Consider the following 115,343-nt stretch of genomic DNA (forward strand, 5'->3'; position numbering starts at 1 on the left):
GTTCTACACCGTCTAGTTCCTCTGCAATTCTTTCGATATCATGTGGATAAACGTTCTGACCGTTCACAAAAATAATATCCTTGGATCTGCCTGTAATTACCAATCTCCCGTTTCTCATAAAACCCAAATCCCCGGTAATGAGCCAGCCATCCTTTGTCTTGACCTTAGCGGTTGCCTCGGGATTGTTATAGTATCCAGCAGTTACATTTCTACCGCGAATTTGTGTGTATCCTATTACGTTCTCCTCTAGTACCTGATTTTGCTCATCACAAATGCGAACAGAGGTGCTAGCCATAGGGCAACCCAAATCCGCAAACGTAAGACACCGCTGATCGGACGGATCTACCTCTTCTACAGGCTCACCAACGTGCAACTGCTGCCTGTTTAAATGAATGCCAACAAAATTGTCTTTGTCCAAAGGAGGACTGGAAACGCCTACGCTCGCCTCTGCCAGGCCATATACAGGGTACATGACATTTTTATTCAATCCATGTACACTCATTGCTTCCATAAATACATGGCACAGCTCTACTGATATCGGCTCAGCACCATTTAAAATCATGCGAACACTTGACAAGTCCCAATTAGCCGCTGTTTCAGCTTTATACTGATCAAGGAAAAACTTAAAGCCAAAGTTAGGAGAACAGATTTGGGTCGCCTTATGCTCCGACACCTTTTTTAGCCATAAAGCTGGCCGTCTTATAAAGAGAGCCGTCGGCATAATAAGTTGCTTGGCATGAGCGATGATACAGGTCAAATGAAAGGCAATTAGACCTAAATCATGGGTGAGTGGCATCCAGCCCAGATATGCATCATTTGAAGTCATTCCCGTTTGACTTGCGATATCCCGAATATTGTATACAAGATTTTCATGTGTTAGCATGACTCCCTTAGGATCACCTGTCGAACCTGAGGAAAATTGAATAAACGCCAAATCCTCTGGTCTAGATTCATGAATGATCCCCTTACTCAGATCGGTATAATCAAATTTTTGGCTAGAAAAGGTCGCTTTTTTCACTGCTTCAAAAGAATCTAGCAATTCATTCTGTTTAGAATACTTCTCCAGCTGCGTCATTACTTTATCATCTGCAATCATATAAGGACAGGTAAGGGTGCTCCAGATTTTAAACAGCTTTATTTTATGCTCATCATTATTTCCGATGCTTACAGGTACAGGTACGATTCCTCCTAGCAAACAGCCCCAAAACACATTCACAAAGGTGTGATTGTCGTCAATCTGCATGATTAACTTATCACCAGGCTGTATTCCATCTTCCTGTAATTGATGAAGCACCTGCAGCGCTTGCTCCAAAAGTTGACCGTAGCTAACGTACTCCTCCTGTTTGTCACCCGAAATGAAAATAATTCCGTTCTCAGCCCTACTGGCTCGGTCCTGAATGATATCAATTAAAGTCCGAAATTGCTCCATCCTGATCCCTCCTCAAAAGGTCTAACACTTCTTCCTTCTCACGTGCTGTAACTTGTTTGGTTTGCAATATTAGGCGAATACACTCTAGTGCTTCGTGTCTTTGCTCATAAGCAGAAGAGGAACTCCCCAATTCTATGCTTTTAAGTAACTCCTCCAACCTGCGAACAGGTAAAATAACCCCTCTCTGATACTCATCCTCATTCCAATTGGTATTGGGTGTAGATATTGCCTGTGCCAACACGGTCTTCACCCAATCACGAAGCGAAAAACGATGTTGCAGTGCAATCCGATCCAAATTTCTATCCAAGGAAAGCACCTCAAAAGCAGCCTTTGTTTCTTTCGCTAAGTTTTTCAGCACCGTCCGCGGGCCTAATTCTATCCCCTGCTTCACTCCATGTTTCTCCATATACTTCATCGTTTGCACCCATCGCACGGGACGGATCATTTGCAAATACAAGCCTTGACGAATGCTGTTGACATCCGTATACGGGAGTGCTGTAACGTTAGAAATAATAGGCCACAGCGGCTCGCTAAACGTGTATTTTTGCAGTTCTAACGCTAATAAATCCGCAGCTTGCTGCATAAGCGGGCTGTGAAAGGGACCACTAACCTGCAAATGTGTAATTTGGCCCCCTTGTTGCTCCAATTGTCTGGCCACAGCAGCAACTGAGGCGTGATGACCAGAAATGACATATTGATAAGTAGAGTTATAGCAAGCGATGGTAACAGGCTGACTGTTTACGGTAAAATGCTCGCATAGCTCTTCTAGCAAATGTAAATCCGCCCCGCGAACAGCAACCATACAACCCAGATCGGCCTTCGAGGCTTCCTCCATAATGCGTCCCCGTTCTTGTACAAGCCGCAAAGCATCGCCAAACGACAAGACCCCGCTGCTTACCAGCGATGAATACTCACCCAAACTATGTCCTGCCGAAAATTCGGGAACGATTCCTACCTCATGCATATAAAGCCTGAATGCAATGATGCTAATGGTGAGAATCGCAGGCTGAGTATAAAATGTCTTGGATAATTGGGATATAGGCCCTTTCATACATAAAGTTTTCAGATCATACCCCAAAATATCGGCAGCCTCTTCAAAAATGCGATCTGCCTCCAAAAAGCTGTCATACCATGCAGCTCCCATTCCTACATATTGAGAGCCTTGTCCCGAAAAAAGCAGAGCGATCCGATTCATGTCCAACCCCTTCCCTGAACATAAAAAGTGGTAAAACAAAAGATGGGGATTTAATTGTGTATATCTATGTATTTAAGATAGATATAGCAAAAGCAAATTGACTTGCCAAAAAAACATATAAAAGTAAATCGTCTTTGAGTTTTGCGATGTGATTAAAGATAAAAAGTGTGTGAGTAGTCTTGGAAGTGTGAAAAACTTGGAGTGGGCTGTAATCCCTGGTTAATACTTAGGAATTTCAGCATCAAAGATGAATGTATTAAATGAAAAATTAAATAGGTTATGCTTTTTAATTTATTATAAACAATAAAATGAATTAAAGTACAGCAATATAAATTTATTATAACAAAAAGAATGTCCTCTTTTGGTTAAAAATAGGTGTTTTTTTGACCAATTAATGAATTTTGTTTTTATATGCTAATCATAAGTAAATAAATTGTTTCAACATAACAAAAACACCTTCAATTTCGGCCTCCATATTTTATAAATGGAAGTCCATTCTCTTGAAAGTGTTTTTCTTAAACAGATAGTACTAATTATTTATGGTCAGATACTCTTTTACGCATTCCGGCCAATCCTAGTAACCCAAGCAAGCCAAGCCATCCCCAATCCATATGGTTGTCATTATCTACAGCGTTGGCTCGTACGCTGTTAGCGTTGTAAGTTGAATTGTTGTTGTGATAAGCGTTATTAGCTGTCTCATTCACCACATCTACATTTGCACTTTGTGCTGATGAAGGGGTGACTAAAGCCGCAAAAAAGAACATTGAAGCTACAGCAGTGACTATTTGTTTCTTCATAAAATATCCTCCCTGAAAGTGTGATACATATAATTTCTCCAGAAATCCGCTCATTATTCCATTATGTATTTACAGTTTTATTGGGATACATTTAATCATTAATTGGCACTATAAGTTCGGTGTAAAAAATATTGAAGGAGCGGTTATGATGGGAATATTAAGCGGGAATCCAAAAAATGAACCTATGCATTATGGTGAAATTTTCAGTGTATGGCAATACTCATTGGTTGCGAAAGGGGCTTTATCTTTCTACCAAGCATTCCTGAATCATGCAGGAGACAAGGATTTAAAAAAAATATTGGAAGCACTCATCGATCAAGCGAAACTTGAAATTAAAGAGTGCGATACGCTCCTTAATGAAAATGGGATAGCTCCAGCGCCAGCCTTACCACAAAGACCTGATGCGAAAATTGAAGATATTCCTGTTGGTGCAAGGTTTACTGATCCAGAGATCGCCGCCAAAATTGCGTCTGATACATCATTGGGGTTGGTAGCTTGTAGTCAAATAATGGGTCAATCCATTAGAGAGGACATAGGAGCCTTGTTTGCAAAGTATCATCTTACTAAAGCCGCTTTAGGAGTTAAGATTCTCCAATTGACTAAAGAAAAAGGATGGCTGGTGCCTCCTCCGCTTCAAGTGAAAAGACCTGAAGCTGTTGAAGTTTAAATATAATTTATATTAAAAGTTAGAAAAACAACCCCCATTTCTCAATATGAGAACAATGGGGGTTAGCTTTATAACTTTTCAATCCATAACTTAGGAGTAACCTACGATTTCTTTAAATATCTCTCCGAATTACGCTTTTGGTCGCTGCCGCCTCAAAAATCGTCTCAATCAGCACCAGTACACGGTGCACTTCTTCGCTTTTGATCGCAAGCTCGGATTTTCCTTCAATGGTGGAGACAAAATTTTCGTAAAAGCTTTCCGCTGCAGCTGGTATTTTCTCAATTGGGAACTTAAGGGTGGATTCCTCAGATGGCGGCGCCATCGTTTTCGTCAAACCTTGCCCTGCTTGAATCGGTTTGGGCTCCACGTGAGCGACATCTGGATTCCGGGTAACTATCTCTCCGCTCAAATCCCAATCCTTGATCACTGCGGTTCCTTCAGTTCCTTTAATATACCAACGCGGCAGTTTTACGTAATTAGTGGTACCTACTTCAATGACCGCTGTAAGACCATCCTTGAATTCAATAAAGCTGCTAAAGCCGTCATCCACTTCTGTCCCTAGAATATAACTCAAGGTAGCGGTCACACTTTCGATTTGGCTGTCCGTAATCTGAAGCAGCTGATCCAAAAGATGCACTCCCCAGTCCAGCAGCATTCCTCCACCATATGCCTTCAATTGACGCCAGTCGCCTGGAATACCATTAGCCCCCTGAACCCGCGACTCCAGGTGGAAAAGGTCGCCAACGGTCTTCTTGCTGATCATATCTTTGACAATCCGAAAATCTTCATCCCATCGACGATTTTGATGAACTGTAAATATACGGTTCTCTTGCTTGGCCACCTCGACAATATCTAAGAAATCTGCACTCGTTATCGTAACCGGCTTTTCGCAAATGACATGCTTGCCAGCTTGCAGTGCTTGGATTGCGATTTCTTTATGAACGTCATTAGGTGTTGCTATTAATACAATATCCACGTCCTGATCACCGAGAACGGCATCAAGACTGGCATAGGTTTTATAGCCGGCTGCTGCAGCCAATTCCATCCGATAATCGACAATATCATATACACCGCCAACGGCAAGCTGCTCAATAGGTTCAATTAATTGAACATGGTAGCTTCCCATGCCTCCATAACCGATAATAACTACATTATATTTCCGATTGTCCATTTTCATTTTCCTTCCACTCCTAAATTGAGCCACCATATATCAACGGTTGCTCACGGATCGAATTCAAATTGTAAATCGCTGCTGCCAGACTGTGACCACATCCTACGGGATGAAAGTCCATATTCTGGACATACTGATCGATCTTGCTGTGCTAGAACTTAAGCAATTCGTCACTCTCAAGTAGCTCATCCGTAAGATGATGTCATGCATACGCTTTCATTATAAAGCAAATCTTTCCCCAAAAAAAGGGGATATTATGCTTTACGAAATTCAGTATTGGATAAATACTCACACAACATTTCCTGCATTGACTTCTTTGAATTTTGAAACTGTTTGATTCGATGCCCATTGGCACCAGACGGATGGGGAAAACCCCACAGAATCTTCATTTCCTGAATCTTCTGTTCCTCGAGCAATCGACGAAGAACCCTCTCGACTGACTTCCCTAGCGGAACAATAAGCGGATGATTCAAACTTTCTAATTCAGGAAGAAAAGACTCTAGTACTGCTCTATACAAAAAAGTATGATTTATTAGGGAAGGCTGATGTCCATTATAATTTTCTTGACTTACAAAAACTGGAAATCGAATTAAAGAAGTTGTATGTAACAACGAGCAATCTGAATCAAACAATTTACGTACATGCGACACTTTTAAAAAATCATGCAATCCTATTTCTTGAAGCATATATATTAAGTTGTCTCGCATGGAACCAGCCATTCTTGCTGCAAATTTTGCTTTCTTACAAGCTTCCTCATATGACTCTTGTTCCTTCAAAGAAGTTATGGCAGTTCGAAAAGCAATTTCCATCTGCTGCCAACCGGGTGTAATACCTACGAGCACTACTTTCGCAGAAGAATTGATATATTCATTATGCGGAGAATAGAATATTTCAACGTTTTCCGAAGACTTTAATTTGAAATCTTTAATCAACAAATCGTATTTAGAATACTTCTTCTTTACCGGTAACGAATTCATCACAGTAACTATACGCTTTTGATGAGTGAATGAGATCAGGTTGCTTCCTCCTTACAAGGGGTGTTCTTCACACCCCCAATTGAATTCACCCCAAAAAATCCATTATGTTTGAGGCAGTCCGTTTGCCTGTGCTCAGTTCTTTCTATCTTCTTTGGTAATGAGCGTACTGTAGGCGGGAATCTTCACTGTTCCTTTGCTCACTTTCACATCCTTTGAGGTAGAGAAAACCACTTTCCGCTTTTCCTTATCTCGATCTTTCATCTGGATGGTAACCGGCTCTCCTGACAGATTATGATATACATACAATGTTTCTTTGCCTGAAGAACGTTTGTATGCCGTCACGCTGGCCGAACCTGCTTGGATTGGTTCTAGACTGTCGCTGCGAAGAGCCTCATGTTCTTCCCTCAGGCGGATAAGCGTGCGGTAGCTTTCCAGCAGAGAATCATTGTCCCGCAACTGTGCTTCCACCGATACTTCGCCTTTGTTGTATTTGGGTTCCTCCCACTTTGTTTGACCGAGGCCTTCTCCCTTGTACCAACGCATAGGCTCTCGAAGATACTCATCAGGCTTCTCTCCCTTCATGCCGATTTCTTCTCCGTAATAGAGAAACGGCTGACCTGGCAGTGTCAAGAGAATGGCAGCAGCCAGCTTGGCTTTTCGCACATCCCCGCCCAGCTCGCTCATAACTCGGGTTTGGTCATGATTGCTTAAAAATGGAGCATCGAGTGCCGCCTTATTGTATGATTTGTACAGCTTCAGCGTTTTCTCGGAGAATGTAGCAATACCTTGATCCCGACCGTTTTTCACAGAGTTCAATATCGTTCCGCCCAGGTCAAAGTTAAACAGAGAGTGGAGCGATTCGTAATAAGGAGCTATTGTCTCCGGTTTATCCCATACCTCTCCTGCCAGATATACATTTGGATTTATCTTTTCCATCTCGGAACGGAATTCATTCCACCACGCAATGTTTTTATCGGCACCGTCCTTCGTTTGCCCTTTAAAAATATGCATCGCTGCATCAAGCCGGAAGCCGTCTGCGCCCTGCTGTAGCCAATACTTACCGACTTTGATCATTTCCTTGCGGACTTCTGGATTGTCAAAGTTCAGATCCGGCATCCCCGACCAGAAGGTACCGTAAAAATATCCTTCGCCATTTGGATTCTTATGCCATACCTGCTGGCCCCATGATCCCTTTTCATCCAGATTTGTATTCTCATCTGCCCACACGTAATAGTCGCGATATTTGCTTTGCGGGTTGGCGCTCGCCTCCTTGAACCAAGGGTGCTCGCTGCTCGAATGATTGATAACAAGGTCGATGATTACCTTGACACCCTTTCGTTTCGCTTCTTTCGTCAAGGTGCGAAAATCATCTAGATTCCCGTACTGCGGGTCCACCTGATAGTAGTCGGTTACGTCATATTTATGGTAGCTTGGAGACGGATTCAGTGGCATGAGCCAGAGGCCGCTAACCTGCAAATCCTTGCCTGAACGGGGATTGCCGTCATTTAAGTAATCAAGCTTTTGGGTAATCCCTTTTAAATCACCGTGTCCATCTCCGTTTGAATCATAAAAAGAATTGATATAAATTTCGTAAAACACGCCGCTTCCAGCAGAATTTGGAGGCTTATGCCCGTTCATATCCTGCTCGGCCATTGCACCTGAGGCAAACATCGTGAGCATAGGCACCGTTAACAGGACTGTGGACCATTTTCTTAAGCGTTTGTTACGATTCAAAACATATCAGCTCCTTTAATTGTTATGGGTGCGCCTTCATTATAAAGAAAAGTCACCCAAAAAAAGGGGATATTATTATCTATTATAGTGGAAAATATCGATTTTATTGTTTAATGTCTGTATCGAACAAAACTGCCTGGGTTAGAGGATCTTTTGATGATCCTTAACCCAGGCAGTTTTAGCAAGTCCGTTCTTATCCTTTTACAGCAGACCCTACCGTCATTGCCCGTTCCACTTGTTCACTCAAGAACAGATAGACGAGTACCATCGGTAAAGAAGCAATTGTCATAACAGCTCCCATGGCGCCCCAATCTGTACTGTAAGAACCTTGGAAGAAAAGCAAGCCAAGCGGTAATGTCTTCATATTTTCATCAGAAATGAGAATATAGGCCAAAGTAAATTCATTCCAGTTGTTCAAGAACTGAAAAATGGCTACAGTCGCAATTGCAGGTAATGCAAGAGGTACAATGATTTTCAGGAATAGTCTATAAATATTAGCTCCATCCATGCATGCCGCCTCTTCAATCTCCTTAGGGATTCCTGTAAGGAACCCATAGAAAATCATGGATGAAAAAGGAAGGCCAATTGCAATATAAGGAAGAATAAGAGCACCATACGTATTCGTAAGATGAAAATCGCGAACCAGAATCGCCAGCGGGATCATGATGACCTGAAGTGGCATAAACATCCCTATGGTCATATAAGTCCGAACGGTAGAGCGAAATCTCCACTTCATACGAGCCACTGCAAAGGCAAACATCAGGGCCAGGAAAAGGATAAACAGAGTCGAAATCGTTGATACGACTAGACTGTTCAGAAAGTAACGGGGAATATTAAATTGTGTCCAAGCATTGATGTAATTTTCATATCGAAAATGCGTTGGCAGTCCAAATGGGTTAGAGACGAAGATCTCATCGTTGTTCTTTAACGAGTAGGATACCATCCAAAACAACGGGTAGACCGAAACAATTAGATACAACCACAGTGGTATCTGCAGGGCAGCATGTCTGAACTTGCTCAAAGCGGTTTTACTCATTTCGTTCTCCTTTTCAATACACGCCTTATTAGGCGGTTTGTCCGCGGTCGAACAGCTTATTGATGACTACAGTTGCCAATAGTGAGATTAATACAAGCAGCACGGATACAGCACAGGCATAACCATAGTTGCTCTCCATGAAAGCATAGCGATAAATCATGAAAGTCAATGTATAGTTTGTCGTGCCAGGCCCGCCATTTGTCATAATCAGCATTTGCACAAATGCCCCTATTCCAGAGGTTATTGCGATAATGAAGCAAAATTTGTACGTTTCCTTCATTAAAGGAAGCGTGACATGCAGGTGCGCTCTCCATTTGCTGCAACCATCAATCGTGGCGGCTTCAAAGTAGTCTTCAGGTATTGACTTAACTCCCGCATATAACAGTGCAAATTGGTATCCCATGAACTGCCAGGCATTAACAAAGGCGATGGCTATAATGGATGTTGTCGGGGAGCTCAACCAATTTTGTTGGTATGGGATGTTCAAGAGATCAAACAGCCGGTTGATTAAACCATTGGTTGGATCATAAATGGCAATCCATAGCTGGCATACAACAGTTACCGATAGGACAACTGGGATAAAATAGGCGGTTTTTAGTATTTTCCGCCCGCGTGTACGTGGGTCCGCACAGATTAGCGCCAGTAGCGTTCCCAGTCCGATCTGAAAGACTGCCAGCACAATAGCAAAGATCAATCCGTTCTTAAGCGAAGTAGAAAGTAGAGGATCAGAGAACAATTCCCGGTAATTATTCAATCCCGAAAAGGTCAACGTACTGAGGCCATCCCAATCATAAAAACTGCGAAAAACAGTTTGCAATACGGGATATATCAGAATCACGCTATACAGTATTAATGCAGGGAGGAGAAACAGTGCGAGCGCTGGTTTGTTCCCCATATATTTATTCATGTCTTGCTTCCACCCCTTATCTTTGGAACAGCATCCCCCAGCACCTTATATCGCCAAGGGATACCGATTCCCTGAATTCTCAGTTTTCTTTATTCAATGTGCTATTCAAATTGCTCACAAAATCGTTTTCAGAAAAGTTGTCTACCATCATATTTTGAGTATTGTCATTAATGGTGTTCTGAATTTTTGTATTGCTCAGAAGTTGAGCATATTGCTGTGCATTGGGTAGCAACTCTTTGACAACTCGCTGCATCATGGCTGGAACATTGGAGGCCATTGGCTTATCAACTTTTACTGGAACAATTGGACTTCCAAGTTGGGTGTATCTGTACTCTGCTGACTTCGAAGCGAGGAATGCCGCTACCTTTACGGCTGTTTCCTTATTTTGGCTATTCGCTGACACTGCGTACCCTTGTGGAGAACCTGAGCCGTCAATAAAATATTTGGAATTCTCGTAGGTTGCTTCATCCTTTGCAGGCCAGTACATCCAGTCAACTTGATCGCCCAGCTTTTCCTGGGAACTGTAAATTTCCCATTGTCCATTCACAAACATGGCTGCTTTGCCCTGATAAAATAGGGACGATGCCTGATCATAATTGGTGTTCGTGGCATTGGCATCGAACAATCCGGCTCTTTGCAGTTGCTTCATCTGCTGTGCCGCTGTTACGAATGCTTCTGGCAATGCTTTTACACCCTTTTCCTCAAGTGCTCCAAATCCACGTGGTTGCTCTCTTGTAACAAGCCCATTATAAAAAGCGGTCGTAATCCATTTTTCCTTAGCAAAGATTGACATCGGTACATAACCAGCAGCTTTCAGTTTTTTCGCTGCGTCGACCATCTGGTCAATCGTCTTAAGCGGTGTCTTGATTCCGACCTTTTCAAAAATTGACTTGTTGTAATAGATCATTTGGAATTCTATACCAGTTTCGGGATAAGCATACACATGATTGTCTGGAGCTACCAAACGTGATTCAACACCTGGGTTCAGATTCTTCTTGAATTCGGCTGTTGTGTCATAGTTGTCCAGCACCTCAACATTTTTCGATTTTGCAAAAGTTTGCAGAACTGACCAATCCGCTAAATAGACATCCGGCATGTTGCCCGTTGCTGCGTAAGTTTTAAGTTTCTGGCCTCCGTCCTGCACGGCAGGATCCAGTTCAATTTCTACGTTTGGCATCTTCTTTTTGAGCTCTGCCACCGCATAATCGAACGGCTTTATGGTATCGTCATCAAAATGCTGCGCATACACCTTCAATTTGATCGTTCCGTCCCCTGATCCGTTTTTGGAAGAAGCTGAGTTATCTCCTCCACAAGCGACCAATCCAACGGACATGGTGAGCACTAGCAAGGCAGCACTCCAAATTTTGAGATTTTTTTTCATTTGTTTTATCCCCCTCATGAAGAGTCTTTGATGATTGCGCTTTCATTTGCTTGACTACAGTATACTGCGGCCTCTTGTCTTCTTTAAGGAATAAAACGGGTCTTATCAGTAAAAAACGGGACAAATAGAGCAGTGGTTGCCTAAATAGGAACACCGTCAGGCTTAATCGGTGTGTCCTACCCGCAAGGCATATGCTACCTTTTTTTGAGTTGCTCATATTCGGTTGGTGTTATACCAAAGCGTTTCTTGAAACATTTGCTGAAATAATTAGGGTCACTGTATCCGACACTTTCAGCGATTTCTGACAGCTTCCGATTTCCATTCAGCAGAAGCTCCTTAGCCTTCTTCATTCGAATGTGTGTAATATGATCCACGATGGAGAAGCCAGACTCCTTGCGAAAAACGCGCCGCAAGTAGCTGGGATCGACGAATACTCCGCATGAAACCTGCTCAGCAGACAGTTCTGTGTCTGCATAATGTTCCTCGATATAGTTGATCGCCGCCGCAAACAAATTGGATGCCTTCGTAGGACGCATATTCTCCATCAATTGGATCAGCTTGCGGTACAGGGCAAGCATCCAACCTTCAGCCGCCTCCCAGGAATCTAACTCCCGGAGCCGGTCGTAAGGAGACTTGTCTCCTCCGTCATCCCAGAGCCGATCATAAGGAATGCCTCGTTCACTTGCAAAGGAAAGGGCCAGAGATACGATCCCCATAAGCATCGCATCTGCGTATTCGTCTCCCCATTTATATATACTAAGTTGGCGTATCGCCTTGCGGACCTCCTCTAGCGTCTCACTGTCTTTCATTCGAAGGTCAAGCACAACTGCATCCCGTAGATGTCCCAAATCAGGCATACCTACTCTGCTATGCAGCGTTTCACCGCCATGTCCCCCTAACTCTGCACTTTCGCTTTCCTGTGGAAGCACTGGTAATTTGGGCTTAATCCGCTCCAACATTGAGAGCATTTCTTCTGCATTGAATGGTTTTAGTAAATAATCCTGCACTCCAGTTCGAACAGCCTTCTGTAGATATTCGAATTCGTTATGCCCGGATATGAATACAATCACGATCCGTTCGAACCTGACTTTCAATCTTTCGGCTAATTCAATTCCATCTATAAACGGCATATTGATATCAACGAGCGCGAGATGCGGCTGATGCCGCTCGGCTTCCTGAAGCGCTTCCTGACCGTTCCTTGCTTCGCAGCATACCCGAAAGCCATAACATTCCCAGTCTATCTTAATTCGCAGAAAGTCTCGAAACAGCGGCTCATCATCCACAATCATCACTTTATACATCTTGGTGTTCACTCCCTCTTGGCAGCATTGGTAGCGACAGGTCAACAATGGTTCCTTCTCCGAGAACACTTTGCACAGATATCCCGTACTCCTCGCCAAAATACAAACTCAGTCGTTGCTGTACGCTGTAGGTACCGATCGATCGTATTCCTTCTTTAGGTAAATGTCTGGACATAATGTTCTGAACTTGAATTTCATTCATTCCCACACCGTTGTCCTCTACCCGGACAATCACCTTATCATTCTGTTTAAAAGCGAAAATACGAATAAAACCTTTTGTTCCTTTCTTCTTAAGTCCATGGTAAATCGAATTCTCGACAAGCGGCTGAAGCGAGAGCTTCGGGATCGGTGTACCCGCAAGTTCTGGAGGGATATCCACTTCATAGCGGAATACATCGGGATAACGAATTTGCAGAATTGTCAGGTAATCATCCGTAATCTGAGCTTCCTTCTCTAAAATAATAAGCTCCCGTCCTTTATTCAGCACCATTCGATAGAAATCGGCCAGCGCTTTCGTAGTATCTCTAGCCTCATCATTACGGTCCAGCTCATTAAGTGCATAAATGGTATCTAAAGTGTTGTACAGAAAATGCGGTTTTATTTGAGCGGTCATCAGTGCAAGTTCATATTCACGCTTGCGGTTTTGTTCCTGTCTTACTTCATCTAGCAATTCCCTAATCCGTCTTATCATAAAGTTAAAAGCTTCAGCAATGGTACCGATTTCATCTTCTGTTCGGACTGTCGCAACGGATTGTAAATCGCCGGCTACTACTCTTCGCATAGCTCTAGTCAGTTGTTCGAGCGGGCTAACGACCATTTTGGACAGAAAACTAGCACCGAGCCATGAAAAAGCAAGACATAATACACCGATTAAGAGTGAAAGCCTTACATTTTGCCGGACATCCGCTGTAAGCAGGCTAAGAGAAACAACATTGACTAACTTCCAACCCATCCGGTTATAGTTATTGACCGTTACAAGATTACCGTCGTCCTCAAATGAGCACGTTTTTTGGGACACATTAGATCCACAGCCTTGGATGGCCTTCGCCAATTGTGAATTCACTGGCCTCATTAGCATCCTATTGTCTTCTGCCACAGCCACACGCATTTTGTTATCTAAAAAATAATATGATTTGGGCGCATCAGGATCGCTGGAACGAAAATAATCAGACAAACCTTCTTCCTTCACTAGCAAAAAAAGCGTTCCATAGGGTTCGCCGGTGTCTATATTAATGACCATCTTTCCCAGCGTTAAAACCGGAGAGTCTGCATCTGGTGTTAGGAAATCTCTTTTCTCCATATCAAACCAGAGCGCCTGTCCATAACTTTCGGATTCCCTTACCCGTTTGAGCATGCTATAGACTTTGCTATCATCCCCACTTTCGGTATAGGAAGCAAAAATTGTCCCGTCATTATCAATAAATACCGCCCCATCCACCTCGCGAAAGATAGACAAATCAATCGATAGACGGCTTTGCATCAGGTTTCTAAATTGAACACGGTCCATAGCAGTATCAGGTCTAGCGCCGTATGCATCATACATTCGGTTAATATTCGTGACCATAATGTTGGCCGCCGTTTCCACACTGCTGAATATGTAGTCAGTCCGGGACAGGATAAGCTGAGATTCGTCTACCACGTTACTGGTCGTTTGCTCTATCAATGAACGGCTAAAGAGTTGGTTGGACACAAGTCCAAGAATGAGCAGAGAAATAATAATGAGCGGGAGAAATACTGCGATAACCTTACTTTTAAAACGAAGACGACCAAACCACTTACGAGCTAGTGACAGAACTTTCACATAGAACCCCTCCGTCATCAAGAGAATATTCATCATGTTAACACAACTAATCTGAACAGTAGTAGAACTAAAATAATGTTAAAAAAAATTTCAATGGTCCATCTTGAAAGTGACAAAAGGATATGTTAGGATAAAATCGATTTTTAGTAAAATTATTAACTAAAAAGGTGTGAGCTTTTTGGCAACCATTAAAGACATTGCCCGCGAAGCGGGTGTGTCTGCCGCAACCGTTTCAAGGGTTTTAAATAACGATCTGTCACTGTCCGTGAGTCCAGACACTAAAAACAGAATTTTTTTAATTGCTGAGCAGCTCGGGTATAAGCCTTCTCGGCTGAGGCAGTTAAAGAGGAACACGGAACGTGCCGGGAAAACGGTTTCACTCCTGTTGTGGTGTTCCATTGAGGAGGAAAGAGATGATCCGTATTATGCCTCAATCCGTCGTGGAATCGAACTGCGCTGTGAAGAGCTTGGTCTGACATTGGGACAGACGCTGCGAGGCCGTTCATCTCTCGACTCCTTGCAGAAGGCGGACGGGCTGATTGTCGTGGGCGGCGTTGATCCTGAAGAGGTGTCCAAACTGTATCCAGACAAGAACACCATTGTCCTTGTCGACCAGTACCATGAGCAGCTGGAATACGATTCCGTGCGACTCCATTTCCGGCAAGCGGTTGATCAGGCACTCGGCCATCTGCTCGAGCTTGGCCACCGACAAATCGGATTTATCGGCGGCAAGAGCGACGGAGAGCGAAGGGCGCATTATTTTGAACGGTTCATGCGGGATCGAGGATTGTACAATCCTCAATTCGTCCGTATAGGCGCCTGGAGTACCGCCGATGGATATCTCATGATGAATGAGCTCCTAGCCGAATCAGAACGACCGACAGCCTGCTTCGCTGCAAGCGATCCGCTCGCCATCGGTGCCCTCCGCGCCCTTCATGGACATGGAGTCAAGGTGCCAGAGGATATGGCTGTTGTCGGCTTCGACGACATTGAGATGGCGGCTTTTGTGCAGCCTCCGCTAACTACTGTGCGTGCCTATCCAGAACAAATGGGAAAAGCTGCCGTGCAGTTGCTCTCTGAACGGTTTGAGGGACGTGAACCACCTGCGTACAGCGTGATCGGGACTAAGCTTGTCATACGTGAAAGCTCAGGCATCAACAGTAAAACCAATATTTAAGAGTCATTTGTCATTGATAAGTATCCTTATGTAAAACAATCGAGATGATAACCCACTAAGGAGTGAATATCATGAACATTCATGTTAACGAGGCGCTTGGTTTGTTTCACCTGCAGTCCAAGGATTGCAGCTATATTATCCAGCTGGTAGAAGGATATCCTGCACATGTCTATTGGGGAGCTCAGCTTCATCATGACCCAAGTCTTGCAAGTATATTGGAGCTTAGAGAGCGCTGTTCCTTCTCTCCCACTCCCGATTCTTCCAGTCGTACGCTTTCTTTGGATACGCTTCCACAAGAATATCCACAGTATGGGACAAGCGACTTCCGTCAGCCGGCTTATCAAGTTGCGCTTGCGGATGGAACTCGGACTACAGAGCTGAAATATAGTGGCTACCGTATTGAATCAGGTAAACCCAAGCTCGAAGGACTTCCTTCCGTCTATACTGAATCGGATGATGAAGCATCAACGCTCTTGTTGTTCCTCGAGGACCAACATTCAGGCCTTAAGGCTACACTGCTTTATACTGTATTTGCGAACCACAGCGCCATTGCTAGGTCTACTCTTTTTGAACATAAGGGAAGCGCTGTCATGAATATTGAGCACGCGATGAGCGCCTCTGTCGACTTCGCCGATTCCAATTACCAAGCTCTCTATCTATCTGGTGCCTGGGTTCGGGAAAGACATATCCAGCGCCGTGATCTCGGACCCGGCGCCATTCGCTTGGAAAGCCGACGGGGCTCCAGCAGTCACCAAATGAATCCTTTTCTGGCACTTCTTCGTCCTGATGCAACTGAAGATCGTGGAGATGTGTACGGCTTCAGCCTAATCTACAGCAGTAACTTCGTCGCGCAGGCGGAAGTAGAGCAGTTTAATCAGACCCGTGTAAGCATCGGAATCAATCCTTTTGACTTCTCTTGGCGACTTGAACCAGGCCAGTCATTCCAGACTCCTGAAGCTGTGCTGGTCTTTTCCGATGAAGGTCTGGGAGGCATGTCACGCACCTATCACCGACTCTATCGTACACGCCTCTGTCGTGGGACTTACCGAGACAAAGAACGTCCAATTCTCGTGAACAATTGGGAAGCCACCTATTTTGACTTTGATGCCGATAAAATCGAAGCGATTGCCAAAGAAGCAGGGCCTCTTGGAATTGAGCTATTTGTTCTTGATGACGGTTGGTTTGGCAAACGCGACAACGACAACAGCTCGCTTGGGGACTGGTTTGAAGATCGCCGCAAGCTACCCGGTGGTCTCACCGACCTGGCCAAAAGGGTTAATGAACAGGGATTACAATTTGGCTTGTGGGTTGAGCCGGAAATGATATCGCCGGATAGTGAACTGTACCGCAGCCATCCCGACTGGTGCTTGCATGCGGAAGGTCGGCGGCGGACGGAAGGCCGATCTCAATTGGTGCTCGATCTCTCTCGCAAGGAAGTATGCGATTACTTGTATGAGACGCTTAGCTCCGTATTCTCCATCGCTCCAATTACTTATGTTAAGTGGGACATGAATCGTAATATGACGGAGATTGCTTCGGCTACCGCTACTAGCGAACGTCAAAAGGAAACTGCGCACCGTTATATGCTCGGACTGTATGATCTGCTGGAACGCCTGACCTCACGGTTCCCGGACATCTTGTTTGAAAGCTGTTCCGGCGGAGGCGGACGATTCGATCCAGGTATGCTCTACTATATGCCGCAGACATGGACCAGTGATGATACCGATGCTATTGAAAGATTGGCTATCCAGTACGGTACCAGCATCGTGTATCCGGCCAGCACCATGGGGGCTCACGTATCGAATGTACCGAACCACCAGGTGGGACGAACCACCTCTCTCGCCATACGCGGTGACGTGGCAATGAGCGGGAATTTTGGATACGAACTTGACCTTACTGCATTTACAAATGAAGAAAAAGAGCTTGCTGCCAAGCAAATTGCCCAGTATAAGGAAATCCGCTCCCTTGTACAGCAGGGAGACATGTATCGACTCCTTAGTCCGTTTGAAGGCCGAGGCGATACAGCCTGGATGTTTGTCAGCGAGGATCAATCTGAAGCTTTTGTCGCTTACTTCCGTGTGCTGGCTGAGCCAAATGGTCCTATCCGGCGACTTACTCTTAAAGGACTTGACCCAGCTAAAAAATATACAATCGAAACTGGGGCTGCTGGCAATACTTCAGGTCATATGAGTAGTACCTCGACTGAAGATGGCGTTTCTCCTTTCCGAGTAGCGTTTGACGGTGAAGTTTTTGGAGGTGACCGCTTAATGAAAATTGGGCTTGTCGTCTCCGATCTCACTGGGGACTTTGCCAGCTCTACCTTCCGCCTTAAAGCGATCTCCTGCTAATCATAGTTCAGCCGGTGACGATAAAAAAAATTAAAACAAGGCAGGTCGATTTTTCGACCTGCCTTGTTTTAATAACTTTGCGACTATTTAATAGCATCCTTGACTTTGATTTTCCATATCATATGATCAAAGCCTTTTCCCCAATAATCTTTTAATAAATAATCGGGAGTTCCAAACTTCTTTTCCCATATTTTTTGGGCAATACGATACCCACTATCTAAACAAAATTCTTCTACTCCTCTATCCTTCAACGCTAGATACATGGATTTCAATAGTAAATTCCCTACACCAATCTTCTGGTAGTCAGGGTGAACAAATACAGTTCCTACCTCGTACAAATTTTTCAATGTACCATTGGTAGATTTACTTATAAATTCACTTGCCAGGCCATATTCAATTGAACCCATTATTCGATCCCCACCTACAGCGATTAAAAAATACCGTTGCTCACCGTGGCTCTCTAAGTCACTTTCCAAATACGCTCTCTTAGTCTCAATTTCATCCTCTATATCTTCCAGCTTGCTTCCAATACCTTCTTTAGCAAATGTGTCTGTAATCACTATTCTAAACAATTCATTTAACTTTTCGGTATCTTTATCTTTCGGCCTTCTGATTTCGACATCATTCATCTAGATTTCCGCCGACGTATGATTCAGTACAGCCCCCATTGAAAGCACACGGTTCCATAGCTCCATCAAACTTGTTATTTCATAAGTGGGTTGAATGCCGGACGTGTTTGTTTTTCTGGCAGGATTAAACCAGCAAGTATCAATTCCGTACTTATTCCCTCCTTGAATATCAGAGGTTAAAGAATCGCCGACCATAAGGACCTTACTTTTATCTGAAATGGCTAGCTTGGCAAATGCGTAATCAAAAATCTCAGCTTGAGGTTTTTGGTAACCCACTTCTTCTGAAATAACTACCTGCTCAAACATATGACGCAACGGAGAAAGCTGAATTCTGGAGGTTTGGACCTCTTTTATTCCATTCGTAATAATCGCCAAACGACAGTCAGATAGTACATCAAACAATTCAATCGCTCCGTCCATCAAAAAAGCACCTTCACCCAAATAACGTAAATAAGCAGCACTAAAGGCGTCTGGATTGAAGTCTAGCTTATGGGCAGTAAACAATCGTTTAAATCTTTCTACCCGCAGCTGTGCCGAGGTAATAAGCCCTTCCTCTGCCTCTCGCCACAACGCACTGTTGATCTCATCATAGCTGGATTTATACTCAGTGGCCCCTTGCGGTAATCCAAATTGGGCAAACGTATTATGTAGCGCATGACTCTCAGCCATCTTAAAGTCAAACAGCGTATCATCAACATCAAACAAAATAATTTCGTACTTCATGACGATTTCCAACCTCCATATCAAACGGAAAATAGACTATATATCAATGCAGTATGATCTCCCGGTAATTATACAGAACCTCATTGATCCGTCAAGTCATGGCAAAGAGAATGAAGTAATTATCCTATATTCCCTTGACAATCTCATTGGGAATGTTTCTGTCAAAAGGATAATCTCCTTATTCGAGCAAAGAAAAGTCGACTCCTTTAATAGGAATCGACCTTTTTGCAAAATCCTAGTGATTTTCATTAATCCATTCGGTTAATGTATGATTAAAATAATGTGGTTCTTCAAACATCGGGTTATGCCCACTATGCTCAAAAACCACCTTTTTTACGTTCGTGTAGTTACCATCGACCCGATCCCATAATGAAACGGGCGCGACCAAGTAATCAGTTCTTCCCAAACCAATGAATATAGGCTTACGGACATTCGCCAAAGACTGTATCAAGTCCATGTTACCGAAGGCTTCTCCCCATAAATAATCGATAATAGGCATGTTCGTGTACACATCATTCCACATGTAAGCCGCATCATAGGCAAAATCATAAAAACTTTGGGCTCCCATACGTATACACATGTGAACAAATCTTCTATCAGGATCTCTTTTGATATCACTCTCTAATAAAACAATATCCTTTTCAAAACGTGCCTTTCTTTCTTGGCTGGCTGTTTCATAAAAAAACGAACAGCTTTGCTGCTGTCTTTCTTGACTGTTCGTAGGCGCTGAATTTAATAGCACCACTTTTTCTACATAGGCCGGGTATCGTTTAGCATATTCCAAAGCCATAAAGGCATGCCCGGAGTGTCCTAACATGATAAATTGATCTAAATGAAGGCATTGTCTTGCTGTTTCTATATCATTGATAACTTTATTCAAAGTATAGTCTTCTGGTTTTAAAGCTCGAGTCGGTTTTGCAAACCCTCTATGGTCCAGAAAAATAAACTGAAACTTTTTATATAAATCATCTGAGAATAAACGAGGATAATATACACTACTTCCAATCACTAATATCGACTTTCCGTTACCTCTAATAGTATATTTCAGCTCAAATCCATCACTAATAATCGTTTGATAAGTACTCATTTTTAATCTCCTTTTCTTCTTTTAATCACTCCCTTTCCGTTGTTTAAATCCCTTGTGTTCTCCATAGATCGTTCCAGCACTACAACTCACCTCTGAAAGTACGTTTTTTTATGTTTTTTCTCGTTCGTCGGCACTACATGGAGTGTTCCATCCTCACTAAGCTCTGCATAGGCAATCTCGTCGATACTTTCATATCCCTGCTCTCGCGCCTTTACTTTTATCCCCTCTACATCAATCGTTTTCCCACGCATAGATTCATCTAGCAGCCTTCCTTTATCAATGACAGTAACGGAAAAAAGATCAGGCTTTGCATCTATTCCCATATCCTGAGCGGCGGGCGGCTCGTATTCGGGTTTGCGCATGACTGACAATGAGCCGTTCGTCTCTAACGTGGCGTACCAGACCTCACGCAGTGAAAAAATATTTTGCTGGCGCAGCATGGAAAGCAGCTGTGTAAATTCTATATCATATTTCTCCAGCATTTCCTGATTAACTTGCCCCTTATCCACGAGCAGTACTGTTCGGCCTTCTGCTATAGATCCAAATTTCACAAAATGGGTCGTCGCCTTTTCGAAAAAATAGGCCAGCGCACACCATAGTGCCAAAGCAAACAAAAGATGCCCAATGGTCACCTTATCGTCATATAACGTATTTCCCACAATTTCACTTAATACCAAAGATGTCAGAAAGTCAAGAGGTGTTAACTGACTGAGTGTTTTTCGACCTGTAATAAAAGTAATAAGCCACAGGCCAAAAAAACTGATGATCAATTTAACACCAATGGTGACAAATACCTCCATACCTATGCCCTCCGAAAAAAATTATATTCTTATGCATTATTTACACCTGTCTACTTCTGCATAAACAGAGGTTTATTTCATTCCTAAAGTTGTCTGAAAAAAAGCCCGCTACCAATTAGAGGCAGCGAGCTTTTTAAATTACGGCTATTATATAATCTTAGTCTTTCGTGTATTCACATGATTATCTACTTTTCACTAGTAGCTGAATTGCTTCTTTAACTAGCTTATCCGTATCTCCTCCAGCTTCTTGCTCTTCCAATATACAACGTTGCAGATTTTCTGCTACAATTTGAGCAATTGCTTTATCTGATGCGTTGCGCACCGCTGATAGCTGGCTGACTACATCCTTGCACGATTTTCCTTCATCCATTAAACGAAGAACCCCACGTACTTGCCCTTCAATTCTTCTCAGGCGCGTTTTCAGTTCATCACTGTAATTGTAATCCATAAGCAATGCACTCCTTTTTTGACTTACCATATACACGTATAGGTATATTATAAACCAAAAAAATAAATAGGATACCCTAAATAAATAGATTCACCCTACCCTGCGAAGCGTCTCCCAAGTAGGCGGCTACTCCAGCATATTCCACCCCGTCTATTAGCTCTTCTTGTTGTAGTCCTAACAGATCCATGGTCATGGTACAGGCAACGAGCTTGATTCCCTGCTCACGGGCCAACTCTATTAGCTCTGGAAGGGAGAGTGCATTATGTTTTTTCATGACATGCTTGATCATCTGTGGCCCTAGTCCGGCAAAATTCATTTTAGAAAGCGCGAGCTTTTTCGGTCCACGAGGCATGATCCAGCCAAAAGCTTTTTCGAGCATTCCCTTATGGGTACGCACGAGCTCATCCTTACGCAATATATTTAGCCCCCAAAATGTAAAGAAAATAGTTACTTCATGATCGTATGCCGCCGCCCCATTCGCAATAATGAATGCAGCAATCGCCTTATCCAGCTCTCCACTGAATAACACAATCGTTGTTTTAGGTTGAGCATGCTCTTGTTTCACTGTATATGCTCCTAAGGTTGTGCTCATATAGAATGACTCCCCTTTGTTTCTCCTGCCCACGCAGATATGCCTGAAAGTACAGATTTGACGCTTTTAGCACCTCTGTCTGCCAATAACCGGCAAGCTCTTTCACTGCGTGCTCCAGCTTGGCAGATGACTACGATTTCATCTTCCAGATTCAGCTCAGCGAGTCTGTTCTTCAGTTCTCCGAGAGGGATGTGCTTAGATCCAGGGATGTGTTTAAGAGCAAATTCATCGGGCTCACGAACATCCAGCAAAATAAATTTCTCCTTTGCAGACCATTTTGCTTGCAGCTCTTCATGGCTTATCGTTGAAGAAAAAGCTTGCTCCTCCTTCACTTCGGTCGGATTTGCTTTGCGTATATAATGTCGCATGACATCCCCTTCTTGAAGAGTGCCCAAATACTGATGTCCGGTGCCTTGGGCCCAGCCTTGAAAATCCGCTAACGAACCCTTGTCAGTCACTTGAACCTCCACAATCTGTCCAGCAAAAAGCTCATTCATAGCTTTTTTTGTTTTTACAATCGGCATAGGACAAGCTAGCCCTTTGCAATCAAGAATCTGGTCTGCTTGGATATGATTAGTTAATGACATCGTATAACCTCCGCCTGTTTTTTGTGGGGCTTAGTTAAGCTCTAGATCTTTTATACATATACCCCTATGGGTATAAGAATAGCGAGACTAAACATCTTTGTCAACTTCGTCAGCCACTTTTTGATCTGAAACTAACCAATTCCTGTCTTATACAAAATAAAAATGAACACAAAAAGCCGCGCAAAAGCGCGACTCTACTGCTGCATAAAATTAATCGTCTATTTTCATCAGTTCTGGCAGATCCAGCGACATCGAGATATTACATAGCATGCCTCTGGCGAGAAAAAGCATTGTTCTTTCCAAGGCTTGCTCAATACCTGCCTGCCGAAAAGCATCATAGACTGTCGTATGAATTTCACGAAACCCCTGCTGCATCACGCTTGCAATCACATCCTCGTGGATCGTCTGCGCCTGCATTTGTAAAAGTATCTCATTGCGATATTCCGTCATAATTTGCGAGTAAGCTGCAATCAATTCTTGCTCTAACTGCTCAGACGAAACCGAATGAATGACCCGGTGAAAGGAATCTATGATGCGTGCAAATGAAACTTTCAGAGCTTCAACAAGTAAGGCTTCTTTGGTAGCAAAAAAGCGGAAAACATAGGGCTGAGAAATATTAGCCCGTTCCGCAACTTTGGCCGTTGTAGCACGATAGTAGCCCATCTCCGCAAAGACTTCGATGGCTGCAGATATGATTTCCTTTTGACGATTTATTGATGTTGATGTAGCTTTAGCCATATTTTTTCATCCTCTTATTTATCACATTTTCCTAATAGTGATTAATCAATTACTGATTAGTATAAGTGTCACAATTTAAAAAAGCAATGGACCAAAAAAGTCGTATCCGTGATTGCGATGGAAACAACCTTTTTGGTCCATTTTATTATGGTGTCATCGAATTAAAGTATAATCGAACATAATTGACCTTTTGCGTATTGGTTTGATAGGAAAATACTAGATAATAACTAAGACCTGACGTGTCGTTGATCTTATAATTAGCTTCTGCTGTGCCGGATATGTCTCTAGAGGTGTCGATTGTTTCTGTGGGCTGGCCCAGCTCGCCAATAACTTGTTTGATAAGCAACCTCTTATATTGTGGATTAGAAGAGGTGATTTCTGTAACTTTGTCACTCCCATCCAGTACGAGATCTGTATGATATTTGGCGTAACTTCTCATAGGGCCTGTAGAACCGGAATCCGATTTCCCCCATAGCTCGAATAAGAGATCGCTGCTCGTTCCCAAACCAAGACCTTTAGGCAGATTGGGCAACGTCCCCTGCTTGGCTGCGCTCATTATAGCAGCTGCGGAACTGTGTTTACTGTCAGGTGAGGCTGTACTATTAGCAGGTTTCTGCTGTGTCGAGGTTGGGTCTTGAACAGGCTCTTTTCCAGTATTCTTGGAATTTTCTGCATCCGCACTAGGCTTACTGGTACCTGTACTCGTCTCGTTATTGCGGGTACCTTGCTCATTTGTATTGGAGTCTGTATTCTGATCTGTTGAATTTTGGGCAGATGGTGTGGCTGCTTTTGGTGTGGATGGAGCAGCTGTGCTTGTTTCCCCGCTATTGCCGCATCCTGTCATCACGGTAAAACTTATTGCCAATAAAGCGCTGGTAGTGACTAGCTTGCAAGCTAATGTTTTACGATTACGAGATTGATGTGTAGGTTTCATTATAAGATCACTCTTTCCTTGTTCTTGAGTACAAACCAAGTGTAACTGAACCTCATTTCCAGAATACCTCTACTTGTATCCAACTTGTAAACAAGCGCATTTATAATTTTCTAATATACCTACCTGCGATCATAAATTCCTAGCTGTTGCTTAGAAAAGGCGTAAGGGGAGTCACTCTTCATTAACCATATATTCCCTTTAATAATAAAGATGTATACAGCAAAAACAAAGTAGATTGTGCCTGCAATCCAGTCTATTGCCGTAGGAATGTCTCGCTTTACAATTTCATGGATATACCAGATTCCGACAGGGACATGCAGGAGAACTGCCGTACACAAACCGGGATTATATACAGTTTTTGCTTTGAGATTGACAACAATTCCGTGCCAGATGACCTGAAAAAATCCCATCAAAACAGGTGCGAGTCCAAGCCAGATTACGTGGGGGAACCAGACGGGGAGTAGATAAAATACATAGGCAATGGCCACATTAATGATCATTGCTGATTGAGTGTTCAAGGGGTAATGATCCGGGGCTTCACTTTTAAACAAAACATTGTTAAATAAACCCGCAAAATATCCGGGCCAGCGGTATTCTTCAAATTGGTGAAACAAAATAGCCACAAAGCTTAACCATAATATTCCTGATATATCCGAGAAAGTGGCAGGATTTATAAGCAAAACAATACATACAGCCACTCCAATTATGGCTCCTGCATCTTGCCAATATTTTCGCAAAAACGCCATGGTATTCACCCCTGAGATTATTTTTGATCGAAATATCTATCAAACAGCAGGTTTAATTGTTCCTCTATTGAGGGCATTTCCACAACTGCTCCTGACTCAAGAATCGGACTCATCAGTGCAGGTAGAAAAATAGCTCCGAATATTTGCAGCATCATTGCTAACAACCGCTCCGACTGTTGCTCACCTGTCAGCTCCTTAATCGTGCTCTGCACCTTTGGAAACCCCATCATGTTTAAAAATCTTCCGTATTCCTGTTGAGATGTAAAGGGTGTGCTGCCCATCACAATAATTCGCGACAGTAGCTCTGGATATTGGCGAATGACCTGTAAATAGTTAAATAAAAATTGTTTCAGTCTATCTTGCGGAGGCATCGCTGTATTGTCCAAAACAGAAAATGTGTGCTGAAAGCTGTTTAGGATCACTTCAATAGCTTCGCTGAGCAAATTTTCTTTGGAGCCAAAATAATAATTAACTAGAGAAATATTAGTACCAGACAGGTCAGCAATTTTTCGGATTGTAACCGCCTCGAAACCTTCCTTTTGAATAAACTCCAGCGTAGACTGTAGAATTTTTTCTTTGGTTTGTTGTTTTTTGTCTGGGTGACTCATCTTTTTCCTCCTCCTCTTTAGTTTAATTCTAACGGACAAATGAAAAGGACTACTTTAAGCAAAATAGCAATTCAAACAGAAATTAAAACGATATTTAAAACGATGTTTAAATTATTGTTTGAACTTACCTTAGCACTTTACACTTCACAAAACAAGTAAAGATATGAGAATTAGGCTATAAAAAAACCCGCAGAACGAATCAGATCGTTTGCGGGTTGATGAATTGAGTTTGAGAAAAGGCCTAAATGGCCCAATTTCCTTTGCGGAACACAGCCTCTTTGCTTCCATCTTGCAGTTCACCGTCAATATCCAGCTCAGCTGAGCCGATCATGAAGTCAACATGAGTCAGGCTGACATTGGCACCGTTCTGGAGCAGTTCCTCCCGGGTCATCTGTGTCCCATTTTCGATGTTAAATGGATAGGCACTGCCTAGAGCCAAGTGGCAGGAAGCATTTTCGTCGATACCTGTATTATAAAAGATGCGGTTGAGATTAGAAATCGGTGAATCATGCGGCACCAAGGCAACTTCTCCCAGATAGCAGGCCCCTTCATCTGTAGCGAGCAAATGAGTGAGATGCTGCTCGCCGGATTCTGCTGTATATTCGGTGACCTTACCGTCCTTAAAGGTAAACGTAATGCGATCTACCAGTTGCCCATTTAAATTAAGTGGCATGGTACTTGTGATGTGGCCATTGACACCTGTACGCTTAGGCATTGTGAACACTTCTTCTGTCGGCATATTTGCCACAGTATAAATTCCTTGGGCGTTTTCGCCGCCACCACCACGCCAAATATGTCTTTCGGCCAATTCAATTTTCAAATCTGTTCCTGGTGCACGATAATGGAGGCTTTTATAGTTTTTATGATTCAGCTTGTTTTGTAGCTGTTCGAGATTGTTTAAATGTCCCTGCCAATTTTGAATTGGATCGGAGCCGTCTACACGATTCATTTGGAAAATCGTATCCCACATGACACGAATTCGGTCCTCTTCTGCTATATCGGCAAATACTTTATCTGCCCAAGCCTTCGTCGGCGCTTTAATCAGGCACCAGCTAATCTTAGCATTCCGCGTATAGTGAGCATAGCCTTCTCTCGCCGTAGCCGCTGCTTTTGTCGCACGAGAAACCTTTTGCGGATCAATGCCTTGATATAAATCTGGGTTTGGTACTTTAATCGTTAGTGTGGCTCCACCCTCCTCGGCAAATTTCTCCATCATCTCTGCCTTCCAAGCCGGGTAGTAATCAAAGCTGGCTTCGTCACCATGTTCAAAACGGCTGCGTGTAATGGAATCGTCCTCAAACTCTACCTGCACAAATTTAGCGCCTGCTTCATAGGCTTTGCTGACAATCAGGCGTGTAAATTCAACTGTTTCCAGTGGTGCAGTTACCAACAACGCCTGTCCGGGCTGAATGTTGACTCCTACTCTTACGACCAGCTCTGCATATTGCTCCAACAAAGATTCAAATGTACTCATTTTTCCACGCTCCTGTTCCCGTTTGGTTATGTTGAATGATTTCATCACTACAGTGAGGACTGTTTCTCCAGTTCACGCAGCTCCACTCTTCGTATTTTGCCTGAGCTGGTTTTAGGAAGCTCTTGAATAAACTCTATTTTTCGTGGATATTTGTAAGGTGCCGTCCACTTTTTCACATGATGCTGCAGTTCCTTCACTAACTCTGGTGACCCTTCTACTCCGGCTTTGAGCACGATGAAGGCTTTTACAACATGTCCACGGATTTCATCCGGGCTGGCTACCGCTGCACATTCCTGCACAGAATCATGCTTCATCAGCGCTTCTTCTACTTCAAAAGGACCGATGGTGTAGCCAGAACTGATAATGATATCATCACCACGTCCTTCAAACCAAAAATATCCATCCTCGTCCTTCCGAGCCCGGTCGCCCGTTACAAAATAATCCCCATGTACACTAGCTAATTTGCGTTCTGGATCATGATAATACGCATGAAACAATGCGGGCAGATCAGCACGCACGGCAATGTCGCCCACTTGCCCTGGAGCCAGCGGAATACCATCCTCGTCTACAACCTCAACAAGTCCCGGTGCAATGGATTTGCCCATCGAGCCTGTGCGAAGAGGTTCATCTCTTAGATTACCAATAATTAATGTACTCTCCGTTTGGCCATAGCCGTCGCGAATCGTAATGTTGAACTGCTCCTGAAACTTGTTAATAACCTCCTGATTGAGCGGCTCTCCCGCAGAAACTGCGCTGCGCAATCGAGATAGGTCATATTGATCCAAACCATCTGTTTTTGCCATAATCCGATATTCCGTCGGCGTACAACACAATACTTGAACCTCATATTGCTGCAGTAACTGCAAATAACGACCCGGACGAAACGGACCATTATATACAAATCCAGTCGCCCCATTACCCAATACTGATAAAAACGGACTCCAAATCCATTTTTGCCAGCCAGGTGCAGCTGTAGCCCATACGATGTCTGAAGCTTGAATATCCAACCATGGTGATGTTATCCGCAGATGGGCATACCCCCAGCCATGACTATGTACAACACCTTTAGGATTGCCTGTGGTGCCTGAAGTATAGGCTAGAATGGCCATGTCATCACGGTGTGTTTTCACAGCTTCAAAAATATCTTTCTGTCCTTCCATCAGCTCATCCAGCACGAGCCAGCCTGGTGCATTTGCTGTGCGGTCCCCAGGAACTACAATACGATGAGCCAAAGCAGGCAAATCATCACTTATTTTGTCTACTTCACTTGTTACACCGGTCCAGGCAATGACTGCACGCGCTTCCGAATGGCGAAGTCGATATGCAATGTCTTTGGCCCGCAGCATTTCTGAAGATGGAATGACAGCGAGCCCCAGTTTCAAGCATGCCAGGTAAATGACATATGCAATAATACGCCGTGGTACTACGACCAGAACTCTGTCACCTTTGTTAAAACCTAGACTTGCAAGTCCTCCAGCCAGCCGGTTTGCCTTTTTCAACAGCTCTCCGTAGGTGATTTCTTCGTATTCCCCTGTCTCACTTAACCACTTGAGTGCGGTCTTACCAGCCTCATGGTGTTCCATTTCCGAAGTCATATTGTAATATTCAGGCGCAAGCCATTGTTGCTGATCAGTCAAATTATACCTTCCCCTTTATACATAAGATGAGAGCAACTTTCTTCATGTAGTATAACACGTCTTAGTACCAGGTTCTAATACCAGAATTAATTTTTTTGGCAAAAAATAAAATTTGTAAAACAAACGACAAAAAGAAAGAGCCTGGATACAGACTCTTTTCTTCACTACTATTGCGACTTACAACTCAATGTCTACTACTGTAGAGGCCACTTCCTGCCCATTTACGAGCAGCACGATTCGGTGCGCTCCCGCATAATGACGACGAGTTGTCAGGTCTGCGAACCGATGTGTTCGTGTACCCGTTAGACGGGTTCCTCCAGGGACCGTTTTGTCAGAAAGTAAAAACAGTTTACGCGAGACTTGACCTCTCGCCTTTACAAAGTCGATGCCATATTCGATGCGAACTCGTACAGGTTCACCTTCTCGAAGCTGAAGTACATAGCTCAGCTCACAGTGACCTCCGATTTTTAACACGGCAGGGTCTGTGGTGAAAGAGGCTGCTGTGACCAGCGGTACACCATCCGTCTCATCCGCATAGCCGAACATCGCCATCACTTCAGGGATGGATTTGCGAATCAGAGATCGGCAGCCATGACGCACAATCCAGTCGGTATCAGGATGTGCGCCCTTCCACCGTTGAGCCGTTGCGATGACAATATCGGGATGATCCTTGGCAATATCGTTCAGGTTGTTGGCTACACTTTTACGTACATACAATGATGGATCGGCCTTCAGCAGTTCCAATACGGCCAATACCGGAGCAGGATCACGTTTGAAGACAGGCAGCGCCTGTCCCCAAGGCAGCCGCGGACGACATCCCTCGCTGGCAAGACGGCGGACGTGTTCACTGGGGTGTCCCGCCCAGGTTGTCATCTGCCGCATCATCCGTTCTGGTTCTCGTAGGAGGAAGGGGCGCACAGCGAACTCAGCAGAGGATTTTGATGTGAAGCGCTCCAGTGCATTCATGGATAAGTCCCAATGCTCTTCTCCCTGCCCATATACCTCTACGAAATCAGGGAAAAACAAGTACGGAAACCCGCTACAGTGTTCATCTATGGCAAATAAAATACAGAGGGCTTCTTCGTAACTACTGGGCAAAAACGCTCCTAATGTTAACGAAATACGCCGTATTCGCTCTTTTAGCTCCAGCTCATCCCATTGTTTATCCATAACTTGATGGATAAATCCGTCAATGTCGAACGGGCTGTATGCAGCCTGTACTTTATCACCAAACAGACGAAGGAATTCCTCCGTGTACATATTTTTTAGGGGCTCGGCCATTGTATATCTCCTTTTGTATACGAATGTAAGCAAAAACGATGTATGAATTATTTCTTTGTCTATGATAACCATAAATCGTGAGCCAGCACCAGCCCTATTTGGAGTTAGGAGAATGAATACAAGGCATAACTAAAAATTCCAAGTCCTAGAATTAGGACTTGGAATTTTTCCGAAAATACGACATATCAAATGAGACTTATATTTTGTGTTGGACAAACCAGTCGGTAATGCGTTGCAGTCGTTCCACGCGAAGCTGTGGGTGCCCTTTACGTGAAAGCTCATGACTGGAATCCGGGAAACGGACAAATTGGGTGGGCCTCCCCAAGCGTCGCAATGCTGTAAACAGCTGCTCCCCCTGCTCAATAGGGCAACGTAGATCCTGCTCTCCATGTAATATGAGCAGCGGTGTATTGATTTGCTGTACATAAGCCAACGGAGACTGCCTCCACAAAAGCTCGAAATCATCCCATGGATTCCCGCCGACTTCATCTTCAGTAAACGAGTATCCTATGTCACTCACTCCATACATCGAGAGCCAGTTAGATATGGAACGCTGGGTTACAGCTGCGCGGAAGCGATCTGTATGACCGACAATCCAGTTTGTCATAAAACCACCATAGCTGCCTCCTGTGACACCTAGTCTTTCCGGATCAATGAATGGGAATTGGCGTATAGCCTCGTCCATTGTGCCCAGTAGATCGGTGTAGTCACGTCCACCGTAATCTCCAAGGACAACATTGGTAAAAGATTGTCCGTATCCTCGGCTTCCTCCCGGATTCGTATAGATGACTGCATACCCCTGTGCAGCCAGCAACTGAAACTCATGAAAAAAGGAATTAGAATACATGGCATGGGGGCCGCCGTGAATTTCCAAAATGGCAGGGTAAGATCCCCCCTCTTCAAACCCAACAGGCTTCATCACCCACCCCTGTACGCGTCGGCCGTCCTCGACCTCAGTCCAGAAGCTCTCAGGCACACTAATCTCAATCTCATCAAGCAGAGAATCATTCACTCGTGTTAGCCGTTCCTCGGCCCCTGAATGGATCGCAATCCGGAACAAATCACCTGGTAAAGCAACATCAGTGGAAGCAGCAATGATATGCTGTTCATCTGGAGTAAGCTCAAATTGATAAATTTCTCGTTCACCTTGGGTTAAAATTTTACAAGTTCCATCAAGTGCAAACTGATATACATGCACATTTCCTTCAATAGTTACCAGTGTATACAGGGATTTACTGTCCGCACTGAAGCGTGGTGGTCCTACATGAAGATGTGAACGCATATCGCTCATACCCGCATTACCCAAGTGAGCATCAAAAGTCTCGCTAACGCACACTGTCGTTCCACCACTGGAGGGAACCGTGTACAGTCTGGTCTGTGTAGCCCCTTTGGCATGTCGATCATGACCATAAAAGGCAATCGTTGTACCATCGGGAGAGAAAGCGGCACTCTCGATCTGAAGCTCGGAATGAGTCAGCTTAAACGGTGCTGCCGCATTCCCATTAGAGACCGTAGGAGCTATCGTAAACAAATCGTTTTGCTTGCGCAAATCTGTATCCTCTTTGGCATGCTCCGCTATTCTAGCGACAAATAAAATCAGTTCGCCATTCGGTGACCAGACGGGCTCTGCCACATCATAAGCGCCGGACGTCAGTTGAACCGTGTGCCCTGAAATTGCGTCAGTTACATACAAGTGCTCACGAGTATCATCCCACAGTCCATAACCGTCGGATTTAGCTTTTGTTCGACCCACGATTCGTCCCTGAAGTTGTTTCTCTTGATTTCCTACATCGGATGTAGAGGATGACTGACTCTCGGCTGTTTTAGCTACAAACGATATGTATGCTCCATCCGGCGACCAGGCGATTGAACGTACATTGCTCTCTGCATATGTAAGCTGACGAGCTTCCCCTCCACGTGCTGGAATAACCCATACCTGTCGCTTGTTGTTTGTTGTACGAAGAAAAGCAAGTTGTGACCCGTCCGGTGACCAGACAGGTGTTTCATCTTTCGGTCCGTAAGTAAAGGGGATCGGAGCTTCACCTTCGAACGGCAACAGCCAAATGGCCGAGTTATAGTCTGTTCGCTCTTCATTAATATACTGTTCTACATAAGCGATTTCGCCACTCGTAGGATGAACAGCTGGATCGCTAACCCAGTGAAATCGATATAAATCCTCGGCTGTTATACGGCGTTTGGTGTCAGATTGCGAGTTGCTCAAATAAATTCCTCCTTAACACGATCAGATTTGTACAACTTCACATTTAATTATTCCGATTAAGTTTATAAGAATTTAATAAATACACAATTACGTTACTCTTTTTATGTATCTCTGTCAATTTGTCCAAAGCACAAAGACCCTCTCTCAGTCGCTATGGACTCGAAAACACCGCTGCTTCGGTTGCTTTCATGAGAGAGGGTCATACAAGCCCTTCCGGAGAACGAATCGACTTCATCCATTCCCAGTGATCGGGTCTAATTTCAGTTAGCAGTCTCCGCTTCCTTCTTTTCATGGATGTAGGTGGAATATAATTCAGGGTTCACTACTTTACGCAGTAAATGCATCGTTCCGTCCCCTGTTCCATGGTCAAAAGCATGGATACGTTCATATCCCCAACGCTCGTACATGGATAATAAATAGGGATGCTTTTCTGCTGTCGCTAATGTCACAGCAGGAGCTTTGACCTGATCACGAATAATCGTTTTCTCTACCCAATTCAACAGTTTTTTTCCATATCCTTTTCCCTGAGCAGCCGGGTCTACAGCAAACCACATCACAAATGGAAGATCGGTTATAAAATTAAGGGCTCTATTTTTTAGATGACTAACGGTAGCCTGGATGACACCATCGACTTCCAGCACATAGCAATCATTATTTTTAATGTTTTCTTGAATGAGAGCGACGTCTGCCTGAGCGGCAGGCCATTTAAGCTCCAACTGCCGAATTGTTTCATATGCCTCATACGTTATATACTGCAATCTTTCTGCATCCTCTTGACGTGCCAGACGATAGATCTCGCTCATAGTTCCCCGCCTCCCTATAGTATTGTAATAATGTGCATAAATTTTTTCAACTAATCCTATCTTTTTAATCAGAAATAAAAGTTAACATAACTGTAGCATGCTCACCATTCAGCGACAAATTAATTTTTTCTATACCTTCATTTAAAATAACAATATCCCTTGAGGGTTGGAAAGTCCGCAATTCAAATAAAAGCAAAAAAGCCCGAAAGCCGGGCTCATTTACTTTCTAGACCAATAGAATGCTGTCCCTGTCTCTGGGGCATTCAAACCAACCTGTACGCTGTGTTATTCCGCAGGGGCAACAAAGCTGCGTTTGGCAAACTCGCTGTCCAGCATATAAAAGGCATTGCTGTCTCTTTCAATGCGCTTAAGCTTCTGGATAACACTATCGAACAGAGCTTCCTCTTCGACCTGCTCATCAATAAACCATTTCAGAAAATGGATCGTTGCATGCTCACGTGCATCGAGGGCCAAGTCAGCCAAATGATAAAATTTTTGTGTGTTTTGCTGCTCATGCTTGTAGCCATGCTCAAATACGTCCAGCATGGAATCATAGCTGTTTTTGGGCTCCGGTAATGCTGCCAATGTGGCGCGTCCTCGACGGTCATTAATGTATCTATACAGTTTCATAGCATGAAACCGTTCCTCCTCTGCTTGTACCAGGAAGAAGTTTGCAAACCCATCTAGACTTTCACTGGAGCAATAAGCCGCCATTGCCAGATATACGTGAGCGGAGTAAAATTCAAAGTTCATTTGCTCATTCAGAGCCTGTGCCAAATTGTCATTCATGTCTTAGGTCACCTCGGTCATTTATGTAATGATGTAACGATCTTAGTGTACCATGAATTTGATCACAAAAAAACGGACGGAAGTGAATTCAGACATACTCACGTTCCGCCCGTCATACTGACATTTAGTTTACAATCAAGGCTCCAGGCCCCAGACATGTTTGTCGTTTATATATAAAGGTGTTTTGTCCCAATCTATATAAGAGGTCTTGGTGGCATCATAGGAAAAATCATCGCTTTCGTTATAGTTGCTCCAATCCGACTTGTTCATACGAATCTGAATATCCCCTGTGTTTTCTCCAGCTGCCAAACTTCCCGCACCGGCTCCAAAGGAGATTTCCAAATAATAGTCTGCCCCGGTTACGGTCTTATCCAGCTTCACAAACCGTCCCAGAACATTGCCGCTACCCAATTGCGCATAATCACAGTGGAACTCCTGCGCCTTATCGCCATCTACTGTATAGTAGTATCTCAGCTTGACGTTTTTGAGATCAATAGCCTCTTTACCCTTGTTTACGACACGGAAGAGTGGTCGAATCTGGTTATCCCCCGGGTTGGTGTCGCCCACACGGTATTGGGCAATTACATCTCCCTTTGCCGGAATCGGGGTTGCTGTTGGCTTGGCACTGACCTCGGCAGAGTCCGGGCTGGTCCCCAAGGAATTTGTTGCACTTGTTACATAATAATAAGTGGTTTCATTCATCACCCCTGTATCCTTGTATGTGGCGTCGGTTACCGTTGCTACCGTTGTATACGGACCACCACTGGTTGTAGAGCGCTTAACCGTGTAGCTATCAGCACCCGTCGCTTTGCTCCAGGTTAATGTAACTTGCGCATCGCCTGCACTTGCCTTTACATTAGACGGGGCCTTGGGAGCTGTAGGTTCGGCTGGTCCACTACCATTAATGAGACGATCATACTCTGCATAAGCAGTTGCCATATCTACTTGGGACCAGAAACGGTGATACGTAAATTCTGGTGCACCCTTATCCCATTTTTGGGTCTGTTTGTTCCATGAAGTCGTGTATTTGTCTTTAAGATAGGACCATTGTGGATCTTTGGTGATATTAGGGCGAATGTCGCTATAGCTGGAATACGTACCATTACCGCCCTTGGACGGGTCAGACGGAGTAGCATCTGTACCTGGGATGGTATTGCCTTGCCCAGTCTTACCACTCCATCCGCTCGGGATATATACTTCTTTAGTAAAATAACGATAATAATCTTCGCGTGCTTCCTTCGTTGTAATTCCAATGCCGTCGTTATAGCCCCATGCTGCATCAAGCAAGGCTTTGGACAGATCTTTGGCTTCTTTGCCTAGCGCGGTGTAGTCTCCTTTTTCAGCTTTTGTTCCGGCAGCGAAAAAGGTTAGCGCTTTCACATAACTGCCCAGCACTCCTGCATCCTGTCCTGGATTTTTGGTTACGACATGAAGATTGGTATTCCCTTTATGATTGGCAAATCCGCTCCAGGTTTCAGGCTTTCCACTCCATTCGAGATTGCTCGGCAGCCAGAACTCACCTTTAGCTACTGTAGTGGCTACCTTCGGATTTTTGCCACCCAGAATACGCTTGCCTTGTGCATCCAAATAGTAACCCTGCGCATCAGTTACAGGCCGTTCGTTGGCAAATACATAGCTCTTGGACCAAGCGATCCAGTTTTCCGTCACTTGTTTAGCCATTTTAAACTGCTCAGACGATGTGTCACCTTTCTTGGCTAAAATATAGTAAAGCTCAGCAATCCGCTCGACAGGCCAAGCCTGCATCCCAAACCAGTTGTTGGACGGTGGATCTTGGTATACAGGAGCTCCTGTATAAGCCATGCCATAAAAGGTACTCGTGCCAGATGGATACGCCTTATACGCACCATCCCAGCTATTCGTTGCTCCCCCTGCAATGGCCCCTTCATCAGATTGCAGCCAAGTATAAAATTCCAATTGCCGTTTGAGCGAAGTCGCCCAGTCCTGTCCTGCCGTAGGTGAATTTGGAATCAAGCCGCTATCCTTATCGGACAATGCATACGCAGCAACGACATTCTGGTAGCCCTGGTGCGCATGGCTGGCACCAATCCGCCAAGCCCAGTTGCCGCTTTGGCCCAGTCCGCCGCCCCAAGCCGTATACCATGCCATTAGATAAAGACTGGCATCCTTGCCCGTACCAGCAATCGGACTTCCATTGGAAGCGCTTCCCACTTTTTGGAAGTATTTATCGTACATGCCGTAACGCAAGAAGTCTCCCATCTTTTTAGCTTTGTCCAAATATACCTGGTTGTCATAACCCAGTTCTTTTGCCCAGTACATAGCTTGAACCGCCCGTGCATCTGCATCCGTGGCATTCGTGTAGCGCCATTGCTGAGCAGGAGCATTATTTTCCTTGGTGAACAGGCTCATGAAGCCTTCATTAGGCTTGCCAAACTTGTGATTATCCTGCGATGGATGCGGTACAGCCTCCCAGACCGATTCCTGCTCCCCGCGCTGGAAGGTGTTCACATAGGTCGCCGTATGTGACGGATTCAGCAGATTGCCAAAACCGTACCAATTGTCTACATCCAGCAGCCAATGCATCAGGTAGGTCTGATTGTTGCCATAGGTTGCCTTCAGCTCAGAGTCCAGTGGGTCCTTGCCAGCACCATACTGACCACTCAGACGGCTTGGGTACTGATCCGGCTGCGGATATTCTGCGGCATAAGTGGCAGGGCTGTTCGGATTATAGTTACTCATTGTAGGCTGCTCTTCCTTACCGTCACCCTCATTAACAGGAATGATATATTTCTCCATGTTGTCCCATGCCGATTCCAAATGACCCCAATCCCCGGTATAATGACCATAGAGAACTTCCAGCCACATCCAATAGCTGTAGGCTTCCGAGGTCGTTAAGTGTCCATAGTCAGGGGCCTCACTCATCAGTGTTTCAACGGAATGATAAGGGATACCTTCTTTTGAAAAGTAACCGCTAGCCGGGTCCTTCAGTTGTTTATACATTTGCAAAAAGCGTGTCGATTCAGGGGTTGCGGCTGATGCACGATCGGGTTCGGCCTGAAATAAACCCAAGCTTAACGGAAGTACCAAAATGGCTGACATGACCATAGAGACAGATTTTTTGAACACAGATTTTCTACTGATCACTTTTGCATTCATCCTCTCCATTATCAATATTGGCTTTACTCAAAATCTGGTTCCGAAAAACGACAGCACAAAAAGACAGCGCCATCACCTCACTTTCCCGTTATAAAGGTGGAGGACACGCTGTCCATAGCTCCCCAAATGCTTTACATTGGCCCTGGCAAGAATATACCACACTAGTCGCCAAATGAGAGTCGAAAAATTCAATATGTTTGGAATTGCGCAAGGAAAATTGACGAAATCGATAGGAATCGGTACTATTTCACAGGGAGGCGTTGAAACATGAAAGTGTTGGTGTTGATTGGCTGTATCGTGATGTTTTTAGCTGTAGCTTTGGGAGCATTCGGGGCGCATGCGTTGAAAAAAAGACTTTCCGCAGACATGATGAGTATATTCCAAACAGGAATTCAATATCAAATTGCTCACGGTTTGGGTTTGTTGCTACTGGGAGTTCTTGCTGGCAGCTTGGTCCATGCTTCTCTTATTGTAACCGCAGGTTGGGTTATGCTGGTGGGCATTCTCCTGTTTTCCGGCAGTCTGTATGCTCTTAGTGTGTCTGGTGTAAAAAAGCTTGGAGCCATCACCCCGATTGGCGGGCTGGCTTTTTTGGCAAGCTGGATCATCGTAATTGTGGCGGTAGTGCAAGGTTAAGCGAAGGTAAAGAACAGAGACTTGGAAAAGTAGGCGCTTCCAAGTCTCCTGAGTTATTGTCCATTTATTGATGAATAGGAAAGAAACTATGACTTCGTTGGTACCTGCTGTGCTTTCTGAGCCGCGATCCGATGACCTTCGATAAAGCGTTTGGATTGAGCCATCTCCTGCTCCTGTGCAGCTTCCATAATAATATGGACCCCTGGCTTGTACTGCTCCAGCAGTTCCATATATAGACCATAGTTCATGTCACCAAAACCCGGCGGTACGGTCTCGATTTCACCTGACGATGACAAACGTCGGTCTTTGGCATGCGCTGCGATAATCCGAGGTCCCAACAACTGAAAAGCTTCGCGTATGATCTCATCCTGTCGCGCCAGGTTCTCCGTTTTTAGCAGATTACCCGGATCAATCACAACGCCAATGTGCGAAGAGGGCACTTCTTCCAGAAAGGTAGCAAGCTCTACTGCTGTTCCGACCAAGTGATCGTTAGCAGCTTCCAGGCCTACGAAGACCCCCCATTTCTCCGCTTCATCAGCTAGTTCTCGCACAACTTCTTTTACAACTCTCCAGTCTCGCTCCGAATAAGGAGTTCCATCCTCATTGCGTCCGACTTCAGCTGCAACCATGGGTGCTCCTAGCAGACCCGCATATCGGATCAGCTCTTTGAAACGCTCTACATTTTCACGTAACAATTTTTCATCTTGTACAAAAAAATGCAAATAGCATCCGAGCACCGATATGGATACTCCGTGCTTACGAAATTCCTCTGCAATAGACAATGCCAATCCGGGATTGAACTTGCCAGGTTTATTAAAATCGACATCACTGATCGCTCTCCACGGAGCGAGCTGAACATGAGTAAAGCCCGCTGCCCCCACCTTTGCAGCCAACTCGCGATAAGGCAACTTGCCAAACAAATGTGCCAAAACACCTACTGTCATGAACAATCACCTCTTTTTATTTGTGTATTCTACTAATCACCGTACTCAACTCCAAGGACTCATTGATGATTTCTGTAATTCGTTCTACCTCATCATGAATAAAGAAGTGTCCTCCCTCAAAGTTAAACACACGAAATTGCTGATCCGTATGCTGTGCCCACGCCTCTGCGTCTTGTAGGGCCACTGTGTTGTCAGTCAGCCCTGTCAAGGCGGTGATAGGGCAATGTAAAGGCGTAGCTTTGCTCATATACTTATACATCTCGACTGCTTTAAAATCTGCTCTTAATACTGGCATAAAATAGTCATACAATTCCTGATTGTCAAAAATGGCTTCCGAAAGTTGACCATATCTCTGTAAATGCGTTCTGAACTGATCTGCAGGCAGATCATGTAGCCACGGGAGATTTCTTGGGATATGCGGCGCCCGTCCACCCGAAACAAATAGATGAGCCGGCTGACCATATCCACCAGCCACCAGCTTATAACACAGCTCAAATGCAATCATCGTTCCCATGCTGTGGCCGTATATAGCATAAGGATCACCAGGGACTAACTCTTGGCTGATTTGATGCAGTAGATCCTGGCTCATCTCCTCAATACTATCCTTTAGCGGTTCCCCAGAACGAATACCTCTGCCCGCCAATTCCAAAGGGACGAGTCTAATCTGTGGAAGCAGAAGCTTTTTCCATTTGAAGCTGACTGATGCCGATCCGCCTGCATATGGAATGAAAAATAATGTGATAGGTGCCATTCTTGCAACCTCCTGTGTTGCGGAATTCTAACTTTTTTATTTTAGCACAAAAAGGTATATTTACCCATTTCAAATATTTTGCAAATTCGAGAAAGAAGGTTGACGAATTCAAGCACATTTTGCATAAAGCAGGAAATGTCTTCCTTAAGAAAGAACTGCTGTATGTTTGAATATAATCATGTGTTGGGTCATTTATGTTTTCAATTCGAGAGGAGTCTTGCGCCATGAAGTATGGTTTCTTCGATGATGCCAATCAAGAATATGTCATCACCACCCCTCAAACTCCGTATCCCTGGATTAATTATTTAGGTAATGAACGATTTTTTGGATTGATCTCCAATACAGGCGGCGGCTATGCATTTTATCGCGATGCTCGCTTACGTCGTTTAACACGTTACCGGTACAACAATATTCCAGTCGATAACGGCGGCCGCTATTTTTATATTTATGATGAGGGGGATTATTGGACTCCGGGCTGGATGCCGGTTAAAAGGGAACTGGATCAGTATGAATGCCGTCATGGACTTGGCTATACCACAATTATGGGTGAACGCAGAGGTATCCGGGCTACGCAACTAGCTTTTGTGCCCCTCTCTTTTGACGGCGAGGTCCACCAGGTCAAGCTGCAGAACACATCGTTACAAACTAAAAAGATCAAGCTCTTTTCATTCGTCGAATTTTGCCTGTGGAACGCCTATGACGATATGACCAATTTTCAGCGCAATTTAAACACAGGCGAAGTTGAAATACAGGACTCTGTCATCTTTCACAAGACGGAATACCGTGAACGCCGCAATCACTATGCTTTTTTCTCTGCGAATCGTCCGCTGGCAGGTTTTGATACAGACCGTGAAGCTTTTCTCGGTCTCTACAATGGACTGGATCAGCCTCAAACCATCAAAGCAGGGCAAGCATCTAACTCAATAGCCAGCGGCTGGTCCCCTATCGGGTCGCATTGCATTGAGATCATACTAGAGCCGGGCGAAGAAACAAGCTGTAACTTCGTACTCGGTTACGTGGAAAACCCCGAAGAAGACAAATGGGAGTCTCCCGGTATTATTAACAAAAAACAGGCTCATGCCATGATCGCGCAATTTGCGAATGAAACCGACGTGGAACATGCATTGAATGAGCTGCGAAGCTATTGGAACGATCTGCTGTCCAAGTACACCCTTCAAAGTCACGATGACAAGCTGAACCGAATGGTGAACATATGGAACCCATATCAATGTATGGTTACATTCAATATGTCACGTTCGGCTTCGTATTTTGAATCCGGTATTGGACGTGGCATGGGCTTCCGCGATTCAAATCAAGACTTACTTGGATTCGTTCACCAAATACCGGAGCGGGCAAGGGAACGGATTCTCGATATCGCTTCTACTCAGTTTGAAAATGGCGGGGCATATCATCAGTACCAGCCGTTGACCAAAAAAGGCAATCACGAGGTTGGCGGCGGCTTTAACGACGATCCGCTGTGGCTTATTGTCGGTACCTCAGCGTATATCAAGGAAACCGGAGACTTTGGCATACTGGATGAACAAGTTCCCTTTGACGGGAATATAGATCGTGCTGCTTCGCTGTTTGAACATTTGAAGCGTTCTTTTTATCATGTTGTAGACAACCTCGGTCCCCATGGTCTTCCCCTCATTGGCCGGGCTGACTGGAATGACTGTCTAAATCTCAATTGTTTTTCCGCTACACCAGATGAGTCCTATCAGACGACGCAGAATCTGGAGGGGCGAATTGCCGAATCTGTGTTCATCGCCGGACTATTCGTATATACTGGACCGGATTTTATTGAGCTTTGCAAGCGCAGAGGCTTGAATGATGAAGCAGCTACAGCTCAAGCACATGTGGATCGTATGCGAACAGCCACAATGGAGCATGGATTTGACGGGGAGTGGTTCTTGCGTGCGTACGACCATTATGGTAACAAAATAGGGAGCAAGGACTGTGAGGAGGGCCAAATTTTCATAGAGCCTCAGGGCTTCTGTGTAATGGCAGGCATTGGCGTTGAAGAAGGTCTGGCTCATAAAGCTCTCGACTCTACACGTGATCGGCTGGAAACTCCCTACGGCATTGTACTACAACATCCGCCCTATTCCCGCTACTATATTAATCTGGGTGAAATTTCTTCTTATCCCCCTGGGTATAAGGAAAATGCGGGTATCTTCTGTCACAATAACCCTTGGATCATGATGGCCGAAGCCGTCATAGGACGTGGGGATCGCGCTTTCGAGCTGTATAGCAAAATTGCTCCCGCTTATCTGGAGGACATCAGTGACATTCATCGTACCGAGCCATATGTGTATGCTCAAATGATTGCGGGCAAGGATGCCGTTCGTGAAGGCGAAGCCAAAAATTCCTGGCTAACAGGTACTGCGGCATGGAATTTTATAGCTATCACTCAATCTATTCTCGGTATTCAGCCGGAATGGGACGGCCTGCGTATTGATCCGTGCATCCCCAAATCCTGGGGGGAATTTACAGTTACCCGCGTCTTCCGTGGTGATACCTACGTGATTCATATCACAAATCCACAGCATATCTCCAGAGGTGTAGCTACGATTACTGTAGATGATACGGTCCTTACGAATAACATTGTGCCGGTGGCAGGAGATGGAACCATTCACCAGGTAAAAGTGCTACTGGGCTAGAGAGTTCATACCTTTCAAAAAAATTAGCTTCAACTTCATCACATAGTATCTTATAATACGAGAATGGCTAAAGATACATTAAGTGTGGTGACATCATGAACAAGACAAAACGGCTTACTCAAACTATGGATTACAAAACAAAGCAAGCCCGCTGGGTACGCAAAATGTTATTACTTTACTGGACGATTATAGCTGTACATTTTGTTGTCCAGCTGGGCAGCTACTTATTCCTTGATTATTCCGCTTCGCCTTATGAATTTTTCGTTGGAACTCTTATTGTCCCCACGCTAATCATGAGTGGATCCAACTTACTTGCAGAACTGGCACATTTTAAATTTAACAGGTTTTCTTTTGTGATTCTGTTTATGGCAAGCACTGTCATTTGTTGGATGATTATTCGCCTAAACTATGACATCCGGATTATTCCAGCCCTATGCTTGTTGCCTATTTTCTCTTCAATCCTGTTCTTCAATCGTCGCTTGATATGGCTTTCTTTTGTATTGCAAGTGATCGTCTTTTTTTTGTTGCTAACAATAGATGAATCATTCCGCAGCTATTTGTCACAATTTGATATCGTGGCGATTCCAACATTTTTGATTATGTCCACCTTTATTGCCCTCATTATTCAGGCCAGCGGCCGCGATTTGTTAGTGGATTTATACAAAACAAAGCGCGCTCAGCAAGAATTAATGATCAGTAACGCGATTATCAGCAAAATGTCCATGACCGATGGTTTGACGAAGCTGTACAATCATTTGTCCTTTCAAAACTTTTATGAAAAGGCACTGGAATATGCTGAACAAGGCGCGGTCATCCATCTGGCGTTAGTGGATATTGATAATTTCAAGAAGATCAATGACACTTACGGGCATCAGTTTGGAGATAAAATTTTGGAAGGTATCTCGCAAATTATTACAGAGCAGATTACTGCCAATGATATTCCGGCCCGCTATGGCGGTGAGGAGTTCGCTATTTTAATGTTCGAGCATACATTTGAGGAAGCCTATCAGATTGTGGAGAATATAAGGCGTGAAGTGGAGAAGATGACCTTTCAGGAGAAAATGCAAATCGTTTCTGTAACCGTAAGCATTGGATTAAAAAGCTATACCGAAGATATGAATAAAGACAAAGATGTATTTTTCCAGGAGACAGACGACTACTTGTATCAAGCCAAGCGCTCCGGTAAAAATAAAATTGTTGCTCTGAACCATATCGCTTAATGTGAATGTACTTAATGTAACTCCGGCATAGATTGTCGGAGTTTTTTGTATGTAGAACATAAAAATAGAGAAGAGTTGACAATTCTATAGCTTGAAACTAAAATGGTTACACGCGGAACGGTTATTAACTTACAAAAAATAAGTTTTAAGGAGATGGCTTTACATGTCAACACTCGTTATTGTTGTTCACCCTGATCTTGCAGAATCTCGCATTAACAAAAGATGGATGCAGGAACTCAAGAAGCAATCCAGTGTGACCGTGCACAACCTGTATGAAGTATATCCGGATGAGCAAATCAACGTTGCCAATGAGCAGAAACTGCTAGAGCAGCATGATCGTATTGTTCTGCAATTCCCTTTTTACTGGTATAGCAGTCCTCCCCTGCTAAAAAAATGGCTGGATAAGGTTTTAACCTACGGCTGGGCTTATGGTAGCGAAGGTGACAAGCTACAGGGCAAAGAGTTGTTGATCGCCTTGTCTGCTGCCAGCGTAGAGGAAAACTATCAACGTGACGGACGAAACAGATATACAATCGAAGAACTGTTGAGACCTTTTGAATCTACAAGCCTTATGATTGGTGTCAAATTGCTCCCTTATTTCGTGCAGTATGGTGCCGGAGCTTTGACAGATGAGCAGTTGGAGCAATCTGCACAAAAATACGTGCAGGCGGTTATTTCTTAATTTACACAAAATACCCCTTGGAAGGGCACACACCTGCTTGACTTACAGCAGACGCTGGCTCCAACCAAGGGGTTTTGCTGATAGAATTAGATTTACAGCGTAACCAAGTTACTCGTTACCTGAGCCATGCTTTCTTTAATAATGTTGCAGCCCTTGCTCAAGTTCTCCATACTTATCGTTAACGCTGGCATAATTTTAAGTACCGTATCGTTACGCCCAGCTCGCTCAATAATAAGTCCCTTACTAAAGCAAAGAGTTGCAACCTCCTTGGCGAAAGCTTCTCCCAAATGGGTCACATCAATTCCCCAGATCAGTCCCAAGCCGCGAATTTCAATGAGCGGATCCATTGTTTGGATATGTTCACGCAAGAACTGCTGAACAAAAGCCTCTTTTTCCTTCACTTGTGCTTCCAGCCCTACCGTATCTCTGAACTCCAGCGCTGCCTTTGCTCCGACAAACGCCAGCTGATTTCCACGGAAGGTGCCGTTGTGCTCACCTGGACTCCAAATATCCAGTTCTGGCTTAAGCAGCAACAAAGACATTGGCAGACCGTATCCACTGATTGACTTGGACAAGACGACCATATCAGGAACAATTCCTGCTCGCTCAAACGAGAAGAACGAACCAACTCGGCCGCAACCGACCTGAATGTCGTCAACAATGAGCAAAATATCATGATCATCGCACAATTGTCGCAAATCACGCAGCCATTCGTTATCTGCGATATTAATACCGCCCTCTGCCTGTACTGTTTCCAAAATAATCGCAGCAGGTTTTTCCACACCAGAATGTGTATCTGTTAAAAGCTGTTCCATGTACAAAATGGTATCCATTCCGTTAAACGTGCTGTTATAAGGTATAAAGGTAACATTATTCAATGGGACTCCTGCGCTCTCTCGCATGGAGTTGTTGCTGGTAATCGATAAACTACCCAGCGACATACCGTGAAACGCACCCATAAAAGCAAAAATACCATTTCTTTTTTTCACTTTACGCGCAAGTTTCAGTGCTGCTTCCACCGCATTGGTTCCCGTCGGGCCGCAAAATTGTAGCTTATAATTCAAGCCCTTAGGCTGGAGAATACGCTCGGAAAAAGACTCTATAAACTCTTGCTTGGCCGTGGTGTACATATCCAAACCATGCATGATCCGATCAGAGGTTAAATAATCCAATAACCGGTTTTTCATAAAGTCGTTATTATGCCCGTAGTTTAGAGCCCCTGCCCCGGCAAAAAAGTCAATATAGCCCTCTCCTGCCTCTGTGTACAAAACATCGTTTTTTGCCTTGTTGAAAACAACTGGAAAACTTCTGCAATAAGATCTTACATTGGACTCCAGTGTTTCGAAAGTATTCATAATAATTCGTCCTCCCGCTGACCTGATTTTTAAAAAATACAAGCATGGAAAGCAAAAAAAGTGTAAATATGTAATCTAAAATGAGCAGACAGTCTGAATTCACAATGGGGTATCCACACTACAAAATCATGAGTACGATCACAAGAACATATAGAGTACAAAAGAATTAAAGAAACAGCACATTGAAAGTAGATGAATAGAAGATCAAATAGTGGGGTTTTCTAAGGGGTCTGTCAGAGGATGTCAACTCCTATGTAATAAAATACCATAATTTTCTTTAAAGTCAATGCATGTTTCTGAGATCTTTTGTTAATTTTTTGTAATTTAAGGTTATGTCCTTGCAGTATATTGTTAAATAGATATGAAAAATGTCGTATTATAGTAATTAACCTCAATAAAAGTACATTTTCATATCAAATAGATATATATCAAAACTAGCTGGCTACTGAATTTCCATAATAAAGCTGAGCTTTTGACAGACTGACCAAAGGAGTTTACTCTATCAAAAGAACTTGCTAAATTTAAAAAGAGATAAGGAAACACATCATGTCTAATGTTTTGATTATTGAAGATGATAATATGCTGGGTGACACGCTCTCCTTATATTTAACAGGGGAAGGCTACAACGTTACTCGAGTAGAACAAGCAACTGAGGGGATTGCCCTACTCGATAAGATACAGCCCGATATTATTTTGCTAGATCTGTTGCTTCCAGATTTGGATGGCGTAAATCCCTGCCCACTGATACGCAAGCATACGGACATGCCAATCATTGTGATTTCTACAGAAAACAACATTTCAGAGCGCATTCGTACACTTACGTTGGGAGCAGATGATTATATTTGCAAGCCTTTCAGTATGCAGGAACTCAAAGCACGGATCGAGGCTCTTTTCCGTCGAATTAACATCTCTCGCTTGCAAGGAAGAAACATTTCATCTGAAGCTGAACCGGAAAACGGCATTACTTTGGATCTGGCGAGAAGAATAGTTATCGTTAATGGCCAGATGGTAGAGATGACCTATTCGGAATTTGAGCTAATGAAGCTTTTTTATTCAAACCGAGGAATTGTATTTAGTAGATATGCCTTGATTCAGGCTCTCCGTGGCACAGACTCCTTTATTAATGAGAGGGCAGTGGACGTACATATTAACCACTTACGTAGAAAGATCGAAAAAGACCCCAAGAAACCACAATTGATTAAGACCATTTGGGGAATCGGCTACAGATTTATGCAATAACGAAGTTAGATCCAGGGAATAGATGATTTAATGTGATTAATCTCCTTTTGAACCGTACTCAATTGCTCTCTCCAGTCTGGGTACAGTTCTCCCACTGAGGTTTCATGACTGCGCTTCAGTGCTTTCTCCAGCTCGATCACCTTTGCCACCAGTTCAGTCGCACAGAGGTTCCCCGTCCCTCCCTTCAGTGAGTGAATTAATCGAAGAGCTGAAGACAGCTGCCCGTTGTCCATTTTTCTCACAATTCTCTTATCAAGATACTGGTATTCTTGTATCCATTTATGTAGGGCAAATTGAAAAATATATACCTTGCCATCCATACCGGCTATCGCCTGCTCCGCGTGAATACCATGTAATTCTTGCAGCCATGCTAGATTGATCCAGCTATTTAACATTCTTGTTGCAGTCAATTCGTGTACAGGCTTGAGCAGCACGTCATTAATGCCTGCCCGAAGACAAACTTCCTGATCAGGCTGCACAGCATCCGCGGTAAAAGCAATAATCGGGAGTCTGTTAAAAGCTCTGTTTCTCCGAATATGTCTGGCCGTCTCGAACCCATCCATTTCCGGCATATGCAGATCAAGCAGCACCATATCCCATGAGCTCCGCTCCAGCAATTCGACTAGTTCTTTTCCATTTGTGACGATTGTTACCTCGAAACCGCGCTCTGCCAAAAACTCGGTTATCACTATCTGGTTAATCTCGTTATCCTCAGCTATCAGGATATGATGCTTTTGTGTTGAGATCCCCACTTCATATTGGAAATTCATTGTTACAGCAGCTTCCAGACTAGCATTATCTACAGACACTGATTTTCCCTGCTCGGCTCTCAAGCGGAGCACCTCCAGAAGAGCATTCCGAGTTACAGGCTTAGACAAAAAAGCATTCACCCCATGCTCTATGGCTTCAGCGGCTACTGTTTCCAACTGGAATACCGTTGTAAGTCCAATGACCTTGGTCATTTGCTTATCCGGTATATGAAGCCAACGTCTCCATGATTCAAGTTCTTTCAAGCCTTCCATCCCCATATCAATCATTACAAAATCAAAATACTCACCCTTTTGAGTAACATCTGCATATTCCTGAAAGGATGAAACGATGAGCGTCTGTAGTCCCAAATCTTGCAGTAGTTCGTTCAGGCTCTGGCTCACCAGTTCATGCTGTGCAACGATTAAGGCTTTACCGTTGATTGGTTTTTCCAGCTGTGTGCTCCTCTCATTCAAATCTCCTATATCCAACTCCACATTAAAGTAAAATTGACTGTACTCTCCTAAACAGCTCTTCACTTCTACGCTACCACCCATAGCTTCAGCCAACTGCTTGCTAATAGCCAAACCCAGTCCAGAACCCCCAAATCTATGGGTTGATGTACTCACTTGGGTAAACGGAACGAATAGCTTGTCCATTCCTGTTTTGGAAATACCTATACCCGTATCTTCTACCATAAAAGAGATACTCACTCGTCCGTCCTGCTGGCCTACCATTTTTACCTGTAACATTACATGCCCCTGATCCGTGAACTTAATGGCGTTGGTCAGAAGATTTAAAAGCACCTGTTCTATTCGAAGCGGATCTCCCTTGAACCTTTTCGGTAATTTCGGGTCCGTTAAGAAAACAATCTCTACTTTTTTATGTTCCAGTAAAATCCCAACGGTATCTGCGAGATTCTGAAGCATGTTTTCCAGCTCAAATTCCACCTTTTCCAGCTCTAGCCTATGGGCCTCCATTTTAGAAAAATCCAAGACATTATTGAGCATGGACAAAAGAGTACGCGAGGAGGCGAGCAGCTTGTGAAGATAATCATTTTGAACGTCAGTCAGTTGAGTCTTACTCAACAGCTTTGAGAGGCCAATAATGCCATTCAGTGGTGTCCGAATTTCGTGGCTCATATGAGCTAGAAAAATACTTTTCGTATGGTTAGATTCGCTCATCTCCTTTCTTTTCTGCTCGGAAGCTTTATACTCCGTAATATCCAATACATGACCGATGACATATCTGGTGAACCCGTCCTCCCTGACAGGATGTAAGGTAATTAAAGCTGAGTACTCCCAAAACTCCAATTCAAATACCGTCCGATCTCCGAACCAAGCCTGTTTGTAATATTCAGTAAGCTGCTCCAGTGTTTCAGAGGAAAGCTCCAAGATATCCCCAATACGCTTCACATGCTCCCATTTATTGAAATTGACTTGCAGATTCAGACCCATGCGCTCCAGCAATTCACCATCAAGCAGTATATAATAAAATTCATCCCCCCTTTTCTCCAGCCTGAAGGTAAAGCCAGGTTGAACTCGAAGTAAAGTTAGCAGATCATGATTTTTGTCAATCGAACGCTGTCCATTTGTATACCTGGTGGGGATTAGAGCTTCCCCAAACAGAGTCATGAACAATAGACCCATCCCTATTTCCATCAGACAGGTCAGCAATGTTGCATCACTTATGCCAAAATATAAGAACAGAATTCCTGCCAGTCCATAAAACACACCCGTGATTGCCTGACGAATGAGCTGACGCTGAAAAATCAAAACTAACAATAATATTACGATCGTATATAACAACAAATCTCGAACCAAGTGTTCGTCCTCCTTGTAATCTCCCATACGTTGCGAGAAGCTGTATCGGAAATATAAAAAAACTCAGGACAGATTCCTTATGCCATTAGGCTTAAAGAACTGTCCCGAGCATTCATTGTACTATAGATCTCATCAGGTTCAAGCTCGTTTTAATATTTGAAACGACTTATCATCGCCTTCAAATCAGCAGCCATATTGGAAAGCAACTGAGCAGAAGCTGAAATTTCCTCCATGGATGCCAATTGTTCTTCTGATGAGGCTGCCACTTCCTCAGATGTAGCAGCATTACCGGTTGCAATCGTTGCCAACTCATTGGCTGTCGCTGCAATCTCTTGTACACTGGCTGATATTTGCTGGGCAATCGAGGCAACCTCCTCGATCTGAGGCGTAGTCTCCCGAATGCCTTCCATCGCATGATTCAGCTTCGTAATGGTTGCATTGGAAATTTGCAATCCGTCCTTGACCTCTGTCGTAACCCTATCCATCGTCTCTACCGTAGTTTCGGTTTCATGTTGAATTTCGTCAATCAAGTTGGCAATCTGGGTGGCAGATGCCTGAGACTGCTCTGCCAGCTTGCGCACCTCATCCGCAACGACGGCAAAGCCTTTACCATGATCACCTGCTCTGGCTGCCTCAATGGCTGCATTCAAGGCCAGTAGGTTCGTCTGATTGGAGATATCGCCAATAACCTTCGTAATTTCGCCAATTTCAAGAGAGCGGGTTTGCAAGGTTTGAATCATCCGGTTGGAGCGCTCTACTGACTGATGAATGGAATTCATCTGCTCGCCTGTCTGCTCCACAGATCTCCGCCCTTCCTCAGCTTGTAAGGCAGATCGTCTGACCAAATCCGCTACTGTAGTCGAGCGTTCAGCAATTCGTGTGACTCCTTGAGCAATTTCATCCAGTGCCACCGAATTATTTTCCAGCCCCGTAGTCTGCTTCTCTGCCCCGCTAGCAATTTCTTGCACAGCCTGGGACACCTGTTCACTTGCAGCGCTGGTTTGTTCCGCGCTTGTTGTCAGCTCATTCGAAGAAAGGGCCACGTGATCTGCACTGTTTCCCACGTTCTGAATAACAGATCGCAAGTTGTGCTGCATATTCTGAAAAGCCGCTCCTAATTCTCCTATCTCGTCCTTGCTCTTGACTTGAATGTCCTGTGTCAGATCCCCGGCACTCACATTTACCGCCTGTTCTTTAAGCTTTACAATCGGTTTGATGATGGAACGGATCAGGAAATAAACGATGATAACACCAACCACAAGACAACCGACAATCGTAAGCAAAGTGCTGAGCAAAATCGGCCGAGCTGCTTCATCGACTTCAGACAGATATAGCGTTCCGCCTATCTTCCAGCCTGTCAGCTTATTGGTCGCATAGTTCATATACTTGGGCTGACCTTCATACTCATATTCGTATTCACCGGTGTCGCTTTGAAACATGCGTGATTCAATATCTGTAATTTTGGTGCCTGCAGTCTTCGTCGGATGAACAATGTAAGTATGGTTGCTATCCAGCAATATAGCATAACCCTCATGACCTACTTTAATATTGTTCAATGTATCTTTAATACCACTAATTTTCAGGTCAATGCCAATAACACCTGAGCCATCTGTCGTTGCTCTCGACACCGTAACAGTCATCTGCTTTGAGTCTGCCGAAAGATAAGGTGAACTAATCGCTGTCTTTGTATCTTCCTTTATCGCTTCCTCGTACCAGGGTCTGATACGTGGATCGTAATTATCTGGTAAATGCTTTTGTGGATAAGTTGTAATTTTAGCATCTTTCGTACCATAATAGATGGATTCTGCTTCTGGATGAAGTGCAGCATATTGCTTAAACAGCTCTTCCAGTTTAGCCGCTTGTTCCTCCGTCTCGATCCGATTGCCTTTTAGCCTTTCTGCAAAATATTCAGCATCATGTAGCTTGGGTTCAATAGTACTATTAATAATAAAATTAGTACGAATTATAGCCTGCTCGGCACTTTCTTCGATCTGGTTTCGAATCTGCTGACTAGCGCTCTCAAACGATAGAGCCCCCACGATCATGGATGGTATGATCAGAAATGCAATAAAGGCCACCATGAGCTTTGTTTTAAAATTTTTGCTGATTATCCTTGTCACCTTCCATTTTTCGCCTGAGAACTTCTTCATTACTAAACATCTCCATTTCATCGTCTGAATTTCGTAACCTATGGTGAACCGCTTCGTCATGTCGAGGATGACAGTCACCCGACAGATTCTCTTTCACGTATTTCCACAACTCTTGCTGAAGTGCTTGGATATAAAAAGATATAAACACGCTAGTTGAATAGGTATATGTACTTATTTTTGAATGCCACAAGGCTGAACGGAACCGGTTCTTTGATATAATATACCTAAAAATTATTAAAAAAAATGCAATGTAGATGTTAAGAAAATGTTAGTTTCACCACACTATACCTACCTCTTTACATAAAATAATCCCCTTGAAGGTGGCATAACCCAAGTAAGGCGGCTTACAATAAGGTGTACAATCGGACAACGTTTGATGTGTTTAAACTGATCGGGAAATTGTTAGATTAGGGGTGTAAAAAGTCATGGAGTTAGAAAAATCTATGGAAATACATCGCAGGAACATACAAGATAAATTACAAGAGGAACGGCCACGAACTGAAGAACAAAAGCAGATAGTGGTAGCATTGTATGTTGCCGAAGCGCTGAATCACCTTCGTAATAACCTGACGATGGAAGAAGTCTTGGGACTCACGGAGATATATAGAGAGTACCGCCGAAAAAGTTCCATGAAGTGATAATATTAAAAATCTCTGCCGACCATTTTAGGTTAGCAGAGATTTTTAGTTTATTAAAAGTATTCATTTACTTCAAACGTTAGGGTACGGTCATATAGCATGTAATCCTTACGTCTACTCTAATTTCAAATTAAACCATTTCCCTATAAAGCCTATTAAACAACTCTTTCTACTCTTAACAGCTTACGTTGCCTTATTACATTGATTGTGTCTCCAACTACAATAATCCCATACTCACTTCATCACTCTTTAATCAACCACTTTTGCAACTCGTTCAATTTTGGGGCTTCTTTAAATTTCTTGCTTCTTCACGATTTAAAGTTATCATAAAATTGTTTATTCAGCTCATAAGCAGGTATGAAAAAGCACTGATGGATATATTATCCAACAGCGCTTTATTTACTGCAATCATAGCTTATTAGCTTTTAGCATTATACTCAATAGAATCTATATCACACTATCTCTAGTGCTTTCAGTAGGGCGTATTCACTTGTTCTGGCCCCTTCTTTTGAAAAATGCGCGTCTGGAAACGCGGGAGACATATGATGGTATCCGGGATAAACATGCAATTCCACTAAGACACCATCAAAGACCAATTGTTTTGCAAAAAGCAAGGCTTCATCAATGAATAAATCAACGGTACCTATATTTAGATAAGTTGGTGGTAACCCAACCAATGACTTGGCACGAGCCGGCACATAATACTCACTTACCTCCTCCTGACCCGGTTCATCCCCTAATACAGATTTCCAGCCAAAGTAATTACTTTGTTTTGTCCAAATAAACTCTCCTGCGTATGGATGCTCTGGTGCGATACTTGTTCGATCATCTAGCATGGGCCTCATTAACCTTAGATGATGGATTTCGAACTCTTTCTGATCACGAATATATAAAGCTAAGCCAGCCGCCAAACCACCACCAGCACTGCTGCCTCCAACAGCAACCTTTTGAATATCTATCCCTAACTCTTCCGCATGTTCAATGCACCATTTTAGACCCGAATAACAATCCTGTAACTGACTTGGCTGTACGTGCTCTGGGGCTAGGCGATAGTACACAGATACACAACAGAAACCATGTTTTGCAGCAAGAGATGCATTTGCAGGGCGATCCACGACTGGGTTTCCTAAGACCATCCCGCCCCCGTGTATCGAATAATATAGAGGCATCTTATGATGCTTTGTTTGTATGGGCTTAATGATTTCTATTTGAATATCCGGGCCACTAAAATAACTTGGCACTCCCTTTTTTTCTAATGTAACAGGGAACATCTGCGTTACATCCATTTGTTGCATCATTTGAGATTGACTTTTACGTGATTCCATTAGTGTAGATTCAGTAAGATCGATTGTTGGTATTAAATCTACTGCACGGATAATTTCGGGATCAATCAGATGTCTGCTTCTACTTTTCTGCTCCCTCATAATAATCGTTTCCCCACTTTCTTGTTTTAAAGACAATGAATCGATTCATATTTCCTTCAATTATTACAAACAGTTCTAATCTAAATCTCTATTGTTGCTGGCGTTATATTCATATTTTAAAGATTAAAATAAACTTTATAAATGAAAACAACGATTTAGAATCATTTTTGGCATAAAAACGTTCATGAAAAAATGAGGTACAGCCTTTGAAATAGAAATGATCTGTTGAATTACGAGGAGAACGAGCAGAATTTCTTAGAATCTGGATGTGGGAGATAACGCGAAGTTGAAACAATAACCACCAATTTGGTAAACGATAGTTGTTGCTATTGCGGTGGAATCAAATCTTTTCTCAAACAAAAAGACGTGACCGGATTGGTTACACCGCCATCATCCGGTCACGTCCTAAGCATGCCAGCCTACTTTTTATGTGAATACACAATTTTCTTAATAGTTTCGGTAGAGAGGAAAAACTCCTTGGCTAATTGCTCGATACTGCTGCTGTTTTGAAAAGCATTTCGGATTGCGGCATTTCGCTGTTCGAGCAGCCTTCTCCCACCACTCAAACTGCCCCAATCCATATATTCCGTTTTTGGCTTTGGGATATACAGAGTCTCTCCCTGAACATATTTTTGGATTTCCGTAATTAGTTTTTGGGGTAAAACTTTTTTCGCATTCGTATATCTCAATTTTACTCGCCCCTTATTTTGATTGTTTAAAATAAGGTGCAAAGCCAGTATATTAAAAAAGCTCGTTCAGCGTTAAAAATGGTTTCGCCCCACACAAAGTAACGCTTTCCTAATAATTGGCTTTGCATGAGTGTAAGAAGTCACAGACAATCCTAACAGATTCTCCATCAGTAGGCACCCCCTTTACCTCGCAAGTATAGCATAACTTCATTTCACCTAGGACCAGCAAATGATATCAACCAAAAGTAAGAGATTATAAATTAGGCTGATAAATAGCTAGCTTTATACACTATCCATGAATGCTAACCACATAAATCCGTAAATTAAAGCAACAAGCCCTACGATGCCTAATAAGCAAAAAAGCAAAAGCATTAGAACAAATTTTTTACCATCCATAACAAACACCTCAGTAAACAATATAACACTATATTATTTTGTCGTCGTTGTGTAGTTTGGCTAGTCTGTTCTTGCGTGCGTGTATTTTTTCAAAATTTCTAAACCAACTTTGAAAGAAATCTGATAGCAACCTTTTCGAGCCAAATGTAAGAGTTTATAAAACCGAGTTGAGCTAATGTTGTAAAATATAATCAAACATAAAACTCACAAAGGAGTATATGAACCAGATGAACATTTTTTTGAATGAATTTGAGGAAAGATTTAGAACAGGATTTTTGGATGATCTTAAAAGCATACTAGAAGAAGTGAAGAATGAGAAGATTTACGCTTGTGCTTTTGGCACAGACAGCGATTTTGTCACCTTGTTTCTAGCTGTTAATACGGAGGAATCACTTGTTAGACATGTCACAAACATGAAAGCTGAAGGCCTGTGCGACAGCAAGGAAGATGAAAATTATTACAGATGGGGATTAAGCGAATATCAATATGGCGATACAACACACCTCAATCATATTAGCAAACTTCTGTATGCAACCGAAAATGTGTTGGACTATAAAGATGAAATGATAAAAATTATGGCCAAGGTAGTTAAGGAAACAGACGATGTACTTTTTAATCAATTCAGCCAATCCAAAGAAGATATTATTTTTTTCGTGTCCATGACGGATGATGATATGGCCGAGGAACTGGAAGATCAGTCTGTTATTCAGATGACAAATGCCAAATTAGTTGATGGCTTCTTGTATCGTTATCAATAGTAGTCATTTGAAGCAACTCACGAACAGGCATCTTCTCCCTATTTTTTTCACCAATTAAAATGGGAAGCAGGGAGATTAACTCCTTACTTCCCATGATACTTATTTTGCGGTTACATGTTCTTTCAACCACTGTCTATAAAATTGCAGTTGCTCTTTGGTGTGAAAACTACGCCGCCATCATACTTAATGTATCGAAATGCGTTTGTTTTGCTGTGATGCGATCATTCCAAAACAGCTTATTATTGATGATACCGATCATCACGTCTGGTTCTATTACATCCTGATAAGAGAGCATAACCAATGTTGCAATATCCCCCATCTGATATGCAGCCGTCAATACCCTTAGAAAAGCTTTCGATTTTTCACTTTCCGGTAAGGATAATTCTCCTTTTAGAAGTTCCTCCTGAACTGCTCCTAACGATTTTCGCGCCCGATGAAGTGCAACCTTTACCGCTCCCTCTGTTGTGCCCAATATGTCGGATGTTTCATTAATCGAAAATGCGAGCACATCTCGCAGCAAAAAGACAGTCCTCTGAAGCGGAGATAGATGTTTCAATAAAGATTGTAACGCGATCTCGATTTCAAAAGATCCATGATCTGGTACAGTTACTTTTGCTTCTTCCTTGTTCAATATTCGAGTGAAGACTGCTTTTCTCCGTATCTCATCAATCCAGGTGTTTTTAGCAATCCTCAACAACAGCGCTTTGGGATTTGTATGTTCGAAATTGTTTAATTTTCCTAATGCTTTTATCCAAGTGTCCTGCGCCAATTCTTCCGCATCCCAATTTGATTTCGTAAGCGACAGACAGTATCGCTTCAGGACCGCCTGTAATTCGTTAAAGTTCTGGATGTCCACTGTATTGTCTGTCATCTGTATAGAATCATTTATGTTCATAGGCCTTCTCCTCCACGGTCATATTCTGCCCTTTGCTAAGGCAAAGCCATTTGCTACCTCCATCGTAAACGAACAAGGGGTTGTAAAAGTTACACCATACACGCAAATCGTTTTTCCAATAAAAACTCCGTACCTTTTTACGGTCTCGGTTCGTTTACAAGGAGAAAACAACTGAACTAAGAAAATGGGGGTATCCAAAATGAGTATTTATGTTCCTTATGTTGTTGAGCAAACGGCTCAAGGTGAAAGATCGTACGATATCTATTCCAGACTGTTAAAGGATCGTATTGTGTTTGTAGGAGCAGCCATCGACGATCAATTAGCTAACAATATTATTGCTCAATTATTGTTTCTGGCGGCAGAAGATCCAGAAAAAGAAATTCACATGTACATCAACAGCCCAGGTGGCTCTACTTCTGCAGGATTTGCCATTTATGATACGATGCAGTACATCAAACCTGATGTGCATACGATATGTACGGGATTTGCTGCTTCATTCGGCGCAATTCTTTTGCTAGCGGGCGCCAAAGGGAAACGTTCGGCGTTGCCGAACAGTGAGATTATGATCCATCAGCCGCATGGCGGTGCACAAGGGCAGGCCAGCGACATTGCGATCAGCGCCAAAAGAATTTTATTAACTCGTGAAAAGGCAAACCGTATCACAGCTGAACGGACCGGCCAACCTTTGGAAAAAGTTGAAAAAGATATGGATCGGGATTTTTACATGTCCGCTCAGGAAGCACTGGAGTATGGCATTATCGATCAAGTGATAACTTCTTTGTAGAGTAGGCATAAGACGACTTCATGCTTCTCCTGCTCCGATCAAGAAACTACAAAAAAACACGAGGTGATATCATGTTAGCAAGCTTGCAAGGCAAGGAAGTAACTATTCATTTCATTGACGGAACATGTGCAAGCGACGGGGTATTGGACCAGATTGACGACAAGTTCGTTAAATACCTTACGCAATATCAGACGCTTGTTATTCCAATTACATCCATTCGCACCGTATCTATAGACATTAAAGCAAGACAAACCCACAGAGTTGGATTCGCTCCATAATTGCTACCATAGTAGCACAGGTAATCGCCGATCCCACAAGTTTACGCCATCTTTCCATAATTTGTGGAATCGGCAACCCGCATGGGTAGAAATATCATTTTACGGAGGCATGGTATTATGGAAATCTCAAAGGGAGTAGTAATGCTTCAGCTAGATTTTCATGGGAATAAGATTCACCCCATTCTGATCTGGGATCGAGAAATGACCGTGTTAGTAGATACAGGATTTCCAGGACAAATTGAAGATTTACGCGTGGCTATGGAAAAGGTAGGCGTATCGTTTGACCAACTAAAAGCTGTGATATTGACGCATCAGGATGTGGATCATATAGGTTGTCTTCCTGAGATTTTGCAGGAGTGTGGCAATCATATTAAAGTATATGCGCATGAGCTGGATAAGCCGTATATTCAAGGAGAGCTCCCTCTTTCAAAAGATAGTCACCTTGAGAATCCCCCGAAGGGCAGAGTGGATAATACCTTAATAGATGGTCAGGTGCTGCCGTTTTGCGGAAAGATTCAAATCATTCATACGCCTGGGCATACCCCTGGTCATATCAGCCTTTATTTAAAGCAAAGTAAGATTCTCATTGCTGGTGACTCGATGTACAGTGAAAACGGGATTCTCGCAGGAATTCATGTCCCGACCACACCGGATATGAATGCTGCTCGTCTCTCATTGAAAAAGTTTCTGGATCTCGACATTGCATCGGTGGTTTGTTATCACGGGGGATTAAGTAATGGAGATATACATGGTCAGATATTAGGACTTAGCAAAGAATTATAAAGTTAAATACCACTTTGTTAACTCGTGTTTGAACTTTAACAAAGTGGTATTTTTTATTTTACAAAATAGATTTCATTCTTTATATAGATCAAATTTTAGCTGATTAAAGTACTAAGATCTATCTTAATTTAAATAATTTTTCCATTAATGATTTCAATTATCGTCAAAGCCCCTGCTTTGTACCCAGAAATATAATCTGATGCAGATAATATAGAAATCAAAACATCATGTAGATCGGATAATTCTTCAATTGATTCGTAGTCCTGTTCCGACAATCTCACTTTTAGTGCTTTCATAGAATCGGATATCTTCTGATGGACTAGCTCAAGCTCAGGGTTTTTAGGTTTGATTCGTTCACTTGGATACCATTTTCCATAATATAAATCCTCCAAGATGCTTATAATCATCTTCTCCCTTCTGTTCTGATAAAGACTTTGTGTAAATTTTAGATTGTTAGATGCATTCTGTCCCCAAAAATAGAATATCCTAATGTAATGTCACTAATGATTTTTTAGCGAATATTTCACTAGGAATCCTTAAAAGCCCTACCCCGTGTAGGATAGAGCTCTACATTCATGATGACATTTGCATAGTTGCATTTTCTATTCTAATTTATCTGATCTTATTGTTCGGCTGATTAAACTAATTTGGTATCAAAGTGTGTTTCGAAATTGAATCGATAATTAAATCCCAGTCGTCATAGTGAAGCTCATGCCCGGCACCTTCCAATGTCAGTAAAACCGCACCTGGAATTTCATTAGCAAGATGTATTCCGTGTTCATAAGGGATAATCGGATCTTCAGTACCGTGTATAACCAGTGTAGGAACGTTTATTTCCTCTGTCCTCGCCAAATAGGATTCTCCACCTGACAGCATAGCGTGATTATTCATACTGGCCATATTGTTGCTTCTTTTCCATTCTTCTTTTGCCAATTGATAAACCTTATTTTCATCGAAAGGATACTTTGAACCTACTAGGATTCTAGATCTCCCCACCACAAAATCGACTACCGATTGTTCGTTCGTCCAATCTATTGCTTCCATATTCGAGAAGTAGTCCATAACCTTTTCCTCCATCGGTGGAAGATCGGGAGCAAAATTGGACGTGGCTATAAGGGTCACGGTTAATACTCTGTCTGGATGTCGTAGAGCTATCAACTGAGTCAACATTCCGCCCATAGACATACCTACGATATGTGCTTTCTCAATCTTATAAGCATCCAATACTCGAATAGCATCTTCCGCCATATCTTCGAAAGTATAGTCTGGACGACCAGGTTCGTAGGTTGTAGAACGACCGACATCTCGGTTATCATAACGAACGACAAAACGACCTGTATCAGCCAAACGCTGGCAAAATTCTTCCTCCCACCAGATCAGTGAGGATTGAGCACCCATAATCAGTAATATTGCTGGGTTACCTCGCTCCCCGAAACTGTCACTACAGATTTCTATTCCATCGCTTTTTATAAGTAGTTCGTTCATATAGAATTCCTCCCCTCACTGATATGTAAACAAAAAACACCGAATTCTACTCGGTCGCTAGTTTAAGATATTTTGTTGCAAGAAATTCAGGAAATTCCTTTGCATAGAGCCAAGCGGAAGAATTTTTCTCATTATACTGAACCTCCAATGCTGCCCATTGATGTTAAATGACCATATTACAGAAGACAGGAGTCCAGAATAATATTTTTGCTCTTGTAAATCAGCTACTTCAAATTCAATTTTTTGTACTACTTTAGTGGAAAATAGATTGAGGAAAAGCATAATAATCCGATCATTATTTAGGAGTAATATTGCTCGACTTGTATAAGCCGAAAAGCTTTGTGGAGTTGAATAGCAGATAAGCATGTCAGATTCTCTATGAGGCTCTGCTAGCTTATCGATCGATTTTTTTGTAATGAATAGCATGATCAAATCCCTCTCTATTTGGATGTTTAAATGAATTGACAGAAAAGAATATCCTTCAAAAATATTATACTACACAAGTAAACTATTCCAAAAAAGGATAGTCCTCTGTAGTCTGTTTAAACATACTCCCTCCTCCTCACTTTAGATATGACATATACTCAAATGCTGTTGTCCCATACATGCTTTTAAAGTGTTTATTTAAATGAGTTAAATCGACAAAACCACATGCAGCTACTGCTGAATAAATATCTTTATTTTTTTCTATTAACTGTTTTGCACGTTCGACCTTACAGTTAAGAAAGTATTGGTATGGTGAAATCCCAGTATGAGCGTTAAATAATCGGATAAATTGAAATTTGGATAAATTAAGCTCTTTACATATCTCTTCCAGTTTAAGTACATGTTCTAAGTTGGAATGAATCATATCCTTCGCTTTACTAACTAGAACGTTATCTTTCTTATCGTCAGTGGAAAGATTAGTTTGAAAGAGACGATCCGTGAGGGATAAAAGTAATTCACTACACAAAGCCTCATCTTTTTCGCTAAATATTGCATTAGAAAGATTTAGTATTTTTTGTTCAATACTATAATCATACACTATGGGAGTTGTAAAGCGTACGATATCCTTTTTCTCAATAATCTCTAAAAGCAATTGTGGCTCAATATATAGCATGACATAGTCAAGACCCACCTCATTATGTGCCATTCCGTCATGAGCCTGTTCTGGATTAAAAAGCATCACACCATTTTGATAGGATAATTGTAAGCTTCCATCCAAGGTATACTCTTGAATACCACGCAATGTTACGCCTACTGCATATTCCTGGTGAGAGTGCTTCTTATATTTAAAGTCAGAAAGACTTGCTGATAGTGCAGTAACACCTGCTGATTTTTTATAGATAAATTTGTCCACTTCAATCACCCCTGTTAGCTACACCTACATCCATATCATTATGGCAGCATAAGCTAGAAATAAGGCCATTATTACATTAACAATCTTTTTATGCTTCTGCAAAAACTCCTTGAAAATAGCACCGAAAAGAACCCATGTCACAAAGGCCATAAATCCAATAAGACTTATTGCAATAATACTTACCATGATTGCAGGCAATGCAATATAGTGGGGCATGATGAAACTAGGAATTACAGTCATTGTGAATAGTACTACCTTTGGATTTAAAAATTGCATAAGAAAGCCTGACATAAAGGTAGCCGTTTGCTTTGCAGTCGAATTGGATGTATCCATTTTATAAACTTGGTATGCGAGATACATCATATAACAACTTCCGATGATCTGCATAACAATTAATATTTTCGGTATGATCGTCATTAGCATCGTATTCAATATAGCAGAAATAACAAGTAATAAACCAAAAGCTAGAGTTGCTCCATACGTATATTTCATTGCTTTTTTTGCCCCAAATTGATGCACTGTAGATAATATAACGATGTTAGTAGGGCCAGGTGTAAAAGTGGCAATAAAACAATAAATTAAAACAGATGTAATATTCATGAGGAAAACTCCTTTTAGCGTATTCTCATGAAATATTACATCTTAAAAGAAATGGCATATAGTATATTATTGCAGATTTGTATCCTTCGTAGTTACTTCTCCCTCCACTGTCGAAAATGTCATTAATCTTAACGACAACAAATCCATGGATTATTGTGGTATTATTTCGGATTATTGTTAATACTACGAATCTGAGGAGGGGGACAATGAAGTTACATACCAAATTTTCAAGACAATTATGCCGGAATATCGAGCTCATTTGTGACTTCATGGGTAACAGTTCGGATTTTGTTGTTCGTGAAATCACAGCTGGTCATTCACACGCCGCTCTTTTTTATTTGGACGGCATGACTGACATGCAAAAGGTACAGGACAACGTGATCCGTCCGTTGCATGATCGTGTCTCCTCTGACGAGATCACTTTACCGTTATTGAAAAACGCAATTTTGGACATTGGTGAAGCAAGCTTCACTCAAAATTTTGAAGATGCTTTGGAACAGATCCTCTCCGGTGGTCTTCTCCTACTACTGGATGAGATGGATGAAGGATTGGTCATTTCATTGCCTGGATGGGAAGAACGCAGCATTTCGGACTCGAAGACACAGCCAGTGGTCAGAGGTCCGCAAGAAGCGTTTACAGAAACTTTACGTACGAATACGACTATGGTTCGTCGAAGGGTGAAGGATACAAGAGTACGTCTTACTTCAGTAAAAGTTGGCGAAAAAACCAAGACCGATATATCTGTCATGTATTTACATGGGGTCGCTGACCCAAAAAAGGTGCAGGACATGATAACCAAGTTAAAGAACATGCATATAGAAGGTGTGCTTGAAAGCGAATATTTGGAAGAATGTCTCCATGAAGATAAGCAATTCACGATATTTCCACTCTTTTATAATTCTGATCGCCCAGACTCCATTGCAGCAGGGATTATGGAGGGGAAAATTGCAATATTTGTGGATGGATCTCCCTTCGCCATCCTTGCACCTGCGGTGTTTGCAGATTTCCTCCAATCCGCAGAAGATTATTATCAGTCCTATGTTTACGGTAGTATCATTCGGATATTAAGGTACATCTGCCTGACAATCTGTATGTTGGCTCCGGCCATTTATGTCGCATTAACGACATTCCATCAGGATATGATTCCAACAGTTTTGTTATTAAGCTTATCCGCGCAACGTGAAGGAGTACCATTCCCAGCATTTATTGAGGCGATGATCATGGAAGTGGTTTTTGAAATTCTGAGGGAGGCAGGTCTCCGTATGCCACGGACGGTCGGTCAAGCCGTTTCTATTGTCGGGTCAATCGTGATTGGTCAGGCAGCTGTAGAAGCAAACATCGTTTCGGCTGTTATGGTCATTGTTGTTGCAATAACTGCCATTTCGAGTTTTGTCATTCCCTCGTACACCTTTGCTATTCCAATTCGGATATTACGTTTCGCTTTCATAGGCATAGCCGCTATGTTTGGTGTGTACGGATTGACTGTCGGTATTCTCATGCTCTTTGTGCATCTAAATGGGCTCCATTCATTCGGTGTACCGTATTTGAGTCCCTTTGCCAATTACAAATCGTCGGAGCAGAAGGACGCCATATTGCGTTTTCCATATAAAACTAAAAAACAACGCAAAAACTAAAGGAGTAGACCATCATGAACTCGTACCGATCCACCATTTTATTAATGTTTATGTGCATCTGGCTAATGGTGTTTCTTACGGGTTGCTGGAACAGTAAGGAATTGAGCGCAATTTCCGTCGTGATGGCTCTGGGCATTGATGCAGTTGATGACCAATATGAAGTCAGTTTACAAGTGGTTGACCCATCGAAAATGTCTCAGAATTCCCCCATGGAACGGACGCCAACGATCGTTTTTTCCAAACGCGCCGATACCATATTTGAAGCTATTCGAAAATTAACAACGGAATCGTCCCGAAAAATGTATATGTCTCACTTAAAATTTGTCATTTTCGATGAAAAAACAGCAAAAAAGGGAATCAAGGAGCCGCTGGACTTTCTATTCCGTGACCATGAAGTTCGGCCTGATTTCTTTTTGGCCGTTGTCAGAGAAAATTCAGCAAAAGAGGCCGTTACATTTGTAGCTCCAACCGAGGTATTGCCTGCAATGGATATGTATAAGGCATTAAAGAACTCTGAAAAAGCATGGGCTCCAACTTCTGCAGTCAATGTAAAAGATCTTTTGCAGAAATTTACGGAGGATGGCATTGAACCGGTTCTCACCGGTATTCGACTGACGAACCTAGAAAAAGGTCTAACTATTGATAATGTGACAAAGTCGCCCCAACATGTTAAATATTTTTTCACTGGAATTGGTGTTTTCAAGGGCGATCGACTTATCGATTGGATGGATGATTCGCAAAGTAAAGCCTTTACCTATATATCCAACCGTGTTTCCAGTACCGTAGCTTCCATCAATTGTCCAAATTCCAAAGGAAAATTTGTTGTTGAAGTAATCCGTTCCAAAGCAAAGATGCGCCCACAAATAATAGACCATAAGCCCCACATTACTCTTATTATGGATACAGAATCCAATATCGGAACGGTCTCGTGCAAGGCCGACCTTAAGAATGAAGAAACATTTAGAGATTTTCAAAAATCAGCTAAAGAGCATCTGGAACGGTCTTTGAAGGAAGGCATTCAAAATGCACAACAGATGGGGTCCGATATATTCGGGTTCGGAGAAGCTTTTCACCGCAAATTCCCGCGTGAGTGGCATAAATGGAAACAGGATTGGTCACACAAATTTCAAACGCTCGAAGTGGACATCCAGCTCAATTATCATTTAGTCCGGTTCGGAGACATCACCAGTCCAATCGATATGGGACCACACAATCAGGAGTGAATGCATATGCTTTATGTGATTCTCGTAACTTCCATTTTAGCATCGTTGTATGAGTTTAAAAAATTTAAAGAGAAACAATATGTACGTGAAATTGTATTCAGCTCAATATTGTTGATTATAGGCGTCATATTGATTATCCTACGGATCGTCAGCATTAAACTGCCGACTCCACTGACGGGCATTCAAATCCTATTTCAACCGATAAGCCGGTTACTTACAGAAATGTTATCTTAAGGAGGTATTGGGGTGAATTCCAACTTGACCGTTCGACAAGCTATTATGTGGTTTGCACTATATCAGATAGGAAGCGCATATCTGGTACTCCCAGCGGCAATTACCGCTACCGCTAAACAAGATGCCTGGCTCTCCATCCCAGTTTCCTTAGGGTTTCATCTGTTATTGATACCTTTGTATGCCTCCATCGCTAGGCAAATACAGGGGAAATCTTTCGTAGAGCATCTCCGTTGCCTCTTCGGTCCCTTGGGCGGGACGATCAGCATCGTTTTCATTTTTTTCTTTCCCTTTCTTGTGTTCATTATGACGCTTCGAAATCTGGGCGATTTTATCACGATAGCTATTATGCCTGAAACTCCCCCCGACGCCATATATTTCATCATGCTTATAGTCATTTATTTCGCCGTTCGATCAGGCCCTGCTGTAATTGGTCGTTGTGCGGAAATCCTGTTTTTTTTCCTGCTTGTTCTGTACATTTTGGTTAGGATTACCCTTCTTCCTGAAAGCCACATAGATAATGTGCTCCCTATTTTTGAGTATGGTTTGAACCCTATCGTTCTCGCTTCATTCAATTTGTTTGCCTTTCCCTATCTTGAGGCATTTCTGTATCTTTTTTTTGCACAGTACATTCCCGATCCAAAAAAGTGGAGAAAGACAGTGATTACATGTGCTTTGATTAGCGGCGGCATGTATTTTTTCATGGTTCTACAAATAATCGCTGTGATGAGTGAAGGTGTTGTATCTAATTTGACGTTTCCTACTTTTTTTATTAACCGAACAATCAGTAGCGGAGAGTTTCTTCAACGGTTTGAAATTTTTGTTGCCGTGTTTTGGTTTGTCACCATTTTCTTCCGACTCGCACTGCTTTTATATGTGTCAGCACAAGGGCTTGCAGATGCTTTTCGTCTGCGGAGCGCTAACTCTCTCTTAATTCCTCTGATCCTAATCGCAATGGCAATGGTTCATTCTATTTGGCCAAACATGCAATTTATAACCATGTTTTTTTCAATATGGCCTTTTTACGCCATGATTTTCGGTATTGTGTTTCCTATTGTGCTATGGATGATGGGTAAGGTAGGCGGCTCGTCAAAATTACGTAAAAAGTATCACTAAGGTTGTATTTGGCTGTATGCATATACGGTCCTCAAATAAAATTTTGTTGTACTCATGATTGCAATTTAGCAAGAAGTAGCTCCAGTTCCTCCTTCTCAAGATGTCTCCATTGCCCACGTTGCAGATGATCCAAGGTAATATTCATAATCCGAACACGCTCCAGCTTGAGCACCCTGTAGCCCAAAGCCTTGCACATTCTGCGAATTTGCAGGTTTAGACCCTGCGTCAAAATAATACGAAACTCGTATTCGCTTATACGATCAACCTTGCATGGTTTAGTAATGACGTTTAATATTTCAACGCCGCGAGACATGGTCTGTGTAAATTCATCTGTAACAGGCTTGTCTACCGTCACCACATATTCCTTCTCATGACCATGCTCGGAACGCATCATTTGGTTGACAATGCTTCCATCGTTGGTTAATAAAATGAGTCCCTCTGACGCTTTATCCAGTCTGCCAATGGCAAAAATACGTGAAGGATAATTGATATAGCGAATAATATTGCCCTCCACTTGCTCCGCTGCCGTACATACAATGCCGATAGGCTTATTTAACGCCAAATATACGGGTTCACTACGGTTAACGGGGATAGCTTCCCCATCAATTAACACGATATCCTGTGGCTCTACTTCTGCGCCCGCTTCACACACAATTCCATTAACTGTAATCCTTCCTGCTGCAATCAGCCTGTTCGTTTCCCGACGTGAGCAGAATCCTGTCTCGCTAATGTACTTGTTAATTCGCATCATTCACTTCCTTTACCTCATAGTGTCAGATTTATAGATAACTATAGAGAGTGTATATGCATTTTTTATTAAAAAACATCTGATTACGTATGCATAATCAGATGTTCGCCTTTGAAGGCAAGCCTATACATGCTCGGCTTACTAATTTCTGCTGCCTTTATTCCCATTTGGCTTGGCAGCACCGCCTTTTGCAGCTCCTACTCCTGCATTTCCCGGCGCACTTGCAGTAGCGCTTTTCCGCCTTACTGGCTTCGCTGTTTTGTTCCAGCGTGTCCAGCCTTTACTTCCCGTACCTCTACCGGTTCCGCCACCCTTGCTTTTTCCACCCATATGATCCACTCCATGACTCGTCGTTCAGATTTAACTACGCTATCATACCATTACTTTGAACAGAATGCCTGTTTGTTTTGAAAATTGAGCGTATTATCCGCAGATACTTTCGCAAAACGGAACTTGCTGTATTTTTGTTGCTTTACAGGTGAATAATGAAATTAGATTGTGTTGCATGGAAAAATAATGATTTTCGAAGGAGCAAAGCAAATGTCAGTTGATGTTTATCTTAACTTCAATGGAAACTGTCACGAGGCAGCAGAATTTTACGCACATGTTTTTGAGACTGAGAAACCAAAGATCATGACGTTCGGTGAAGCACCGCCTAACCCCGATTATCCTCTCCCGGAAGAAGCCAAAAATTTGGTCATGCATACACGCCTTCATATTGATGGGAGTAATGTGATGTTTTCGGACGTTTTTCCTGGTATGCCTTTTGTTGCAGGAAACAACATCAGCCTCGCCATCGTCAATAAGAACGAGGAGAAAATTCGATCATACTTTCACAAATTAAAAGAAGGCGCGACCGTAAACATGGAGCTTCAAGAAACATTCTGGAGCAAATGCTACGGTAGCCTTAAAGATAAGTTCGGAATTGAATGGCAATTAAGTTATGATAACGGAATGACCGACAATTAGCCTTTTATATTGTCCTCGCAAGCTATTCTAAATGTATACTTTGTGAGGGCTTCATATCAGTCGCAGCCTTGGAACTCTTCCAAAACCTTGGATTTGTCTCCATGGATCTTATCCAGGTGATCCTCTCCCCAATAGCATAAATGGTCTAGCGCGGGTTTTAATCCCCAGCCGTAGTGCGTTAACTCATACTCCACTTTAGGTGGGATTTCATTAAAAACCTTTCGTGTAACAATCCCATCCTTTTCCAGGCTTCTGAGCTGAGTGGTCAGCATTTTTTGTGTAATGCCGGGCATTAACCGACGAAATTCAGATGATCTTTTCCGTCCTGTCATCAGATGGTAGATAATTAGAGGCTTCCATTTTCCTCCCATTACCTCTAAAGCTGCTTCCACTCCAACTTGATACTTCTTTTGAACCCTATTTTTGGTCGGTTCATTCATTCCTTAATCCTCCTTTAGAAGGCTACGTTTGCTAAGAACAACCCATCACTTCAATTCGTGACCCAGGTCAGTTTAGGTAATCTACCTAGGGCACTTCCATGTTCCTATGGCACCTGTATCATCCTATAGAACGTAAAAGTGCGTACTTCCAGATTATTTTCCTACTGTTTATAATAGCAGCAAGCAATGAGCATGCCTAGAAGTTAGCCTATTGAGAAAGGTAGTGAAAACATGAAAGTACTAGTCGTTGTTTCACATCCGAGAAAAGATTCCTTGACCTTTAAGGTTGCCGGTCGTTTCGTACAAGGTCTTGCCGATGCGGGCCATGATTATGAGATATTGGATTTGCATGGGATCGGTTTTGATCCTGTTTTAAAAGGAGTAGATGAACCAGACTGGTCCGTTGAGGAACAGTCCTTTTCCCCTGAAGTAGAAATGGAAATAAGGCGGATGAAGGAGCATGATGCGTTGGCATTTATTTTTCCACTTTGGTGGTGGCATTTGCCAGCTATGCTGAAGGGTTATATTGACCGTGTATGGAACAATGGGTTTGCGTACGGTTCGAATAACCTTCATCATCAGCATATCTTGTGGATTAGCTTGGCTGGCGTTTCGAAAGAGCAGCTGAAAAAGCGTAACTATGATGAAATGATTACTCATTTGCTGAACGTGGGTATTGCGGATTATTGCGGTGTTTCCAACTCCAAGGTTGAATTCTTAGATGAGACTCTGGGTTCAAATTCCGATCATTATGAAATATTGCTGGACCAAGCTTATCGCTTGGGTCTGAATTATGCTAAGGTTTAGGCTTTATTAGCATCTCCTCTTCTAAGTATGGAAATCCTAACAGAATGCGAGAGAGAATTATTTTTCCACAAGCCGCTAACCCATCCATAATTTCCGTGGAAGTGGGTTAGCGTTTTTTCATTCATTAAACATTAATTGGCCTTCGACAACAAATAGAGAAAATAAGGGGTAACCAAGATAGTGATTATGATTCCGGTTGGAATATCAGCACCAAAACTGATCGTGCGTGTAAGGGTATCAGCAATCAATATAACGAGCGAGCCAACCAATGCAGTAGTAGGTAACAGCAGCTTATGATTGGGTCCTACCAACCTGCGAGCCAAATGGGGACTAACCATGCCCACAAAAAAGAAATTCCCACCAAGGGCCACGCTACCAGAAGCCAGAGCCACTGCTGCGATCGTCAAGCCGATAAATTCCCTTTTAATGGCTACGCCGAGCCCCGATGCTGTCTGATTGCCCAAGTTCAGCGTATTGAGTGTGTTAGACCTGTAAAAAACATAAAGGCAGATGATCAGCACCCAGGGGAGCAGCACCATAATATAGCTCCACTCGTCCCCCCACAAATCTCCAGCTTGCCAACGCAACGCAAAATCATACTGTTGCTTGTCTAGTCGAAGCGTCAGTATCAGCGATAATGCACTATAGCCACTGCCCATAGCGACACCCGTTAAAATTAAGCCAGTGGGCGAAATGTCTCTTCCCCGCCTGAAAGCAAACATAAAAATCAAGAAGGCTGCCATAAGGCCGCCTGCAAAAGCCAGTCCTGGAAGAATAATAGGCGAGAATAATCCTTCACTGGCGAACAGCGTAATATACAAAAGCACAAATAGCCCTGAGCCCGAGCTGATGCCTAATGTGCCCGGACTGGCCATGTCGTTTTTGAGCAAGCTTTGCATAATACAACCCGAGATTCCCATGCCAATACCCACTAATATGGAAAGTACAATACGTGGCAGTCGAAATTCAAATACGATCAAGTTCTGCTTGTTCGTTCCTTCGCCGGTGATGACCTTCAATACTTCGAGTGGAGACAAGTTCATTTTTCCAACATTCATACTGAGTATGGCAACCAGCAGTGTCAACACGGTTAACAGTAAAATGATGCTTATACCCCTGCTATTACGGGACAGCTTCAACTAAACTCCCTCCTTTGCTTGCGCACAAGGTAGAGAAAATAGGGTACGCCCACCAAAGCAAAAATAATCCCTAGCGGTGTCTCATGAGGGCGATTAATCATACGTCCCAGCAAATCTGCTGCCAGTAGAAAGACTGCTCCATACAATGCTGAGGCAGGAATAATGTATCGATAATCTGTACCGACCAGATAACGTATAATGTGTGGCACGATCAAACCTACAAACCCAACAGGACCGACAACAATAACAGATAACCCTGTTAAAATTAATACGATTAAGGTTGAAAATAGCTTGATTCTATTCGCTCGAATTCCTAGGCCCGATGCCACCTCCTCTCCAAAGCTCAAGATCGTAATGGAGGGAGACAGGGCAATAGCACAGACCAAGCCCACTACAAATAGTGGTGAAATGAAAGCCAGTTCACTCCACTTGGCACTGGCTGTACCACCAGCAGACCAATAATCAAGGGCTTGACCAATCTCATACTTAATAGCGAGAAAAGTACTGAACGCACCAAAGAGCATAGAGATGGACATTCCTGCTAGCACTAAGCGCTGAGGTGTCATCCCCCGTTTGCCTATGGATGCGATGTAGTACGTAATTCCTGTGGTAATTGCTGCGCCCAAGCAAGAATATAGCATGGTTTCGCCATAGGTGCGGCCTGGTAAAAAGGCCATACATAGCGCAATTGCAAATGTCGAGCCAGAGCTTATACCTATGAGTCCCGAGTCGGCCAATGGATTGCGAGTCGTTCCCTGCATGATCGCCCCGCACACAGCTAGGCTACACCCAACAATGATGTCCGCCACAGTGCGTGGAAAACGCAATGTGTGAATGATTTGGTGTTCCGTAATATTGGGGTCAAATTGAAATACAGCCCCCCATGCCAGCTTCAAGCTCATTTCTGCGGCACCAAAGGTGATGGATGCTGCGGAAACTATCATGAGCAGGAACACCCCCACAATCATGTAGCTTACAAAATGAAATATTCCTTTTCTATTTCGTTCTTTGTGAGTAGACATTGATTACACCCTTAGTTGGTCAATTATGCATCATTACTTCGTTTGTTCCAGTAATTTTCCAGTAATATAATCTAGCTGTCCTGTCATACTAGCAACGTCCGAATAGTAGAACAATCCTGCATATTTTGCTGGAATTTCGATGATGTGTCCATTTTTGACGGCTGGAATACTGCTCCAGATTTTGGTTTTCGCATATTCGGATTCTTTGCCTTCCTGTTTAAACCACAGGACATAATCCCCAAAGTATTCAGCAGCTACCTCATAGGATAAAGATCCTCGACTCTCTCCGGAATTTTTAATCAGTGTATCGAGCTTTTCCGGTTTGTGAAGTCCTAGATAATCGTAAAGCAACGTTCCTCCACGTGAGCCTGTTTCATAATATATTCCGTAGGAGCCACTGCCCCAGTCCTCAAAAATGCTAAACGTTTTGTCCTTGAATATGTCGGAATTTAGTTTTTCTTTGGCCTCACTCAACTTGCTTTCAAACTGTGAAATCACTTTATCCGCTTCTGCTTCATGTCCGGTGGCCTGACCAAGGAATTTCATCCGTTCCACAGATGTCATTTTACCCTCAGGTATTACAAGAACAGGTGCAATTTTGGACAACTTATCATAATCTTTTGTATCATATGTAATAATGAGATCCGGATCGTACTTCATAATTTCCTCAGTCTCCCACTTTTCAATAACAGGAATCCCGTTAAACTTATCGTAATAAGGCATAGTTTCTTGTTTCCAACCAAATACCGCAACCGGCTTGATTCCCAGCGTGAATACATCGCCAATATACCAGTTCACCACTACCCGTTGGGGATTAGCGGGAACCTTTACATTTCCTTTTATCGTAGAGACTGTACGTGTACCAGACTCACCGCTTGTCTCTTCTTTCGCGGAAGAGGCAGGTTGGATAGATGAATCTGAGGAAGTGCCAGCATTTCCACATCCTGAAATAACAAAGATTATTACGAATAATGCACACAAAATCATGTAAAATTTCTTGCTCATCATATAATGCATGTTGTAAATTCTCCTTTAACATATTGTAATTGTAGAGCATACTTAAAATTAGTGATATTGATAATCATTATCACTAATATAAAATTGTAAATTTCACCTCCAAGATTGTCAACTGTTTCTTTAAGTTTTAGTTACTTTAATGGATTTTCCAACGTTGCCCTTCTATTCGCTTCATGCCATTCCTGATAGATTCCTCCAATTTCATAAAATGCTTTATTTATTGCAGTTGTCAGCTCCTTCATGATCTCCTTGGTATATTTTAGATGAGTATTTCGGTTATCTACTTTATATTTACGAAGCAGATTTAGATGAGCAATGATATGAATCGTATCTTCGATGATCCAATACATCACATCCTCTACATCTTTCGTAAGCTTATTTAGCATCTGTACGCCTCTTTCATACATTTGGAGCGTGTATCCCTGTTGGCCAACTTTCACATGCGGACTCAGATCATCATAAAAACCTGTACGGAAAGGTCGGCTTACATATTGCTCATACTGTTCTTCGTACATCGAAGTTTGTTCGAGCAGCTTAACGGTCATTTCTATGATTTCTTGTTCATTGTATATTTTTCTCATCCTATTTCATCTTCCTTTTCTATACTAAAATTTAAGTCATCATCATATTAGGCTATGAGTAATGCAATAAAATACCAAACTATTTTTTTACCAACCATTAACAATTCTTTTTACTACAAACGATAATTAGAATAGAGGGAATTCACCTCGATATTTCAAATTGAAGGGGACAGGCAAATGAATAAAGTATGGGCGAAAGCATCGGCTATTTTATTGGTAGTGGTATCCCTGATCTTCAATGGAACGTACGCGCTCGCAGCTTCAGCAACAACCACGTATATCGTTACGTTTCAGCAAGCAACCTTGGTCTCGAATGACCATGTAGGCAACGATTGGGCCATTGCTGCCCAGGCGGCAGGTCAATCCATTAGTGAGGGCAGCAGCGTAAAGGTAAAGGTCAAATCAGGAGGTAACATTAAGTTGTATGCGTATGCTGAGGAGCAAGACAAAATTCCTGACGAAGGTGAAGCCACCAAGAATGTAAAGGTCTCTTCGATTTCTACCAAAGGCTCCACCGTTAAGTTAAGAGTTACTGTTACCGAAAACCGTGGACGCTACTCAGGCCATCAAGCCGTTTGGGAATTCACCTATAAGATTAAGAAACAGTCATAAAACACTATAAATAGACCGTCACTCTCAGGAGCGGCGGTCTTTATTTTTCTACAACTCAGGTGAACTAGGTTGATACCATTTTGGGATATCCGTTTGAAAGTAATCGTACCCCTCTAAAATCTCTTCAGCTCGTTGCACCATATCGTCTACCTCTTCTTGGCCAAATGGAATGGCCCAGGGAATCGATGAAAGCTGGTTGCTTGCAATATACAGTGCCATTAATCTAAAAAATAAATCCGGCACATTGTTATTGAAATAACCGTGAATACGACCAGAAGCAAATAATGGGCTTAATTCCGCACACCAGGTGATACGATTGAATTCTTCCCAAGGATCGCCATAATCCAATCTATTAAAATCAATGATCCCCAGTTCACCAGACGGGCTAACCACCATATTACCGACATGATAATCCCCATGCTGAAATGTCTGGGGGCGATTATCTAATAGATGCCGGTTTTGCTCAATAAAGCCTATCGTTTGATCTGCTCCCTTTAAAGGAATGCCGCATGACTTAAAGTTTCTAATATATCTGTTGATTTTGGCATTATAATGTTCAGCCCATGGGACTCGGTCTTGCTCTGCATGAATCTCATGCAATTTAGCCAATACCTCTCCCGCCTGAAACCCGAGTTGATACTGCTGTTCGACGTTTAACGTGGGGATAACGCCTTCAGCATCTTCCCCGTTGACCCAGGTAAATAAAGAATATACCAACTGTCCGTTGTTGCATATCCCAAAATCAAGTGGACGGGACATTAAAATGTTTTCTATATGATGCAGCTTTTTTACGGATTCAAATTCTCGCTTTTTCTTGTCATATTGGGCGATATCCGAAATTCTCAATAGTAACTCCCTGCCGTCAGCGGTTTGAATATAATACTTGTTGTCATTGGACCAGCCCTTGTGAATTTCTTGCACGTTGCTCCATGTACTGGCAGCCGGAATTTCACTAAAGTGTTGCGTCACGCTCGCACCCCTCCTTGCTATTAATAGCCTTGTTATGCTTTCCATAGTTTACCTTCAAAATAACAAAGGAATCAATCTTCTTACCCGTAAAACCTAAATAAAAAAGGCTGAAAAGACAAACTGTCTTTTCAACCTGCATATAAAATGAGTTATTGCCATAAATGCCTATCATAAGTACCTATCATATATAGCCTCAATTTAGTAAGCATAGGAAAACTCATTTTTAAATTCGTCTACTCGTTGAATGGTTTTCAGAATATTCCGACCTTCACGGGTACCATCAATAATACGACGCGCTTGTTTGCTGTCTCCGATGTTTACAACTTCCACTTGATGCTCTTTTCCATATTGGAGCAAGCTATCCATCAGCGGAGTGTATGAACGCATACCCAAGCATACGAACCCTAGATCAAAAGGAATCTCAAACTCCTGTTCTCCTCGTTTTACTTTGAAACGGTCGCTGCACACTTCCGTCAAAGCCGTTTCTGTATGGACGTTTACTTCCCGTTCTTCCACCATTTTCATCATTGAAATGCGAGTGATCATATCCAGGTCCTTGCCCAATAAAGGCATCATCTCAATGATAGAAACTTCTTTAGCCCCACGTTCTGCATAATATTCTACAACATCCAGTCCCACGGCTCCGCCACCTACTACAGCAATACGTTTACCTTCAAACTCTTGAAAGTTCTCCATATTGTTCAACAGGTCAAAGATGGAAAATACTTTTGTACCCGGTTTGCCTAGTTGCTCGTGCAGACCTGCAATCGGTGGAAGCAGTGGTTTGGCCCCCGTTGCATTGACAATAATATCAGGATTCAGAGCACTAATCATCGACAGATCTGCTCGTGTGCCTGTGACAATGTTCAGATTGGTTAACTGCTTGGTGCGTTGAATTAGATAATCTGGGAAATCATTGATGCGCGTCTTGTCTGGTAAGCGAGCTATATCACGTGCGAGACCACCCAGTTCTGACTTTTCTTCGAAGAGAGTTACTTTGCAGCCTACCTCAGCCGCCGTACAGGCCGCTTCCATCCCCGCCGTGCCACCACCGATCACAACGACCTCAACATTGTTTCTAACACGTTGTTTTCGGTATTCAGCTTCTTTAAATAAATCCGGATTTACCGTACAGCAAATCGGTTTACTTTTAGAGATACGGTGATCAGCACAACCAATGTTGCAGGAGATGCATTTTCTAAGTAAATGCTCGTAGCCGTTTTGCACTTTGACCACCCAGTTCGGTTCTGCGATCAAACCTCTACCCATAGCCAGAAGATCAGCGTCGCCTCTTTCCAAAATATCCTGTGCAGCCTGTGGGCTCCGTATATTACCTGAGGTCATCGTGACCTTTCCGAATTTTTCTTTTACCGCTTTGGCCATATAAGAGCGCCAACCATCCGGCAGGTTCATCCCGTCAATCTGATACTGAATGGAATCATTTAGAGCTGCGGAAACGTTCAAAATATCTACCTCGTCATTGAGATACTCCAGTAACTCCATTGTATCTTCCAAGGTGTTCCCGCCTTCTGTGAACTCCTCCGCACTAAAACGTAAGCAAATGGGGAAAAATGGACCCACCACTGAACGAATTTCATCAATGACTAATCTGGCAAAACGGGTACGGTTTTCTGCGCTGCCGCCAAATTCATCCGTACGTTTATTATACACCGGCGAAAGAAACTGGCTCAGCAAGTAGGAATGTCCTGCGTGAATTTCAACACAATCAAACCCAGCGCGTTGCGCTCTTCCTGCTGCTTCTCCGTATTTACGAACAATGGCATAAATTTCTTCTTTTTGTAGAGGTCTTGGGATCGCTCCACCCTTTTTAGAAGGAATATTCGAAGATGATACGGGCTGAACTCCGTTCAGTCGTCCCGCATAAGCCGAAGCACCCGCATGGTTAATTTGCACAGAAACACATGCTCCATAAGAGTGTAGCGCTTCTGTTAATCTAAACAGTCCAGGAATAAACTGATCATTATCCATCCGCAGTTGGGTTGTTCCGTTCGTACCCATAGGGAAATCCAGACAAACATTTTCTACTGTGATCAGGCCTGTACCCCCTTTAGCCCGTTGCACGTAATAGTCAATATGATCCTGAACAAAGCTTCCGTCCATGGCAGCAAAGTTAGTTCCCATCGGGGGCATTACAATCCGATTTTTCAAGGTCATACGCCGTATAGTCAGAGGTTCAAATATCGCAGGATAGTGGTTCATAGTTTTTCCTCCTTGCAGGTTTGCAAATTTCATTTTCAAGTTTCATTAATCAATTTTTATATGTGATTTTTTTCACTTTAAAGAATATCGAAGTTTTGTTGAGTACGATCATTCCTTATGACTTGATTTTATATCATCTGATCTATAAATTCTAATGCTATTTTATGTACCAAATCATAGTTTCAGTCTATAGATAAAGTATTTTAGAAACTAAAAATCCCTTGCTCGAAAAGCCGCATGAGTTCAAAAAAAGAACCATCACGGCTTGACGGCAAGGGAAATATGCCTATCTGTATGCAGATTATACTTTTAAATCACCATCATAGGTGGCAATCATTTTGTATAGTTCGGGACGACGGTCACGGAAAATACCCCATTCAATGCGCCCTACCTCGAGCTCGTCCAAATCAAACTCGGCAGTAAGCACTTCTTCCTCGGTACGACTCGCTTCTGTGATTTTGTTCCCCTGAGGTCCGGCGATAAAGGATGAGCCATAGAAGTTGATACTGGATTCCTCATCTGTTTCCTTTCCAATCCGATTGGAGGCAATGACCGGAATCAGGTTGGAGGCAGCATGGCCCAGCATGCAGGTCTGCCAGTGGTCCTTGGAATCAATGGAAGAATCCTGCGGCTCAGAACCAATCGCTGTCGGATAGAACAAAATCTCTGCGCCCATAAGCGCCATACAACGGGCCGCCTCAGGATACCATTGATCCCAGCATACGCCTACTCCGATTTTGGCATAACGTGTATTCCATACTTTAAAGCCGGTATCGCCCGGATTAAAATAAAATTTTTCCTCATACCCAGGACCGTCCGGGATGTGGCTTTTGCGGTATTTACCCAACACTTCACCGTCTGCATCAATGACAGCAAGACTGTTGTAACGAGCGTAGTTCTTCTTCTCGTAAAAACTGATTGGCAGTACAACCTGTAATTCCTTGGCAATCTTTTTGAAATGGTTAACCGCCTTATTGTGCTCCAGTTCGGTAGCATATACATAATAATCAGACTTTTCCTTCTGGCAGAAGTACGGAGTCTCGAACAATTCCTGCAGCAAAATAATTTGTGCGCCTTGGGCTGCCGCTTCACGTACCAGCTTCTCTGCTTTGCTGATATTTTCTTCTATATTGGTAGAGCAGCTCATTTGGGTAGCCGCCACTTTTACTTTTCTCACTTTAGTCCTCCTTTAAATGTTGTTTCGTTCAATGCTTTGCAGCAGGCATCTGCTGGGTTGTACAGTGTACGTTACCACCTTCACGGATGACTGCCATACCATCTACAGTACGAATCTTGCGATTCGGAAATAATTTTGACAGTACTTGCTGGGCTGCAAGATCGCTGTCAGCGGCAGTACCGCCAAACACTGGCAAAATAATACCACCATTCACAAAATAGAAGTTAATATAGCTCAGTGTCAGTCGGCTGTCCTCATAATCCACACGCGGCGGCTGACCAATCTGAATCACTTCCAGCTTGCGACCTTTGGCATCCGTTGCTTGCTCTAAAATGCGCAGATTTTCCTGCGTGATTTCATAATTTTCATCCTCTGGATCATCACATACTTGCATAATGACCTTGCCTGGAGCTGCAAAGCAAGCAATATTGTCCACATGACCATCTGTTTCATCGCCACTGAGTCCACGTTTTAGCCATATAATTTTCTCGGCACCTGTATATTCGCATACGTACCGTTCAATGTCTTCTCTGCTTAGTTCCGGGTTGCGGTTGGGATTGAGCAAGCACTCTTCGGTTGTAATCAGGGTACCTTCGCCGTCTACGTGCAATGAGCCGCCTTCCATCACCAGAGGTGCATCAAACCGTAGAACACCAAGTTGATCCAGAATTTGCGGCGCAACCTGGTCATCCAGATCCCAAGGAGCATATTTGCCGCCCCAAGCATTAAACTTCCAGTTAATACCTGCCAACTGGCCCTGCTCGTCCGTCAGAAAAGTTGGGCCGTTATCACGTAACCATGCATCGCTGTGCTCGATCGGCAGCAGTTCCACCCGTTCCCCGAGCTCAAGCGCTTTAACGCTCTCCAGATCATCTGGATTTACGACTACGGTAACTGGTTCAAATTCCGCCATGGCACTTACAATTTCGCCATAACCCTTACACACCTCGGCATGCATATCCGGGTAAACCATTGAAGATTGTACTGGCCAGGAAATATACGTACGCTCATGTGGCGCCCATTCAGGCGGCATCTTATAATTTGAATCCTTAATTTGCATGTATTGAAACTCTCTTTCTGTTCAAAATGTAGACTCCGCTCCTATCATACAATAATATGATCTTTGTCTCAATCGAAGCGGAAAAGTTTTAATAATTCACATTCAAGTTTGAGCAAATTACTTTGAAAAAGTGATTGCTTTCACTGTATTGCCATCAAAATTCTTCACAGTAAATTGTGCTCCCTCCAGCACGGCGTAAGAGGAAGGGTAGTTTTCTTTTGGCAAAGCGATTGAACCAGGGTTCAGTACAAATATCCCATTTTCCACTTCTGCTACCGGAATATGAGTGTGCCCCTGGATGAACACGTCCCCTGCTTCTAAAGGCGGTAAATTTCCGATACTAAAACCATGTCCGTGCGTGACATAGATTCGCCGCCCCTCATGATACAGCAAAGCATAATCACCCATCATCGGAAACTCCAGCAACATCTGATCTACTTCTGCATCGCAATTCCCGCGCACTGACACTGCAATGCGGGATTTATATTGGTTCAGCATAGCCGCCACTTCCGCCGGGTTATATCCTTTCGGTAACGGATTACGCGGTCCATGGTACATATAATCTCCAAGCAAGACAAGGCGGTCAGCTTTCTCCTCCCTGAACTTTTCCAGTGCCAATTGCAACCAATACAGTGAACCGTGAATATCTGATATAAACATCAATTTCATAGTTTTTCCTTCCTTCCTGAATAGATCATTATATTTTAGAAATATTCCTCTTACGTTCATTATTACACTATTTCCTGTACAAATCTGTGCAAAAATGTTTCATTTCGTTGGGTAGTTCTCTGTTAAGGCGCAAAACTACAGCTCCGAATGAGCTGTAGTTTTATGGTTAATTCCTTTTATACTTGTGCTTGTCATCCTCAGTGATTTTACGGATTACCTTGCAAGGGTTTCCAGCAGCTATCACCCCTGAAGGGATGTCTTTGGTAACAACGCTTCCTGCACCGATAATAGAATCATCGCCTATTGTAACACCCGCCAGCACACAAACATTCCCACCAATCCAAACATTATTGCCGACAGTAATCGGAAAAACAATTTCCAATCCCTCATTACGTTGCTCCACATCAAGTGGATGGCCCGCAGTATAAAAACCACAATTAGGAGCAACAAAAACATTATCACCGAACACTATTTTTGCCCCGTCAAGCATGACTGTATTGTGATTACTATAAAAATTTTCACCGATTTCAATATTATACCCATAATCACACACAAAAGGTTGCTCAATCAAGAATCTATCCGTTGTCTTTCCTAGTAAAGTTTTGATGAGTGCTTCTCGTTCTTCCATATTTCTAGGATGGAGCTGATTATATTCGCAGCAGAGTCCTTTAGCATATAAACGTTCCTCAATCAACTCTTCATCATAATTAGCATTGTACAGGAGTCCTAATTGTGATTTTTCTTTTTCTGTCATCGCTTATCCACGCTCCGTTTATGTAGTTAGATTCTTGTGGTAAATGATGCTCATAAAAAAAATTGGCGACCGCTTCCCCCATAATAAAACAGAGGCGGTCGCCACGTAAAAAACATAATGATGTTTTTATAATTTAGCTACTGGTTTATTTATAAATTAGCGTTTCAAGCTTCCACCGTTCGTGGAGATAACTTCTTTGTACCAGTGGAACGATTTTTTCCGGTATCTTTCAAGTGTACCGCTGCCATCATCATGACGGTCAACATAAATGTAACCATAACGTTTTTTAAGTTGAGCAGTTGACGCGCTGACAAGGTCGATACATCCCCATGAAGTATAGCCCAGAACCTCTACTCCATCTTCAATTGCTTCTCCAACTTGAACCAAATGATCATTCAAATAGTTGATCCGGTAGTCATCTTCAACCGTTTTTTCACCTTTTTCATTGGTGATAAGCTCGTCCACAGCGCCCAAACCATTTTCAACGATAAACAGTGGTTTTTGGAAGCGATCATAGAATGTATTCAGCACATAACGCAGACCTTGCGGGTCAATTTGCCAGCCCCATTCACTTGCCTCAAGATGCGGATTGCTAACCCCACCGAGGATGTTACCTTCACCTTTGACCTTTTTAGCTTCGTCTGCAGTCTCACAAGTACTCATGTAATAGCTGAACGAGATAAAATCAACCGTATGCTTCAGATCTTCAGCATCACCTGGCTCAAAATGAATAGAGATTCCGTTTTCTTTGAAGAAACGTTTCATGTAACCTGGATATTGACCTCTTGCATGAATATCGGCAAATGCCATGTTTCTGTGATCAAATTCCATTGCTGCAATTACATCGTCTGGATTAGGTGTTAGCGGATAAGTAGGCATACTCAGTACCATACAACCAATTTTGAAATCAGGATTAATCTGATGACCGATTTTTACCGCTCTTGCACTTGCTACCAGCTCATGGTGAATAGCTTGATAAAGATCTTGTTCACTAAGTTGATCTTTTGGTGTGCTAATCCCGCCACTCATGAATGGTGCTTCAAGAATGGAGTTGATTTCATTGAACGTCAACCAGTATTTTACTTTATCTTTGTAGCGATTAAATACAGTTGTTGCATAGCGCTCATAGAAATCAACAAGCTTACGGTTTACCCAACCATCGTATTCTCTGGACAAATGTAAAGGTGTTTCATAGTGTGATAATGTAACGAGTGGCTCAATGCCATATTTATGAAGTTCATCAAACAAATCATCATAAAATTGCAAGCCTTTTTCATTAGGCTCCAGTTCGTCACCTTTAGGGAAAATACGTGACCATGCAATGGAAGTACGGAATACTTTGAAGCCCATTTCGGCAAAAAGTTTGATATCTTCTTTATAATGATGGTAGAAATCAATACCGATCAATTTCATATTATCTTCAGTTGGTACATCCGTAACCGGCCCCCAACCACCACGAGGAGTTACATCCTGAATGGACCAGCCTTTTCCGTCTTCTTGATAAGCACCTTCGAGCTGATTAGCAGCAACTGCTCCGCCCCACAGAAAATCTTTTGGAAACTGTGTACTCATATTTTCTCCGCCTTTGCTGATGTTTTTTTCATTAACTAGGACATAAACACGTTAGCTCTACGCTAATGTCTATAAAGTACTTCTAATTGAATCTTAAGGTTTGTAACGCGTTTCATGTCAAGTATTATTTTAAAAAACTTCCAGAGTCAATAATCGTATTATCTCCAATACTTACTTCCGTATTTATAACAACGTGCCTACCTACTCATACGTTTATTACCAATTGTAACTGGATGAGCTATTCTTCTATGGATTGGACCTATTTTCTTTTTTCCACCAATTGCAAATTGTACGTCAGGCTTTCAAGGGTAACTGAAATCAGCCCATACATGTATTCATCGTGCGTATCGTTTTTCACAAAAATCTCAGGCATATGTTCTTTGGGTACATCCTTTAGACAGCCATTATAAATATCATCCAGCAATGCTGGCTTAGATAACTCTCCTGTTAAAGCGATCGACACAGGGTCTATAATCGCAATAATGGAGGTTACCGTTTGGATTGCCAGAGGAACAAATCCATGTGTGCTATTTAACTGCTTAAGCTGTTCCTCTCTTGTCAAGCCCAAGGGCAAAAAGGAAACTTCCCCGGCAAACTTGGTATTTCCTTTTAACAAGTGTCCATCGACAATAAACCCTGCTCCCGGATAATTATCCTTGGGGAACGTAACTATGGCAAAGGTTTTATCCTCGTCATAGTTTTGCATGTTATAAAATCCATAGACGGTCAGATGCATATCATTTTCAATGGTAACTTCTAACCCATATTTTTCTTGCAGACGTGGTCCTACAGGGACTCCTATGAGCAGTTCGAGATCACACACATCGATAATCCCTTGATGAACAACCCCAGGGATGCCAATGCCAATGGCTTTGACGTTTTCGTAGTTGTTAATCAGCTCTTCAATTTGGTTATCTATTACTTCATAATCAATATGCGGCACAACGGATGTGTTCTCTACGATAATTGCTCCTAGCATATTCGCAACAGCATAGGTAAGGGAATGTACTCCGCCTTCCGTTTTCACAGTTAAACAGATTATATAGGAATAATCAGCGTTAAATTTGTAACGTCTAGCCGGACGTCCGCCGTTCGATTCTTCCAATTCCATCTCTAATACTTCTCCGGTTTGAAGAAGCTCATTCAGAATATTTCCGCAGGTTGCTACACTAAGTCCTGTAATACTGGCTATAGACGACTTGGTTGCATACTCCTTGGATTTCAGTGTGTTTTTAACTAGCTCTACATTAATGTGTTTGACCCGAATGGTATTATTGGAAACTGGTTGTATTTGAATACACTCCTTTTGAAGTGATTATTAAAAGATTAATAATAAGCTGTAATATAACGCTCTGTTTGCAATAAGTCAATTTGCACAATCCAGACACAATGATAGGATTCTCAATTCTATCCGTCAATCACCATGGTATACTAAGGATAAGAAAAAAATTTAGTAATAAAACTAACCAGAAAAGAGAGATTCTATTGACAGCTAGTGAATATGTAGCAATCATTGCATTAATCCTCTCCGTCATACTTTTGTTCAGGGTCTTCAGCCTTCAGTCTCGCCTTAATGACCTGAAATCCGATGTAGAGCGTCTTGAGAATCGTGCAGAACTGACGGGAACCTCGGTGTCCAGTACAATCGCTCCTCCTGCTCCACACATCCCAGACGCAGAAGCTTTCGAAGAAATCAATGAAAGGCTGCTTCTACTGATCAGGGAAGGAAATAAGATTAAAGCCATCAAAGAGTTAAGAACCGCTAAGGGTCTGTCTCTTAAGGATGCAAAAGATTATGTAGATCATTTGGAAAAACGCTAAGAAAGGAAGAATTAGAATGAGTGTTAGTAAAACAAATGCCATGCGCATATTAGATGGGCAACACATCCACTATAATATCATGAGTTATGACCACCAAGATGGAAAAATAGACGGAATGAACGTAGCCGAAAAGATCCAGAGAGCGCCAGAATCCGTTTTTAAAACTTTGGTTGCACATAGCAAACAAAATCTGTTTGTTTTTGTGATTCCTGTACATAAAGAGCTTGATCTCAAAAAGGCTGCCAAATCTGCGGGAGAAAAGAAAATTGAAATGCTTCCAGTTAAGGAGTTGCAAAAGCATACGGGATATATTCGCGGTGGCTGCTCCCCCATAGGGATGAAAAAGCTCTACCCCACTTATATCGACCAGCCCGCAATTGAGCTGGAAACTATCGTTGTAAGTGCTGGGAAAATCGGAACCCAACTGGAGCTGAGTCCGCACGATTTGGCTCAAATCATCCAAGCACAGTTTACAGATCTAACGCACACGGCATAAAACTCACCTCACCATCATAACATCTTTATGCGTATTTTCTCTTAATCCGATGCTTCAACATGCTTTAATCTGGAGAGGAAGATCAAATAATGCATAATGATTGCTCAAAAAAAGTCGGAATCCCCCAGCCTATTAGAAGTGATGGTGCAGGGGGGATCGACAAGGGGCCACGTGATGTGATGAGGGATTTACAAAATCCGGATATGCTGGTTCCTCCCGTAACGGACAATGGTCTCATACCGAATATGAGATTTTCTTTCTCAGACGCCCACATGCAGCTTAATCAGGGTGGATGGTCAAGAGAGGTTACACTAAGGGAATTACCCATTGCCACAACTCTTGCCGGGGTAAATATGAGCTTGACACCAGGTGGTGTACGCGAGCTTCACTGGCATCAGCAGGCAGAATGGTCTTATATGCTGTTAGGAAGTGCTCGCATTACGGCAGTTGATCAAGACGGACGTAATTTTATTGCTGACGTGGGTCCAGGTGATCTCTGGTACTTTCCACCAGGCATTCCCCATTCTATACAGGCCCTTGAAGAAGGCTGTGAATTTTTGCTTGTTTTCGATGATGGCAGTTTCTCCGATTTGAACACCTTATCCATCTCGGATTGGTTTGCACATACTCCCAAAGAGGTACTTTCCGCAAATTTCGGGATTCCAGAGGTTGATTTTGCAGCGATTCCTCAAGACCAGGTGTACATCTATCAGGATTCCGTGCCTGGTTCAATCCAAAGCCAAGCAGTTCCCTCTCCCTATGGGACGTTGCCCCAATCCTTTAAGCATGAATTACTAGCTCAGCCCCCGATTAAAACACCAGGCGGAAGTGTACGAATCGTGGACTCCTCCAATTTTCCGATTTCCAAAACCATCGCAGCTGCCCTTGTTGAGATTGAGCCCGGAGCCATGCGAGAAATGCATTGGCACCCTAATAATGACGAATGGCAATACTACCTTGCCGGGCAAGGACGGATGACTGTCTTTGGTGGCAATGGTGCAGCACGTACATTTGATTTTAGAGCCGGGGATGTTGGATATGTGCCTTTTGCTTACGGTCATTACATTCAAAATACAGGTTCCAGCACACTGTGGTTTCTTGAAATGTTTAAAAGTGACCGTTTTGCAGATGTGTCCTTAAATCAATGGATGGCTCTTACGCCTACAGAACTGATTCAAAGTAATTTGCATGTTGGCGTTGATGTGACCTCTAAATTACGGAAAGAAAAATGGCCTGTCGTCAAGTATCCAGGGTATTCTTTTTACCCGAAGGGGTGACCCGAGAAGAATCTAGTAAGGTACGCCTTGTTCGTGCACTCAGAAAAAAGTCTATCCTCATTCTTTTCTTACTGCTCTCTAATGCAAATTTAATGATCTCCGAATATAGTTACGCAAATGGCATTTTATAAAAAAACAAAATGCTGTAAAAATTCGGGGAGTGAGAAATAAAGATGCAAAAAATCGCACAAGTTACGGCTATTTTTTGGATTATGAAGATTTGCGCTACCACACTGGGTGAAACCGCAGGTGACTTATTGTCACAAACTCTTAATGTAGGGTACGCCATTAGTTCCATGATTTTGTTTAGTATTTTTTTAATCAGTCTTATGTTTCAACTTTTTTCTAAGAAGTATCATCCATTTCTTTATTGGACTGTTATTCTTACAACAAGCACTGCAGGTACAACTATGTCAGACTACATGGATCGTAGCTTAGGATTGGGTTATGCAACCGGATCATTCATTTTAGTATGTATTTTGTTAGCCATTTTTTCATTTTGGTATTTTAGTGAGCGATCATTGAACGTCAATAATATTACTACACGGAAAGTAGAAGTAATTTATTGGATTGCCATCTTGTTCTCAAACACTTTAGGTACGGCTTTAGGTGATTTTTTGGCGGATAGTTCCAGCCTTGGATTTGTAGGAGGAGCGGTCTTAATAGGGAGTTCGCTGGGTCTGATCCTATTATTAACGTACTCTACAAATGTCTCACGAGTATTTTTATTCTGGTTAGCATTTGTATTAACGCGTCCTTTTGGAGCGACATTTGGAGACCTTCTTACCAAATCACACACAAAGGGAGGACTGGATTTAGGTACTATGGGATCTTCATTGGTACTGTTTATAATTCTTATAGCTTTAATTATCTACACTACGCTCATTACTTCCAAAATGAAACAATCACCTGAGTTAAATGCAAATTAATCATTTGTACCGATTCGTTTCCATAGCTACTTTATATACAAAGATATAGGCCTCTGCCTATATCTTTTAATCTTACACCGATGGCAGACTCGCCGCTGTACCTTTATCTCCAGACCTACGTGGTTCTGCACAAACTGCTCGAATGAAATCGGGATCAGTCTAGAAAAAACGGTATAACAAAAAAACACCGTATCGAAACACGATGTTTTTATAATCTGTATAACAAAAACTATTCCCCAGAGTCTACGTTGTGGTAAACCTGCTGAACATCCTCCAAATCCTCTAAGGCATCAATCAATTTATCAAATTGAGCCTGTGCATCCTCTGGAAGAGTAATATCATTTTGGGCAAGCATGGTGAGCTCAGCCACAGTAAATTCAGTGACTCCTGCCTGCTTGAAAGCTTCCTGCACAGCATGGAATTGGTCCGGCTCTGCATATACGATGACGGCTTCATCTTCTTCAATGATGTCACGTACCTCTACATCTGCTTCCATCAGCAGCTCCAGCACTTCATCTGCGGTTTTTCCCACCAGACCAATAACTGCTGTTGAATCAAACATGTAGGCAACAGATCCGCTCACACCCAGACTACCGCCATTTTTAGTAAAAGCAGAACGCACATCTGATGCTGTACGGTTCACGTTATTAGTCAGTGCATCTACAATGACCATGGAACCGTTCGGTCCGAAACCTTCATAACGAAGCTCTACGTAGTTTTCATCGCCAGCACCTTTTGCTTTTTCAATAGCACGGTCAATGATCGCTTTCGGTACATTGTACGTTTTTGCACGTTCCAGTACGACTCTTAACACCCGATTGGATTCTGGATCAGGCTCGCCCTGTTTGGCTGCTACATAAATTTCAACGCCGAATTTAGCATATATGCGACTCGTATTAGCATCCTTCGATGCCTTCTTTTCTTTAATGTTATTCCACTTACGTCCCATAATATCCCGCTCTCTTCCTATATGAATATACATAACGAACTTCATTATATCCTTGTATATTATATCTCCTAAAGGACACATGGACAAGTTCAAACGATCTAGTCATATTAAGAAAACGATTTCTCATGAAATTCTAATCTTCATCTAAAGATGCTCCCATGTTGAAGAGTTAAGATCATACTACTTTCGAATCACATTAGAAAAGGAGCATCCTTGTATGTTATCCAACCTGGACTACCAGATTTTCCATCTCATCAATGAACAAGCAAATAGCTTTTCTGCTCTGAATGGACTTATGCGTTTTTTCGCTGAAGATGCCCAATATGTGTTTGTCCTTGCTTTGTTGCTATATTGGTTCTCAAGAAATACGCTTAACCGGAAAATGATCATCTCGGCGGTCATATCCATATGTATAGGCATGGGGATCAGTTTTATCATCGGACATCTCATGTATCGGGATCGTCCATTTGTTACCCACACAGTTATTCAGCTCATTAAGCACCCAGCAAATGCCTCCTTTCCGAGCGACCACGCTATTGGAGCTTTTGCACTGGCGGTCACGTTCTGGCTGTACAGTAAGAGGTTTAGAACGATCTGGCTCGCCGCTGCTCTTCTTATCGGGTTTTCCCGTATCTGGACAGGCGTCCATTATCCGTCAGATGTAGCGGCTGGTGCGCTGGTCGGTGCCTTATGTGCAGTTGGTACCCGCTATCTGCTTCTGCATTTTAAACGTCCTCAGCATCTAGTCAACTTATGCCTAGAGCTGTACGAAAGAGTAGAGCTTAAAATTTGGAACAAATCAACAGAGCCTCAATCTGAGGATGCTTGAGTATGATAATGCCCCATAAGCCATGGTTGTGGTTTATGGGGCTACTTTGATTTATCCAGTATTTCAGACTCTGTACGCCGGAAAAGAAAGCGTTACGGTTGTCCCTATATGTTCAGCACTGCCCACTCTGATATTCCCGTTATATCGCTTGACCAATTGCTTGGCTATTGCAAGGCCCAGGCCTGTCCCCCCCTGCTCGCGACTTCTTGCCTTATCCACTCGATAAAACCGGTCGAATAAATAAGGCAGGTCCTCTGCAGGAATCCCGATTCCGTAATCCGTGATATGAATATGAACCTCGTTTTGCTCCAGCGTTCCGGTTACAAGGAATTCTTTTGAAAAACCAGAATATTTAACGGCGTTATCCAGCACGATTAGCAATAACTGTTCCAGATGCTGCGGCGTGATATGAACCTGTACTTGTTCGAGGAGCGTTGATTCCCACCGGAATATCATATCAGGATGCAGCATATTAAAATTGGTGAGCGTATATTGAATGGTGTGACTGATATCTATCGCAGGCACATCCTGTTCCAAATTTGGGGACTCAGCTCGCGTCAACTCCAGAAGATCGTTTACAATACCCTTCAATCGCTCAAGCTCCTGGACAGAAACACGAAGCGACTCGTCCAATATGGCCGGATCGTGCTTGCCCCAACGGTTCAATAAGGAGATGTGACCTTCAATAATCGAAATTGGAGTGCGCAATTCATGGGAAGCATCCTCAACAAACTGTTTTTGTTGAAGGAAAGAACGCTCCAACTGATCGATCAACTCATTAAATACTTTCCCCAGATTCGACAGCTCGTCATTGTTATCGGATACTTGCACACGTTCCTCATGCAACCCTTTTTTGCGAATTCTGATCATCGTATCCGTCATGGACTGAATGGGCCGCATCAATTGGCGCGAGAGAAAAATCCCTCCCAAAGCGCTTAATATAATCGCTCCTATACCGCCTGCAATCATCACACCTTTTATTTTGTCACTAATCTTGTCTATATTCTCCATGTTGTTTATAATTTCAATGGTTCCAGTAAAGTGATCTGAATTCAATGGGCTTCGCATAATCAAGACCTGATCCTCCAGATGCCAGGCAGTCATAATCTGGGTGCTACGTACTGCTTGCGGTAGGAACCAACCCTCAGGCAGCTCGTTGCTGACGCTGAGCAGTGGAACTCCTTGCTGATTCAAAATACGGATCATTTGATGCCGATCATTCAAATTCTCAACAAAATGTCGACTGTTCACGATTTCCTGAGCAGACAAGTGTTTTTCCTGCAAAAGGGTTTGAAGTTCGTTCATGCTTTTGCGGATACTCACTTTTCCCTCACTGACCATCCACTGGTTAATCGTAAAATATTGGACACCATTGTACAAAACAAACAAAATACATAACAGCAACGAAGACCATACTGCCAATTTCCAACGGATGGGTAGCCGGGAAAATAGGGATCTTAGCGTTGCCATTATCGAATCACATACCCTAATCCGCGTAATGTCTGTATAAAGCTTGGTTCTCCAGGCTTGTCGATTTTGCTGCGCAAGTAACGAATATACACGTCGACGACATTCGTTTCGACCTCCGAATCGTAGCCCCATATAAGTTCCAGCAATCTCTCCCGAGTCATGACACGTCCGATGTTATGCATCAATATGGATAGTAGATCAAATTCACGCTTCGTCAATTCAATAATCTGTTGGTCCTTTGTCAAAATACGCGCCTCGCTATCCAGCACCAGCCCGTTGTAAGTAATTTGCTTGGAATCTTCAACGAATCCACTGCGCCGGAGCAAAGAACGCATCCGGGCCAGAAGTTCCTCAATGGCAAAAGGCTTTGGGATATAATCATCAGCTCCACTGTCCAATCCCATCACTTTATCCATCACACCGTCCCTTGCAGTTAGCATAATGATCGGGGTTTGTTTTGTTTTGCGAATCCGCCGGCACACTTCAATTCCATTGATGCCTGGCAACATTAAATCCAGCAGAATGATGTCCCATTCCTCGCTTAACGCAGACTCCAGCCCTTTCCGCCCCTCGTACTCAACAGTCACCTCGTAAAATTCATGCTTTAGTTCAAGCTCAATGAAACGAGCCAAGTTTTTCTCATCCTCAATCAGGAGTATCTTTTTCATAGCTTTCCTTTCCAGGCGCAAAAGCGTCTTTTTCTAAACGCTTGATATACACATCAGTTTACTCTATGTACATTAAAAAATAATGATCTTTCAATTTATTTTTCTCATGATATTTTAATGTGTCCTGTGTAAGCTGGATCATGATTCTATGAACATGGCTCTGTTAGCCATTCAGCATGAAAGAAGGTTGGATTCTTGAAAATGAAAACACTGATAACCGCACTCACTCTATCGGCAGCTTTCTGTATGTTGTCTCACGTCGGCTGGTTTACTGTCCGCTCTGATGCTAAGGCCGTTCAATCCACAGCCTGGGCTGGCTCCTCTGTAAAAGTTAAAGCATTTCAGCCCAGTGCTGTTAAGTCCCCGCAACGTATTGACCATATCGTCATTGTGGTAGAAGAAAATCATTCGTCGAAAAAAATCTTAGGCAATCCCTCTGCCCCATTTATAAACAGCTTGATGAAAAAAGGTGTCAATCTGATGAATCATTATGCAATTGAGCATCCAAGTCAACCGAACTACCTGGATCTATTTTCAGGTTCTAATCAGGGCGTCCACAATGATTTGACTCCAAATAAAATGAGCACCAGCAATCTAGCTTTGCAACTTATACAGCGTGGATATACGTTTGGGGGTTATTCGGAGGGGCTGCCTCGAACCGGATTTACCGGTCCATATGATTTGAAAACCCTGTATGCGCGTAAACATAACCCGTGGGTGAATTTCAACAATCTGCCTGCTTCAATCAATATGCCTATGACCAGCTTTCCACAAAACTTCAATCAGTTGCCGACGGTCTCTTTTGTCATTCCCAATCTGAACCACGATATGCACAACGGCACGATTCGAGAAGCAGATCAATGGCTACAGGCCCACTTATCCTCTTATGCTCGTTGGGCACCGCAGCATAACAGCCTTTTGGTTTTAACATGGGATGAGGATGATATGAGCAGCAAAAACAAAATTCCGACTGTAATCATAGGCGCCCGTTTGAAAAATGGCCTCTATAATGAGAAAAGCAATCATTTTTCTATGCTGCGCATGATTGAACAATTATACGGATTGGATTTGCTCGGCAAGAGCAGAACGGCCCCGCCGCTTAATATATGGACATCAGGCTCATAAATGTCTAATATGAGGATGAAGTATGACTTGAAGGAGATCATTTAATTGGATGTCTTGTACAAAAAGTTAAGCCATAATCATGAAATCACAGTATACGAAACCACCGAGTTGTACGGTGAAAAGGGATTATTTCGGGTGATGGAATTTTCAAATGCAGCTGTCCAAGGCGCAGTGGACTTGAATGATCCGCAACGTATCCTGTTCGAATACCCCAGAGCTATCATCCATCTGATGGAGCTGAACGACCCGTTATTTGAAGACGTGTTTGTTATCGGGCATGGTATAGGCACAATTGCAGGTCATTTTGCAGATAAACGTTTTAAAATTGCCGAGCTGGACGCACAAGTAGTAGAATTCAGCCGAACATTCTTTGGATACGACCAGGACAATGTAGTTATTGGTGATGGACGCCGCATTCTAGAAAAGGAGAGCCCGGACGCATATGACTATATTATTTTGGACGCCTTCACGGAGCAGGGTACGCCTTTGCATTTAGTGTCCTTGGAATTTTTCAAGATGGCTAAGGAAAAGCTGGATGCCGAGGGCTCGCTAATTATGAATGTAATGGGTAAAAGTGAACACGATCATCTGATCCATGCCATTCACACAACGCTGCGTGAAGAATTCGCCTATGTTACAGCGTTCTCCCTACCCTCGGAAGGTATTGCTGACATCCAAAATATCGTAATGATAGGTCGAGACAAGCCTATTCGGTTCCAGTCACGTCAGATGGCTGACTTTGGTGAGATTGCACTTAGAGAAGGCCATATTCTGCAGGATACAGATGCTTAGTGTTGAATTAGGCTCTGTATCCGTCTCTCTATGTCATGGAAATGAAGCAACTCTTTGTTGCTGTTTCTTCGCTCTACGAATTCTACTTTTCCGTGTTCAGCATCTTTACCCACGACGATACGTACGGGAATACCTACTAAATCTGAGTCTTTAAATTTTACTCCTGGTCGTTCCTCACGATCATCTAGCAGCACCTCCACACCGCGATCTTGGAGTTGGCTGTATAGCTCCTCGGCTATTTGCATCTGAAGGCTGTCTTTCACAGAAATCGGAATGATATGAACCTGAAACGGGGCCAACGCATGCGGCCAGATCATTCCGTTCTGGTCATGGTTCTGCTCTACAATGGTGGACAGGATTCGGGAAATGCCAATACCATAGCAGCCCATAATCATCGCTTGATCGGTTCCGGACGCATCCAGAAAGGTCGCTCCCAGCTTCTCACTGTACTTGGTGCCCAGTTTGAATACGTGTCCAATCTCAATACCACGGTGAAGTTCCAACCTCCCTTCGTCACATCTAGGACATCTATCCCCTTCTACAACATTGCGCAAGTCTGCCACATGCCGAAGATCTAGATCACGCCTTGGATTCACATGCCGATAATGGTAGTCCTGCTCGTTTGCGCCTGCAAGACCGCTGGACATTTGAACAACGGCGTAATCCACCCAAACAGGGATTGTCAAGCCGCATGGGCCTATGGACCCGAGTGGGGTTCCAGTCGCCTTTGTGACGGCATTTGCACTTTCTATTTCGAATTTTTCACTACCTAAAATTTGTTTAACTTTTACTTCGTTGACCTCATGATCTCCTCTGACAACTACCGCAATCGGCTGATCGTCAGCCATATAAATCAGTGTTTTGATGATTTCCTTCGCCTCTATGTGAAGCGTTTCAACGAGTTGATCTATGGTGCGCAAACCTGGAGTGTACAGTTTTTCCATTTTATCTGTATCAATTGAAGGAGGGCTGTCATGTGCATCTTCATCGGAGACAGAAGATATGCCTATGCTCCCCGTCGTTCGTGGCTCCGCCTTTTCAAGATTGGCAGCATAATCACAGCAGGAACATGCCACAATGGTATCCTCTCCAATCTCAGCCAGCGCCATAAATTCATGAGTTTCACCCTCACCACCAATAGCGCCTGCATCTGCTTCGACTGCGCGAAAATCCAAACTGCAGCGAGTGAAAATACGTTGATAGGCCTGAAACATCGTCCAATACGTGTGATCCAGGCCTGCCCAATTGGCATCAAACGAATAGGCATCCTTCATCAAAAATTCTCTGCTGCGAAGCAGTCCAAACCGCGGACGCCGTTCATCCCGAAATTTGGTTTGAATTTGATACAGCGTCACAGGCAATTTTCGATAGGAATTCACTTCATTTCGTATTAAAGACGTAATGACTTCTTCATGTGTAGGCCCCAATGCGAACTCCCGATCATGCCGATCTTGCAGACGCATCAACTCAGGACCATACACATCGTATCTCCCCGATTCTTGCCACAGCTCCATTGGCTGCAACATAGGCATCAGTAGCTCTCCTGCCCCTGCACGATCCATCTCATCACGTACAATTTGTTCCACTTTTCTGAGCACTCGTCTACCGAGTGGCATATAGGTGTACATTCCAGCCGCCAATTGGCGGATAAATCCTGCCCGCAGCATGAGCTGATGGCTAATCACTTCGGCCTCGGCAGGTGCTTCACGCAAGGTTGTCAATAATAATTGGCTTTGGCGCATGTGTCGCTTCCTCCTTATAAGAAAGATAAATGTACGCAAAAAGACACATCCGTCAGGGACGAATGTGTCGTGGTACCACCCTTATTTTGACCGTAACCATAGACGGAACGGTCCTTCTTCAGATAACGGCATCCGCCGGTAACGGCTTATCCTACGCACCGCTACAGCTCGCAAGGCAGGGAAATGTTCATTCGCGGCGAGAAACCTTTCAGCCCATGGGTTTCTTCTCTGTACAGCGGGTAATTGAACCTTTGATCCTTGGTCTACACTATTCCTATATATTACAATTTTCACCACTTTACACGAAACGCAACTTCGAGTCAAGGAGATAATGGTCTATCTGGACTCGTCCAGGGATATGAACGATATTTGGATTTTAAGATAATTAAATTTCGTTTATCCCCATATTGCAAAATGAGCGGCCAGATTTTAGGGCGGACACGCCTTCGAAAACCGAGAACAAAGCGGATAAACCGAGGTGAAATGTCCCAAATACGAACAGCTTCCCGCTCTAATCCTATGGGTAACTCCTTGGAAAATAAAAAACGGTTAAGCGAACGTGTGATAACACCTGATATTGCCTCGATCGTGCTGACATCCATCACGATGATTGTGTCGGAACGCTGAAGTCGCTCTGTAAAATAACGCTCATGATAATTGCCTTCGATAATCCATTCCTCCCTTTGGAGGACTTCCCCCAGCTGTTTGTGAAATTGCTGGTCTGTACTCTGCTGCCACTCCGGCCCCCAATACAAATCATCCAACGAGATATATGGCAAATGAGTCCACAACGACAGACGCTTGGCCAAAAATGTCTTTCCGCTCCCCGGTGAGCCGATTACAATAATACGCTTAGCATGTTGAACAGCTAGAAGCTGATCACTCTGTCCCGCATGTAAGGTCAATATGGAATAGGTTAGTCGATATAGCCCCCCTACTGCCATAGCTCCTCCCTTTAAAAGCAAATAAAGAAGGAACAGCGGTAGAAAAACGATAGCGTATTTCACACTGTCCATCAGACAATCTGCTCCTTTAATAATTCAATAATTGAGACTATTAGCCGTGAAGCTCCAAATACACGCTGTTGTAGGTTAGTGTTTTCTTCTGTACTTATGTATTTTTCTTTTTAAAATACACGCCCTTATAAAACACAAAATTTTGCGAATGTGTGCCATACAGCTCCTGGAATCTAGAATAAAGTTTATTCATACAAATGGTGTCAGAGACTGTCCGGTCCGTTTGTATGGTTAAATCGACACAACTGATTCCAAACTGGCACACTTGCTCCATAGGATAGTCTTGGGTAATTCCATAAATCATTCCGGCAATAAAAGCGTCATCTGCGCCGGTGACATCAATGACCTGTTGAACTGGAGGGATATGAACTTGTCCATAAGTTCCATCCTGAGAAGCAAACAACACACGCTCAGCACCGCAGATGAAAATGACGTTTTGAACCCCAAGTTTGTGAAAAATTCGGGTTGCGTCCATTATATGCTCATCATCTCTAAGTTCCTGTCCCAAATAAGCTTCAGCCTCTTCAGGTCTACATACCAGCCACTCCACCCCATGCAAATTTCGAGGAAGCTTTCTCATCTTCGAAGCTGACACCGAAGAAACGACAAGCGGAACCTGACGCTCCTGGCAGACATGTATGGTGGCCGCTATTACGTTCATAGAAAAATTAGTGTCCAGCAGAACGAGATGGGACGAGGCGATTAAAGGAATATTTTCAAAAATTACTGAAGGACGAATTTGATCATAAATCTCCATTTCTGCGGTCGCTACAATCATTTCACCGTGCTCGTTCAGCAAGACTGTATAAACTCCGGTTGACGAATCTCCTTTAACTTGAAGAGGAACCACGTGCATGTAACGGCTGGACTGTTCGATGATAAATTCGCCTTCTGCATCATCACCAACTGCAGTTAGCAGGCTAACCTGTCGGCTCAACCTCCCTAAATTTTCAGCTACATTCCGTGCTACCCCACCACAAGATTGTAGCCGAGTGCTGCTGGGGTTGGAGGTGTGAAGCTGAAATGTACCTTTAATCATGATCTTACGATCCAGATTGGCCCCTCCGATACACAGAATTCGTTCACTAGAGGGCCAAGGCTCGTCCTGTTCATTTTTGTGAATTTTTTTTAATTTCATCATTTACTCCTTTCTCGAGTCTGTTCGCTAGAATGATTTAAATTTGTGCAGAAATAGGCACTCTATAAACCTAACATGTTCTAAATGTCAAATTCCCAAGAATCATGTCGAGTCCGTTAAAATATCATAAAGTTACACATACAAAAAATCACCTTATCGTAAAAATACCTTCTACTTACGATAAGGTGACTAGAGCTGAACATGCAGCTTATATCCTTCCTAACATCCTTTATTTTATAATGAATAGAGCAGCTCCATGAGGGGGTAAATCTGCGGACAGTTCCTGCACTATAACACCTACATCCATATGGTTCCACAAGTCTCTGGCACTTGCCTGTCCTTCAATTCCAAGCTCCTGTAGGGATACACGGACTGTGGAAACTTCATCTCCAGCATTAAATAAAGCCGCATATACATGGCCTTCCTCGTTATGAGAAGTCCAAACGATATGTTCATCCTTTCTGTAGACTTGGCGCGCATTCACACCGTTGCGATGAACATCGAGCACTTCTTTGTTCGTCAGCAATGATAGTGTCCATGCATCATTATCCCGCAGTTCTCCTCCGAACATCAGTGGAGACCGGAAAATGCTCCATAAAGTCATCATTGTCAGCTGCTCATCCTTCGTAAAACGTGTCCATCGATCATGGCTACCGGAATCTACAGAATCTACCGAACGAATACCCAGATGGCCCAGTGGCAACATGTCGCAATCCGGCCAGTGACCTGGGCCCACATGCTCCGCCCATTTCTCGCAACGCTCAAACATACCATGCAGTAAAGGCCACACATCCCAGAAATCATCAGTCATGCGCCACATATTAGCGTTTGCAATTAAATCAGTCGCATGCTCCAACGGTGCAGGTCCAGGTGATAGGCTCAAGACCATTGGACGCCCGCATTGAGCGATAGCTCGTTTAATTAATTCAATTTCTGCCAAATGAATACCATAGAGACGTGATGCAGCAATGTCATCTACTTTGACAAAATCGACACCCCATTCTGCATACAGATCAAACAACGAATTATAATATTCCTGAGCACCTTCCTTGGATGCATCTACCCCATACATATCGGTATTCCAAGGGCAAATAGAGTTAGGATGTGCAATTTGTCTGGCCGTAGCTGTAGTTCCTAAAATTGGAGTATCCTGATGAACCGCCTGTCTAGAAATGCCTCTCATAATATGTATTCCAAATTTCAGTCCCAAACTATGCACATATTCTGCAAGAGCATGGAACCCACGTCCATCTGCTGCCGAAGGGAACCGATTCACCGCTGGAATCAGACGTGAAAAAGAATCCATTTCTAGTGGAACAAACGGCCGATACTGTGAAGATACAGCTCCCGGCTCATACCACTGAATATCCACCACCACATATTCCCATCCATACTCCTTCAAGTGCTCCGCCATATATTGGGCGTTTCCCCGTACTTCCTCTTCATGTACCGCTGCGCCATAGCAATCCCAGCTATTCCACCCCATAGGTGGTGTATGCGCTGTCAAATGATGTTTCATTGAATTCATCCCTTCATCTGTTAGACCTCAACCTGTCCCTGTAAAACTCATCAACCCCACAATACCATTATAATGTAACCCCTTACTTTTGTCGCTCATCATCTTTTCCATTTCCACTTTTTATACATTTATGTTGACTAACTTAAAGAATGTGGTACATTTAAACTTGCTTGTTAAAAAACTTTGACTTGAATCAGAGGGTGATTTTACATGTGTGAACATGCTTATCGAATTTTGTTGTTTTACAAATATGTTAATATTGAAGATCCTGCCACCTTTACGGCAGAGCATCTGGCTTACTGCAAGGAACTGGGCGTCAAGGGAAGAATCTTGATTGCTGAGGAAGGAATCAATGGAACACTGTCTGGTACAGTAGAGCAAACGGAGCAGTATATTCGTGATTTGCGCGCCAATCCGAAATTCCACGATATCGTTATTAAAATAGATGAGTCTGACGGTCATGCGTTTAAGAAAATATTTGTACGCCATCGTCAGGAACTGGTTACGCTACGTCATGAGGACGAGCTGGACCCTAATGTTATTAGCGGCAAGCGTCTATCACCAAAAGAGTTTTATGAACAACTCCAAGATGAAGATGTCGTGGTTCTGGACGGACGTAACGACTATGAATATGACATCGGTCATTTCCGCGGAGCTATTCGCCCCGAAGTTGAATCGTTCCGTGAATTTCCGCAATGGATTCGCGATAATATGACTCGGTTCAAGGATAAAAAAATCCTGACATACTGCACCGGAGGTATTCGCTGCGAGAAGCTGTCCGGTCTGCTGATTAAGGAAGGCTTTAACGATGTAGCTCAGTTGGATGGCGGCATTGTGACTTACAGCAAGGACCCAGAAGTACAAGGGCGTTTATTTGACGGTAAATGCTATGTGTTTGACGAACGGATTTCGGTTCGGATCAACCATACAGATGAGGACGTTATTGTTGGTAATTGCTACCACTGCGAAACGCCAAACGATCATTATATTAACTGCCCCGTGTGCAATCTCCAGCATATCGTGTGCCCAGATTGCGAAGAACAGCATCAACACTATTGCTCTGACGATTGCCGAGCTAAAGCGAAAGCCATGGCTTCTGCATAAACAGCAAAGTACTCGGTTTTTTATAAAAGGGATGTTCCTACTAGCCGCTCAATATGGCAGTGGACATCCCTTTTGTTATTCTCAGAATAAGTGACCAGATCTTCATAGTATATACCTATAAGCTTAATTGCTTATCCGTCTTGGACGGGCTGGAGAGCAGCGTCTTATAATGGACCATGTCATTACAGAAAGGTTGGGTGGAAAATCATGGTTCAGATCGTACTTTCAACTCTATTATCCGTTATCGTTCCGCTGTCCATTCCAGTGATCGCCGGATTTTTACTCGGCAAATTCATGAAGCTGGAAACAAAACCGCTCTCGACTTTGTACTTATACTTCTTAAGTCCCGCGATGATTCTGGATACACTGCTCAAAGCTCAGCTTACCTGGCATGATGTGGCACTGACAGCCGCTTTTTCATTACTGAACCTGCTGCTTTTGTGGGGAATTGCACAATTAGCGGGGAAAATCTTCAGACTGAGCGCCCCGGAAACGGCTGGACTTACTTTGATCTCTACCCTGACCAATAGTGCAAATTATGGGTTACCGCTCATTTTACTTGCTTTTGGGCAACTTGGCCTAGATAAAGCCTCTGTATATGTCGTCATCCAGATGATTATGGTCAATACCATTGGCGTCTACTTTGCGGCCCGCTCTGAATTTTCCGTTCAAAGTGCCGTGAAGTCGGTATTTTCTCTACCTGCGATTTATGCGGCTCTTCTCGCACTGGGACTTCGAGCACTGGATTGGCATCTGCCCTCTGGCATTCAATCAGGTGTCTCGATGATTGCAGCCGCCTATTCTCCGGTTGTGCTGGCGATTCTAGGTACCCAGATGGCTTATGTGAAAATATTCAAGCTGGAGCCGTCTATTAAAAAAGCCAGCTACGCAGGATTGACAATCCGACTTCTACTCTCCCCGCTTGCCGCTTGTCTAGCCATGCTGATATTGGGAATCTCAGGTCTTTTGTTCTCTGTACTCTTCATTCTGGCCTCAATGCCAGTGGCGGTAAATGCAGTCATTTTAGCCGAAAAATTTAATGCCTCGCCAAAACTGGTCTCAACCTGCATCCTGTGGAGCACGCTTGCCTCATTCCTGATTTTGCCCATTCTGATTATGATCGTAGCAAGATAGCTAGAAAAGAAGGACTCTCTACTGTGTAGAGAGTCTTCAATATGCAGCCTGTTGTCGACTACAGGTTGCATGCAATGGGTCAGCGTATTCGCGGAAAACTAATCCAGCCCAGTAGGTTTAGCCTTGATTTTTTCCCCTTCTCCCGGATTTGTCCCATAAATTCCCCGAGAAATCGTTCCCACTTTAACCCTATTTCTTTTTTCACGCTATCATTCTCAAGCACACATCTTACACTTTGGTTTAAGGCCAATTCCAAGTGTGCTAAAGCTTCGCGTAAATGATTATCTATATTTTGCTCGCTCATCTATCCATTCTCCTCATTCTTGGGTATCGTCAAGCAATGCAATTTCTTGGTCCAATTGCTTTTTCATTCTTTCAAATTTAGCTTCGGCAATGATATCTTCCACTTCCTCACGCGCTAATTGAATATATGATTTGCCTCGATTGATCAAGTCGACTCCGCCTTGCACTCCAGCTTCGGCTAAAGGACGAAATGTAGTTTTAGCAATGGGTAGCAATGCAGAAGCCGCAAAGGCAAGCGCAGTACCAATAACAATTTTTTCAAAGTTAGTTTGCACTATCGTGGTCCTCCTGGTAATAAAGTATACTGCGGCTGATTAAGCCGCAGCGTTGATATGGTTCGCAGTGAAGTCATCACTTGTCTGCTTGTTTGAAATCAAAGCCAAAATCGGTTTGGATAAAAGAGATACCGAACCGGCTACGCCAAGGATGGGAAGCCAATAATGCAGTGGCAGACGTGCGGTGTGGAAGAACCCAGTTAATGGCGGGATATATAAAGCTCCTAATAGAGCCAGCCAGGAAACGCAAAGAGCACCGATTAAAAAGCGATCTTTCGTCCAATCGCGCACCGTTTCTTCAGAGCCCTCCTGCCGCCATGAAAAGGTTTGTATTAATTGCCCCGCAACCAAAGTTGCAAAAGCAACGCTTTGAGCCACAGGCACAGGCGCACCGACTGCAAGGCTTGCGGCAAATAAGCCAAGTGATCCCAATCCCAGCAGAACTCCTCGGGTAATCACTTTCTGGTACAGGTTTTTATCGATGATATCCGTTCGTTTCTGCTGTTTCGCTTTCTGGCCTGGGTTTACAGCGAGCACCATTGCTGGTAACGCATCAGTCAACAAATTCATCAGCAGTATTTGAATAGGAACCAATGGAATCGGCAATCCGACCATCACAGCGACGCTGGTAACAATAATCTCTGCCAGATTTCCGGTTAATAGACAGCCGAGTGCTTTGCGGATGTTGCCGATGATCGTTCGGCCTTCTTTAACTCCCTCCAGAATCGTGCCAAAATGGTCTTCCGTCAGTACCATATCCGCAGTTTCCTTCGTTACTTCCGTTCCTGTTTTACCCATTGCAATCCCCACGTTGGCTTGCTTAATAGCAGGCGTATCATTGACGCCATCTCCAGTCATCGCAACAATTTGTCCGCTTTTTTGCAGAGCTGTTACAATGCGAAGCTTGTGCTCGGGAGTGACTCTGGCAAATATGGATACTTGATCCACAATCTGGAGCAACTCTTCGTCCGACAAACGTTCAAGCTCATGCCCCGTTACAACACTCTGTGCATCACTGTTAATTCCGAGTTGCTTTGCAATGGCAATGGCCGTAATCGGGTGATCGCCAGTAATCATCACAGGTTTTATTCCAAGTGCAAAAGCCTCCTGAATATTTTGCTCTACTTCAGGTTTGGGAGGGTCCATCATGCCAGTCATGCCGACATAAATTAATTCGTGCTCATCATCAATGGAATCGTTGTCGACGCTCTCATCCAAAGGTCGATACGCGAAAGCGAGCACACGCAGCGCTGCTTCTGAGAACTTTTCATTTTGCTGTATAATGTTTTGCTTCTGTTCTTCGGATAGAGGCAATATTTCACCATTCTTTTGGTATCGATTGCAATGACGGAGGATTGTCTCCACGGCTCCTTTGGAAAAAAGATAACATTCCTGCTTCGCCTGTACATCCTTGCAAACCACGCTCATTTTCGCAGTCTTAGAATCAAAAGGAATTTCATACCCGCGGTGCCAATGAGCCATATCGTTAAGCCACAGTCCGTTTTTGGCAGCGAGTGTCAAAAGCGCACCCTCAGTCGGGTCCCCTTTGGTCATCCATTGTCCTTCCTGCTGCTCAAGCTTGCTGTTATTGCATAACAAGCAGATTTGCAGCAAGCGACTCAAATCAGGATGGGTTAAGGTGGTTTCATAACTTTTCACATCTTTGAATTCTGCAGCAGCGGCAGCGTCGGTAGCAAGCTCCTCCAGTGCTCCCGTCGGTTCGTAGCCATCTCCTGTTACATTCCACGCGCGATCCGCGGTAGAAAGCACTTTTACCGTCATTTCATTTTTGGTTAGCGTGCCTGTCTTGTCTGTGCAAATCACCGTAGTCCTTCCTAATGTTTCCAGAGAGGAAAGTTTTCGGATCAGCGCGTTTTTCTTCGCCATACGGAAGATACCTGCGCTGAGAGCAATCGTGATGGTAACCGGAAGCCCTTCAGGAATGGCCGAAGCCGCCAGCGTGATCGAAGTCGAAATCATTTGTGGAAAAGGGATGCCCCGAAGCATACCAATTGCAAAGACAATTCCTCCAATAACGAGAGCTCCCTTTACAAATTTTTTGCTAATTGACGTTACTTTTTCCTGTAAAGGGGTTACTTCTTTTTCCTGCTCCTTCAAAAGTGACATTAAATGCCCCATCTCGGTATTCATGCCGGTTTGCACAACAACCCCCATTCCCTTGCCCCCACACACATCGGTTCCCATGAAGAGCATGTTAGTTCTTTCGGATAAAGCGCAATCTTCGGAGAGAGAGGCTTCATCCTTTTCGACGGGAACAGATTCCCCAGTCAGGGTTGATTCATTGACTCGCAAGTTCCATGAATTGATTAACCGGATATCAGCCGGAACGCGGTCCCCTGCTTCTAGGGAAACGATATCGCCGGGCACCAATTCCACAGCGTTAAGCTCTACGTGCTGCCCTTGTCTGATAACTTTACATACAGGGGGTTGAAATTGATTCAATTTATCCACAACTTTTTCCGCTTTGCGTTCCTGAATCGTACCAATTGCGGCATTCGCGAGCAGGATTGTCCCCATTGCAAGTCCATCGAATAATCCACCTGTAAGAAAGGCCAGTGCACTTGTGCCAAGAAGGATTAGCGTTGTAAATTCCTTGAATTGGCCCAAATATGCAATAAGCCAGGGAGTGGGTCGTTTACTCTCAAGCTGATTTGAACCATACTGTCTTCTAATAGAAAGAACCTGATCAGAGGTTAATCCACTTTGCAGGTTTGTTCGAAACTTCGTGATGATCTGTTCGTTACGTAGTTGATGCCAAGCCAAAGCTTCGGAAGTGACAGCTGCCTCGTCCTTATACGTGACTTCCGATGAAGGAGGCAAGGCTTCACTCCTGTTTTTGGTTCTGGATATAAACACAAGCGATAAAGCATCTCCGATCAAACTGACCACCGGGGCACTGATCATGCCTAATGTTGCAAATACAGATCCTGCCACATTCCATTTTTTGGCGATCGAAGCATGCTCATGTATAATTTGCTCTGTTTTCTCTGCGTACAGGGCACTTTCCTCAATATGCTGCAGCTCGTCAATGGAAATCGTCTGGACTCCAGCTTCTTTATAAAACTCATTGATTGGGTTTTGTTCGAGACCTGAGACAAATAAAATTTCTTCGCCCTGCTGCTTGAAAGCAGCGATCCGTTCAATCACTTCGCCTTGTTCAAAAGCTGACCAGCTTGTATCCATGTGGTATCGGGAAAGCTCGTCAGCGCTAATCCCCAGGCTATCATGCAACAGTCCAAGCCTCCAGCCTTTTTCACTTAATGAAAAGGCCATAGAACCGTACTCGTTGAGTGTTGCTTGCCGATGTCTGGCAATTAACCCAAGGCATTCGCCTTTTCCATTCCCTTGGCTTCCAACCAAAAGAACGTCGTATTCATTTCTTGCCAGCCTTTTTGATTTAAGCTCATAAGAGCTGCAATCTATACCATGATTCTCCATATATTTGTAGCTACCCATGATAACCTGTCTATCATTGACTTTTCCTTTTATACCCTCAAGCTCTTCTTCCACATGAAAAGCAGTACGGATCGTACGGTGAGTTCGCTGCGCCTTGCTGAACACCTCTTCTTTCCATGGATGTTCTGTTTTTTCCATTAATGAAGCCGCCAAACATAACGCTTTATCCTCATCTTGCTCCTTCTCTGCCATGCATTGAATTTCTTCAATCTCTGAGCGGTTAAACAGCAGTGACGAATCCTCGAATAGGATGGTTTTTGTTCGAGCGAGTTGGGATAACGAACCTTTTTCCGGAACTACGTATTGTCTTTCTCCCGAAACGAGCTCGGCCTGTTTCCATGCATATTGGGCAGGTACGGTCATCACGCGTGGATTTGCAGCCAAAAGCACGGCGATTGCACGAAGTGGATTCCGAGTAACAGCCCACGTCATTCCGGCTGCAATGCAGCCTAACTTACCTGCCTTATTGCTATACGCTTGAATTTCCGGTGACAAGGAAACTTCTTGCTGTCCATTTAACACCGTTCGGCTTCGTTTCCAGTTCACATATTGCAAAATGCTGAGTCCGGCAAGCGCTACAAAATTTTCGCGCATAAGCGCAAGTGCGAGAGCGCTTGTACCCAAAACGAGATCCGAGTTTATTTTTTTCTTATCCGAATAGGTTTGAATCCCTCGTTTGAGAAAAGGGTAGCCGGTTACGATAGATACAAGTGCTGATACATAGAACGGCGCCGGACTTCTTGCCAGAGCTGAACGACCGAAAAAAACCTGCTTGATTCCCAATGCGGCTAAACCGGTCATGGAAATAGCTAAGGCAATGGGGATTTTTTCCCTTGGCTCGCTCGTGTTGCTCTTAGGCGTCGTAGGGGTACTCGATAGTTCAAACGGAATATCCGATTCGGCCTGGGCAGCGGCAGCGGCAGCTTCCCGCTCCGCTTCTTTCGACCCTGTAGCCTCGTTCTGCTTACCGGGGAACACAGTTAGATTGGGCGAGCAAATCCGATCTTCTATTTCGCGGAGTATATGGAAAATGTGACGCTCAGAAACCAGCTTTACATCATAAAGGAGCAACACTTTGCCAGTCACTGCACAGGGCTCCGCTTTATATATTCCATTACAGGCGGACAGACTGTTGGCTAAAATCTCTGCGGCTGCTTTACTTCCCTTCAAGCCATAAATTTCAACCCGTATCCTTCCTGGAAGGACATGAAGAAACCTGTTTTTATTTCGTAGCGGCACTATAGTTAACCTCCCTTTTCCATATTCAAAAATCAGCTCCACTTATAATTTACAATAGCTAGTAAAATATGCATTTTGTTTTCCAAGTGTAATCTGGTATAAAAATTTCACATAATGGAATTATTTTATTAATAACTTTTTTGAGGAGAGGATATTATGGCCAAATCACCGCTTGGTATTATTTTTGCTGCGGCAGCGTTAGCACTTGCCGTGTCCCCTGAAGCCCGAAAAGCCGCACGCCAACTTGCTGTTAAAGGAGCAGAAATTGTGCTTGAGCTCGCGGATCAAGTCAAAGACCGCACTAGAGAGCTACCAACCGTAGAAGCGACAAATAATGTAGAAAACGATACAGAACATCTGTTGCTGCCGTAACCATTGGCAAATGTTCAATAATTTAAAAAACGCATAGTGGGGAATTATTAATCTGGAGTACAAACCATCAAACAAAGGAGAGATCAACATGCTTCAAGGCAATTCATTATGGGGTGGTCTTATCTCTGGAGGTATAAGCCAAGTGCAAGATACCATTAGCTTGACCAAAGGACAAATGGACAATAAAGAATATATGGTGCATACGTCGGGGAATGTAACTGGGGCACTCGGCGTCATGGCTGGTATTGAGTATGGGGCTATCCTTGGAACTTCGCTGTTGCCAGGAGTAGGGACAGTTCTGGGGTCGATTGTGGGTGGATTATTAGGGAACAATGTGGGTCATAGAGTCGGGATGCAAGCAGGCAGTGCTCTTGTTAACAGTCGTATGGTCAGCAATCTGACACAATCTGCAGCGAAAAATACAGAATCAACATCAGCCCAGGGTATGGATGCAATGCAGCAAGCAACTTCTTACGAATAAATAAAAGATTATCCGGATACTCGCTAACTTTGTTTAGCGAGTTTTACCCATTTTAACAATGAGAGGAGGCCCAACAATCATGCGTAAAAACGATGAGAATATTCCCGACACGATCACGATTCGCCTCGGTGCCACGTGGCAATTGTTACAAAAAATACGGTATTTATTATTTAGAAGAAAAGCATAAGCAGATGGAGGCGTGCTCCTTGAATTATATTAACCGTGAAATAAGTTGGCTACAATTTAACAGACGTGTTCTTGAGGAAGCGCAGGACGAGAGTACTCCACTGCTGGAGCGAACAAAGTTCTTGTCGATTGTTTCCACCAATCTGGATGAGTTTGTTAGTGTCAGGGTCGCAGGCCTTATGGATAAAATTAGAGCGGGTAATCCAGAGGTCGATTTCACTGGTTTTACCCCGCAACAGTTACAAGATAAAGTCATCAGCATGATTGAGCAGTTAGTAGCAGATCAGTATGCCACCCACGCGCGAATTCTTCAGCTGTTAAAGGAAGAGGGCCTTGTTTTTACTGCTTACTGTGAGCTTAATCCTGCGCAGAGAAGAGAAATGGAAATTTATTATCATGAAAAAGTATTTCCCGTGCTCACTCCTCTCGCTATCGATAAAAGCCGCCCTTTTCCTCTGATTCGTTCGAAAAGCGTCTATTTGGCCGTTGCCTTGAAGCCGCCTTCCGATGCAGCAGGCAAGGAAGCCTATATTGCTTTGGTTGAAATTCCGTCCAATTTGCCTAGATATATTGAGGTTCCATCGCTATTAGATCAAGAGCGTCGGCAGTTTATTTTACTCGAGGATTTGATTAAGCAGCATATTCACACTTTGTTTACAACGTATACGCCTCTTACTTTTCATACATTCCGTTTAACTCGCAATGCAGATCTCGATTTAAACGAGGAAGAAGCCGAGGATATTCTTGATGAAGTGGAAAAAGTACTACGCGCAAGGAAATGGGGTACTCCTGTCCGTCTAGAAATAGAATATGGATTTGATCCATTTGCACTGGAATTACTAGAAAAAGAACTGGAACTCGAAAGCCAATTCTTAATTACCAATGAAGGACCCATTGACTTGAGCTACTTCATGTCATTTTCCAATTCGATCAAGGGATATGAGCATCTCAGGTATTCGAGATTTGATCCTCTTTATCCGTGGGAATTTATGAAGACGGACGATTTTTTTTCAGTGCTGCGAAAAAAAGATGTTCTCTTATTTCATCCGTATGAATCGTTTGACGCTGTAAACGATTTTGTCGAGCATGCCGCTGCCGATCCATCCGTTATGGCTATTAAAATGACCTTGTATCGCGTAAACGGTAATTCACGGATTATTCGCTCTTTGAATCGAGCTGCCGAAGCAGGAAAGCAGGTCACTGTAGTTGTCGAATTGAAAGCACGGTTTGATGAAGCCAAAAATATTGAATGGGCAAAGGAATTAGAAAAATCAGGATGTCATGTCGTTTACGGCTTATCCGGGCTGAAAATTCATGCCAAAATGATATTGGTTGTACGTAAGGAAGCAGATTCTCTTAGACGGTACATTCATGTGGCGACCGGAAATTACAACGAAGTATCGGCGCAAGTATTTACAGATATCGGACTGTTCTCTTCCTATCCAGAGATCGGCGAAGATGTTTCCAATTTATTTAACAAAATCACTGGATTTTCCGCCCCAAATCAGTGGCATTACCTCAGCGTAGCTCCGGCACATCTGAAACAACGCTTATTGGGCTGTATTCAACGCGAAGTGGAACATGCCTTAAGCGGTAAACCCGCAAGGATTATAGCCAAAATGAATTCGCTATCGAATAAGCAGTTGATCGACGAGATATATACTGCATCCCAGGCAGGCGTGCAAATTGATCTGATCGTTCGTGGCATCTGCTGCCTGCGTCCAGGAATTCCCGGACTGAGCGACAATATTACCGTCCGCAGCATTGTCGGCCGATTTTTGGAGCATTCCCGAATTTTTTATTTTGAGAACGGCGGGACACCTCAAGTATGGCTCTCCAGCGCAGATTGGATGACCAGAAATATGGACAAGCGGATTGAATTGATGTGTCCACTGCTGAATAAAGAACATCAATCTGTCGTCATCGAATATTTATTGCTGCTGCTAAGTGATAATATGAAAGCCCGACAGCTGCTCTCCAATGGACAATATGCCATAGCGCATAATGAACAGTTCCCCTGCCTTAGCCAGTCAGAGGCCAAACATCTTATAGTAAGGAAAAACAACTCCTTTCCTGTAAAAAACGACTGCATAATCCCATTGGCAGCCTCAGCGAACACAAACGGGTCAGACCTGATTCACTGACTGTTATCATCCCCTGTATGGAATCGCGTAAGAAGATTGTGCAATTGATCCAAAAGATGTGGCGCTATATCTAAAATCCTGTCGTATACCGTAGGAGAGTTATCCAGGTAGATCGTTTGGACGCCCATTTTTCCAATAATGATAATGGCGAGAGGGGTTACGGACGCACCTCCGCCCATACCTCCTCCAAATGGCGGCATCACTCTTGCGGATTCCTGGTTGTGCTTAACCAGATCTCTTCCACCTGCTGCAAAGCCATAGCTTACTTTACAAACCGGTATGACCATAGTGCCATCAGAGACGACAACTGGTTCTCCAATGGTCGTATTGACATTCACCATCCCCTGAAGTTGATCCTTCACCGTTTGAAAAAAAGATTGTAATGGACGCTCTGACATTCCATTCACCTCTCTGCAATGGTTCTATTCTGTCATTGTAGTCAGGATTGGAAAAGAATAAACCGCATTCTATCTTCGGTCAGCAGAAATTTCGATTAGATTCTTAATCAGTTCTCTATACCATAGAGAGCCATGCACGATCCTGTCTCCATTCTACTTGCACAGGTGTTTCAAAAAAGGCACTAAGTGTCTCGCTGCTCAGAATATCAGATGTTTTACCTTTAGCAAAAACAGTCCCACGGCGAATCAAAATGGTATGCGTGTACATTGGTAGAATTTCTTCAATATGATGTGTAACATACAATAAATTCGGCGAACCTGGCGTCTCAGAAAGCTGTTGAATGCTGGTTAGTAAGGATTCCCGGGAAAAGAAATCCAGGCCGTTACAAGCCTCGTCCAAAATCAGCAACTTAGGCAAAGCCATTAAAGCGCGAGCAATAAGCACTTTTTGCTTTTCACCTTGTGAGCATCCCTGATACAACCGATCTACGAGATGAGCACAGCCCAGTTGGGTCATAAGCTGAACGGCTTGTTCATAATCTGTATCCGTCGTTTGGTCATAAAGCCCAATGGAGGCGAATTTGCCGCTAATAACAACATCCTGCGTGCGTTGACTCCCATTGATTCTTTCCTGTAAAGAGGAACTGACCCAACCAATAGATTTGCGCAGCTCCCTCAGATCAACATCCCCAAAGGTATGACTTAATACACTGACACTACCTGTGGTTGGCCATATATAGCCATTAATCATATTGAGCATCGTTGTTTTACCTGATCCATTCAAGCCAAGTACAGCCCAATGTTCTCCCTCAGCTACCTGCCAATTGATTTGATCGAGTATAGTGCGGTTATCTCTCTTCCAACTTACATTGTTAAGTTCAATGACAGAATTCATGACTGTACACCCTTTCTATTCATCGTATCATCAGATGTTTATAAGCATAAAAAAGTATTATTAACTTTGTTAATCTTCACTTTCGTATAAGAATAGCACAGGGTTACAGGTTGTTCAATTCTAATTCAATAGCCCGCCTAGGCTAGCTTGGAATAGGGTAGCCTAGGCGGGCATTTTAGTTGGTTTATGATTTAGGATTTCGGAGCAATGAAGACCGATTTATGAGGCAGTTTATCCGCTATTTCTCTAGGAAGGTTCAGATTCGTTGCCAATACATCAACAGGGTTGCCAGCCATCCACTCACTCAAGTCAATGGCCTCGTAATGACCACTGTTAAAACCAATCAAAATACGGCATACGTCCGATCCGATATTTTTAATATAATGCCCGGCTCCCATAGGCACATACCCGACATCTCCGGCTTCAAACTGCTCTGTCACTGCATTTCCTTCTGCCAGAAATACAGTCATTTCTGCATTGCCGTCCAAATAGTATTGCCATTCATCCGCATTGGGATGCCAATGCATTTCTCGCAATCCACCCGGCTCTAGTTCAATCACAGATCCTGCCATTGTCGAAGAAATAGGAAAATCTTCTACTGTAACGGTGCGCTGAGTCCCTCCGCCCGGCGCCAATCTGGGCTGTTTGGCCATTAAAGGATAGCGGTGTTTAGTAATCAGATCGGAAGAAATACGAGGAAATGCATCATGAGATGCGGTAGATGGAACAGGCCCTTTTGCAAAATAAGCTTCCTTTTTTGGTAAAAGAGCGAGCTCGTCGGCTGCAAGTCCGAGATTCTGCATGACAACAGGCGCGGGAGTGTGAGCGATAAAATCAGTAATGCTAAACGTATGGTCCTCCGAAAAATCACCATTATCGAAAATCAGGATAAAATGACATTCTCCAGGACCAAGACCTTGAATGGAGTGACCATAACCACGCGGAAAATACCATACATCACCTGGGTTAAAAATATCGACATAGGAAGTACCATCTGGATGGATAACAGTAGTCCGACAGGAGCCACTAATCACATAGGCCCATTCAGCTGCATTGGCATGCCAGTGAAGTTCGCGCATCCCACCCGGCTCGAGACGCATAGAAACCCCTGCTATTCCTTCTGATACAGGAAAATCACGGACTGAAGCCCCTCGCGTGATACCTCCTGGTCCGGTTCTGGGTTCCTTTTTTTCCAAAGCATACTTAAATGATTTCATCGCGATTCCTCCTTAAAATCATTCCATATGTCTATGTTTTCTTATCTGACCGCATCTATTATATACCTTTAATGTTAAAGAAATCAAATTCATTCATTCTTTATCAATAGGAGATTTGATTTGATCCTTATATTCATCAAAATATACATTTCCATCAGTACTGATTACTGCATAATTGATTTCTTTAAGAGAGAGTCCCTTCTTTTTTATCTGTGCTTGCAGCCATTCTGTTGTGAGGTTATTCTGTTGTAAATTCGCTTCAATGATATCCCCGTCCATAATCAGTTCAATGGGAAAAGCCAGCTCAGTCTGACCTTTCAAATGCAAATCCTTTTTGACCACAGGCATACAATCCGGCTTGGGTAAGACAGAAATACTTCCATTCAGCTCAAGTACGGCATACTGAACATCTTGAATATTAAAAAAATTTTTCCCCCTCAGTTCCTGGTTCAATGTATCCAGCGTAACCTTAAGCTTTCTCATATTGCCCTCCATAATTTTTCCTTCCTGAATTAACACGGTTGGTTTGCCCGAAAACCAACTTCGCAGCTTCTGGTTCTTCATAGCTAAAACCATCAGCAAGTAAGCAATTCCAGTAAATGTAAGCATGGAGGTTAGTAAAATTCTTATACTTATGGTGTTATTAAAGGCAAGATTCGCAGTAATGGACCCTAATGTAATGACAGCTACAAAATCATGGTAGGTCATTTGTGCAATCGTCGGTTTCCCCAAAAGACGTGCTAGGAACATCATTAGTGCAAATGCGGATATTGACCTTAGCATGGTTTCCCATAATTCCATATACCAAGCCCTCATTTCTGATTATTTTCAACTAGTTTTTCCAATTTCATTTTTTTGATTACATTCATATCAATAGGTCAATAAAATGTTTTTCTATATGAGTGCACAATCAAAGATTTCGAACAGCGACATAAAACAGGAAAATTGAGTATGTAAAAAAGGATGAATCTTGAAGATATTCATCCTTTTATTTCACTTGTACAGCTCAATCTTAAAAGCGATTCCTCGCTCATGAACTTTTCACATTTTTTTGAGTTTTTAATGTTATTTTCATTTTTATTTTATTTTCATTTTTATCGCTATTCTTCTTTTCCTTGCTTGGGACTGTAACTTTCCTTTTCTCATTCGCCAGTCGCCAATAGCTTATTACTTTTCGGTACATAGACTTATCTGTCAGTTGGTTAAAAATATATGGATCTGGCTTCGTATTCACCTCAATAATCCATGGGGTAAAGCTACGATCCAGTCCAATGTCCACACCAATTTGCCGGAAATTCGGATATGTTTTTTGTAGTTGCGTAGCAATGCTAATCCCCAGTTCATTGAGCTTTTTGATCAGCTCAGCCTGCTTACTTTGCGACAAGTGTGATTTCAATAGCTGCTCTATGGCCATCGGCTTACCACCACTATGATAGTTGGTCACGATTTTACGGGGATGACCCAGGCGTCCAATAATCCCGGTAGCTTCCCATGGCCCTTTTGCATTACGCTGCACCATGACCCGGATATCAAAATAACGATTTTGATGGCGCAATAAATGGATTCCCTTTTGAATGAGGTAACTTTTTTTTCCAGTATGTTTTGATAGGCTGGTAATTAGCGCATCCAATTGTTTGAATTCCAGACGCTTTTCCTCATACTGGTAAGCAAAACGCTGGCCTGCCTCCTTTTCAACTTTCATCACACCTTTACCAAAGGTACCTAGGTCAGGCTTTACATAGACCATGCCATACTTCTCCAACATTGATTTCAAATTTGCTTTGTTGTATTTACGGGTTTCTGGTATAAACCGCTTGATGCTGCCATGCTGGAGCAATAATTTGGTTTTATGCCATTTGCTGCGCAAAGCCTGCGCTTGTGAAGAATTCACTTGCCCCTCTCCTCTCTACGGAACACTCCTAATTAAAAGATCACTCCATCGTATGCGTCAAATCCCCATTCGAAGCTCCATTCGCCCTCCCCTGCACAGAATTGGACGGTTGACCTTGCCCGGTCGAAAGTGCCTGTCCAAGCATACAATAATGGGAGACATCAGTAGCGTATATTGGCACGTATAGGAGTGAATAACATGTCTGCGCAATCTAATGGGTCACAGAAGGGTTCCCTTACAATTGATGTTCTGATCCCCGCAATTGAAAAAGATTTGGCTACACTGCCACTAGTCATTGACAGTCTGCGACGTCACGTGCAGCACCGCATTGCAACCATTTATATCGTTTCACCGCAAAGCACCAAACTTCGCCGTCTATGTGCAAACAAGAAGTGTACATTTATAGACGAAAAAACGGTGCTGCCCATCACTAAAAAGCATATTCATTACGGAACAACACGTTGGGATCGCTCAGGCTGGCTGTATCAGCAATTGCTTAAAATGAATGGCGACAAAATCAGTAAATCATCCTTTTTTCTCGTTATAGACGCGGACACCATATTGATACGTCCACATACGTTCCGTAAAGACGGAAAAACAATTTTTTACTATCGCAATTGGAGCCAACCTGAGTATTTTCGCACCTACCGTAAGCTGATGGGGGCTAAAGCTCCATCACCAAAGTCCTTTGTCACTCACTATATGCTTTTTGAAAAAACACGGCTCGCCCAGCTTAAGCAGGTTATCCAGGCCCGACATGGGAAACCTTGGTACAACGCCATAATCCAAAGCATAGACCGAACAAAACAGTTTGGATTTTCCGAATATGAAACGTATGCCAACCATTTATACAGCAATCAGCCCTCTAAGATGATTTTGCGCAAAGCATTGAATAAAGCGCTTCATAGTCGTGCTTCTTCGCTATCACAAAAACAATTGGATGTCTTCGCTCAAAGCCACCGCTCCTTATCTTTTCATCAACGCAAAGTGTACCAACTGGCTCCAAAAGCAAAGATTCAATCTGCAAAGAAATAGTTTCTAAAATAATAAATCTCGCCATTGTTGATGCAATTCAAATGGTCTGTATTGAAGGAGGAAACGTCCGTGCGCATCGTATTGTTATGCGGAGGTGCCGGAAAACGACTATGGCCATTATCCAATGATATTCGGTCGAAGCTGTTTCTCCGGTTGTTGCCCGCTCCTGACGGACAGCAGGAATCTATGCTCGGTCGGGTGTATCGTCAGCTTAGTTTAGCCCAGTTGGATTCTTCTGCCTTGCTTCTGGCCCATCGAAGTCAGGTAAATCTAGCCTTTCGTCATACAGAAGGTCGTCTGCCCGTTCTTGGCGAGCCCGCCAAACGGGGAACCTTCACAGCTGCTGCACTCGCTGCTGCTTATTTTCACACGAGAGGCATGGGGCTGGATGAAGTTCTCTGCATAGCTCCAGCAGATATGTTTGCAGGTGATGACTTCTTCCACAGCATAGCAGCGCTCTCCGATCTATTGCTCGAAAGCGGAGCCGACCTGGCTATGCTTGGGACAAGGCCTACCCATGCCTCCGACCAATATGGATATATCGTTCCGGGTCTGCAAATGAGGCAGGAAGGGAAATCGGCTTATGCACAAGTTGCTCGCTTCACAGAAAAGCCGGATCTCTCTGGGGCACAACAGCTAATTAACCAAGGCGCACTGTGGAACTGCGGTATTTACGCTTTTACGTTACGGTATATGCTCTCCTGTATGAAGCAAAGCCAACTGCCGCTGAACGATAAAGAACTGTGCGCTATGTATGATGGCCTTCCGGTTCGTAGCTTCGATGAAGAGATTGCGGAACGTGCTGAACGGGCCGTTGTCCTGCCTTATGAGGGCGAATGGCACGATATCGGCAACTGGCAGGCCTTAACAGAGCAACTAGGAAACCAAGTGATCGGGCGTGGACAAATCAGTGGTGGGACTCACGGCACACACATCGTCAATGAACTGCCCTACCCAATTCATGTTATTGGCGTGGAGGGTATTATCGCTGCTGCCAGCCCTGACGGTATACTCATTGCTTCCAAGAGCCATGCCCACGCAATCAAGGAGCAGCTAGGCAAACTACAACTTCACCCCATGCACGGTGAAACCTCTTGGGGCAATTACCGCGTGCTGGACGAGTTTGATCAACGGAGTCCGCATGACATCTTAGCTCTACGACTAACGGTGTTACCGGATCATCGGTTGAATGGACGTGTTCACGGCAGCGGACTTAAAGTATGGACAGTCGTATCTGGCCGGGGAGAGGTTATGCTAAACGGAGAGCGCTTTGCTGCGGCAAGCGGGTCTGTTTTTAACATTCCAGTCGATACGTGCCACACAATCCGTGCGGATCTGGATTCCGCACTGGAATTGATTGAGGTGCGGCTGGGTCACAGTTTGGTGAGCGCCTTCTATAAATCCGATTCCTGAACACAGAGTTTTACATCTAAATAAATAGATTTCTGCACGAAGATCGCACATCAAAAAAATCGCTCGTGAGCAAGGTAATTACAATTCTTTGCTCATAAAGCGATTTTTTTGTGAAGTTACCTCTCATAAGGTAACCGTCATAACCTTGCTAGATAAATAAACCTTGTTAGCCTTAACCATCCCGGCTTCCCTTAAGAAGTGCTGTACGATTTTCATTTGATAGTGTATACGTACTTTCTGCGGCAGGCTCCACCCCGTTTCCACGGTAACTGCACGTGCCCTTAAAATACGGGCTGCAGCGGTGCGAGAGGAACCTGGAAGCTCATGCAATCGCATGTTGAAATGTCGGCCTTTCACCTTAATCGAGCGGTTCATTCGCTTCATAATCCGGCGAGCCGTGGGAACAACCAGGTTGCCCTTATTGGTGATCAGCGTTTGACCAAGCACCTTGGTATCCTTTTGTGACAATCCATTCGCCTCATGCAAGTCGAGATACCAATCAGGGTGATGCTTTTGTGTTAATTTGAATAGAGCAGCAGAAAGTGGATGTGTTGCTGGCTGCTTTTTCTGGCGCGGAAAGGTTCGATTAAGGTCAGGTTTGCCTCTAATTCGCTTGCGG

Annotated in this window: 107 protein-coding genes (2 of these 107 running past the window's edge); 34 read left to right on the forward strand and 73 right to left on the reverse strand. The window is 43.3% G+C overall.

Annotation, left to right across the window (positions count from 1 at the left end; all coding sequences use genetic code 11):
• The 3 genes from ABEW32_RS06835 to ABEW32_RS06845 all read right to left on the reverse strand — a co-directional run.
• Positions 1-1,429 carry the 5' end (the start) of an aminotransferase class III-fold pyridoxal phosphate-dependent enzyme gene (locus ABEW32_RS06835; protein ID WP_430185937.1) on the reverse strand. Its footprint begins 4,670 nt before the window's first position, so 1,429 of the gene's 6,099 nt are visible here — the first part of the coding sequence; the start codon lies at positions 1,427-1,429; its stop codon lies beyond the left edge, outside the window.
• The gene (gene fabD, locus ABEW32_RS06840; RefSeq protein ID WP_430185939.1) at positions 1,404-2,624 is read right to left on the reverse strand and encodes an ACP S-malonyltransferase; all 1,221 of its coding nucleotides are present in this window, start codon (positions 2,622-2,624) and stop codon (positions 1,404-1,406) included. Before fabD ends, ABEW32_RS06835 begins: the two co-directional genes overlap by 26 nt.
• A gap of 533 nt (positions 2,625-3,157) precedes the next feature.
• Positions 3,158-3,421 carry a WGxxGxxG family protein gene (locus tag ABEW32_RS06845; protein WP_430185941.1) on the reverse strand — a complete coding sequence of 88 codons (264 nt, stop codon included), beginning with the start codon at positions 3,419-3,421 and terminating at the stop codon, positions 3,158-3,160.
• Positions 3,422-3,569: 148 nt separating this feature from the next.
• On the opposite strand from ABEW32_RS06845, the gene ABEW32_RS06850 reads away from it, so the two are divergent.
• Entirely contained in the window at positions 3,570-4,088 is a 519-nt protein-coding gene (locus ABEW32_RS06850) for a DUF3231 family protein (RefSeq protein ID WP_430186180.1), read from the forward strand.
• A 112-nt stretch (positions 4,089-4,200) separates the two neighbouring features.
• Here the strand turns inward: ABEW32_RS06850 and ABEW32_RS06855 are convergent, their stop codons facing one another.
• The 8 genes from ABEW32_RS06855 to ABEW32_RS06890 all read right to left on the reverse strand — a co-directional run bounded on the left by ABEW32_RS06855 (position 4,201) and on the right by ABEW32_RS06890 (position 14,396).
• Complete coding sequence (locus ABEW32_RS06855) at positions 4,201-5,265, reverse strand: Gfo/Idh/MocA family protein (protein ID WP_430185943.1); 1,065 nt, start codon at positions 5,263-5,265, stop codon at positions 4,201-4,203.
• Positions 5,266-5,513: 248 nt separating this feature from the next.
• Positions 5,514-6,191 (reverse strand): hypothetical protein, encoded by a 678-nt coding sequence (locus ABEW32_RS06860; protein ID WP_430185945.1) that lies wholly within the window; start codon positions 6,189-6,191, stop codon positions 5,514-5,516.
• 177 nt (positions 6,192-6,368) lie between these two features.
• Positions 6,369-7,970, reverse strand: a complete 1,602-nt coding sequence (locus ABEW32_RS06865; RefSeq protein ID WP_430185947.1) for an alpha-amylase family glycosyl hydrolase — start codon at positions 7,968-7,970, stop codon at positions 6,369-6,371.
• 193 nt (positions 7,971-8,163) lie between these two features.
• On the reverse strand, positions 8,164-9,006 hold the full coding sequence (locus ABEW32_RS06870; RefSeq protein ID WP_430185949.1) for a carbohydrate ABC transporter permease: 843 nt from the start codon (positions 9,004-9,006) through the stop codon (positions 8,164-8,166).
• A gap of 28 nt (positions 9,007-9,034) precedes the next feature.
• Positions 9,035-9,913 carry a carbohydrate ABC transporter permease gene (locus ABEW32_RS06875; protein WP_430185951.1) on the reverse strand — a complete coding sequence of 293 codons (879 nt, stop codon included), beginning with the start codon at positions 9,911-9,913 and terminating at the stop codon, positions 9,035-9,037.
• Positions 9,914-9,992: 79 nt separating this feature from the next.
• Positions 9,993-11,294, reverse strand: coding sequence for an ABC transporter substrate-binding protein (locus ABEW32_RS06880; protein WP_430185953.1), 1,302 nt, complete (start codon positions 11,292-11,294; stop codon positions 9,993-9,995).
• Positions 11,295-11,488: 194 nt separating this feature from the next.
• On the reverse strand, positions 11,489-12,595 hold the full coding sequence (locus ABEW32_RS06885; RefSeq protein ID WP_430185955.1) for a response regulator transcription factor: 1,107 nt from the start codon (positions 12,593-12,595) through the stop codon (positions 11,489-11,491).
• Complete coding sequence (locus tag ABEW32_RS06890) at positions 12,588-14,396, reverse strand: sensor histidine kinase (protein WP_430185957.1); 1,809 nt, start codon at positions 14,394-14,396, stop codon at positions 12,588-12,590. Before ABEW32_RS06890 ends, ABEW32_RS06885 begins: the two co-directional genes overlap by 8 nt.
• A 178-nt stretch (positions 14,397-14,574) precedes the next feature.
• Here ABEW32_RS06890 and ABEW32_RS06895 point away from each other — a divergent pair, with 178 nt between their 5' ends.
• Both ABEW32_RS06895 and ABEW32_RS06900 read left to right on the forward strand, forming a co-directional pair.
• On the forward strand, positions 14,575-15,573 hold the full coding sequence (locus tag ABEW32_RS06895) for a LacI family DNA-binding transcriptional regulator (protein WP_430185959.1): 999 nt from the start codon (positions 14,575-14,577) through the stop codon (positions 15,571-15,573).
• 71 nt (positions 15,574-15,644) lie between these two features.
• On the forward strand, positions 15,645-17,921 hold the full coding sequence (locus tag ABEW32_RS06900; protein WP_430185961.1) for an alpha-galactosidase: 2,277 nt from the start codon (positions 15,645-15,647) through the stop codon (positions 17,919-17,921).
• An 83-nt stretch (positions 17,922-18,004) separates the two neighbouring features.
• Here the strand turns inward: ABEW32_RS06900 and ABEW32_RS06905 are convergent, their stop codons facing one another.
• The 18 genes from ABEW32_RS06905 to ABEW32_RS06990 form a co-directional block, all read right to left on the reverse strand.
• Positions 18,005-18,550 (reverse strand): GNAT family N-acetyltransferase, encoded by a 546-nt coding sequence (locus tag ABEW32_RS06905; RefSeq protein ID WP_430185963.1) that lies wholly within the window; start codon positions 18,548-18,550, stop codon positions 18,005-18,007.
• Positions 18,551-19,273 (reverse strand): YjjG family noncanonical pyrimidine nucleotidase, encoded by a 723-nt coding sequence (locus tag ABEW32_RS06910; RefSeq protein ID WP_430185965.1) that lies wholly within the window; start codon positions 19,271-19,273, stop codon positions 18,551-18,553.
• A gap of 235 nt (positions 19,274-19,508) precedes the next feature.
• Complete coding sequence (locus tag ABEW32_RS06915; RefSeq protein ID WP_430185967.1) at positions 19,509-20,360, reverse strand: alpha/beta fold hydrolase; 852 nt, start codon at positions 20,358-20,360, stop codon at positions 19,509-19,511.
• Between the two features lie 86 nt (positions 20,361-20,446).
• A complete protein-coding gene (locus ABEW32_RS06920) occupies positions 20,447-21,160 on the reverse strand; it encodes a YetF domain-containing protein (RefSeq protein WP_430185969.1) in 714 nt (237 codons plus the stop codon).
• 181 nt (positions 21,161-21,341) lie between these two features.
• Positions 21,342-21,608 (reverse strand): metal-sensitive transcriptional regulator, encoded by a 267-nt coding sequence (locus ABEW32_RS06925; RefSeq protein ID WP_013310304.1) that lies wholly within the window; start codon positions 21,606-21,608, stop codon positions 21,342-21,344.
• A gap of 76 nt (positions 21,609-21,684) precedes the next feature.
• The gene (locus ABEW32_RS06930) at positions 21,685-22,200 is read right to left on the reverse strand and encodes a DsrE/DsrF/DrsH-like family protein (RefSeq protein WP_430185971.1); all 516 of its coding nucleotides are present in this window, start codon (positions 22,198-22,200) and stop codon (positions 21,685-21,687) included.
• Positions 22,197-22,787, reverse strand: a complete 591-nt coding sequence (locus tag ABEW32_RS06935) for a sulfurtransferase TusA family protein (protein ID WP_430185973.1) — start codon at positions 22,785-22,787, stop codon at positions 22,197-22,199. The genes ABEW32_RS06930 and ABEW32_RS06935 overlap by 4 nt, the downstream gene beginning before the upstream one ends.
• Positions 22,788-22,997: 210 nt before the next feature.
• On the reverse strand, positions 22,998-23,525 hold the full coding sequence (locus ABEW32_RS06940; protein WP_430185975.1) for a TetR/AcrR family transcriptional regulator: 528 nt from the start codon (positions 23,523-23,525) through the stop codon (positions 22,998-23,000).
• A gap of 145 nt (positions 23,526-23,670) precedes the next feature.
• Entirely contained in the window at positions 23,671-24,459 is a 789-nt protein-coding gene (locus ABEW32_RS06945; protein ID WP_430185977.1) for a DUF4309 domain-containing protein, read from the reverse strand.
• Between the two features lie 119 nt (positions 24,460-24,578).
• Complete coding sequence (locus ABEW32_RS06950) at positions 24,579-25,205, reverse strand: HXXEE domain-containing protein (protein ID WP_430185979.1); 627 nt, start codon at positions 25,203-25,205, stop codon at positions 24,579-24,581.
• Between the two features lie 17 nt (positions 25,206-25,222).
• Positions 25,223-25,813 carry a TetR/AcrR family transcriptional regulator gene (locus tag ABEW32_RS06955; protein WP_430185981.1) on the reverse strand — a complete coding sequence of 197 codons (591 nt, stop codon included), beginning with the start codon at positions 25,811-25,813 and terminating at the stop codon, positions 25,223-25,225.
• Positions 25,814-26,054: 241 nt separating this feature from the next.
• Positions 26,055-27,287 carry an aminopeptidase gene (locus ABEW32_RS06960; protein ID WP_430185983.1) on the reverse strand — a complete coding sequence of 411 codons (1,233 nt, stop codon included), beginning with the start codon at positions 27,285-27,287 and terminating at the stop codon, positions 26,055-26,057.
• Between the two features lie 47 nt (positions 27,288-27,334).
• The gene (locus ABEW32_RS06965; RefSeq protein WP_430185985.1) at positions 27,335-28,924 is read right to left on the reverse strand and encodes an acetate--CoA ligase; all 1,590 of its coding nucleotides are present in this window, start codon (positions 28,922-28,924) and stop codon (positions 27,335-27,337) included.
• Between the two features lie 177 nt (positions 28,925-29,101).
• Complete coding sequence (locus ABEW32_RS06970) at positions 29,102-30,205, reverse strand: DNA alkylation repair protein (RefSeq protein ID WP_430185987.1); 1,104 nt, start codon at positions 30,203-30,205, stop codon at positions 29,102-29,104.
• 196 nt (positions 30,206-30,401) lie between these two features.
• Entirely contained in the window at positions 30,402-32,426 is a 2,025-nt protein-coding gene (locus tag ABEW32_RS06975) for a S9 family peptidase (RefSeq protein WP_430185989.1), read from the reverse strand.
• Between the two features lie 260 nt (positions 32,427-32,686).
• On the reverse strand, positions 32,687-33,229 hold the full coding sequence (locus ABEW32_RS06980; RefSeq protein ID WP_430185990.1) for a GNAT family N-acetyltransferase: 543 nt from the start codon (positions 33,227-33,229) through the stop codon (positions 32,687-32,689).
• Positions 33,230-33,514: 285 nt separating this feature from the next.
• A complete protein-coding gene (locus ABEW32_RS06985) occupies positions 33,515-34,018 on the reverse strand; it encodes a ferritin (RefSeq protein ID WP_013371107.1) in 504 nt (167 codons plus the stop codon).
• A gap of 135 nt (positions 34,019-34,153) precedes the next feature.
• On the reverse strand, positions 34,154-37,141 hold the full coding sequence (locus ABEW32_RS06990) for a glycoside hydrolase family 48 protein (RefSeq protein ID WP_430185992.1): 2,988 nt from the start codon (positions 37,139-37,141) through the stop codon (positions 34,154-34,156).
• A 279-nt stretch (positions 37,142-37,420) separates the two neighbouring features.
• Here ABEW32_RS06990 and ABEW32_RS06995 point away from each other — a divergent pair, with 279 nt between their 5' ends.
• A complete protein-coding gene (locus ABEW32_RS06995; protein WP_430185994.1) occupies positions 37,421-37,789 on the forward strand; it encodes a DUF423 domain-containing protein in 369 nt (122 codons plus the stop codon).
• An 86-nt stretch (positions 37,790-37,875) separates the two neighbouring features.
• Here the strand turns inward: ABEW32_RS06995 and ABEW32_RS07000 are convergent, their stop codons facing one another.
• Complete coding sequence (locus tag ABEW32_RS07000) at positions 37,876-38,733, reverse strand: sugar phosphate isomerase/epimerase family protein (RefSeq protein WP_430185995.1); 858 nt, start codon at positions 38,731-38,733, stop codon at positions 37,876-37,878.
• Between the two features lie 16 nt (positions 38,734-38,749).
• Positions 38,750-39,484 carry a thioesterase II family protein gene (locus ABEW32_RS07005; protein WP_430185997.1) on the reverse strand — a complete coding sequence of 245 codons (735 nt, stop codon included), beginning with the start codon at positions 39,482-39,484 and terminating at the stop codon, positions 38,750-38,752.
• 224 nt (positions 39,485-39,708) lie between these two features.
• On the opposite strand from ABEW32_RS07005, the gene ABEW32_RS07010 reads away from it, so the two are divergent.
• The 3 genes from ABEW32_RS07010 (at position 39,709) to ABEW32_RS07020 (ending at position 44,046) form a co-directional block, all read left to right on the forward strand.
• A complete protein-coding gene (locus tag ABEW32_RS07010; RefSeq protein ID WP_430185999.1) occupies positions 39,709-42,144 on the forward strand; it encodes a glycoside hydrolase family 94 protein in 2,436 nt (811 codons plus the stop codon).
• A gap of 95 nt (positions 42,145-42,239) precedes the next feature.
• On the forward strand, positions 42,240-43,364 hold the full coding sequence (locus ABEW32_RS07015) for a GGDEF domain-containing protein (RefSeq protein WP_430186001.1): 1,125 nt from the start codon (positions 42,240-42,242) through the stop codon (positions 43,362-43,364).
• A 163-nt stretch (positions 43,365-43,527) separates the two neighbouring features.
• Positions 43,528-44,046, forward strand: a complete 519-nt coding sequence (locus tag ABEW32_RS07020) for an NAD(P)H-dependent oxidoreductase (protein ID WP_430186003.1) — start codon at positions 43,528-43,530, stop codon at positions 44,044-44,046.
• A 92-nt stretch (positions 44,047-44,138) separates the two neighbouring features.
• Here ABEW32_RS07020 and ectB read toward each other — a convergent pair whose 3' ends face one another.
• A complete protein-coding gene (ectB, locus tag ABEW32_RS07025) occupies positions 44,139-45,401 on the reverse strand; it encodes a diaminobutyrate--2-oxoglutarate transaminase (protein WP_430186005.1) in 1,263 nt (420 codons plus the stop codon).
• A 546-nt stretch (positions 45,402-45,947) separates the two neighbouring features.
• Between ectB and ABEW32_RS07030 the strand changes: the two genes are divergently transcribed.
• Positions 45,948-46,640 (forward strand): response regulator transcription factor, encoded by a 693-nt coding sequence (locus tag ABEW32_RS07030; RefSeq protein ID WP_430186007.1) that lies wholly within the window; start codon positions 45,948-45,950, stop codon positions 46,638-46,640.
• A gap of 5 nt (positions 46,641-46,645) precedes the next feature.
• Here the strand turns inward: ABEW32_RS07030 and ABEW32_RS07035 are convergent, their stop codons facing one another.
• The gene (locus tag ABEW32_RS07035) at positions 46,646-49,210 is read right to left on the reverse strand and encodes a response regulator (RefSeq protein WP_430186009.1); all 2,565 of its coding nucleotides are present in this window, start codon (positions 49,208-49,210) and stop codon (positions 46,646-46,648) included.
• 149 nt (positions 49,211-49,359) lie between these two features.
• Positions 49,360-51,360, reverse strand: a complete 2,001-nt coding sequence (locus ABEW32_RS07040; RefSeq protein WP_430186011.1) for a methyl-accepting chemotaxis protein — start codon at positions 51,358-51,360, stop codon at positions 49,360-49,362.
• Positions 51,361-51,803: 443 nt separating this feature from the next.
• On the opposite strand from ABEW32_RS07040, the gene ABEW32_RS07045 reads away from it, so the two are divergent.
• On the forward strand, positions 51,804-51,998 hold the full coding sequence (locus ABEW32_RS07045; RefSeq protein WP_430186013.1) for a hypothetical protein: 195 nt from the start codon (positions 51,804-51,806) through the stop codon (positions 51,996-51,998).
• A 452-nt stretch (positions 51,999-52,450) separates the two neighbouring features.
• On the opposite strand, the gene ABEW32_RS07050 is transcribed toward ABEW32_RS07045, so the two are convergent.
• The gene (locus ABEW32_RS07050) at positions 52,451-53,458 is read right to left on the reverse strand and encodes an alpha/beta hydrolase fold domain-containing protein (protein ID WP_430186015.1); all 1,008 of its coding nucleotides are present in this window, start codon (positions 53,456-53,458) and stop codon (positions 52,451-52,453) included.
• 383 nt (positions 53,459-53,841) lie between these two features.
• Positions 53,842-54,111: a CD3324 family protein gene (locus ABEW32_RS07055; RefSeq protein WP_430186017.1), complete on the reverse strand. Its 270-nt coding sequence runs from the start codon at positions 54,109-54,111 to the stop codon at positions 53,842-53,844.
• Positions 54,112-54,746: 635 nt separating this feature from the next.
• On the opposite strand from ABEW32_RS07055, the gene ABEW32_RS07060 reads away from it, so the two are divergent.
• Positions 54,747-55,265 carry a DUF4303 domain-containing protein gene (locus tag ABEW32_RS07060; RefSeq protein ID WP_430186019.1) on the forward strand — a complete coding sequence of 173 codons (519 nt, stop codon included), beginning with the start codon at positions 54,747-54,749 and terminating at the stop codon, positions 55,263-55,265.
• 166 nt (positions 55,266-55,431) lie between these two features.
• On the opposite strand, the gene ABEW32_RS07065 is transcribed toward ABEW32_RS07060, so the two are convergent.
• On the reverse strand, positions 55,432-56,160 hold the full coding sequence (locus ABEW32_RS07065; protein WP_430186021.1) for an RNA polymerase sigma factor: 729 nt from the start codon (positions 56,158-56,160) through the stop codon (positions 55,432-55,434).
• Positions 56,161-56,359: 199 nt separating this feature from the next.
• Between ABEW32_RS07065 and clpP the strand changes: the two genes are divergently transcribed.
• The 3 genes from clpP to ABEW32_RS07080 all read left to right on the forward strand — a co-directional run bounded on the left by clpP (position 56,360) and on the right by ABEW32_RS07080 (position 58,005).
• Positions 56,360-56,944 carry an ATP-dependent Clp endopeptidase proteolytic subunit ClpP gene (gene clpP / locus ABEW32_RS07070; RefSeq protein ID WP_430186023.1) on the forward strand — a complete coding sequence of 195 codons (585 nt, stop codon included), beginning with the start codon at positions 56,360-56,362 and terminating at the stop codon, positions 56,942-56,944.
• 71 nt (positions 56,945-57,015) lie between these two features.
• Positions 57,016-57,222 carry a hypothetical protein gene (locus ABEW32_RS07075; RefSeq protein WP_430186024.1) on the forward strand — a complete coding sequence of 69 codons (207 nt, stop codon included), beginning with the start codon at positions 57,016-57,018 and terminating at the stop codon, positions 57,220-57,222.
• Between the two features lie 117 nt (positions 57,223-57,339).
• The gene (locus tag ABEW32_RS07080) at positions 57,340-58,005 is read left to right on the forward strand and encodes an MBL fold metallo-hydrolase (protein WP_430186026.1); all 666 of its coding nucleotides are present in this window, start codon (positions 57,340-57,342) and stop codon (positions 58,003-58,005) included.
• Between the two features lie 128 nt (positions 58,006-58,133).
• On the opposite strand, the gene ABEW32_RS07085 is transcribed toward ABEW32_RS07080, so the two are convergent.
• The 4 genes from ABEW32_RS07085 to ABEW32_RS07100 form a co-directional block, all read right to left on the reverse strand.
• A complete protein-coding gene (locus tag ABEW32_RS07085; protein WP_430186182.1) occupies positions 58,134-58,406 on the reverse strand; it encodes a DUF6809 family protein in 273 nt (90 codons plus the stop codon).
• Positions 58,407-58,647: 241 nt separating this feature from the next.
• Positions 58,648-59,490 carry an alpha/beta fold macrolide esterase gene (gene mle / locus ABEW32_RS07090; RefSeq protein WP_430186028.1) on the reverse strand — a complete coding sequence of 281 codons (843 nt, stop codon included), beginning with the start codon at positions 59,488-59,490 and terminating at the stop codon, positions 58,648-58,650.
• Positions 59,491-60,052: 562 nt separating this feature from the next.
• Positions 60,053-60,829: a helix-turn-helix domain-containing protein gene (locus ABEW32_RS07095; protein WP_430186030.1), complete on the reverse strand. Its 777-nt coding sequence runs from the start codon at positions 60,827-60,829 to the stop codon at positions 60,053-60,055.
• A gap of 24 nt (positions 60,830-60,853) precedes the next feature.
• Positions 60,854-61,429 (reverse strand): LysE family translocator, encoded by a 576-nt coding sequence (locus ABEW32_RS07100; protein ID WP_430186032.1) that lies wholly within the window; start codon positions 61,427-61,429, stop codon positions 60,854-60,856.
• Positions 61,430-61,635: 206 nt separating this feature from the next.
• Between ABEW32_RS07100 and ABEW32_RS07105 the strand changes: the two genes are divergently transcribed.
• The 4 genes from ABEW32_RS07105 to ABEW32_RS07120 are packed head-to-tail and all read left to right on the forward strand — an operon-like array spanning position 61,636 to position 65,633.
• Positions 61,636-63,063 (forward strand): spore germination protein, encoded by a 1,428-nt coding sequence (locus tag ABEW32_RS07105; protein ID WP_430186034.1) that lies wholly within the window; start codon positions 61,636-61,638, stop codon positions 63,061-63,063.
• A gap of 44 nt (positions 63,064-63,107) precedes the next feature.
• The gene (locus ABEW32_RS07110) at positions 63,108-64,286 is read left to right on the forward strand and encodes a Ger(x)C family spore germination protein (RefSeq protein ID WP_430186184.1); all 1,179 of its coding nucleotides are present in this window, start codon (positions 63,108-63,110) and stop codon (positions 64,284-64,286) included.
• A gap of 6 nt (positions 64,287-64,292) precedes the next feature.
• Positions 64,293-64,520 (forward strand): hypothetical protein, encoded by a 228-nt coding sequence (locus ABEW32_RS07115; protein ID WP_016819002.1) that lies wholly within the window; start codon positions 64,293-64,295, stop codon positions 64,518-64,520.
• Between the two features lie 12 nt (positions 64,521-64,532).
• A complete protein-coding gene (locus ABEW32_RS07120) occupies positions 64,533-65,633 on the forward strand; it encodes a GerAB/ArcD/ProY family transporter (RefSeq protein WP_430186036.1) in 1,101 nt (366 codons plus the stop codon).
• A 52-nt stretch (positions 65,634-65,685) separates the two neighbouring features.
• On the opposite strand, the gene ABEW32_RS07125 is transcribed toward ABEW32_RS07120, so the two are convergent.
• On the reverse strand, positions 65,686-66,381 hold the full coding sequence (locus tag ABEW32_RS07125) for a pseudouridine synthase (RefSeq protein ID WP_430186186.1): 696 nt from the start codon (positions 66,379-66,381) through the stop codon (positions 65,686-65,688).
• Positions 66,382-66,522: 141 nt separating this feature from the next.
• A complete protein-coding gene (locus ABEW32_RS07130; protein WP_430186038.1) occupies positions 66,523-66,711 on the reverse strand; it encodes a DUF3934 family protein in 189 nt (62 codons plus the stop codon).
• 210 nt (positions 66,712-66,921) lie between these two features.
• Between ABEW32_RS07130 and ABEW32_RS07135 the strand changes: the two genes are divergently transcribed.
• Positions 66,922-67,350, forward strand: a complete 429-nt coding sequence (locus tag ABEW32_RS07135) for a VOC family protein (protein WP_430186040.1) — start codon at positions 66,922-66,924, stop codon at positions 67,348-67,350.
• Positions 67,351-67,406: 56 nt separating this feature from the next.
• Here ABEW32_RS07135 and ABEW32_RS07140 read toward each other — a convergent pair whose 3' ends face one another.
• The gene (locus tag ABEW32_RS07140; RefSeq protein ID WP_430186042.1) at positions 67,407-67,790 is read right to left on the reverse strand and encodes a winged helix-turn-helix transcriptional regulator; all 384 of its coding nucleotides are present in this window, start codon (positions 67,788-67,790) and stop codon (positions 67,407-67,409) included.
• 231 nt (positions 67,791-68,021) lie between these two features.
• On the opposite strand from ABEW32_RS07140, the gene ABEW32_RS07145 reads away from it, so the two are divergent.
• On the forward strand, positions 68,022-68,597 hold the full coding sequence (locus ABEW32_RS07145) for an NAD(P)H oxidoreductase (protein WP_430186044.1): 576 nt from the start codon (positions 68,022-68,024) through the stop codon (positions 68,595-68,597).
• A 131-nt stretch (positions 68,598-68,728) separates the two neighbouring features.
• Here ABEW32_RS07145 and ABEW32_RS07150 read toward each other — a convergent pair whose 3' ends face one another.
• The 4 genes from ABEW32_RS07150 to ABEW32_RS07165 form a co-directional block, all read right to left on the reverse strand.
• On the reverse strand, positions 68,729-69,736 hold the full coding sequence (locus ABEW32_RS07150; protein WP_430186046.1) for a FecCD family ABC transporter permease: 1,008 nt from the start codon (positions 69,734-69,736) through the stop codon (positions 68,729-68,731).
• Positions 69,733-70,758: a FecCD family ABC transporter permease gene (locus tag ABEW32_RS07155; RefSeq protein ID WP_430186048.1), complete on the reverse strand. Its 1,026-nt coding sequence runs from the start codon at positions 70,756-70,758 to the stop codon at positions 69,733-69,735. Before ABEW32_RS07155 ends, ABEW32_RS07150 begins: the two co-directional genes overlap by 4 nt.
• A gap of 33 nt (positions 70,759-70,791) precedes the next feature.
• Complete coding sequence (locus tag ABEW32_RS07160) at positions 70,792-71,775, reverse strand: ABC transporter substrate-binding protein (RefSeq protein WP_430186050.1); 984 nt, start codon at positions 71,773-71,775, stop codon at positions 70,792-70,794.
• Positions 71,776-71,906: 131 nt separating this feature from the next.
• A complete protein-coding gene (locus ABEW32_RS07165; protein ID WP_430186052.1) occupies positions 71,907-72,356 on the reverse strand; it encodes an immunity 63 family protein in 450 nt (149 codons plus the stop codon).
• A 177-nt stretch (positions 72,357-72,533) separates the two neighbouring features.
• Between ABEW32_RS07165 and ABEW32_RS07170 the strand changes: the two genes are divergently transcribed.
• Positions 72,534-72,968 (forward strand): hypothetical protein, encoded by a 435-nt coding sequence (locus ABEW32_RS07170; protein WP_430186054.1) that lies wholly within the window; start codon positions 72,534-72,536, stop codon positions 72,966-72,968.
• Positions 72,969-73,016: 48 nt separating this feature from the next.
• Here the strand turns inward: ABEW32_RS07170 and ABEW32_RS07175 are convergent, their stop codons facing one another.
• The 8 genes from ABEW32_RS07175 to ABEW32_RS07210 form a co-directional block, all read right to left on the reverse strand.
• Positions 73,017-73,982, reverse strand: a complete 966-nt coding sequence (locus ABEW32_RS07175) for an aminoglycoside phosphotransferase family protein (RefSeq protein WP_430186056.1) — start codon at positions 73,980-73,982, stop codon at positions 73,017-73,019.
• Between the two features lie 153 nt (positions 73,983-74,135).
• Complete coding sequence (locus ABEW32_RS07180; RefSeq protein WP_430186058.1) at positions 74,136-76,157, reverse strand: oxidoreductase; 2,022 nt, start codon at positions 76,155-76,157, stop codon at positions 74,136-74,138.
• A 301-nt stretch (positions 76,158-76,458) separates the two neighbouring features.
• Positions 76,459-77,334 carry an N-carbamoylputrescine amidase gene (gene aguB, locus ABEW32_RS07185; protein WP_430186060.1) on the reverse strand — a complete coding sequence of 292 codons (876 nt, stop codon included), beginning with the start codon at positions 77,332-77,334 and terminating at the stop codon, positions 76,459-76,461.
• A gap of 28 nt (positions 77,335-77,362) precedes the next feature.
• Positions 77,363-78,394 (reverse strand): agmatine deiminase family protein, encoded by a 1,032-nt coding sequence (locus ABEW32_RS07190; RefSeq protein WP_430186062.1) that lies wholly within the window; start codon positions 78,392-78,394, stop codon positions 77,363-77,365.
• Positions 78,395-78,511: 117 nt separating this feature from the next.
• Positions 78,512-79,063, reverse strand: a complete 552-nt coding sequence (gene yfcE, locus ABEW32_RS07195; RefSeq protein WP_430186064.1) for a phosphodiesterase — start codon at positions 79,061-79,063, stop codon at positions 78,512-78,514.
• A 166-nt stretch (positions 79,064-79,229) separates the two neighbouring features.
• The gene (locus ABEW32_RS07200; protein WP_430186066.1) at positions 79,230-79,817 is read right to left on the reverse strand and encodes a sugar O-acetyltransferase; all 588 of its coding nucleotides are present in this window, start codon (positions 79,815-79,817) and stop codon (positions 79,230-79,232) included.
• A 156-nt stretch (positions 79,818-79,973) separates the two neighbouring features.
• Positions 79,974-81,389: a glycoside hydrolase family 1 protein gene (locus ABEW32_RS07205; RefSeq protein WP_019687166.1), complete on the reverse strand. Its 1,416-nt coding sequence runs from the start codon at positions 81,387-81,389 to the stop codon at positions 79,974-79,976.
• Positions 81,390-81,648: 259 nt separating this feature from the next.
• On the reverse strand, positions 81,649-82,500 hold the full coding sequence (locus tag ABEW32_RS07210; RefSeq protein WP_430186068.1) for an ROK family protein: 852 nt from the start codon (positions 82,498-82,500) through the stop codon (positions 81,649-81,651).
• Positions 82,501-82,874: 374 nt separating this feature from the next.
• On the opposite strand from ABEW32_RS07210, the gene ABEW32_RS07215 reads away from it, so the two are divergent.
• The 4 genes from ABEW32_RS07215 (at position 82,875) to ABEW32_RS07230 (ending at position 85,912) form a co-directional block, all read left to right on the forward strand.
• Complete coding sequence (locus ABEW32_RS07215; RefSeq protein ID WP_430186070.1) at positions 82,875-83,210, forward strand: ribosomal protein L7/L12; 336 nt, start codon at positions 82,875-82,877, stop codon at positions 83,208-83,210.
• A 16-nt stretch (positions 83,211-83,226) separates the two neighbouring features.
• On the forward strand, positions 83,227-83,706 hold the full coding sequence (gene ybaK, locus ABEW32_RS07220; protein ID WP_430186072.1) for a Cys-tRNA(Pro) deacylase: 480 nt from the start codon (positions 83,227-83,229) through the stop codon (positions 83,704-83,706).
• An 89-nt stretch (positions 83,707-83,795) separates the two neighbouring features.
• A complete protein-coding gene (locus tag ABEW32_RS07225) occupies positions 83,796-84,983 on the forward strand; it encodes an oxalate decarboxylase family bicupin (RefSeq protein ID WP_430186074.1) in 1,188 nt (395 codons plus the stop codon).
• A gap of 173 nt (positions 84,984-85,156) precedes the next feature.
• Positions 85,157-85,912, forward strand: coding sequence for a COG4705 family protein (locus tag ABEW32_RS07230; protein WP_430186076.1), 756 nt, complete (start codon positions 85,157-85,159; stop codon positions 85,910-85,912).
• Between the two features lie 229 nt (positions 85,913-86,141).
• Here the strand turns inward: ABEW32_RS07230 and ABEW32_RS07235 are convergent, their stop codons facing one another.
• Positions 86,142-86,861 (reverse strand): YebC/PmpR family DNA-binding transcriptional regulator, encoded by a 720-nt coding sequence (locus ABEW32_RS07235; protein ID WP_430186078.1) that lies wholly within the window; start codon positions 86,859-86,861, stop codon positions 86,142-86,144.
• A 217-nt stretch (positions 86,862-87,078) separates the two neighbouring features.
• Between ABEW32_RS07235 and ABEW32_RS07240 the strand changes: the two genes are divergently transcribed.
• The gene (locus tag ABEW32_RS07240) at positions 87,079-87,690 is read left to right on the forward strand and encodes an undecaprenyl-diphosphatase (protein ID WP_430186080.1); all 612 of its coding nucleotides are present in this window, start codon (positions 87,079-87,081) and stop codon (positions 87,688-87,690) included.
• 63 nt (positions 87,691-87,753) lie between these two features.
• Here the strand turns inward: ABEW32_RS07240 and ABEW32_RS07245 are convergent, their stop codons facing one another.
• Both ABEW32_RS07245 and ABEW32_RS07250 read right to left on the reverse strand, forming a co-directional pair.
• Complete coding sequence (locus tag ABEW32_RS07245) at positions 87,754-89,160, reverse strand: HAMP domain-containing sensor histidine kinase (RefSeq protein WP_430186082.1); 1,407 nt, start codon at positions 89,158-89,160, stop codon at positions 87,754-87,756.
• Positions 89,160-89,828 (reverse strand): response regulator transcription factor, encoded by a 669-nt coding sequence (locus tag ABEW32_RS07250; RefSeq protein ID WP_430186084.1) that lies wholly within the window; start codon positions 89,826-89,828, stop codon positions 89,160-89,162. The genes ABEW32_RS07245 and ABEW32_RS07250 overlap by 1 nt, the downstream gene beginning before the upstream one ends.
• 201 nt (positions 89,829-90,029) lie before the next feature.
• Between ABEW32_RS07250 and ABEW32_RS07255 the strand changes: the two genes are divergently transcribed.
• Positions 90,030-90,953, forward strand: coding sequence for an alkaline phosphatase family protein (locus ABEW32_RS07255; RefSeq protein ID WP_430186188.1), 924 nt, complete (start codon positions 90,030-90,032; stop codon positions 90,951-90,953).
• A gap of 45 nt (positions 90,954-90,998) precedes the next feature.
• Complete coding sequence (locus tag ABEW32_RS07260; protein ID WP_430186086.1) at positions 90,999-91,745, forward strand: spermidine synthase; 747 nt, start codon at positions 90,999-91,001, stop codon at positions 91,743-91,745.
• On the opposite strand, the gene ABEW32_RS07265 is transcribed toward ABEW32_RS07260, so the two are convergent.
• The 4 genes from ABEW32_RS07265 to ABEW32_RS07280 form a co-directional block, all read right to left on the reverse strand.
• Positions 91,742-93,487: a proline--tRNA ligase gene (locus ABEW32_RS07265; protein WP_430186088.1), complete on the reverse strand. Its 1,746-nt coding sequence runs from the start codon at positions 93,485-93,487 to the stop codon at positions 91,742-91,744. The two genes, ABEW32_RS07260 and ABEW32_RS07265, sit on opposite strands and share 4 nt — an antisense overlap.
• 320 nt (positions 93,488-93,807) lie before the next feature.
• A complete protein-coding gene (locus tag ABEW32_RS07270) occupies positions 93,808-94,503 on the reverse strand; it encodes a P-loop NTPase family protein (protein WP_430186090.1) in 696 nt (231 codons plus the stop codon).
• A gap of 94 nt (positions 94,504-94,597) precedes the next feature.
• Positions 94,598-95,641, reverse strand: a complete 1,044-nt coding sequence (locus ABEW32_RS07275) for a carbohydrate kinase family protein (protein WP_430186092.1) — start codon at positions 95,639-95,641, stop codon at positions 94,598-94,600.
• Between the two features lie 229 nt (positions 95,642-95,870).
• Positions 95,871-97,160, reverse strand: a complete 1,290-nt coding sequence (locus tag ABEW32_RS07280; protein ID WP_430186094.1) for a glycoside hydrolase family 27 protein — start codon at positions 97,158-97,160, stop codon at positions 95,871-95,873.
• 210 nt (positions 97,161-97,370) lie between these two features.
• Between ABEW32_RS07280 and trhO the strand changes: the two genes are divergently transcribed.
• On the forward strand, positions 97,371-98,264 hold the full coding sequence (trhO, locus tag ABEW32_RS07285; protein WP_430186096.1) for an oxygen-dependent tRNA uridine(34) hydroxylase TrhO: 894 nt from the start codon (positions 97,371-97,373) through the stop codon (positions 98,262-98,264).
• A 207-nt stretch (positions 98,265-98,471) separates the two neighbouring features.
• Positions 98,472-99,398 carry an AEC family transporter gene (locus ABEW32_RS07290; RefSeq protein ID WP_430186098.1) on the forward strand — a complete coding sequence of 309 codons (927 nt, stop codon included), beginning with the start codon at positions 98,472-98,474 and terminating at the stop codon, positions 99,396-99,398.
• 79 nt (positions 99,399-99,477) lie between these two features.
• Here the strand turns inward: ABEW32_RS07290 and ABEW32_RS07295 are convergent, their stop codons facing one another.
• The 3 genes from ABEW32_RS07295 to ABEW32_RS07305 are packed head-to-tail and all read right to left on the reverse strand — an operon-like array spanning position 99,478 to position 104,695.
• Positions 99,478-99,702: a hypothetical protein gene (locus ABEW32_RS07295; protein WP_430186100.1), complete on the reverse strand. Its 225-nt coding sequence runs from the start codon at positions 99,700-99,702 to the stop codon at positions 99,478-99,480.
• Between the two features lie 13 nt (positions 99,703-99,715).
• A complete protein-coding gene (locus ABEW32_RS07300; protein ID WP_430186102.1) occupies positions 99,716-99,976 on the reverse strand; it encodes a DUF5132 domain-containing protein in 261 nt (86 codons plus the stop codon).
• 39 nt (positions 99,977-100,015) lie between these two features.
• On the reverse strand, positions 100,016-104,695 hold the full coding sequence (locus ABEW32_RS07305; protein WP_430186190.1) for a cation-translocating P-type ATPase: 4,680 nt from the start codon (positions 104,693-104,695) through the stop codon (positions 100,016-100,018).
• A gap of 153 nt (positions 104,696-104,848) precedes the next feature.
• Between ABEW32_RS07305 and ABEW32_RS07310 the strand changes: the two genes are divergently transcribed.
• From ABEW32_RS07310 to ppk1, 3 genes are all read left to right on the forward strand, one after another.
• Complete coding sequence (locus ABEW32_RS07310) at positions 104,849-105,064, forward strand: hypothetical protein (protein WP_430186104.1); 216 nt, start codon at positions 104,849-104,851, stop codon at positions 105,062-105,064.
• An 88-nt stretch (positions 105,065-105,152) separates the two neighbouring features.
• Positions 105,153-105,545: a hypothetical protein gene (locus ABEW32_RS07315; protein ID WP_430186106.1), complete on the forward strand. Its 393-nt coding sequence runs from the start codon at positions 105,153-105,155 to the stop codon at positions 105,543-105,545.
• Positions 105,546-105,736: 191 nt separating this feature from the next.
• Positions 105,737-107,875 carry a polyphosphate kinase 1 gene (gene ppk1, locus ABEW32_RS07320; protein WP_430186192.1) on the forward strand — a complete coding sequence of 713 codons (2,139 nt, stop codon included), beginning with the start codon at positions 105,737-105,739 and terminating at the stop codon, positions 107,873-107,875.
• Here the strand turns inward: ppk1 and ytfJ are convergent.
• From ytfJ to ABEW32_RS07350, 6 genes are all read right to left on the reverse strand, one after another.
• Entirely contained in the window at positions 107,869-108,273 is a 405-nt protein-coding gene (ytfJ, locus tag ABEW32_RS07325) for a GerW family sporulation protein (protein ID WP_430186108.1), read from the reverse strand. The two genes, ppk1 and ytfJ, sit on opposite strands and share 7 nt — an antisense overlap.
• Positions 108,274-108,388: 115 nt before the next feature.
• Positions 108,389-109,168 (reverse strand): ABC transporter ATP-binding protein, encoded by a 780-nt coding sequence (locus ABEW32_RS07330; RefSeq protein WP_430186110.1) that lies wholly within the window; start codon positions 109,166-109,168, stop codon positions 108,389-108,391.
• Between the two features lie 191 nt (positions 109,169-109,359).
• Entirely contained in the window at positions 109,360-110,385 is a 1,026-nt protein-coding gene (locus ABEW32_RS07335; RefSeq protein ID WP_430186112.1) for a cupin domain-containing protein, read from the reverse strand.
• Between the two features lie 93 nt (positions 110,386-110,478).
• Positions 110,479-111,186 (reverse strand): DUF421 domain-containing protein, encoded by a 708-nt coding sequence (locus ABEW32_RS07340; RefSeq protein WP_430186114.1) that lies wholly within the window; start codon positions 111,184-111,186, stop codon positions 110,479-110,481.
• A 229-nt stretch (positions 111,187-111,415) separates the two neighbouring features.
• Complete coding sequence (locus tag ABEW32_RS07345; protein ID WP_430186116.1) at positions 111,416-112,276, reverse strand: YheC/YheD family protein; 861 nt, start codon at positions 112,274-112,276, stop codon at positions 111,416-111,418.
• A 40-nt stretch (positions 112,277-112,316) separates the two neighbouring features.
• A complete protein-coding gene (locus ABEW32_RS07350; protein WP_430186118.1) occupies positions 112,317-112,457 on the reverse strand; it encodes a hypothetical protein in 141 nt (46 codons plus the stop codon).
• A gap of 17 nt (positions 112,458-112,474) precedes the next feature.
• Between ABEW32_RS07350 and ABEW32_RS07355 the strand changes: the two genes are divergently transcribed.
• Positions 112,475-113,311 (forward strand): DUF6492 family protein, encoded by an 837-nt coding sequence (locus ABEW32_RS07355; protein WP_430186120.1) that lies wholly within the window; start codon positions 112,475-112,477, stop codon positions 113,309-113,311.
• Positions 113,312-113,380: 69 nt separating this feature from the next.
• On the forward strand, positions 113,381-114,724 hold the full coding sequence (locus tag ABEW32_RS07360) for a sugar phosphate nucleotidyltransferase (protein WP_430186122.1): 1,344 nt from the start codon (positions 113,381-113,383) through the stop codon (positions 114,722-114,724).
• A gap of 123 nt (positions 114,725-114,847) precedes the next feature.
• Here ABEW32_RS07360 and ABEW32_RS07365 read toward each other — a convergent pair whose 3' ends face one another.
• Positions 114,848-115,343, reverse strand: partial view of a succinylglutamate desuccinylase/aspartoacylase family protein gene (locus ABEW32_RS07365; RefSeq protein WP_430186124.1) — the 3' portion only. It continues 230 nt past the right edge of the window; 496 of the gene's 726 nt are visible here — the last part of the coding sequence; its start codon lies off the right edge, out of view — the gene reads right to left on this strand; its stop codon occupies positions 114,848-114,850.

The sequence above is a fragment of the Paenibacillus jamilae genome, from assembly GCF_050482105.1.
Lineage (GTDB): Bacteria > Bacillota > Bacilli > Paenibacillales > Paenibacillaceae > Paenibacillus > Paenibacillus jamilae_B.

What these genes read in the sequence shown, in the direction of transcription:
- fabD (WP_430185939.1), bottom strand. Translation starts at nt 2,624, where the DNA reads ATGAATCGGATCGCTCTGCTTTTTTCGGGACAAGGCTCTCAATATGTA.
- ABEW32_RS06845 (WP_430185941.1), bottom strand. Translation starts at nt 3,421, where the DNA reads ATGAAGAAACAAATAGTCACTGCTGTAGCTTCAATGTTCTTTTTTGCG.
- ABEW32_RS06850 (WP_430186180.1), top strand. Translation starts at nt 3,570, where the DNA reads ATGGGAATATTAAGCGGGAATCCAAAAAATGAACCTATGCATTATGGT.
- ABEW32_RS06855 (WP_430185943.1), bottom strand. Translation starts at nt 5,265, where the DNA reads ATGAAAATGGACAATCGGAAATATAATGTAGTTATTATCGGTTATGGA.
- ABEW32_RS06870 (WP_430185949.1), bottom strand. Translation starts at nt 9,006, where the DNA reads ATGAGTAAAACCGCTTTGAGCAAGTTCAGACATGCTGCCCTGCAGATA.
- ABEW32_RS06875 (WP_430185951.1), bottom strand. Translation starts at nt 9,913, where the DNA reads ATGAATAAATATATGGGGAACAAACCAGCGCTCGCACTGTTTCTCCTC.
- ABEW32_RS06880 (WP_430185953.1), bottom strand. Translation starts at nt 11,294, where the DNA reads ATGAAAAAAAATCTCAAAATTTGGAGTGCTGCCTTGCTAGTGCTCACC.
- ABEW32_RS06885 (WP_430185955.1), bottom strand. Translation starts at nt 12,595, where the DNA reads ATGTATAAAGTGATGATTGTGGATGATGAGCCGCTGTTTCGAGACTTT.
- ABEW32_RS06900 (WP_430185961.1), top strand. Translation starts at nt 15,645, where the DNA reads ATGAACATTCATGTTAACGAGGCGCTTGGTTTGTTTCACCTGCAGTCC.
- ABEW32_RS06905 (WP_430185963.1), bottom strand. Translation starts at nt 18,550, where the DNA reads ATGAATGATGTCGAAATCAGAAGGCCGAAAGATAAAGATACCGAAAAG.
- ABEW32_RS06910 (WP_430185965.1), bottom strand. Translation starts at nt 19,273, where the DNA reads ATGAAGTACGAAATTATTTTGTTTGATGTTGATGATACGCTGTTTGAC.
- ABEW32_RS06915 (WP_430185967.1), bottom strand. Translation starts at nt 20,360, where the DNA reads ATGAGTACTTATCAAACGATTATTAGTGATGGATTTGAGCTGAAATAT.
- ABEW32_RS06920 (WP_430185969.1), bottom strand. Translation starts at nt 21,160, where the DNA reads ATGGAGGTATTTGTCACCATTGGTGTTAAATTGATCATCAGTTTTTTT.
- ABEW32_RS06925 (WP_013310304.1), bottom strand. Translation starts at nt 21,608, where the DNA reads ATGGATTACAATTACAGTGATGAACTGAAAACGCGCCTGAGAAGAATT.
- ABEW32_RS06930 (WP_430185971.1), bottom strand. Translation starts at nt 22,200, where the DNA reads ATGAGCACAACCTTAGGAGCATATACAGTGAAACAAGAGCATGCTCAA.
- ABEW32_RS06935 (WP_430185973.1), bottom strand. Translation starts at nt 22,787, where the DNA reads ATGTCATTAACTAATCATATCCAAGCAGACCAGATTCTTGATTGCAAA.
- ABEW32_RS06940 (WP_430185975.1), bottom strand. Translation starts at nt 23,525, where the DNA reads ATGGCTAAAGCTACATCAACATCAATAAATCGTCAAAAGGAAATCATA.
- ABEW32_RS06945 (WP_430185977.1), bottom strand. Translation starts at nt 24,459, where the DNA reads ATGAAACCTACACATCAATCTCGTAATCGTAAAACATTAGCTTGCAAG.
- ABEW32_RS06950 (WP_430185979.1), bottom strand. Translation starts at nt 25,205, where the DNA reads ATGGCGTTTTTGCGAAAATATTGGCAAGATGCAGGAGCCATAATTGGA.
- ABEW32_RS06955 (WP_430185981.1), bottom strand. Translation starts at nt 25,813, where the DNA reads ATGAGTCACCCAGACAAAAAACAACAAACCAAAGAAAAAATTCTACAG.
- ABEW32_RS06960 (WP_430185983.1), bottom strand. Translation starts at nt 27,287, where the DNA reads ATGAGTACATTTGAATCTTTGTTGGAGCAATATGCAGAGCTGGTCGTA.
- ABEW32_RS06970 (WP_430185987.1), bottom strand. Translation starts at nt 30,205, where the DNA reads ATGGCCGAGCCCCTAAAAAATATGTACACGGAGGAATTCCTTCGTCTG.
- ABEW32_RS06980 (WP_430185990.1), bottom strand. Translation starts at nt 33,229, where the DNA reads ATGAGCGAGATCTATCGTCTGGCACGTCAAGAGGATGCAGAAAGATTG.
- ABEW32_RS06985 (WP_013371107.1), bottom strand. Translation starts at nt 34,018, where the DNA reads ATGAATGACAATTTGGCACAGGCTCTGAATGAGCAAATGAACTTTGAA.
- ABEW32_RS06995 (WP_430185994.1), top strand. Translation starts at nt 37,421, where the DNA reads ATGAAAGTGTTGGTGTTGATTGGCTGTATCGTGATGTTTTTAGCTGTA.
- ABEW32_RS07000 (WP_430185995.1), bottom strand. Translation starts at nt 38,733, where the DNA reads ATGACAGTAGGTGTTTTGGCACATTTGTTTGGCAAGTTGCCTTATCGC.
- ABEW32_RS07005 (WP_430185997.1), bottom strand. Translation starts at nt 39,484, where the DNA reads ATGGCACCTATCACATTATTTTTCATTCCATATGCAGGCGGATCGGCA.
- ABEW32_RS07010 (WP_430185999.1), top strand. Translation starts at nt 39,709, where the DNA reads ATGAAGTATGGTTTCTTCGATGATGCCAATCAAGAATATGTCATCACC.
- ABEW32_RS07015 (WP_430186001.1), top strand. Translation starts at nt 42,240, where the DNA reads ATGAACAAGACAAAACGGCTTACTCAAACTATGGATTACAAAACAAAG.
- ABEW32_RS07020 (WP_430186003.1), top strand. Translation starts at nt 43,528, where the DNA reads ATGTCAACACTCGTTATTGTTGTTCACCCTGATCTTGCAGAATCTCGC.
- ectB (WP_430186005.1), bottom strand. Translation starts at nt 45,401, where the DNA reads ATGAATACTTTCGAAACACTGGAGTCCAATGTAAGATCTTATTGCAGA.
- ABEW32_RS07030 (WP_430186007.1), top strand. Translation starts at nt 45,948, where the DNA reads ATGTCTAATGTTTTGATTATTGAAGATGATAATATGCTGGGTGACACG.
- ABEW32_RS07040 (WP_430186011.1), bottom strand. Translation starts at nt 51,360, where the DNA reads ATGAAGAAGTTCTCAGGCGAAAAATGGAAGGTGACAAGGATAATCAGC.
- ABEW32_RS07045 (WP_430186013.1), top strand. Translation starts at nt 51,804, where the DNA reads ATGGAAATACATCGCAGGAACATACAAGATAAATTACAAGAGGAACGG.
- ABEW32_RS07065 (WP_430186021.1), bottom strand. Translation starts at nt 56,160, where the DNA reads ATGAACATAAATGATTCTATACAGATGACAGACAATACAGTGGACATC.
- clpP (WP_430186023.1), top strand. Translation starts at nt 56,360, where the DNA reads ATGAGTATTTATGTTCCTTATGTTGTTGAGCAAACGGCTCAAGGTGAA.
- ABEW32_RS07075 (WP_430186024.1), top strand. Translation starts at nt 57,016, where the DNA reads ATGTTAGCAAGCTTGCAAGGCAAGGAAGTAACTATTCATTTCATTGAC.
- ABEW32_RS07080 (WP_430186026.1), top strand. Translation starts at nt 57,340, where the DNA reads ATGGAAATCTCAAAGGGAGTAGTAATGCTTCAGCTAGATTTTCATGGG.
- mle (WP_430186028.1), bottom strand. Translation starts at nt 59,490, where the DNA reads ATGAACGAACTACTTATAAAAAGCGATGGAATAGAAATCTGTAGTGAC.
- ABEW32_RS07100 (WP_430186032.1), bottom strand. Translation starts at nt 61,429, where the DNA reads ATGAATATTACATCTGTTTTAATTTATTGTTTTATTGCCACTTTTACA.
- ABEW32_RS07105 (WP_430186034.1), top strand. Translation starts at nt 61,636, where the DNA reads ATGAAGTTACATACCAAATTTTCAAGACAATTATGCCGGAATATCGAG.
- ABEW32_RS07110 (WP_430186184.1), top strand. Translation starts at nt 63,108, where the DNA reads ATGTTTATGTGCATCTGGCTAATGGTGTTTCTTACGGGTTGCTGGAAC.
- ABEW32_RS07115 (WP_016819002.1), top strand. Translation starts at nt 64,293, where the DNA reads ATGCTTTATGTGATTCTCGTAACTTCCATTTTAGCATCGTTGTATGAG.
- ABEW32_RS07125 (WP_430186186.1), bottom strand. Translation starts at nt 66,381, where the DNA reads ATGCGAATTAACAAGTACATTAGCGAGACAGGATTCTGCTCACGTCGG.
- ABEW32_RS07130 (WP_430186038.1), bottom strand. Translation starts at nt 66,711, where the DNA reads ATGGGTGGAAAAAGCAAGGGTGGCGGAACCGGTAGAGGTACGGGAAGT.
- ABEW32_RS07135 (WP_430186040.1), top strand. Translation starts at nt 66,922, where the DNA reads ATGTCAGTTGATGTTTATCTTAACTTCAATGGAAACTGTCACGAGGCA.
- ABEW32_RS07140 (WP_430186042.1), bottom strand. Translation starts at nt 67,790, where the DNA reads ATGAATGAACCGACCAAAAATAGGGTTCAAAAGAAGTATCAAGTTGGA.
- ABEW32_RS07145 (WP_430186044.1), top strand. Translation starts at nt 68,022, where the DNA reads ATGAAAGTACTAGTCGTTGTTTCACATCCGAGAAAAGATTCCTTGACC.
- ABEW32_RS07155 (WP_430186048.1), bottom strand. Translation starts at nt 70,758, where the DNA reads ATGTCTACTCACAAAGAACGAAATAGAAAAGGAATATTTCATTTTGTA.
- ABEW32_RS07160 (WP_430186050.1), bottom strand. Translation starts at nt 71,775, where the DNA reads ATGCATTATATGATGAGCAAGAAATTTTACATGATTTTGTGTGCATTA.
- ABEW32_RS07165 (WP_430186052.1), bottom strand. Translation starts at nt 72,356, where the DNA reads ATGAGAAAAATATACAATGAACAAGAAATCATAGAAATGACCGTTAAG.
- ABEW32_RS07170 (WP_430186054.1), top strand. Translation starts at nt 72,534, where the DNA reads ATGAATAAAGTATGGGCGAAAGCATCGGCTATTTTATTGGTAGTGGTA.
- ABEW32_RS07175 (WP_430186056.1), bottom strand. Translation starts at nt 73,982, where the DNA reads ATGGAAAGCATAACAAGGCTATTAATAGCAAGGAGGGGTGCGAGCGTG.
- ABEW32_RS07180 (WP_430186058.1), bottom strand. Translation starts at nt 76,157, where the DNA reads ATGAACCACTATCCTGCGATATTTGAACCTCTGACTATACGGCGTATG.
- ABEW32_RS07190 (WP_430186062.1), bottom strand. Translation starts at nt 78,394, where the DNA reads ATGCAAATTAAGGATTCAAATTATAAGATGCCGCCTGAATGGGCGCCA.
- yfcE (WP_430186064.1), bottom strand. Translation starts at nt 79,063, where the DNA reads ATGAAATTGATGTTTATATCAGATATTCACGGTTCACTGTATTGGTTG.
- ABEW32_RS07200 (WP_430186066.1), bottom strand. Translation starts at nt 79,817, where the DNA reads ATGACAGAAAAAGAAAAATCACAATTAGGACTCCTGTACAATGCTAAT.
- ABEW32_RS07205 (WP_019687166.1), bottom strand. Translation starts at nt 81,389, where the DNA reads ATGAGTACACAGTTTCCAAAAGATTTTCTGTGGGGCGGAGCAGTTGCT.
- ABEW32_RS07210 (WP_430186068.1), bottom strand. Translation starts at nt 82,500, where the DNA reads ATGGAATTGGAAGAATCGAACGGCGGACGTCCGGCTAGACGTTACAAA.
- ybaK (WP_430186072.1), top strand. Translation starts at nt 83,227, where the DNA reads ATGAGTGTTAGTAAAACAAATGCCATGCGCATATTAGATGGGCAACAC.
- ABEW32_RS07225 (WP_430186074.1), top strand. Translation starts at nt 83,796, where the DNA reads ATGCATAATGATTGCTCAAAAAAAGTCGGAATCCCCCAGCCTATTAGA.
- ABEW32_RS07230 (WP_430186076.1), top strand. Translation starts at nt 85,157, where the DNA reads ATGCAAAAAATCGCACAAGTTACGGCTATTTTTTGGATTATGAAGATT.
- ABEW32_RS07235 (WP_430186078.1), bottom strand. Translation starts at nt 86,861, where the DNA reads ATGGGACGTAAGTGGAATAACATTAAAGAAAAGAAGGCATCGAAGGAT.
- ABEW32_RS07240 (WP_430186080.1), top strand. Translation starts at nt 87,079, where the DNA reads ATGTTATCCAACCTGGACTACCAGATTTTCCATCTCATCAATGAACAA.
- ABEW32_RS07245 (WP_430186082.1), bottom strand. Translation starts at nt 89,160, where the DNA reads ATGGCAACGCTAAGATCCCTATTTTCCCGGCTACCCATCCGTTGGAAA.
- ABEW32_RS07250 (WP_430186084.1), bottom strand. Translation starts at nt 89,828, where the DNA reads ATGAAAAAGATACTCCTGATTGAGGATGAGAAAAACTTGGCTCGTTTC.
- ABEW32_RS07255 (WP_430186188.1), top strand. Translation starts at nt 90,030, where the DNA reads ATGAAAACACTGATAACCGCACTCACTCTATCGGCAGCTTTCTGTATG.
- ABEW32_RS07265 (WP_430186088.1), bottom strand. Translation starts at nt 93,487, where the DNA reads ATGCGCCAAAGCCAATTATTATTGACAACCTTGCGTGAAGCACCTGCC.
- ABEW32_RS07270 (WP_430186090.1), bottom strand. Translation starts at nt 94,503, where the DNA reads ATGGACAGTGTGAAATACGCTATCGTTTTTCTACCGCTGTTCCTTCTT.
- ABEW32_RS07275 (WP_430186092.1), bottom strand. Translation starts at nt 95,641, where the DNA reads ATGAAATTAAAAAAAATTCACAAAAATGAACAGGACGAGCCTTGGCCC.
- ABEW32_RS07280 (WP_430186094.1), bottom strand. Translation starts at nt 97,160, where the DNA reads ATGAAACATCATTTGACAGCGCATACACCACCTATGGGGTGGAATAGC.
- trhO (WP_430186096.1), top strand. Translation starts at nt 97,371, where the DNA reads ATGTGTGAACATGCTTATCGAATTTTGTTGTTTTACAAATATGTTAAT.
- ABEW32_RS07290 (WP_430186098.1), top strand. Translation starts at nt 98,472, where the DNA reads ATGGTTCAGATCGTACTTTCAACTCTATTATCCGTTATCGTTCCGCTG.
- ABEW32_RS07295 (WP_430186100.1), bottom strand. Translation starts at nt 99,702, where the DNA reads ATGAGCGAGCAAAATATAGATAATCATTTACGCGAAGCTTTAGCACAC.
- ABEW32_RS07310 (WP_430186104.1), top strand. Translation starts at nt 104,849, where the DNA reads ATGGCCAAATCACCGCTTGGTATTATTTTTGCTGCGGCAGCGTTAGCA.
- ABEW32_RS07315 (WP_430186106.1), top strand. Translation starts at nt 105,153, where the DNA reads ATGCTTCAAGGCAATTCATTATGGGGTGGTCTTATCTCTGGAGGTATA.
- ppk1 (WP_430186192.1), top strand. Translation starts at nt 105,737, where the DNA reads ATGGAGGCGTGCTCCTTGAATTATATTAACCGTGAAATAAGTTGGCTA.
- ytfJ (WP_430186108.1), bottom strand. Translation starts at nt 108,273, where the DNA reads ATGTCAGAGCGTCCATTACAATCTTTTTTTCAAACGGTGAAGGATCAA.
- ABEW32_RS07330 (WP_430186110.1), bottom strand. Translation starts at nt 109,168, where the DNA reads ATGAATTCTGTCATTGAACTTAACAATGTAAGTTGGAAGAGAGATAAC.
- ABEW32_RS07335 (WP_430186112.1), bottom strand. Translation starts at nt 110,385, where the DNA reads ATGAAATCATTTAAGTATGCTTTGGAAAAAAAGGAACCCAGAACCGGA.
- ABEW32_RS07340 (WP_430186114.1), bottom strand. Translation starts at nt 111,186, where the DNA reads ATGGAATTATGGGAAACCATGCTAAGGTCAATATCCGCATTTGCACTA.
- ABEW32_RS07355 (WP_430186120.1), top strand. Translation starts at nt 112,475, where the DNA reads ATGTCTGCGCAATCTAATGGGTCACAGAAGGGTTCCCTTACAATTGAT.